Origin of the sequence: Burkholderia cenocepacia (assembly GCF_900446215.1) — a bacterium.
Classification (GTDB): domain Bacteria; phylum Pseudomonadota; class Gammaproteobacteria; order Burkholderiales; family Burkholderiaceae; genus Burkholderia; species Burkholderia cenocepacia.
The window spans coordinates 283196-394320 of record NZ_UAQZ01000016.1 but is presented as its reverse complement, the minus strand read 5'-3'; the positions used below and the strand labels follow the sequence as shown (position 1 = coordinate 394320).

Sequence of the window (111125 nt, the reverse complement as noted above, 5' to 3'; positions counted from 1 at the left end):
CCGCCTGTTCGGCCGCTCCGCGTACGTGGGTCTCGGCAAGAAAGGCCTCGGCACGCTGACGTTCGGCCGTCAGTACGAGCCGATCACCGATCTCGTCGCGCAGTACTCGGGATCGGGGATCTGGTCGCCGGCCACGCACGTGGGCGACAACGACAACCTGAACCAGAGCTTCCGGCTGAACAACGCGGTGAAATTCCGCAGCGACACGATCGCCGGCTTCACGGCCGACCTGCTCTATGCATTCAGCAACCAGGCCAATGGCGGCGCGGGCACCGGCTTCTCGAACAACAACGCGTGGGGCGCATCGGCGAACTACGTGAACGGTCCGCTGTCGGTCGGCGGCGGCTATGTGCGGCTCAATCACCCGAATGCGACGTCGAACACGAGCGGCGCGGTGGGCGGCGCGACCTCGACCACCGGCAACGACTACAGCGGCGCGTTCTTCTACGGGCTGAACGGCGGCGTACTGAAGCAGCAGATCGGCGCGGTCGGCGCGAACTACTCGCTGGGCCGCACGACGCTCGGCTTCGCATGGAGCCACACGCAGCTCGACTATCTCGACGGCTCGTCGCGCAAGTTCAACAACTACGACGTAAACGCGCGCTATCAGATCACGCCGGCGGCCACGCTGATCGGTGTCTATACGTTTACCGACGGGCGCGCCAGCGGCCTGCCGGGCACGAGCGGCCAGACGCTGAAACCGCGCTGGCACCAGTTCACGCTCGGGTTCGACTACGCGCTGTCGAAGCGCACCGATATCTATGTGTCGGGCATCTACCAGCTCGCGGCCGGTGATGCGAGCACTGCGACGTCGGGCGGTTATCGCAAGATCGCGGCGATCTCGAACATCGGCAGCGCGTCGTCGACGAACCGCCAGCTTGCGTTCGTCAGCGGGCTGCGCGTGAAGTTCTGACGGCACGCGCGGCGGGCGCGGCGCAATCGTCACGATAAGCAAAGCGGGAATCGTTGTTTGCCGCGCCCCGCCCGGTTGCCGAGAATGATCGTTTCCCCGCGCGCCACACGCGTTCGACCATGACCGATTCCCGTTTTCCTCCCCGTGCGCCGCGCCCCGGCCGGCGCGCGGCGCTGCGCCAGTTGGCCGGCGGCTGGGCGGCGACGCTGCTGCCGGCCGGCGGCGCGCTCGCGAGCCCGCCGCTCGATGTGCCGCCGTGGACGCGCGCGCCCGGTGCGCCGCTGCTGTCGCCGCCGTACGGCGTGCCGGGGCCGCACGAACGCGACGTGATTCGCCGCAGCGCCCGCACGCCGGCGCTGCCCGGTTCCGGCTCGTCGATGACGCCGCTCGCCGACCTGTTCGGCGACATCACGCCGAACGGGCTCGTCTACGAGCGTCATCACGCGGGCGTGCCGGACATCGATGCGCAACGCCATCGCGTCGTCGTGCACGGCCTCGTGCGCGAGCCACGCGTCTTCACGGTCGACGACCTGCTGCGCTTCCCGTCCGAATCGCGAATCCACTTCCTCGAATGCTCGGGCAACACGGGCAGCGAATGGAACGGCCCGAGCGGGCTGCCGGTTCAGTTCACGCACGGGTTGCTGTCGTGCTGCGAATGGACCGGCGTCCGGCTGTCGACGCTGCTCGACGAGACGGGCATCGATCCCGCCGCACGCTGGCTGCTCGCCGAAGGCGCGGACGGCGCGGCGATGACGCGCAGCCTGCCGCTCGACCGGATCCTCGAGCGCGCGCTGGTCGTCTATGCGCAGAACGGCGAACGGCTGCGTCCGGAGAACGGCTACCCGGTGCGGCTGATCGTGCCGGGATTCGAAGGCAACACGAACATCAAGTGGCTGCGACGGCTGAAACTGGTGCGTGCGCCGGAGATGACGCGCGAGGAAACGTCGAAATACACGAATCTGCTGCCGGATGGCTGTGCGCGCCAGTTCGTGTTCGAGATGGATGCGAAGTCGGTCATCACGCGGCCGTCGGCCGGCCATCGGCTCGCCGCGCACGGCTATTACCCGATCAGCGGCTACGCGTGGTCGGGCCGCGGCCGGATTCGCGCCGTCGACGTGTCGACCGACGGCGGTCGCACCTGGCGCCCCGCACGGCTCGCCGGCGACGTCCGCGACCGTGCGTTGACGCGCTTCGAGGCCGACTGGGTATGGCGCGGCGAGCCGGCCGACCTGCAAAGCCGCGCGACCGACGACACCGGCTACGTGCAGCCGACCCGCGACGCGCTCGTCGCCGCGCGCGGGCTGAACTCGCAGTACCACTACAACGGCATCCAGAACTGGCGCATCGGCGCGGACGGCGAGGTGCGCAATGCGTAAGCTGCTTGCTTGCCTGCTTGCGACCGGCGCGATGACGTCGGGCGCGTTCGGCGCCGGCTTCGGCCTCGGACAGCCGATCGACCGCGCGGCGCTCGCCGCGTGGGACATCGACGTCGCGCCGGACGGCGGCGGCCTGCCGCCCGGCGCGGGCACGGTCGCACGTGGCGGCCGCGTGTTCGCGGACAAATGCGCGATGTGTCACGGCGCCGGCGGCGAAGGCGGCGTCGGCGATCCGCTCGTCGGTGGCGCCGGCTCGCTCACGAGCGCGAAGCCCAAGAAGACGGTCGGCAGCTACTGGCCCTACGCGACGACGCTGTTCGACTACATTCGCCGGGCGATGCCGTACAACGCGCCGCAATCGCTGAGCGCGGACGACGTCTATGCGGTCACCGCATACGTCCTGCACCTGAACGGCATCGTGCCCGGCGACGCCCGGCTCGACGCGCGCACGCTGCCGCGCGTGCGGATGCCGAACCGTGACGGCTTCGTGCCCGATCCGAGGCCGGGCAAGCTATGACGTGTCCCGCTTCGCTTGCCCCATCGAGTGGCCCACCCGCGCGAGTCGCGTCGCGCTTTTCAGCAAGGACCCCGTGATGAGCGATCCCTCCGTCGCCGCCCCGCTCGCATCGTCGCCGTTCGTCGACGTTCGTTCGCCGGCGGACTTCCCCGACAGCCCCGTGTCGCGCACCCTCTCGCAGCCGCTGATGCTCGGGCTGTTCCTGCCGATCCAGGCTGGCGGATGGAGCGCGTCGACGCTGCCGCGCTCGACCGACTGGACGTTCGACTACAACGCCGAGCTGGTCGCGCGCGCCGAGGCGCTCGGTTTCGATCTCGTGTTCGCGCTGTCGCAATGGCTGCCCAAAGGCGGCTACGGCGGCGTGTTCGACGGCCACGCGCTCGACTCGTTCATGACGCTGGCCGCGCTGACGGCGCGCACCGAGCGGATCATCCTCGTCGCGACGAGCCACGTGCTCTACGGGCCGTGGCATCCGCTGCATTTCGCGAAATTCACCGCGACGCTCGACCACATTTCGCGCGGACGCTGGGGCATCAACGTGGTGACCGGCCACCGCGCGATCGAACACGAGATGTTCGGCTGGAACCGGATCGAACACGACCGGCGCTACGAGATGGCCGCGGAATTCCTCGACGCGGTCCAGCAGTTGTGGGCGCAACCGGACAATTTCAGCTATACGCCCGAACTGTCGAGCTGGCGGCTCGGCGGCGCATTCGTGACGCCGAAGCCGCGCTACGGCCGCCCGCTGCTGATCAACGCGACGGGTTCCGACGCCGGTATCGCGTTCGCCGCACGCTATTCGGACATCGTGTTCGTCACGAGCCCGGCCGGCCCCGACGCCGAACGCGCGATCGACGCGCTGCCCGCGCATACCGCCCGCGTGAAGGCGGCCGCCGCCGCGCGCGGTCGCACGATCCGCACGCTGCTCAATCCGCTCGTGATCTGCCGCGAGACGGCGGCCGAAGCACGCGCGTACCGCGACGCGATCGTCGCGCATGCGGACGAAGGCAGCTTCCACCGCTTCGACAGCGACGCGCACGCGTGGCGCGGCGGGTTCGAGCAGCGTGCGCAAGCCGCCGCGCGCGCGATCGGCGGCAACATCTCGATCACCGGCTCGCCGGAGCAAGTCGCCGACACCATCGTGCGGCTGCACCGCGCGGGCATCGACGGCATCCAGTTGAGTTTCTACGACTTCAAGCCCGATCTCGACTTCTTCGGCGAGCGCGTGCTGCCGCTGCTGCGCGAAGCCGGCTTGCGGCGTTGAAGTCGGCGCTGCAACGCGGCGCGACGGCGTAGCAGCAACCGCCCGCGGCCGTCGTCAGAACACGCGCCCTTCGGTCAGGTGCGTCGTCACGCCGTTCAACACGTAATCGCCCACCACGCGCGCCTTGTGCAGCAACGGGTTGTGGCTGAAGATCGTGCGCAGGTTGCGCCAGTGGCGATCGAAGTTGTGCTCGCGCGCCGTTGCCGACGCGCCGCCCACTTCGAACAGCCGCTCGGCCGCATGCAGCGCGAGCTTGCTGACGATCAGTTGCGTGCGCGCGGTCGCGAGGGTGCTGTCGAGCACGAGCGTATCCGCATCGGCGGCGCCCGCCTCGATCGCATCGGCGGAGCGGTCGAGCGCACGCGCGTTTTCTCGCACGAGCGCGTCGATCGCATGGCTGTGCGCGGACAGCTCGCCGACGATCTGCTGGATGAAGTGATCGTCGCGCGCGGTCGCCGCCGGGCTGTGCAGCGCGGGACGACCATGCGCGAGCACGTAGCGGCGTGCATCGGCCACCACGTTGCGCACGATGCCCGCGCCGGTCGCGACCAGATGCAACTGCCGCAGCGCGCCGCAATGCCGGCCGACGAGCGTCGACCCGTCGCGTGGGGCGACTTCGTCCGCGAACACCTGCACGTCGTTCAGCACCAGGCTGCCGCTCGCGGTCATGCGCTGGCCCATGCCGTCCCAGTCGTCGAGCACCTGCAGGCCGTCGCGCGCCACCGGAACGATCACGGCGAGCGCGTCGCCCTGCTCGTTCTCCACGTTGATGCGCGCGAAATCGGCAAACGCGGTGCCCGTCGAATAGTATTTGCGACCCGTCACGCGATGGTGATCGCCGTCGCGGCGCAGCACGGTCGTGTTCTCGCCCGGGCGCGACGTGCCGCGTTCGGTCGACGCGCCGCCGAAGATCGCGCCGGCCAGCACACGCTCGAGCTGCACGTCGTTGAACGCCGTACGCGGCGACAGCCGCAGCGTCTCGGTCTGGTCGTAGTGGATGCGCAGCGCATGCGCGAGATTCGAATCGGCGGCCGCCAGCGTCGCGATCGCATCGAACAGGTCGACCAGCGTGCCGCCCAGGCCGTCGCGCGCGACCGGAATCCGCAGCGCACCCAGCGCCGAGCGCCGGAAGAGCGCGAAGCCGTCGAACGGCAGTTCGCGACGCGCCTCGCGCTGGGCGGCATCCTGCCCGATCGCAGTCGCGAGATCGGGCAGCGCGGCAAGCGCGTCGCGCAATGCGTCGCGCGGATCGACGGCATCACGGGCAGTCATTCGGCAGGTCCTTGTTCGGGCAGATCGGGGAATGTCGCGGCAGCGCGCGACGGGGCGTACGTTACACGCCGTCCGCTGAGTATAGGGACGCACCCGGCGCGCGTGAAAAGCCGATTTCAGCTTACGTTATGCCCGCGCCGGGATTGATCGCGGACGGGCGCGTCAGTGCTGAATCCCCCAGCGCCGCACGGTCGCGCGTTCGAGCGTATCGAACACGAGGTTCTCGACCAGCAGCCCGATCACGATGACGGCCGCGAGGCCCGCGAACACGCGGTCCGTGTACAGCTCGTTGCGGTTCTGGAAGATGTACCAGCCGAGGCCGCCCTGCCCCGCGCTCGCGCCGAACACGAGCTCGGCCGCGATCAGCGTGCGCCACGCGAAGGCCCAGCCGACGCGCAGGCCCGACAGGATCGACGGCAGCGCGGCCGGCACGAGGATCAGCGCGATCTGGCGCAGGCCCGTGAGCCCATAGTTGCGCCCGGCCATTTTCAGCGTGGCGGGCACGCCGACGAAACCGGTATAGATGCTGAGCGCGAGCGGCCACAGCACCGCATGCACGAGCACGAACAGCAGGCTGCCGGTGCCGAGCCCGAACCACAGCAGCGCGATCGGCAGCAACGCGATCGACGGCAGCGGATTGAACATCGACGTGAGCATCGTCAGCAGATCGCGGCCGATGCGCGTGGATACCGCCAGCGACGTCAGCGCGAACGCCAGCAGCACGCCCAGCGCATAGCCGCGCAGCAGCACCGACATCGAGATGCCGGTCTTGACCAGCAGTTCGCCCGACTCGATGCCCTGCACGAACGCGGCCAGCGTCGCGCCGAAGGTCGGGACGAGCAGATCGTTCGCGACGATGCGCGCGACGATCTCCCACACGGCGATCAGCACGAGCGCGATGACGCCGCGGCGAAACCACGTGGCACCGGCGATGCGGCGCGACAGCGGCGCCGGCGCCGCGCGTTCGGCGTCGGGCAGCGGGTCGAGCGGACGCGTGTATTCAGCGCGCACGGGCGGCAGCGGCGGCAGGACCGGATCGATCGTACTCATGATGCGGCGTCCTCCGTCGTCGGTACGTGCGGTGCGTCGGTGTCGAACAGCAGGCGGTGGATCCGCGCGACGTGGTCGCGGAAGTCGCCGGTGTCGACGTTGTCGAGCGAATGCTCGTGACTGTTGAGTTCCGCCCGCACGCGGCCCGGATGCGGCGACAGCAGCAGAATCCGGTTGCCGACCACGAGCGCCTCCTCGATCGAGTGCGTGACGAACAGCAGCGTGAAGCGGAATTCGTCCCACAGCCGCAGCAGTTCCTCCTGCATCTTGCGGCGCGTGAGCGCGTCGAGCGCGGCGAACGGCTCGTCCATCAGCAGCACGCGCGGCTGCATCGCCAGTGCCCGTGCAATCGCGACGCGCTGCTTCATGCCGCCCGACAGCGTATGCGGATAGGCATCGGCAAACGCGCTTGTATGTTCAGTACTGACCAGTACGGTAAAGTCTGGTGGTAGCCAGACGAGACCGTGCAGTTTGCCCCGCGCTTGGGTGTTGGAGCCCGTGACTGAGTACAAAACGCACGGTTGCCGTGCTGGTCTTCCTGAAGCCCGAACGGTTACGCGCGCCATTTACATCGAGTGCGCATGTACAAGCATGGGATCCGAAGATCATGTCTGCTCCTTCTGCCGTAACGGTCGGCATTGACGTCGCAAAAGCTCACGTCGATGTTTCCGTACTGGGTGCCAATCTGGACATCCGTCGATTCAACAACGATGCCGAGGGCCACTCGGCCCTGGCTGTTGCCCTTCAGCCGCTGAACGTGCAGTTGGTCGTGATGGAGGCGACCGGTGGCTACGAGACCGAGCTGGCGTGCGCCTTGCAAGGTGCGGGTTTGCCGGTCGCTGTCGTCAACCCTCGGCAAGCACGCGATTTTGCCCGCTCGATGGGACGTCTGGCGAAAACCGATGCCATCGACGCACGTATGCTTGCCGAACTGGCTTCCGTGCTACTGCGTCGGGACGATCTGTCCCGCTTGCTACGTCCCGTTCCCGACGAGCGGCAGCAGTGGCTGGCTGCACTGGTGACCCGACGGCGCCAACTACTCACCATGCTCCTTTCGGAGCGACAGCGGCTCCAGATCACGCCGGTTGGTCTGCATTCAAGTCTGCTGGCTATCATTGCCGCCATCCAGGCACAACTCGATGACATTGACGCTCAGATGGTCGCTCATGTACGCCAGCACTTCGGTGAACTCGACCGCCTGTTGCAGTCCACACATGGAATTGGCCCGGTATCCAGCGCCTGCCTGATCGCAGAACTGCCCGAATTGGGCCGGCTCAATCGCCGTCAGATTGCAGCCCTCGTTGGCGTCGCTCCCATTGCTTGCGATTCCGGCTTACGTAATGGGCGACGACGGGTTCAAGGTGGCCGCTTCGCGATCCGTCGCGTGCTGTACATGGCTACATTGACTGCCACACGCTACAACCCCGCCATCAGAGCCTTCTATCAACGCCTGAAGGCCGCCGGCAAACTGTCCAAGGTCGCGCTTGTTGCCTGCATGCGCAAGCTCCTAACCATGCTCAATGCCATGGTCAAAACCAACACGCCTTGGGACGATTCACTTCATCGGGCTTGACTCGGAAGACGGTTACTCAGGCCGACCTTGTCGAGATAGTGCAGCGCGCGCTCGCGGGCTTCGGCGCGCGACAGCTTCGCGGCGGCGCGCAACGGAAACGCGACGTTCTCGACGACCGTCTTCCACGGCGGCAACTGGTCGAACTCCTGGAACACGACGACGCGGTCGGGCCCCGGCCCGCGCACGGGCCGGCCGTCGAGCGCGATCGAACCCGAGACGGGCTCGATGAAGCCGGCGATCGCCTTCAGCAACGTCGACTTCCCGCACCCCGACGGGCCGAGCAGCACGAAGCGGTCGCTGCCGTACACGTCGAAGCTCACCTGATGCGTCGCGCGCACGATCCGCGTGCCGCTGCGGTATTCGAGGCTGACCTCGTCGATGGCGAGCAGGCGTTCGCTGTGCGCGCCGGCCTGCGCGGCATGCGCCGCCGGCCGCCCGGCGGCACCTGCATCGGATGCGGCGGACGCGGCCGGCGACGCGCCGCTGCGTGCCGTATACGGCGGAAACCAGGTTCGGGGAGAAGTGGCGTTCACGATCGAATCTCTTGCGGGAAAAGCATCAACATACGGCCAGGCGTCGTGCGGACCAACCATCGATTGCGCATATCGAAACCGCGCCGCCGCATAAGCGTCGATCGCGGCGTCGCAGCGTCGACGCCGCTCAACTGCCGCCGGCCGTCGCGGGATCGTCGAAGAAGTAGTCGCGCCACGACTTCGGTTCGTTGCGGATCGCACCGGTGCGATGCATGAACTGCGCGAGCGGCAGCGTGTTCTGCGGCGCGGTCTTGAACTGCACCTGCGGATTGCGCAGGATCTTCAGCAGCAGCGCGCGATCGATCTTCGACCCGTTCACGCGAATATAGGTATCGGCCGCGCGCTCCGGGTCGGCCGCGATCTGCCGTGCGGCGTCGGCCAGCGCGGCGACGAACGCGCGGTAGGTCTTCGGGTTGTCGTCGCGGAATTTCTCGGTCGCGTACAGCACCGTCGCGGAGCTCGGGCCGCCCAGCACGTCATAGGAATTCAGCACGATGTGCGCGTTCGGGTTGCCGGCGAGCTCCTGTTCCTGGAACGGCGGATTGCCGAAATGGCCGGTGATCACGTTGCTGTTCGCAAGAATCGCGGCCGTCGCATCGGGGTGCGGGATCGCCTGCGTGAACGCGTCGAGCTTGTCGAACTGCTTGTCGCCCCACTGCTTCGCCGCGGCGTACTGCAGCACGCGCGACTGCACCGACACGCCGACCGCCGGCACCGCGATGCGGTCCTTCGCGCTCAGGTCGGCGATCGTCTTCACGTTCGGGTTGCTGCTGACGAGGTAGTACGGGAAATTGCCGAGCGACGCGACGCCCTTCACGTTCTGCCGGCCGCGCGTGCGGTCCCACACGGTCAACAGCGGCCCGACGCCCGCGCCCGCGACGTCGACCGCGCCGGACAGCAGCGCGTCGTTCACGGCCGCGCCGCCCGACAGCCGCACCCAGTCGACCTTGATGTCGAGGCCGGCCTTGCGCCCTTCCTTCTCGATCAGTTGCTGGTCGCGCGCGACGTTCAGCATCAGGTAGACGACGCCGAACTGCTCGGCGATGCGGATGCGGCCCTCCGCGTGCGCGGCTTGCGGGATGACCGCGCCCGCGAAGGCGAGCGCGGCGGTGAGCGTGGCCGCCAGCGCGCGACGCGCCGGCAAGAACGAGAACGACATCGGAACTCCGGTCAGGAAGGGGCGGAAATGAATGACGGGGGCGTGCGGCTCAGAAAGGCGCGTCGCCTTCGATCGTCGTGCGGTACAGCTTGCGGCGCAGGTGGTCGGGCGTGCCGGCGGCGAGATGCATCAGCGAACGGTTGTCCCAGAACACCAGATCGTGGTCGCGCCATGCGTGCCGATACAGGTGCTCGGCGCGCACGCTGTGTGTGAACAGTTCGTCGAGCAGCGCGCGGCTTTCGTCTTCCGGCAGCCCGACGATGCGCGTCGTGAAATGCTCGCTGACGAACAGCGCCTTGCGGCCGGTTTCCGGATGCGTGCGCACGACCGGATGCACGACCGCGGCGACCTGCGCGATCTGCTCGGGCGACAGGTTGGGCCGCCACGGGCTGCGCGCCTGCAGTTCCGCATAGCGCGCGAGATACGTATGCTCGGCGCGCCGCCCTTCGACCGCGCGGCGCAGGTGGGCCGGCAGCGTGTCCCACGCGAGATGCATGTTCGCGAACAACGTGTCGCCGCCTTCGGCCGGCAGCTCCTGCGCGTGCAGCAGCGAGCCGAGGCTCGGTTTTTCCTTGTACGACAGGTCGGAGTGCCAGAAATGGCCGGCATCGCCGAGCCCGACCGGTTTGCCGTTCTCGACGATGTTCGACACGATCAGCACTTCCGGGTGACCGGCCAGCGCGAACTGGTGCAGCACGTGAATCTGCAGCGGGCCGAAGCGGCGGCTGAATGCGATGTGCTCGTCCGGCGTGATGCGCTGGTCGCGAAACACCAGCACGTGGTGATCGAGATGCGCACGATGGATGCGCGCGAAATCGTCGGCGTCGAGCGGTTGCGACAGGTCGAGGCCGATCACCTCGGCGCCGAGCGGCGCGTCGAACGGCACGATGTCGAAATGCTGCGCCGCGCCGTCCGGCCGCAAGGCGGGATGCCCGGCGGAAAGCGTTGCGGCGTCGCGGATGGCGGTAGTCGTCACGGCACGGCCCCTGATTCGGTCAAAACGCGAATCTACGAGTGCGTGCCGGCGTGCGTCAACGAAGCGATTCGGATACGTTTATCTGCTGCGGTGATAAAGATCGCTGCTCGCGCATACGGCGCCGATCGGGCGTGAAATGGGCGCGGAGTCGTCCGACCGGCGCCGATGACCAAAGGGTCCGCCCGCACCCTGCCGCATCGCCCTGCACCGCGAGCCGACTATGGCTGCCCTGCACCGCCCGACGCACCATAGATCTGCCCGGTCACGTAGCTCGAACGCGACGAAAGCAGTTCGACATAGATCGATGCGATCTCGGCCGGTTGTCCCGGCCGCCCCATCGGCACCTGCTCGCCGAATTTCTCGACGTTGTGTGTCGTCTGTCCGCCGCTGACCTGCAGCGGCGTCCAGAATGGCCCCGGCGCAACGCCGTTGATGCGGATGCCGCGCTGGATCATCTGCTTCGCGAGCCCCTTCGTGAAATTCGCGATCGCCGCTTTCGTCATCGCGTAGTCCAGCAGGTTCGCGGACGGATCGTACGCATTGACCGACGTCGTGTTGACGATCGCCGAACCGGCCGGCATGTGCGGAATGGCAGCCCGCGTGATCCAGAACATCGCATAAAGATTGGTGCGCAGCGTCCAGTCGAACTGCTCGGTGCTGATGTCGAGGATCGATTCATGGCTCTGCTGGCGGGCCGCGTTGTTCACGAGGATGTCGAGCCCGCCGAGCGCGGCGACGGCCCGCTCGACGAGCCCGTTGCACGCGCCTTCGCTGCGGATGTCGACCGGCAGCGGCACGGCCTTGCGCCCCGCGCTGCGGATCAGGTCCACGACTTCGCGCGCATCGGGCTCCTCGTCGGGCAGATAGACGATCGCGACGTCCGCGCCTTCTCGTGCACAGGCGATCGCGACCGCGCGGCCGATGCCCGAGTCGCCACCGGTGATCAGCGCCTTGCGGCCGTCGAGCCGGCCGCTGCCGCGATAGCTGCGCTCGCCGTGATCGGGGCGCGGCGTCATCCGGCCCGCGAGGCCCGGCCACGGCTGGTGCTGCTGCGGAAACGGCGCATGCGGATAAAGCGTGCGCGGATCGCGCGGCGCCGTATCGCCGGCGTCGTCGGGCGGGCCGCCGCCCGTCTGCGCGATCGTCGGCAGGGCGACGCTGGCGACCAGTCCGGCCGTCGTGCCCTGCACCCATTTGCGACGGGATTCGGAAACTTCGTCTGATGACATGATGGACTCCGGTGCGTGGTTGGCGGTGTGGAACCGGACGCGACCATTCGGCCGACGCGCGCGCTACAGCGGCCGCGGCCGATTTCCAGAATCGTCCGGCGCGTCGTGCTCGTCCGGCCACGGCTGGCCGGCCGGATCGCGCACCTCGGTCTGGCGCGGGTCGTCCGGCACGACCTTGCGTGCCTGATCGTCCGGAATCGTGTCGAGTTCGCCGCCGCCCGGCGCGTGGCCGGGGCGCGCGGTCGATTCGCCGCCGCCGGGGGTCGGGTTGCGCCGCTGCGGCGCGTCGGCCGCCTCACGCGCCGCGTCGGGCGACGCGGGATCCTGCCGTTGACTGTGCTCGGTCATGAATGTCTCCCTGTCCGGATGAGGACTGCGTTGCGCCACACCACGCCGCGACGGGCGATGCGGCGGCCTGCACCGCTTTCAGCAAGCGACATGCCGTCATCGGGCTGCGTCTGCGCACCGCCAGCCGGTCGATCCGCTACAGAAATTACAAGCGACGCGTCATCCGGCGCAGTCAGGACAGCGCACGCGGCCGTGCCGATGCGGGAACGAAACGCGGCACGCACGATGCTCGAAAGCGGCATGCCGGCTGCACGCCGGCACCCTTTCGATGCCGAGGAGGACGATCATGAGCGCGACGCACGCGACGAATGCGACACCGAACGACGAAGACATGACCGACACGCCGGACATTCCGCCGCCGGAGCCCGACGACGAGCGCCACGACGACCTGCCCGACTTGCCGGACCCGACCGAAGTGGGCGAGGACGGCTAACCGATCGCGCGAACCGTGCCGCCTGCCGGATTTTCGACACCGCCGGCCGGCGGCCCGCGCTTCACCGCGTGCGCCGCCTTTCGTGCGCGACCTCGCTGGTCGGCAACGCATCGACGTCCTGCAGCGGCTCGCCCGGAACGCGGCGCTTCGCGGCCTGGTCGGCCGGCAAATCCGCCGTCTGCTCGGCGCGCCCGTCCGCGCTGCTGCCCTCGGCATCGAGTTGCTGCTCGGCCCGCTGCCAGTATTCGTCGGCCCTGCCGTCGGGCGCACCGTCCGCCTGCCACAGCTGGTACGCCCGCTCGCGAATCTGCGTTTCCCTGTCTTCGTCCATGTCGTTCTCCGTGTCTGCCATGGCGATCACCGATCCGGGCGCGACGGCGCCGATACCGCGCCGAGCGTCGACGACATCGCGCCGTCGGCGGCCGTCGCCAGATCACCCAGCGCGACGATGCCGACCAGCCGCTTCTGCCGGTCGACCACCGGCACGCGACGAATCTGCGCGTCTTCCATCTTCTTTTGCACCGCCGAGATGTCGTCGTCCTCGTAGCACCAGTTCGCGGGCCCGCTGACGACGCCCTCGATCGATTCGTTCGGCGGCACGCCCATCGACACCGCGCGCACGACGATGTCGCGGTCCGTCAGCATGCCGATCAGCCGCGTGCCGTCGCACACGGGCAGCGCGCCGACGTTCAGGTCGCTCATCAGCTTGGCCGCATCGCGCAGGCTCTGCGTCGGGCCGATGGTCGCGGCGTCGCGCGTCATCACTTCCGATACACATGTCATGTTTCGCTCCTTGATAAGCCGCCCACGGCGGCCTGCGGAACGCAGCATCGCGCGTTCCGGCCGCCGCGCGCGTCAGTTCTCCGTCGAGCAGCGCACCGACGTCAGGCCGGCCGACTCGACGATCCGCATCAGTTGCTTCAGCATCACGTCGGCGCCGGCCGCTTCGCGCCACTGCACGAACAGTTCTTCCTGGCGCACCGCGCGCGCGGTCGTTTCGCAGAAGCTTTTCGTCCGGCACGTGAAACCCGCATCGCGCAGCTTCGCGGCCAGTTGTTCACGTGCAGCCGAGCCGAGCGGATATTCGACCGTCACCAGCGCGGTCCGGACGCCCCGCAAGCGCCGCTCGACGAACCGCAGCGGCCAGACGACCAGCAGCGCGAGCACCAGCCCGAGCGCGCCGAGCGACAACTGGCCGCCGCCGATGCACAGCCCGATGACCGTCACGAACCACAGCGTCGCGGCCGTGGTGACGCCGGACACCAGGCCGTCGCGATGAAGGATCGCGCCGCCGCCGATGAAGCCCATCCCGGTCAGGATGCCGAGCGGCAGCCGCATCAGGTCGAGCACCGAGAACGCGCCCTCCGGCTTGCCCGCCTGCAGCAGCAGCGCATTGACCTGCAGCATCGACAGGCACGCGGCGAGACAGACGAGGATCGTCGTGCGCAGTCCGGCCGTCTTGCCGGATTCGCTGCGATCGAAGCCGATCAGGCCACCCGCGACGAGCGCCAGCCCGATCCTGACGAGAACGTCGTGCCACTGCAGTGCGACCGGCATCGGTTCCATGCGCGCCTCCCGTGCAAATCGTCATGTGTCGGGGCGCGAACGCCGCCGACGACGCTTGCCGGTCGCAAGGCTCGGGCCTGCTTTCCGGGTAGGCGGCGGGTGTAGCAAGTCGAATGGGATTGTAGAAAGGGGCGTTCTGCGCACACTGTGCGTCAGCGGCGAAGGTGCCGGAGCTGTGCGCGGGATCGCCTGCCGCTGCTCGAGGCGCGGAACGGCGGCGGACGGACTGCCGCTGCGGGCATCCATCGGAGCCCTGTCCGGCGTGCCCGTCGGACGCGCGCACGCAGGCGCCGATGCCGTCTTTCTCCGTATCCGGTCAGATACGAACCTCGCCTCCACCCTCCTTTTCTCACCGTCCGTTCCCAATCGGGAACGAAATCACGCCGCCGCTTATCGGAACACTCCATTCGTTCCCGCACGAATACGAATCACGGTCCAAGCCGGCGAGTTATGGAATACTGTTCCCGTTCGGATACGAAGCACGGAGAATGTCATGTCGGAGTCCCAATCCGTCGACACGATCGGCGCGCTCGCCCATTTCATTCGCGCGGCGCGAATCCAGCAGGGGTTCACCCGGGACGAACTCGCGAACGCGACCGGGCTGTCGCCGAAATTCATCAGCCAGGTGGAAGCCGGCAAGCCGACCGCACAAATCGGCAAGGTCATGCTGCTGCTGAGTGAGCTCGGCGTGCGGCTGTACGCCGAGTCGTCGATCGAGATTTCCGAAGCGACCGCGCTGAAGGCCACCCAACGCCGCAGGAGCAGCCATGGCGGCTAGAACGCTGATCGCGTCCGCTAACGGCGTGCGCATGGGCACGCTGGCCGACGACAAGGGGATCTGGTCGTTTGCGTACGACCCGCAATGGCTTGCGTCACCCACCGCGTATCCGCTGTCGCCGGCGTTCCCGCTCCGCGCAGACGTGTTCACCGACACGTCCACCGATCGCCCGGTCCAGTGGTTCTTCGACAATCTGCTGCCCGAGGAAGGCATGCGCACGTCGCTCGCGCGCGAGGCGAAGGTCGATGCGGCCGACGCGTGGGGCCTGCTCGCGTACTTCGGCCGCGAATCGGCCGGCGCGCTGACGCTGCTGACCGACGGCGAGCAGGAAACGCCCGGCGACCTGCAACCGCTGCCGCTCGACGAGCTCGAGCGCCGGATCCAGGCGATGCCCGAGCGCGCGCTGACAGCCACCGCGCCCAAGCGCATGTCGGCGGCCGGCGCGCAGCAGAAACTGCTACTGGTGCTGCGCGGCGACGCGCCCGACTACGCGCTGTTCGAGCCGATCGGCAGCGAACCGTCGATGCACCTGCTCAAACCCGACATGCGCGCGGCCGGCTATCCGCATTCGGCGATCAACGAGTTCTTCTGCATGCGGCTCGCGAAGAAGATGGGGCTCGACGTGCCCGACGTGCATTTCCTGCGCGCGCCGTCCGCCTGCTACGTGATCGACCGGTTCGACCGCGACGTCGCGTCCGAACGGGCCGCACGCGTGCATACGATCGACGCGATGCAGTTGCTCAACTACGACCGCGGTTTCAAGTACCAGCGAGCGAATGCGCAGGAGCTGGCCCGCGCGATCGACCGCACCAGCACGCGCGCGCTCACGCGTCTGTCGGTGTTCCGCTGGACCGTGTTCAACGTGGTGGTCGGCAATGCCGACGCGCACCTGAAGAATCTGTCGTTCTTCGTCGACGCGCGCGGCTACCGGCTCGCACCGTTCTACGACATCGTCAGCACGGTCGTGTATCACACGCCGACGCACCGGCCCGACCACCGCGGCGATCATTGGCCGCACTGCGAGCTGACGATGCCGCTCGGGAATGCGACGCGGTTCGCCGATATCGACACGAATGCGCTGGTCGCATTCGGTCATGCGCTAGGGCTCAGGGAGAAAGCGGCCACCAGCGAACTGCAGCGCTTTCTCGAGCCGCTCGATCGTCACGTCGGAGAGACGCTCGATGAAGTGCGAAACATCACGCATCCGGACGCCCGGGAAATGCGGTTGCTGAATTCGATCGCCGCGATGCCGATCGCGGAGATGGGGCGCGCGCTGCGGCAGGCGCGCGGATAGGTTGCCGCGCGCGGGTGTCGTACCGCCGCCGATACCCGCGCGCCGCCCGGCCCGGCAAATACCTGGGCGTCAGCGCCGCCCCGCAAAGGCATCGACGCCCGTCGCCGCCGCGGACCACGCCCACAGCCGCGCCGCGTCCTCCGGATCGATCGCATGCGGCCGCACGCCCGATTCCTCGTTGCCGCGCGTCACCGTCGCAACGTCGCAATCCTCGCAATAGACACCGCCGAGATCGGCCAGGCGCGGCGACGTCGCCGCCCATACCTGGGTTGCCGCGCCCTGCGCGGGCGTCTTGAAAGTCGGATCGATGGGCACGCCGTGTTCGTCGACCCAGCCCTGCGCCATCATTTCCTCGCGCGTCAGATGACGCTGCAGCGGCGTCGCGATCTTGCCGGGATGCAGCGAATACGCGCGGACACCGAACGGCGCGCCGAGCACGTCGAGCTGCACCGCGAACAACGCGTTGGCCGTTTTCGACTGCCCGTACGCCAGCCATTTGTCGTACCCGCGCGCGAAATCGATATCGTCCCAGCGGATCGGCGACAGCCGGTGCCCGAGCGACGACACCGCGACCACGCGCGCGCCGTCGCCGTGCGCGATCGCCGGCCACAGCCGGTTGACGAGCGCGTAGTGACCGAGGTGATTGACGGCCAGCTGCGCTTCCCTTCCGTCGCCCAAGCGAGTCTCCGGGCACGCCATGATGCCCGCGCTGTTGATGACGATGTGCACGTCGCGCCGCGCGTCGACGAACCGCGCGGCGAATGCGGCCACGCTCGCGGCGTCCGCGAGATCGAGCGTCGCGATTTCCACGCCGTCGATGTCGCGCGTCGCCTCGCGCGCGGCCGCGACGCTCCGTGCGCCGACGACGACGTGCGCACCGGCCTGCGCCAGCGCCCGCGTGGTTTCGAGGCCGAGACCCGAATGGCCGCCCGTGACGATGGCGGTCTTGCCGTGCAGGTCGAGGCCGGCCAGGACGTCGCTCGCCGTCGAGGCGGCGTCGAATCCGGAATGAAGGGGATGCTGCCTGCTCGTCATCGAAGGCTCCAGGAACGGGGTGCGAAGCTCGAGGCCGCCCATCGGCCGCGTCACTGCACGAACCCATTCTCCGGCCGCGCATCCGGACTGTGAATGCAATAGAATCCGGTTTTTCGTCGAGATCGTCCGGGAATTGCGCGTGGACCCGCTATCGGAAGTGCTGTCGCTGCTGGAAACGCGCGACTCGTTTTTCACCGGCCTGCGGGCCGGCGGCCCGTGGGCGGTCGACCTGCCCCCGCCCGACGGAATCAAGTTCAACGCGGTGGTCGAAGGCAGTTGCTGGCTGACCGTCGACGGTGCGGGGCCACCTGTTCGGCTGCGTACGGGAGACTGCTTCCTGCTCGCCGCGCCGCGGGCATTTTCGCTGGCGAGCGATCCGTCGGTCGCGCCGGTGCCGGCCGCCGACGTGTACCGGCATGTCGAACGCGGTATCGCGCACTATGGCGAGCCGGCCGACTGCTTTCTGATCGGCGGCCGCTTCGCGTACGAGGAACGCATGCCGCTGCTGCTCGGCAGCCTGCCGCCCGTGGTGATCGTGAGCGGGGATTCCGAATCGGCGGCGGTGCTGCGCTGGTCGCTGCAGCAACTCGCACGGGAATTCGGCGCGTCGTCGCCGGGCGGGTCGCTGATGATCCGGCATCTCGGACACATGATGCTGGTGCAGATCCTGCGGCGCTACGTGGACACCGGCGCGAACGGCGATGTCGGGTGGCTGGCCGGGCTCGCGGATGCGCGGGTCCGCGCGGCGCTGGCCGCGATTCACGCGGCGCCCGAGCGGCGCTGGACCGTCGACGCGCTGGCGGCCTGCTGCCACGTATCGCGGTCGACGTTCGCGCTGCATTTCAAGCGGCGGCTCGGGTTCGGGCCGCTCGAATACGTGCTGCGCTGGCGGATCCAGCTGGCGATGCGCGAACTGCGCCGCTCGAACGCGTCGATCTCGACGATCGCGCAACGGCTCGGCTACGACTCGGATAGCGCGTTCGGCCATGCGTTCAAGCGGATCGTGGGCTGCTCGCCGCGCGCCTATCGTCATGACGTGACGAAGGAATCGGGCAACTAGCGTCGTGACTGCCTTCGTCGGGCTCGTGATGGCGCGACTCCGTCAACGCCATGCGTTCGTATCGCGACCGTCGGGATAAGTATTCTTATCACAATACCTCGATTGCACTTCCAAACTCGGCCGTGCAGCAATCCGTCAGCGCATCACGCGCCGGTATGCCGCAATTCCCCGTCGATGTGCTGCGGCAGCCTCAGCAGGTTGAAGATCGGGCACACCTCCTCCACCGCCTGATGCAACGCACGGATCGCCTCCGGCGGCTCCGGCGACACGATGTCCAGCGTATAGCGGAGGTTGTGCGGAAATACCGGCACATGCTCGAACCCCGGCTGCTGCGCGAGCGGATGCTGGTCGCCGGTGACTTCGACTTCGATCGCGTCGATCTTCAGCCCCCGTTCTGCGGCCTGGATCAACGTGATGTGCGTGAGGCAGCTGCCGAGCACGCCGAGCTGCAACTCCGGCGATGCGGGCCCGAGGTTGTAGCCCGCGAAATCGGGCGGGCTGTCGCTGATCACCTGGAAATCGCGAATCCGGATCTCGCGCACGCCGCTGCGACCGAGCGCGCGCACGGTCGCCTTCAGCGGCGTCGCCTTGAAATCGGGATCGTTGCGAGCGGCCTGCTGCTTCGCATGCCACGCATCGCGCTTTTGCGCGAGATAGTCGTTCAGGGTCGTCATGGTCGAGTCATGGGTAGGCGGCACGCAAGCAACCGATCGGGTCGCTGCATGCCAGCGCGATCAGTCGAGCGCCGGAATCCACGCAGCCGTCGCCGCGTCGCTCGCGCGGAACGCCGGAAACTTCGCGCCGAGTTCGGCTACGGTGTGAATGTCGTTCTTCACGAGATCGTCGCGCGTGATCAGCGTCGGCTTGACCGCGATGCGCGCACCCGGGTTTTGCCCGGCGACCAGCAACGCCGCGGCCCGCACCGACACGGCGCCGACGACCGCCGGATTCGTCGCGGCCGTCGCGACCCACGCGCTGTTCGGTGCGCGAATCGCCTCGATGTCGGCCGTCGACACGTCCGCGCTGTAGATGCGGATTTTCGACGACAGCCGGGCCTCGTCGGCGGCGAGCTTCGCGCCGCGCGCGAATTCGTCGTACGGCGCGAACACCACGCGAATGTCCGGATTCGCGCGATACACGGCCGCCGCCTGGTTCGCGACCGATTGCGCGATCGGGTTGTCGACGGTGCCCCAGCGCGCCTTTTCCTGCACCTTCGGATGCGCGCGCTTGAAATCGCGCCACGCGGCATCGCGGCGGTCGAGCGGCGCGGATCCTACCACGTACACGTACCCGGCGGAGAACGCGTCGCCGTTGTCCTTCACGGCCTGATCGAGCAGCAGGTTCGCGAGGTCGCGATCGTTCTGCTCGATCTGCGGCACCTTCGGATTGGCGAGATCGACGTCGAACGCGACGACCTTGATCCCCTTGTCCAGCGCACGCTGAACGACGTCCTTCAGCGATTCCGGCAAGCCGTGATTGACGATGATCGCGGACACGCCGATGCTGATCGCCTGCTGGATCTGCTCGCGCTGCTCGGCCGCGTCCTGCCGGCCTTCGTAGATGCGCAGATCGACGCCGAGCGCGCGCGCCTGCTTCTGCGCGCCGGCTTCGTAGGCCTGGAAAAAATCGCCGGTCGACAGGTAGTTGACGAGCGCGATCTTCACGCCGCCCTTGTCGAACGGCGCGGGCGCGCCCTTGAGCGGGCCGGCGTGCGCGGTGGGCACACCGAGCGCGAGTGCGGCGCCCAATACGAGTGCACCGAGTTTCGGTTCGAGGCGCGACTTTCGGCGAAGCAACGAGCGCATGACGTGTCGGTCTCCATACAGGACGATATCGGCTCAATCTATCAGCGCGGCACGCGAACTCAAACCGACCGATTCGGCAATCGATATTACTTTGGATAACAAACGGTTCAGCCCGGGCGTGCCTCGAACCCGTCCATTCCCGAGCCGACGCTTGGCGACCTCACCCGTCACGCCCGGGCATCCGCCCGGCGACCGATGCCGAACGTAAACGCCAAGGCCAGCACGAGCAGCACGCCCTTGATGAAATCCTGCATATAGTAGGGCGCGTTCAGCATCGTGAGTCCGTTGAGCAGCACGCCGACGAACACCGCGCCGACGACCGTGCCGAACACGTTGGGCCGCTTCGCGCCCCACACCGCGTAGCCGATCAGTGCGGCGGCCACCGCGTCGAGCAGCAGCGAGTGTCCCGCGCTCACGTCGCCGCGGCCGACTCGCGCGGCGATCAACACGCCGCCCAGCGACGCGATCGCGCCCGACACGACATACGCGGCGACACGGTAGCGCGCGGCCGGCGCACCGGCCAGCCGCGCAGCCGTTTCGTTGCCGCCGATCGCATAGATCACGCGGCCCCAGCGCGTCGCTTCCATCGTGACGCAGGCCAGCACCGTCACGGCCGCAAGCACCAGCACCGGCAACGGTACGACGTCGAATACGCGCAGTCGGCCGAGCGCGAGGAACGCGTCGGGGAACACGCCCGTCGCATCCGTGCCGTCGGGCAGCACGGAGCCGGTCGCGAGCGAACGGCCGCCGGTCGGGATCAACTGCAGGCCGGCCAGCAGGAACAGCGTGCCGAGCGTCGCGAGCTGGTCGGGCACGCGCAGCCGCGTGATCAGCAAGCCGTTGAACAACCCGGCGGTCACGCCGAGCACGACGCACGCGATCACGGCCGCCAACGCGCTGCCATGCCAGACGACCAGCACGTAGCTCGCGGCCATCTGCGCGGTCGCGGCCACGCTGCCGACCGACAGGTCGAAACCGCCGGCCGCGAGCGTGACCGTCACCCCGACGCCGAGCAACGCGACGATCGACACCGCCTGCAGGATGCTGAACAGATTGTCGACGTTCAGGAACGCAGGCTCCCTGAGCGCAAACACCACCACGAGGACGGCCAGTACGAGCAGGATGCCCGTCCGTTCGAGCGCATCGCGGATGCGCGCCGGCCCCGTGCGCGACGATCGTTCGACGGGGGCGGCATGATGCACGGCGGAAGAAGAAGTCACGGGTTTCATGAGTGGGCACCCACGATGGAAGAAATCGGAGACAGGCCATCGAGCGTCGCGCGATCGAACCGCACGATCCGATCGGCGATCTCGGCCGCTTCCTCGAGATCGCTGACGAACACGAGCGTCGCACGTTCATGCGCATGACGCCGCAGCGTATCGACGATATCGGCGCGCGCGCCCGCATCGATGCCCTGGAACGGCTCGTCGAGCAGCAACAGCCGCGCGGGCTCGGCGTGCCAGCGCGCGAGCACGACCTTCTGCTGGTTGCCGCCGGACAGGTGCGCGACGCGATCGTCCGGCCCCTCGCAGCGAATGCCGAACCGCGCGATCGCGGCCGCGGCGGCCGTACGTTCGCGGGCTCGGCGCACCGCGCCGCCCGCGAACCAGCGCGACAGGAACGGAAAGCCGATCGTGCCCGCGATCGACGCGAACGGGACGCTGTCGGGAAACAGCGACGTGCGCCAGCGATCCTCGCCGGCCAGGAATACGCCGGCGCGAATCGCATCGGCCGGCGAACGTGGCCGCCATGGCCGTCCGTCGAGCGTCATCTCGCCGGCGGCCGCCCGCACCGCGCCGAAGATCGTCCGCGCGAAGCGCGACTTGCCGCCGCCGACCGGGCCCGCGATCGCGACGATCTCGCCGCGCCGGACATCGAGGTCGAACGGCGTGCTGGTCGGCGTCAGCCGGATCTGCCGCACGCTGAAGCCTGATCCGGGCCCGGATTCGGTCGGTGCGACCCGCTCCGGCGCCACGGCACGCGTACGCGGCAACGGCCGGCCGATCATCGTTTCCACCGCGGCGTCGAAATCGATCGGCGCGGCCAGATCCGCGACGATCCGGCCATCGCGGACGATCGCCGCGCGATCCGCGATACGACGTAAGTCGCCGAGCCGATGCGACACCAGCAGGATGGCGACGCCATCGCGGCGCAACGCATCCACCAGCTCGAACAGCCGCTCGGCCTCCGTCGCCGACAGGCTGGCGGTCGGCTCGTCGAGAATCAGCAACGACGGCTGCCCGGCCAGCGCACGCGCCAAGGTCACGCGCTGCTGGTCGGCCAGCGACAGCGATGCGAGCGGCGTCGCCAGATCGACGTCGAGCCCGACCCGCTCGGCAAGCGAACGCGCCGCGGCACGCCGCGCGGCCGGCGGCGCGCGCCACGGCGACGTCGGGTCACACAGCCGGTCCAGCAGCAGGTTGTCGGCGATCGACAGCGTCGGCACGACGGCGTCGGCCACCGACTGGTGCACGGTCGCGACGCCGAGCCGCTTGGCCATGTGCGGCGACGCCGGCCGATACGGTTCGCCGCGCAGCGTCAGCGTGCCGTCGTCCGCTTGCAGCGCACCGCTCAGGATCTTGACGAAAGTCGACTTGCCCGCGCCGTTCGCGCCCATCAGCGCGACGACTTCGCCGGCGCCGATCGACAGGTCGAGCGCTGCCAGCGCGACGGTCGCGTCGAAGCGTTTCGCGACGCCCGTGGCGCTCAGGACGGGCAGCGACACCGATCGACGGGGTCGAGCTTCGCGCCGCGTCGCCTCCATGGTTTCGTTCGTCGCGCCATTCATGCCGGAAGATTCCGGTCGGCACGATGCAGGTGCGGCAGGAACAGTACGTCATCGATCATGTCACGCCACTCCGATGAAAGTCGTTCGGCATTGGTCGGCCGGTCAGCCCGCTTCCGGCACGGGAAACCGGAACGACGCGCCATAGGCCGTGTCCGGCAGGCGGTCGCGGCCGCCCAGCCGTGAACGGAAGGTGCCGCTCGCCGGCGTCGTCCGGTACAGGCCGCGCTTCTTCAGCTCGGGCACGATCAGTTCGGCGAAATCGTCGAGCGTGCCCGGGCTGATCAGCGGGTTGATCATGTAGCCGCTCGTCGTCGACCGCTGCGCATGCTCGGCGAGCTGGTCCGCGACTTCGTCCGGCGCGCCGACGAGGATCAGGTCGGTGCCGCGCGTGACGCTCGCGAACTTGCGCCGCACGTCGCCGGCGGTGAGCGGCTTGCCGCTGCCATCCGGCCGCACCACGTAGGACGTCAGGCCTTCCGTCTGCGTCGTCAGCGGTTCGTCGTCCGCATAGCGGTCGATGTCGATGCCGGTGTCGCCCGCATAGCTGACGAGTTGCGCGTGCTGGTGATAGTGCTGCTGCAGCGAGTGATACTTCTCCTTCGCGTCGCTCGACGAGCGCGCCGTGACGATCCGCAGCACCGTCAGCGACTTCACGTCGTCCGCCGCGCGGCCGCGTTCGGCCGCGAGCCGCCGAATCTCGTCGAGGCCCGCGCGAATCTCGTGCGGATCCGATTTCGCGACGAACACCACCTCCGCGTGCTTCGCCGCGAACGCGCGCCCGCGCCCCGACCAGCCGGCCTGGATCAGCACGGGCGAGCGCTGCGGCGACGGCGCGCAGACGTGCGGCCCCTGCACGCGGTAGTGCGTGCCTTCGTGCGCGATCGGCCGCACGCGCTCGCCACGCGCATAGCGCGGCGCGTGCTTGTCGGCGACGACCGCGTCGTCCGCCCAGCTCCCTTCCCACAGCTTGTACACGACGTCGAGAAACTCCTCCGCGCGCGCGTAGCGTGCGTCGTGGCCGATCATCCGGTCGAGCCCGAAGTTGCGCGCCGCGCTCGTCAGGTAGGACGTCACGATGTTCCAGCCGATCCGGCCGTTGCTCAGATGATCGAGCGTGCTGAAGCGACGCGCGAGCGCGAACGGATGCTCGTAGGTCGTGCTCGCCGTCACGCCGAACGCGAGCCGTTCGGTCTGCGCGACGAGCGCCGGAATCAGCATCATCGGATCGTTCGCGGGTGCCTCGACCGCCCACTGCACCGCCGCGTCGGCCGACCCGCCATAGACGTCGTACAGGCCGAGCACGTCCGCGAAGAACAGCATGTCGAGATCGGCCTGCTCGGCCGTGCGCGCGAGATTCGACCAGAACGCGAGCGTATTCGCGCGCAGCCGTTCGTCGGCCGGATGGGTCCACAGGCTCGGCGCGCCGCCGCAGCCGACGCTGGCTTGTTCATACAGGGAAAACAGCAAGGGGCGAGGATCGGACATCGTCGAAATCGGTACCAAGGCAGGAATCAGTTGGGGGCCGCCCACGCGCCCGACGACGCGCGGCTGCGCCGTGCGGGCACCCGTTCGTCGGGCTGGCGCGTCAGGTAGCGATTGATGCGCTGCTCGACGCGGGCGGCGGGAATGGTCAGCAACGCGACCAGCACGACATAGACGATCGCCGCACCGGCCAGCGGTTCGTACACGCGCAACGTCTCGAAGCGCAGCGTATTGGCCGTGCCCATCACGTCGAACACGGTCACGGTCGACGCGAGGACGGTCGATTTCAGCAGCAGGATCGCCTCGCCGGTGAGCGCGGGCAGCGCAAGCCGCCACGCACGCGGGCCGACGATGCGGCGCAGCACCTGCATGCGCGTCATCCCGTATGCGTGGCCGGCCTCGATCTCACCGGCTGGCACGCCGGCGATCGCGCCGCGCAGGATTGTCGCGACGTACGCGCTCTCGTTCACGCTCAGCGCGACGATCGCGTACCAGAACGCGTCGCGTAGCAGCGGCGACGCCCAGCTGTCGCGCATCCATTCGCGCGGGACGATCTGCCCGAATCCGTAGTACAGCAGATAGAGCTGAACGAGGAGCGGCGTGCCGCGGATCAGCATGAGCCAGCCACGCGCGGACCAGCGCAGCGGCGCATGGCGCGCACCGGCGGCGAGCGCGAGCGGCACGCCCAGCAGCACGCTGGCCGCACCCGATACGAGCGTCAGCGCGAGCGTGGTCGGCACCGCGGCCAGCAGCTTCGGCATCACCGTGTCGAGCAGGAAAGGCAGCGAGAAGATCATGTCGTCGCGCGCGTCGTGCCGCGGTTCGCATGCCGCTCGAGCGCCGCGAAAATGCCCGTCGACGTGATGCTCAGCAGCAGGAACAGCGCGGCCGTGACCAGATAGAAGAAGACGTAGTGCCGCGTCGCACCGGCCGCGAGCTGGCTCGCCTTCAGCAGATCCGTGAACGATCCGAGCACGCTGATGAACGACGCGTCCTTGGTCGCGTTCAGCCACACGTTGCCGACGCCCGGCAGCGCGAGCCGCGCCGCGGCCGGGAGCCGGATACGCGTGAACGTCTGCCAGGGCGTCATCCCGTACGCGTGCGCGGCTTCGATCTGCCCGACCGGCACGTTGACGAGCGCCGCGCGCAAGATGTCGGTGAGATACGCACCCTGGATGAAACCGAGCGACAGCGCGGCGACGACGAACGGGTCGAACGCGAAGTCGCCGGCTACGATGCCGCTGCCGCGCAACGCGTTCTCGATGGCCGGCGCGACCGCGTAGAACGCGAGCAGCAGGCACAACAACTCCGGCAGCGCGCGCACGAGCATCGTGTAGAGCCGCGCCAGCCACACGAGCGCCGCGTATCGCGACAGCTTGCCGAGCGCGCCGGCGATGCCGAGCAGCACGCCGGTGCAGAACGACGCGGCCGCGACGCCGAACGTCAGCGCGAACGCGCCCGCGAACACGCGGCCATAACCGCCGTCGCCGAAGGCGAGCAATGCGAGCAGCGAATCGTCCGCGGCCATGCGCTCAACGCCCCTTCTCGATCGTGCCCTTCAGGTTCGGATAGCGGGCGGTGATCGCATCCCACGTGCCGTCCTGCTGCAATTGCGCGATCGCGGTCGACAGCTTGCCGCGCAGCGCATCGCCATGGCGCACGCCCGCGCCGATGCCGAGGCCCAGCACCGGATTGTCCGCGCACGTGGCCTTGACCTCGAAGTCCTTGCCGTCGCGCGACGCGAGGAACGCCGTGAACAGCCCCTTGCCTTCCTGCACGTAGTCGACGCGGCCGGACACCAGATCCGCGAGCGCATTGTCGAACTTGTCGAACGCCTTGACTTGCGCGTTCTGCTTGAAGCGGGCATCGAGGAACGCGGAGAAGTTGGTGCCGGCCTCGACGCCGATCACGCTGCCCTTGAAGGTCGCGGGCACCGCGCAGTCGACGCGGCGCCGGTCGCTTTTCGCGCCGACGAACACCGTCGGCGATTCGTAATACGCACGGCTGAAATCGATGGCTTTCTGCCGCTCGCCGGTGATCGTCATCGACGACCAGATCACGTCGATCTTGCGGTTCTGCAACGCAGGAATCAGGCCGTCCCACGCGATGTCGGTGACCTCGCACCGCACGTTCAGCTTGCCGCACGCGGCATCGAGCACGTCGATTTCCCAGCCCTTCCACTTGCCGCCGGCATCTTTCGAAAAGAACGGCGGGTACGACTCGGCGTCGATGCCGACGCGCAACGTCGGCTGGGCCGCATGGGAAACCGGCGCGAGGCCGAGCACGAACAGCGCGGCCGCGGCACGGCGGACCCTGGAACGCATCAAACGATTCATGTGGCGCATTTCTGAAATAACGTCGGAACGACCGGCGTGGCGGCCGGCAGGAGGCGAGACTGTAATGCGCGCCGAAGCGTGTACCAAATGGTTATTTTTTCGATGGATATCTGATCGCGCGATATGCGCCGAACCGCGCACCGGCCAACGTCCTCGCCCGGTGCGCGAGTCATCCGTTCACGCCGCCACGGCCTCGCGCCGCCACGCCGGCAGTTCCAGGTTCGCGCGGAAATCGCCGCCTACATAGTCGGTATCGAGCAGGTCGCGCCGCCGCAACTCGGGCAGCAAGCCGTTGAGCAACAAGTCCTCCTGGTCCGGCTGGCCCAGCCCGTGCAGCGACAGCACGTCGACGAGCCCCGCGCGATAGCGCGTTTCGATCGCATCGGCGAGCTGCTCCGGCGTGCCCGCGACGAACCAGTGCCCGGTCTCCTGCGCACGCACGATCAGTTCGCGCAGCGTCAGCCGCTGGCGCGCATAGCCGACGAAGATCGCCACGCGCCCGCGCCGGCGGTGCACGCTGTCGATCGCCGGCAGCAGCGATGCCGGCAACGGCTGGTCGAGCGGCAGGCCGCGCAGGTCGACACCGCCGCCGAGCATGTCGGCAAGCTTCAGCCTGCCCTGTTCGTAGTCGATGCGCTCATGCTTGTCGCGCAAGCGCCGCGCGACGTCGGCATCGGAGTCGCCGATCACCGAATGAAACGAGTTCATCACGAGCGGCGGCCGGTCGCCGCGGCCGAATGCAGCCGCCTGCCGGTGCAGCTCGGCGACGAACGCGCGCGCATCGTCGAGCGTCGGCTGCGACGTGTAGACGACTTCCGCATACCGCGCGCCGAGCGCCACGCCGCCTGCCGACTGCCCCGCCTGAAACAGCACGGGCCGCCGTTGCGCCGAAGGCGGTACGTTCAACGGCCCCTGTACCTGGAAATGCGCGCCGCGATAGTCGATCGCGCCGAGCTTGAGCGGATCAACGGAGATGCTGCCACCCGGCCCGCGACGCGTCGCACGCGGATCGTTCGCATCGAACAGCGCGTTGACGACCTCGATGAACTCGGCCGCGCGCGCATAACGCTGCTCCGGGTCGGGCAGCGCGGCATCGCCGAAATTCTCCTCGCCGACCGACGACGTGACCGCGTTCCACGCGGCGCGGCCGCCGCTCACGTGATCGAGCGTGCCGATCAGCCGCGCGAGGTTGTACGGATGGTGATACGTCGTCGACACGGTCGCGACGAGCCCGATGGCCGAGGTCGCCTGACTCAGCGCCGCCAGCGCGACGATCGGCTCCTGGCTGCCGGTGGTCCCGGCGAGGCCGGCCGCATCGGCCTGCAGCAGATCGGCGGTAAAGAGGCCGGTGATCTTCTCGGCTTCCGCCTTGCGCGCGAGCGACGCCGCGCGCCGCACGCCCTGCCCGACATCCGCATCGCCGGGCGCGTACAGCACGCTCGCCGCGCCGACGAGCGTCTTGAGACGTCTGCGTGCGCCGCTCATGACGCGGCTCCGGTCGTCGTGAAGGCCGTACGTCGTTCGCGTTGCTCGTTCATTCGGATTCCTCGTGATTCTGTTCAGTCGGAGAATCGGAGCATGCCTGCGGCCATCGCGACGGCGAGCGTACTCGCGCCGGAGATCGTCGGGCAGGCTCCACGCACGCGCCGCGAGGCGCGCAGCCAACGACCATAACGCAAGCCCCCCGGTCGGCCGGAACGAATATTTTCGGCTTTCGATATTCTTCTTGATTGTTTGACCGTGCGAACGACGACGCAAAATAATTCGGCATGCCAAACCCGCTGATCCGGCCGTTTCGACCCGCGCCGATCGCTTCATCATGACGTTCGACGCCATCCGCTCCCACACCGATTCGTCCGCCTTGTCCGCGTTGCCGTTCCGCTTGAGCGTACTCGACAAGAGCCCCGTCGCGCCCGGAGAAACCGCCGCCGACGCGCTGGCGCGCAGCGTCTCGCTCGCGCGCTTCGCCGATGCGGCCGGTTATCACCGCTACTGGCTCGCCGAGCATCACAACACGGCCGCGCTCGCGTGCCCGTCGCCGGAAATCCTGATCGCGCACGTGCTCGCGCAGACGCGGCGCATTCGGGTCGGATCGGGCGGCGTGATGCTGCAGCACTACAGTCCGTACAAGATCGCGGAAAACTTCAACCTGCTCGCGTCGCTCGCGCCCGGCCGCGTCGATCTCGGCATCGGCAAGGCGCCGGGCGGCCTGCCGCTGTCGACGCGCGCGCTGCAGGACGGCTACGATCCGGCGCGACGCGCGCCCTTCGCCGATCTGGCCCACGCGCTGAATCGCCATCTCCACGGTGACGATGCGACAACCGATGCGACCGGCGAGGATGCGGCCACGCTGCATGCGACGCCGCGACCGCCAACGCCCGCGCAACCGTTCCTGCTCGGCGCGAGCGCGGAAAGCGCGACGCTCGCCGCACGGCTCGGCTGGGCGTTCGTCTACGCGTCGCACCTGAACGCATCGGCAACGGATCTGGCGCGCACGTTCGATACCTATCGGGAAGCGTCGGGCGGCCGCACGCCGCTGCTGGCCGTCTCCGCGATCGTCGCCGGCACCCGCGACGCGGCCGCGCGGCTCGCGAGCGGCCATCAGGGCTTTCGCGTGCAGGTGGGCGACACGCCGGCCGTCAACGTCGGCAGCGTCGAACAGGCGCATGCGTACATCCGTCAGGCCGGCGGCGGCCCGCACCGGATCGACCCGCGCGAAACGCGCATCGTGCACGGCACGCGCGACGACGTGCTGTGCGAGTTCGACGCGTTGCATCGTCGTCACGGGATTGCCGAATTCGTCGTCGACACGCCACTCGCCGATGCCGCACCGCGGATTGCGTCGCTGCGGTTGCTGGCCGGCGCGCCCGCCGACGATCACGACGCCGCGGCGGCGCGCGACGGGTGGAACGCGCGCACGACCACGCATCAACCGCACTTCGAAGGCACCGCGCCATGACCGATACGATCCGCATCGCCGGCGCGGACGACGTGCCGGCCGTCTATGCGCTGCTGCAGAACGCCTACGCGCCGCTCGCGGCGCAGGGCGTGCACTTCACGATCACGCGCTCGCCGATCGAACGCGTCGCGCAGACCATCGCGCGCGAAACGACGTTCGTGCTCGAACACGCGACACCCGACGGCCGTACCGCCCTCGCGGCCACGTTGACCGTGCGGTTTCCGTGGGTATCCGGCGAACGCCATCGCACGCCCTATCCGTTCCTGCACTGGTTCGCGGTCGCCCCAGCGTTCAAGCGGCAGGGATTCGGACACGCGCTGATCGCGCACGTCGAGACGCAGTTCCTGGCGTCGCAGGTGAAGGCGCCGGCGACGTATCTCGCGACCGCGACCAACCATCCATGGCTGCCGTCGTATTACGAGCGCAGCGGCTATCAGCCGTTCGACCGCTCGACGAATGCGCTCGGCACGCCGCTCGTCTGGCTGAGAAAAATCCTGATCCCGGATCTCTACCCGGCCCCGACAGCGGACGATACCGCCCGGGACCACGAGCGCATCCACGCGAACGCATGACGTGACGTGCCGCGCCGGCCCACATAAACGACGCGAACCGCATCCACCGCTATCCACCTCGTAAAAGGCTTTCTCGCATGACATTCGCATTTCCGGATTCCGCGCCGCGCGCGTCGCGCCGCACCGCATCGGCTGCGCTGCTGCTCGCGCTCGCGCTGCCGCATGCGGCGTTCGCCCAGGGCGCGCCCGTCGCGGGCGGCACGCTGACCTGGGGCGTCGAAACCGAGCCCCGCACGCTGAACCCGCAACTGAACGGCCAGGACAAGGTCGAGCTGCTGCTGCGCAACGCGTATGAAAGCCTGCTCGCGCAGAAGCCCGACGGCAGCTACGTCCCGTGGCTCGCGACCGGCTACAAGGTCTCCGCCGACGGCAAGACCTACACGTTCACGCTGCGCGACGGCGTGAAGTTCACCGACGGCGCGCCGTTCGACGCGAAGGCCGTCGCCCGCAATTTCCTGAACGCGCGCGAACTGTCGTATGCGGCCGGCAGCCAGCTTGCGCGGCTGATCTCGCACGTCGCCGACGTCAAGACGCCGGACGAGCACACCGTCGTCATCACGCTCGACGCGCCGTATGCGCCGTTCCTGACGTTCGCGGGCCGGCTGCCGCTGCTGTCGCCGAACGCGTTCGACCGGCCCGGCCTGAAATCCGGCGGCCCCGACATCGCGGGCACCGGCCCGTTCATCCTGCGCCGCTACGTGAAGGGCCAGGAAATCGAGTTCGCGAAGAATCCCGACTATCGCTGGGCGCCGCCGACCGCGGGCCACCAGGGCCCCGCGTATCTCGACCGGGTCGTCTACCGGTTCCTGCCCGAATCGTCGGTCCGCACCGGCGCGCTGCTGTCCGGCCAGGTCGACGTGATCGAGGGCGTGTCCGGCAACGACGCCGCGCTGATCCGCAAGAACGCCGATTTCACCTACCGCCGCGCGCTCAATACCGGCACGCCGTACTCGCTGTTCCTGAACGTCGGCTACGGCGCGACGCAGGACGTGAAGGTGCGCCGCGCGCTGCTCGAAGGGCTCGACACGACCGGCATCGTGCAGTCGATCTACCGCGGCGAGCGCACGCGCGCCTGGGGCATCACGTCGCCGATCGATCCGTTCTACGACGCGTCGATCGAAAAGACCTACGGCAACAACCCGAAGCTCGCGAACCAGTTGCTGGATGAAGCCGGCTGGAGCGCGCGCGACAGCGGCGGCTATCGCACGAAGCACGGCGAACGGCTGACGATCGCGGTCGTCCAGGCGCAGGCGACCGTGCGCGACCAGCGCGACGTGCTGCTGCAGGCGCTGCAGGCACAAGCGCGGCAACGACTGGGCGTGGACCTGAAGATTCAGTACGTCGACGACGGCACGTACGTCGAGGCGCGCAAGAGCGGCAAGTTCGGTTCGATCGCGAACTCGAACACGCCGCCGGACGGCATCGACATCGAAGGCCACTACCTGCCCGTCGATCGCGGCGGCGCGCTGAACTACAGCCGTGCGGCGGCGCCCGAGCTGACGCGCTGGCTGCAGGCGGCTGCGCGCACGCAGAACGTCGCCGAGCGCAAGAGGCTGTACGGCGAGTTGCAGCGCTTCGCGATCAACGAACAGGCGTACGCGCTGCCGCTGTACGAGCCGGAAGACCAGATCGCCGCCGCGAAGGCGGTCCAGGGCTTGCGCTTCCGCTCGTTCGCGCAGATGCCCGAGAACCCGTACGACGTGTGGGTGAAGAAGTAAGCCGACGCGTGCCGGCCTGCTTCGCCTCGCCCATCGCGCCGCCCCGACAGGAGAATCGACCATGAACCGTCCGTCGTCCGCTTTCGTCGCCGTCCCGGACGCGCGGCCTGCCGCTGCGCCGCCGGCTGCGTGGCGCCGCTGGCTGCGTTCGCCGGTCGCGACGCGGCTCGCCACCGGCGCGCTCGTGCTGTGGGCCGCGGTGACGCTGTCGTTCGCCGCCGTGCATCTCGCGCCGGGCGATATCGTCGGCATCCTGATCGGCGAGCAGTTGAGTACGCCGGAGATCGAGGCCGCGATCCGCCAGGAATGGGGGCTCGACGAGCCGCTCGCGCTGCAATACCTGCATTACCTGTGGCGCGTGCTGCACGGCGAGTTCGGCCGCTCGTACATCCTCAACACCGACGTCGCGCCGCTCGTGCTCGGCCAGCTATGGCCGACGCTGAAACTGACGGGCGCGGCGCTGGTGGTGACGATCGTATTCGCGGTCGGCCTCGCGGTACTGACCGCCGGCCGACGCTGGGCCGGCCGCGCCGCATCGGGTGTCGAACTGCTGCTCGCGTCGACGCCGTCGTTCTGGCTCGGCATCATGCTGCTGTTCGTGTTCAGCTTCACGCTGAAGTTGTTCCCGGTGGCCGGCGATCGCGGCTTCGCGTCGCTCGTGCTGCCCGCGCTGTCGCTCGGGCTCGCGCAGGGCGCGGTGATCGGCCGCGTGCTGCGGCAAGGCATCGAGCGCGCGCTCGACGAGCCGTACGCGCTGACGGTGCGTTCGTGGGGCATCGGCGGGCTCGCGCTGCGGGTGCGCCATGCGCTGCGCCATGCGGCGCTGCCGGCCGTCACGCTCGCCGGCTGGCTCGTCGGCGGCTTGCTGAGCGGCGCGGTGATCACCGAACAGGTGTTCGGCCGGCCGGGCCTCGGCAAGGTGACGGTCGACGCGGTGCTGTCGAAGGACATGCCGGTGATCCTCGCGATCGCGATCCTGTCGGCGGCCATCTACGTCACGCTCAGCACGGCCGTCGACCTGCTGTACCTGCTGATCGATCCCCGCCTGCGCGACCGCCGCGCAGCGCGCTGAACCGGAGACTTCATGTCCACGCCCATCGACTTCACGTTGCGCACGCCCGCCACATTCGCCGCCGCCGGCTGGCTGCGCCGCCATCCGGGCCTCGCGCTCGCCGCCGTGTATCTGCTGCTGAACGCGATCGCCGTGGTCGCACCGGGCTGGCTCGCGCACTACGACCCGCTGGCGGCCGATCCGCTGTCCGCGCAGCTCGGCAGCAGCGCCGAGCACTGGCTCGGCACCGACCAGCTCGGCCGCGACATCTTCTCGCGGGTCGTGCATGGCGCCCGCTACTCGCTGTCGATCAGCGCGGCCGCGATCGGCGTCGCGACACTGTTCGGCACCGCGCTCGGGCTGTGCGCCGGCCTCGCGCGCGGCTGGCTCGATGAGCTGATCACGCGCGTGCTCGACGTCGTGTCCGCCTTCCCCGACCTGCTGCTCGCGCTGATGCTGATCTCGTTCACCGGCCCCGGCGCGGTCAACCTCGTGTTCGCGCTCGGCATCGCGTCGGTGCCGCGCTTCGCACGCGTGGTGCGGGCGCAGACCTTCGTCGTCGCGGCGTCCGGCTATGTCGAGCACGCGCGCACCCTCGGCCTCGCGCCGGCGGTACTGGTGTGGCGACACGTGTTGCCGCATGCGATCGCGCAGGTGCCGGTCCTCGCGACGATCGGGCTGGGCACCGCGATCATCGGCACGTCGGGGTTGAGCTTTCTCGGAATGGGGCCGCAGCCGCCCGCGGCGGAATGGGGATTGATGCTCGCCGAGGGCCGCAACTATCTGTACAACGCGTGGTGGATCGCGGTGTGGCCCGGCCTCGCGATCACCGCGGCCGTGATCGCCGTGAATGCGCTCGGCGGCTACTGGCAGGCGCGCTTCGAGCACCGGGAGACAGCATGAGCACGCGCGATACCGTTGCGAGCGCAACGACCGACGCCGCCGTGCCGCTGGTCCGCATCGAGCGTCTGACGATCGGGTTTCGCGGCCCGCGAGGCACCCAGCCCGTCGTCGGCCCGCTCGACCTGGCCGTGCATGCCGGCGAATGCGTCGCGCTCGTCGGCGAGTCGGGCTCCGGCAAGTCGGTCACCGCGCGCAGTCTGGTCGGGCTGAACGGCCCGCGCGCCGTGATCGACGCGGCCCGATTCGAGATCGCCGGCACCGACGCGCGCGGCCATCGCGAGCGCGACTGGCGCACGATACGCGGCCGCCGGATCGGCTACGTGCTGCAGGACGCGCTGGTGTCGCTCGACCCGCTGTGGCGCGTACGCGACCTCGTCGCGGAGGCGTTGCACGATACGCGCCGGCACGATGTCGCCGCGCGTAGCGCCGACCTGCTGCGCGCGGTCGGCATCGATGATCCCGAGCGGCGGCTGCCGCAGTATCCGCATCAGTTGTCGGGCGGCTTGCGGCAGCGCGTGCTGATCGGCACCGCGATCGCGGGCGGTGCGTCGCTGCTGATTGCCGACGAGCCGACCACGGCGCTGGACATGACCGTGCAACGCCAGATCCTGTCGCTGCTGCGTGCGCGCCGGGACGCCGGCGACGCGATCCTGCTGATCAGCCACGACCTCGCGGTCGTGGCCGATCTGGCCGACCGCGTGCTCGTGATGCGCGCGGGCCAGGTCGTCGAACAGGGGCCGGCACGCGACGTGCTGAGCGCACCGGCGCATCCGTACACGCGTGCGTTGCTCGCGGCAATTCCCACCGCCGCGTCGCGCGGGTTCCGGCTGGCGAGCGCCGAGCGCGTGCCCCTGCCGCCGAAGCGCATCGACACGCAGGCGCCGGTGCTGGCCGTCGACGCGCTGACGAAACGCTACGGCGGGCGCGATGCGCCTGCCGCCGTCGACGGCGTGTCGTTCTCCCTCGCGCGCGGCGAGACGCTCGGCATCGTCGGTGAATCCGGTTCCGGCAAATCGACGGTCGCGCGCATCGTGCTCGGGCTCGTCGAACCCGACGCCGGCACCGTCACGCTCGACGGCCGGCCATGGAACGGCATCCCCGAAGCCGCGCGGCGCACCCGCCGGGCGCGGCTGCAACTGATCGCCCAGGACCCGTACAGTTCGTTCGATCCGCGCTATTCGGTCGGCCGGATCATCGGCGAAGGGCTCGAGGTGGCCAGACTCCACGGCGACGCACGCCGCCGCCGCGTACTGCAACTGCTCGACGAAGTGCAGCTCGGCGCGGCGTGCTTCGACCGTTACCCGCGCGAATTGTCCGGCGGCCAGCGCCAGCGCGTCGCGATCGCGCGCGCGTTCGCGTCCAACCCGGCGCTGCTCGTCGCGGACGAACCGGTCAGCGCGCTCGACGTGTCGATCCAGGCGCAGGTGCTCGACCTGCTCGCCGATCTGCAGGCCGAACACGGCACCGCGATGCTGTTCATCTCGCACGACCTGGGCGTCGTGCATCACGTGGCCGACCGGATTCTCGTGATGCGGCGGGGCCGCGTGGTCGAAAGCGGGCCCGTTACGCAGGTATTCGACGCGCCGTCGCACCCGTATACCGCGTCGCTCCTCGACGCACTGCCCACGCTGCCCGGCAGCGCGGTCACCGCCCCAACGCTCTCCGCGCTCGCATGACGGCTGCCTGCCCCGGTCGAACCGCCGTCACGGGTTGATCGACCACCGGTTCTCGCCGTCAAGTCCACTTCGGCGCGATCACGCGGGATCGAACCGCGCGGCAATCGCGCGTCAGCGCCCGATCGGCAACCCGGTCGGTTCGATCCAGCCGAGCTTGTACGCGATCAGCAGCGACAGGAACAGCGTGACCGACAACCCGACGCGCGCGGCGAGCGACCACGCCATCCGCTTGGACTTGCCGCGATCGTGATTCATGAAGTACAGCGCGAAGATCAAACTCGCGATGATCATCGCGAATGCCACAGAAACCAGCAGGGTTTTCATTGCCGTTGCCTTTGAAGATCCGAATCGGCCTGAATCAGTTCGGCCAGTTTTTGCCGCTCGTCGGCGACGCCGCCGACGCCCGACGCCGGCCAGTCCAGCGCGACGCCGTTGCCCAGCGAATCGCGCACGAGCGCCTGATAGCGCCGGTCGTTGATCGTGCCGTGCTCCATCGTGTCCGAGATCTCGCGCCGGAACGGCAGCGGGAAACTCGCGTACGCGCGCGACAGCGCCGCATATTGTCTCGCATCGATCTCTTTCGACGATGGTATGACAGTCCAGATCACCACGGCGACGATGGCCGTGAACGGGATCGCCGTGTAGCGCAGGATGAACTTGATCGGGGTCATGAAGCGGTGGGCAGAAGGGAATCGCAAGCGCGCGCCGCGCAGCGGCGAAACAGCCAGCCGGCGGCGCCTTCCATCATTGTACTGAAAGCACCATCCGGCCAACAGAGTATGATAATGACATTATCATGTTCATCACATGATTCGACAGCCCCGGTATCCGGTGCAAGCGGCGTGCCCGTCACGACGTCCGGCACCGGTTTCGGCCTGTGACCGCGAATCCGCGACGATCGAGCGACACCCTTATGCCAGCGCAGTACTTTCGAAACCTGACGGGAAAACACCGCAGCGCGACCGCGAACCGCCAGCTCGGGTTTTCGCTCGCGTTCGTCGCCGGCGCGGCCAATGCCGGCGGCTTTCTCGCGGTCAAGCAGTACACGTCGCACATGAGCGGCATCGTGTCGGCGATCGCCGACCAGACGGCGCTCGGCGACGTGCGGCTCGCGCTCGCCGGCATCAGCTCGCTGGGGTCGTTCCTGATCGGCGCCGCGTGCTCGGCGGTCCTCGTCAACTGGGGGCGCCGCCGCGGGCTGCACAGCCAGTTCATGCTGCCGCTGCTGGTCGAAGCCGCGCTGCTGTTGCTGTTCGGGCTGCTCGGCAGCCATCTGGCCCTGTGGGAAACCTTCTTCGTGCCGGTGACCGTGACGCTGCTGTGCTTCATCATGGGGCTGCAGAACGCGACGATCACGAAACTGTCGGGCGCGGAGATCCGCACGACGCACATGACGGGCATCGTGACCGACCTCGGCATCGAGCTCGGCAAGCTGTTCTACTGGAACCGGTCGGCCATCGACGTCGACGCGCACGCGGTGATCGCCAACCGTTCGAAACTGCGGATTCACGCGACGATGCTCTCGTCGTTCTTCGTCGGCGGCCTGGCCGGCGCGATCGGCTTCAAGCGCGTGGGCTACGTGTCGACCGTGCCGCTCGCCGCGGTGCTCGTCACGCTCGCCATCGTGCCGGTGATCGACGACCTGCTCGCGCTGCTGCGCAGCAAACGCTGATCGTGCGCGACAGGCGGCGCTCGCGCGCGGTAACGCCGAAAGCGGATCGATTATAATTTGATTAACATATCGACCACCCTCGCCCCGTCATGGAAACGAAAACCGCCCGCCTGACCGTCCTGATCGATCCCGCGAAGAAGGAAGCCTTCGAGATGCTCTGCGCGGAGCAGGATCTTACGCCGTCGCAAGTCGTACGGCAGTTGATCCGCGAATATCTGGACCGGCACGGCGTCACGTACAAGACCCGGAGCGCGATCGGCAAGCGCGTGAAGTAAGCGCGGCCGCACCGGCCGCGCGCGGCGCCGGCCTCGCCGGCCCGGTACCGCCCGGTACCGTTACGCGCCGATCTCCCAACGTTCGTGCGACTGCGCGCGCCAGACCAGCCGCCGCGGATCGATGCCCTCGCCGTGCTTCATGCGCCTCGCGGTGGCAGCCAGCTTCAGTTCGCCGGCCTGCGGGCACGCGAGCGCCCGCTCCAGCAGGATACGCAACGACGGCAGCCGGCTGCCGTCCTTCCATGCGAATGCGACGAAGTTGTTGTCGTCGCCGCACGGCAGCAGCGCATACGACGAACCGAATACCGACCGCAGTTGCTCGAGGTGCTGCGGCAACGCCGGATCGTCGTCCATGAAGTTGATCGCGAGCACGCCGGATGCGCTCAGGCGCGCGCGGCACGCGTCGAGGAACGTGCGGCCGGCACAGCGGCCGCGCATACCGTCGGCGACGAACGCATCGTGCAGGATCACGTCGGTCCGGACGTCCGCCCGCTCCAGATGATCCGCGCCGTCCGCGCATACCACGCTGAACCGCGCATCATCGGCAGGAATCCTGAACACGTCGCGCAGCGCGATCACGTCCGGATTGATCTCGACCGCATCGATCGTCGTGCCGGGCAGGTGACGGTAGCAGTACTTCGCGAGCGAACCGCCGCCGAGCCCGAGCATGCAGATGTGTGCAGGCTCGGGCTGCAGCAGCAGGAAACCCATCATCACGCGCGTATAACCCAGCTCCAGCCGCATCGGATCGCGCAGCGACATGAAGCTCTGCGTGCCGAAATGATCGAAGTGCAGCGACACCGCATGCTGCGTCCGCAGCACGAAAGGCCGGCCGTCGTTCAGCGGCGTCGCCAGGAACCTGACGAACGCGTCATAGGAAGTTCGATCCTCGGCCATGTGCGGGTAGTCGGATGAAAACGCGGCGGATGAAAACGCGAAGGCAACGGTCGCCTGAACCGCGTGCTCAGACCTTCTTCAGGTAGCACGCCTTCAGCATGAAGCCGCCCATGTCGGTCTTGCAGTCGACTTCGTGATCGCCGCCGACGAGCCGGATGCTCTTGACCTTGGTGCCCATCTTCAGCGTGATCGACGAGCCCTTCACACGCAGATCCTTGATCAGCACGACCGAATCGCCGTCCGACAGCACGTTGCCGTTCGCGTCCTTGACGACGTCGCCCGCCGGTTCGTCACCGGCCTCGGCGCCGGCGTCGGCCGACCATTCGTGGCCGCAGTCCGCGCAGACGGTCAGCGCACCATCCGGGTAAGTGTTTTCCATTGCACATTGCGGGCAGGCGGGGGCATTCATTGCGGCTTCCATTCGGGGAGGAGTTCGATGATGCCGGGCGAGCAGGTTGCGCGCCCGGATGCGGGCGACACGCCCGCCGGCAACGCCGCGGGCCGGCATCGGCGCACACCGCATTATAATGCAATTCACATGATCTGGCCGATGCATTATAATCACGCACTTCCCGACAATCCGCGCACTTGAATGCGCCTTCGCAGCGGATGTCGGCATGTTCGCGCCGGATGGCGCGCGCACTCCGCCCGGCCGGCACCCGCGACCCTGCGGGAGAAATCGTGAATACCGGCCGCCCGATGTCCGCAACACGTGCGCAACCGTGCATGTCGCGCACCGCCCCGCCCACCTGTCCGGAGGCTTTCCAGCATCGTGGCAATCGTTGTGTACGTTCAAATCGGCCCCGCATGGAACCGCAATCGCGGCCGCGCCGCGCGCGACGCGACCGTCGCCGCGGCACGCCGTTTCGACAGCGACATCCAGCTGATCGCGAACGGGCACAGCAGCAACGCAAAAGACGGCGGCGCAATCGCGTCGCTGCAGGTTCACGGCGGCACGTCGGCCCAGGTGCTCGCCACCGGCCCCGACGAGGAGGCCGCGCTGCAGGCGCTGCTGCCGTTGCTGCAGGCAAGCTGACGCTTGCGCCGCCGATCCCGCGGCCATGCGCCGTCCACCCCGACACCCCATTTCCCGAGGAAGCGATGAACGACAATCTCACGTCCAACACCCCCAACCTGTCGGCCTCCGCGATCTGGGCGCTCGAACGGCTCGCCGATGTTCGCTACGGCCGCGACGCGCCGGCGCTCGGCTGGTCGATCGCGCGGGAACTCGTCAGCGCCGGGTTCGTCAGCCATCCCGCGCACGGCCGCTCCGGCGCATCGATCACGGCCGAAGGACGCTCCTTCCTGAAAAGCCGCAAATAACGCGCGCCGGCAACCGGGCTCAGAACCGGTGCCGGATGCCGACGATCGCGAGCAACTGCGAATTCGTGCCGGCATCGACGTTGTACGACCCGATCACGGCCTGGGCCGGCCCGGTTCCGTTGAAGCCGTTCGCGTGCTGGTAGCCGACCGTCGTATAGAGATCGGTGCGCTTGCTCAGCAGATAGTCGACGCCGGCATTGACCTGGTGATAGCGCGCGGACGAATCGCCGCCCGACCACGTGAAGTTGTAGCCGACGATCGTCAGCAGCGACGGCAGCGCCTGCCATTGCGCGAATGCCGAACCGTTCCGGTAGCGCTGCGCGTGCACGAACGTCGACGACGCGTCGGGCCGGTATTCGCTGAAGCTGAACGCCGCGCCGACGGTCACGTTGCCGATCGCATACTGCACCCCGGCGCGCGCGACTTCGATCGACCGCGCCGACGCATACGCGCGGTTCACCGCGCTGTTGAAGAACGAATCGGCCGACGATGCGCCGCGCGTCGAACGGAGCGCGTTGCCGTTGTCGACGTGCAGGTAGCCGGCCGCCGCGCTCAGCGGACCGTCCGCATAGCCGAATGCGCCGGCATACGCGAGCCCCGACCCCGATGCGCCGGCCACGCCGCCGGGCGACACCATCGCCGCAACCGTCACGCCGTGCCACGCCGCGCTCGTCCATTTGACCGCGTTGCTGAACGTCACGCTGCTGTCGTAGTTGTCGACGTCGCCGGGCGGCGCGAAGAGCCCGCTGAACGCGTCGGCCGTGATCGGCTGCACGAGATCCGTCACCGGATCGTTCTGCCGGCCGAGCGTCAGCGTGCCCCACGTCGCGGACGCGACGCCGACGAACGCTTTCGAGCCGAACAGCCGGCCGCCGTCGAGCTGGCCGGTCCCGACGTCGAAATTGTTCTCGAGCGTGAAGATCGCGTTCATGTCGCCGCCGAGCGCCTCGCTGCCGGTCAATCCCCATTCGTTCGCCGACAACGCGCCCGACGACATCGATACGCGCGACTTCCCGGCTTCCGCGTGGTTCAGATACGCGACACCCGTATCGATCGTGCCGTACAGCGTGACCGAACCCTCCGCGCGCGCGGCGACGGAAAGCGCGGCCGCCACGGCAGCGCCTGCAATCAGCATGCAATTTTTCATCGTATTGTTGGATAAGTAGTGCGAATCGATTTGAACGGACGTCGATGCGGCATCGGCCATGCATCGCGCGCCGGATCGCGGCATCCGATGCGCGCGACGCGCACGCCCGGGCACGGAGCGTGCGCGCGCGGACACCGGTCACACAGGTTCGCCCGTCACGACGGGCGCGGTTCGATCAGGCGCCGTCGCAGCTGAACCGGTAGCTGTCGTCGAGCTTTTTCGCCAGCACGAGCGTGCGCATGTTGAGCGCGCGCGCCGCATTGCACAGCGTGCGTTGCCCGCTCGGCGTCCGGTATTTGCCCGCATACTCGGCGTTCAGCACCGGCTTGTTCTTCGACGTGAACACCGTGTAGCCGTCGCACTCCTTCTGCTCGTTGCACTCCTCGTTCACCGCGAAGTCGAACGACGGTTCGAGCGCCACGAGCTGATCGACGTCGTTCTTCAGCCCGACCGCCAGATTGCGCTTGTGCGCCTCGTTCGCGATGAACACGTTGAACGCGTACTGATCGGTGTCCTGCAACGGGAAACCGGTGTCGTTCGCATAGCCGTCGACGTTGTCCGGCTCGACGCCGTCGCATCCCTTCGCCACCGCGCGGTCGAGGCGGGCCGTCATGATGTCGCGCACGTTGCCCGAACGGATGTCGAGCCAGCGCTCGCCCTCCCAGTCGTCGAGCTTGTTGCCCTGGTCGGATGCCTTGAACTTCGAGAAATCGGGCCGCCAGTTCTCCGAACTGCCCGCGGAGAAATAACAGACGACCTTGCGCCCCGCCTGCTTGAGCGCCGCGATCGTCGCCGCGTCGGTATCGAACAGGTCGATGTCGTAGATGGCCACGTTGTACGACGTATTGAGCTTGCCCTTGAGCTGCCATTGCCACGTATCGCCCACCGCCGGCGTCCAGTGCGACGCGGCGCGCGCGGGCGCCGCCACGGCCGGCGGCGACGCGGCAAAGGCCTTGGCCGACAACGGATCGGACGACCCGTCGCCGCAGGCCTGCAGGATCGAGGCGCACAGCGCGAGCGCCGCGACACCGGAAAGGTTGCGTGCAATTTTTTTCATCGAAGCATCTCCAGTGGAGGGATCGGAATGACGAATGGAACTGCGCGGTGCGGAACTGCCGGTTGCCCGGTGATGCGCGACGTCACGTGGCCCGGGCGGTGGTACGCGGTGTTGCGGGGTGACGCTCACGCGTCGAGCGGCTCGGCGCGCAGCAGCGCCGCATGCTCGAAGCGCAATGCGATCGCGTCGTGCCCCGGCGCGATGCGGCCGACCTCGCGATTGCCGTTCGCGTAATCGACGATCCGGTATGACCGGCCGGGCTGCAGGCCGCGCAGCGCGACCGGGCCGCTCCAGCGCTCGGCGTAGAACGCGTAATGCAGCACGCCGTCCTTTTCCACGACGTGAGCCTCGGGCTTGTCGAACGCGATGTCGTACAGCTCGCCGCGATAGCGGCCCTCGGCGAGCCGGTGCGCGTTGTAGACCTCGACCCAGTGCCGCCATGCCTGCTCGTGCTCGGGCGTCAGCAGGAACGAGTCCTTCGGTTTCGGATCGACGGGCCACGTGAACTTCGTCGAGATCACCGCGCCGACGCCCACCGCCGACGCGAAATCGCGGCCGCCGTCGCTCAGTTCGACGTGATCGCCCGCGTACGCGGACGATGCGCCCATCAGCGCCTTCAGCGTCTTGCCCTTGTGGCGCACCTGCCAGCTCGACAGCGGATCGGACGCCGGCGCCTGGTCGATGTAGCGCATGTTGTGGAACGCGTACGCGGTGCCGCACGGGCACACTTCGACGACCGCATCCGGCTTGATCGCATGCGCGGCGTCATGGAACACGCGGTAGAAATCGGCGAGGTGCTCGACCGAATCCTCCGGCCGCGCATGCCGGTGCGCGGGGTTGTAGCACGGCGCGACGCCGTTCAGGTGCTGGCCGTCGATCTTCACGCCGTCGAAGCCCCACTCGCCGATCACCTTCTTCATCAGTGCGGCGATGTGCGCCTGCGTCTTCTCGTAGGCCGGGCACAGATAGAAGCTGTTCCACCAGGTGATCGCCTGCGGTGCGCCGTCCGCGTCGAGCAGCAGCATGTCGGTGTGGTCGTGCAGTTCGTCGCTGCCCGGCGCGACCGCGAGCGGCGCGATCCACAGCCGCGCCTTCTGGCCGCGCGCATGGATGTCGTCGACGAGCGCCTTCATGTCCGCGTCGCCGGCCGGGAATTTCGCGCGGTCGGGCACCCAGTCGCCGGTGCGCCGCTGCCAGCCGTCGTCGAGCACCGCCCACTTGAAGCCGAGTTCCTGCACCTTCGGCAGCGTCGCGCGCACGTAGTCGAGGCTGAACTGACGCTCGTAGCCCCACGCGCACCAGATCGGCTCGTACGCGCTCGCCGGCGGCCGCGGCGCATGGAAACCCTGCGCGCCCATCATCTGCCGGTACGTATCGAGCGCGACGAAATAGTCGCCGTCGTGCAGCATCACGAAGGCGGTCGGCGTATCGAGCGTCGCGCCCGGCGCGAGCGTGACCGTCTGCTCGCCGCGCAGGCCGAGCGAGACTTCGTCGCGCACCGCCTTCACCGGCAGCGATACGAGGCGCGGCACGATGTCGAGGTGACCGAGCGCGATGCCCTGGCCGCGCCGCCACACGTCGACGACCGGCGTGCCGCCGCCATAGTCCGACGCGTTCATGCCCATGAAATTGCGCTGATCGAAGCCGGCCTTGACCGGCTGCACCCAGTCGCGCCGGTCCGCGTGGCTCGCGCCCGAATAGGTCCAGTAGCCGCCCGCGCCGGCCGCGGCCGGCAGCAGCCGGTGCGCGGCGACGTTCCATGCGCGGACGTCGGTCGGCTGCGTGCCGACGTTGCGGAACTGCGTGTCGAGCAGCGCGACGCCCGGCCGCGCGTCGAGCAACGTGATGCGCACCGTCTTCTCGAAGCCGTGCGCCGACCGGCCCACCAGCCGCAGTTGCCGCCCCGCGCCGAAGGCGGTGGAGACGTCCGCATGCGCGGCGTCGACGAGCGCGAAGCGATCGATCGTGCGCACCGGCCGCGTGTCGGGCGCGGGGCCGTCCGAGGTCGGCGCCGGCGCCGGGCCGATCAGTTGCTCGAGCGTCTCGCTCGCATCGAAGCGGGTCAGCGCACGCGTGCCGCCGCCGCGACGCACGGCCAGCCGGCTGCGCATCGCCGGATCGAACTCGATCACGAGCCGGTCGTCACGCAGCGCGACGCGCGACGGCTCGCCGCCGCGGGCATCGCGCACGCCGACGCCGACCAGAATCGGGCTCGCCGCGCCGGCGGCCAGCCACTGCACGAACGCGCGCCGGGTGGTCATGGACGCACCTCGCGACGCAACGGCACGCAGCGCGCCGCCCTGCTGGCACGCCGGGCAGGCAGTGGAAATCGAAAGGAAAAGCAAGCGTTCATACGGAATTCCTCGTGAAGAAGGGCCGTGCGCCGACGCATCCGTCTCGCGCAGATCGGCAATCTAGTCGATCTTTCGATTTCTTTCGTTTGTGGTTTACACTAATAACGAAAGGAAACGAAAGATCATAGATTGGCCGCTCCCGACGGACGTTTCTGCCGATCCCTGCTGGAACGTCGTCGGGCTCGCCCGCCGAACGCCTCCGATTTGGCCTTGCACGGCATCAAACGAAAGCATTCGACGGATCAGAACCCACTTCGAAAGACGCGACCGATGCAAAACAACTGGCTCGTTCACGCGCTCGTCACGACCCTGCTCTGGGGCGTGTGGGGCGCATTCACCGGCTTGCCCGCCGAACACGGCTTCCCCGACACGCTGATCTACGTGGTCTGGGCGTTCACGATGATTCCGCCAGCGCTGGTCGCGCTCGGCCGCGCCGGCTGGCGTGTGCGGCGCGATGGCCGTTCGCTGGCGCTCGGGCTCGCGATCGGGCTGCTCGGCGCGGGCGGGCAAATGCTGCTGTTCCGCGCGGTCGAATCGGGGCCGCCGTATCTCGTGTTCCCGATCGTGTCGCTGTCGCCGGCGCTGACGATCGCGCTGTCGTTCCTGCTGCTGCGCGAACGCACCGGCAAGCTCGGCGTGGCCGGCATCGTGCTCGCGCTGTGCTCGCTGCCGCTGTTCGACTTCCAGTCGGGCCAGGGCCCCGCGCGGTTCGGGCTGTGGTTCGCGCTCGCGCTGCTGGTGCTCGTCGCATGGGGGCTGCAGGCGTATTTCATCAAGATCGCGAACGCGACGATGGACGCGGAATCGATCTTCTTCTACATGGCGCTGACGGGCCTGCTGTGCGTGCCGTTCGCGCTGTGGATGACCGACTTCGGCCGCACGATCAACTACGGGATCGGCGGCCCGGGCCTCGCTGCCGTGATCCAGGTGCTGAATGCGATCGGCGCGCTGACGCTCGTCTATGCGTTCCGCTTCGGCAAGGCGATCGTCGTGTCGCCGCTCGTCAACGCGGGCGCGCCGCTGCTGACGTCGGTGATCTCGATGATCGTCACCGGTGCGACGCCGACCGGCAGCAAGCTCACGGGCATCGCGCTGGCGCTGCTGGCCGCGCTGCTGCTCGCGCTGCAGCCGGAAGGCGCCGCGGCAACCCACACGGCGGGGGAATCGGCATGAACCCGCTGCTCGATCTCGTCCGCCGTCACAAGCAGTCGTCGCGTCACGCGCCGGCCGGCACACCCGCGATCGGCATCCCGTCCGTGTGCTCCGCGCATCCGGTCGCGATCGCCGCCGCGCTGCGCGAATGCGCGGCGCGCGAACGCCCCGCGCTGATCGAGGCGACCTGCAACCAGGTCAACCAGGACGGCGGCTATACGGGCATGACGCCGCACGACTTCCGTCGCCACGTATTCGACATCGCCGCGCGCGAACGCGTGAGCCCCGATGCGATCCTGCTCGGCGGCGACCATCTCGGCCCGAACGCATGGCGCCGGCTGCCGGCCGCGCACGCGATGGACAAGGCCGAGACGATGGTCGCGCAGTACGTGGCGGCCGGCTTCCGCAAGCTGCATCTCGACTGCTCGATGTCGTGCGCGGACGATCCGCAGCCGTTGCCCGAAGCCGAGATCGCCGCGCGGGCGGTGCGCCTGTGCCGCGCCGCCGAGGCCGCGTGGGCGGCCGGTGCGCCGCGCGGCGACGCGCCCGTCTATGTGATCGGCACCGAGGTGCCGGTGCCCGGCGGTGCGCACGAGACGCTCGACGCGGTCGCGGTCACCACGCCCGAAGCGGCCGGCTCGACGCTCGCGCTGCACCGCGACGCGTTCGCGCGCGCCGGCCTCGACGATGCGTGGTCGCGCGTGATCGCGATGGTCGTACAGCCGGGCGTCGAGTTCGATCATCACAAGGTGATCGACTACGACGCCGGCAACGCGCGTGAACTGAGCGCATTCATCGAAACGGAACCCGCGCTCGTGTTCGAAGCGCATTCGACCGATTACCAGACGCCCGACAACCTCGCGCAACTCGTGCGCGACCACTTCGCGATCCTGAAGGTCGGCCCCGGCGTGACCTTCGCGATGCGCGAAACGCTGTGGTCGCTCGCCGCGATCGAGCGCGAATGGCTCGGCGGCGACGACGGGTTCATCGCGACCGTGCTCGGCGTGATGCGCAACGAACCGGCGCACTGGCGCGATTACTACCCGGCCGGCGCGCAACTCGAACTCGATCTCGCGTACAGCCTGAGCGACCGCATCCGCTACTACTGGGCCCATCCCGTCGTGCAACGCGCGTGCGCCGACCTGCTCGCGCGCCTCGATGCGTCGCCGCCGCCGCTCACGCTCGTCAGCCAGCATCTGCCGCGCCAGTACGAGGCCGTCCGCGAAGGACGGCTCGCGTTGCGCGCCGGCGCCCTGTTGCAAGACGGCACGGCCGCGGCCGTCCGTCCGTATCTCCACGCGTGTGCCGCGTGACCGACTCTCCTCAGATCTGCTCATGGAATTTTTCGACCTCGATCCCGCCGACCTCAGCCGCCGCCACGCCGCCCACACGGCACGCGAAATCGCCCAGCAACCCGACGTCTGGCCCGACGTGCATGCCGTCGTCGACGCGCAGCGCGCGGCGCTCGACGCGTTTCTCGCGCCGCTGCTCGCCGATCCCCGCCTGCGCATCGTCCTGACCGGCGCGGGCAGCTCGGCCTTCATCGGCCAGTGCCTCGCGCCCGCGCTGCGGCACCGCTTCGGCGGCCGCGTCGAAGCGGTGGCCACCACCGACATCGTCGCGAACCCCGGCGACACGCTGCAGCCGGGCGTGCCGACGCTGCTGGTGTCGTTCGCGCGCTCCGGCAACAGCCCCGAAAGCGTCGCGGCCGTCGAACTGGCGGATCGCCTCGTCGACGGCTGCCGCCACCTCGCGTTCACGTGCGCGGCCGACGGCATGCTGAACCGCCGCCTCGGCACGCATCCGCGCGCGCACGTCGTGCTGTTGCCCGAGGCCACGCACGACCAGGCGTTCGCGATGACGTCCAGTTTCAGCGGCATGCTGCTCGGCGCGGCCTGGGCGTTCGGCGTGGCCGGCATGCCGGTCGGGCCGCTGGCCGACGCCGCGCGCACGCTGCTGCGCGACCACGCGTCGCGGCTCGCCGCGCACGTGCGGCAGTTGCCCGAGCGCGTCGTGTATCTGGGCAGCGGCACGCTGCTCGGGCTCGCGCGCGAAGCCGCGCTGAAACTGCTGGAACTGACCGACGGGCTGATCGTCGCGATGGCCGAATCGCCGCTCGGCTTCCGGCACGGCCCGAAAACGTTCCTCGACGAACGCACGCTCGTCGTCGTGCTGCTGTCCGGCGATCCGCATACGCGCCGCTACGACCTCGACCTGCTGCGCGAACTACGGCGCGAAAACCGCGCGGCCGGCATACTGTCGGTCGGCGTCGCGCCGGCCGACGACGCGGGCGACACCGGCACGCCGTCACCGTCCGGCGACGACCTGACGGTGCCGCTGCCGCCCGGCCTGCCCGATCTCGCGCTCGCGCCCGTCGCGCTGGTGCTCGCGCAGTGTTTCGCGCTGCTCGCGTCGCTGCGCCTAGGGCTCACGCCCGACAACCCGAGCGCATCCGGCACCGTCAACCGCGTCGTGGCCGGCGTCACCATTCATCCGTACGCGGGGCAGCCCACATGACTCCACTCTTTCTCGGCATCGACGGCGGCGGCACGAAAACCGCGTTCATGGTGATCGACCGTCAAGGCCGCGTGCGGGCGCGCCACGAAACGACCACCAGCTACTACCTCGAGATCGGCATGGACGCGCTGCGCACGCTGCTCGCCGACGGCGTGCATGCGGTGCTGGCCGCGGCGAACGTCGCGCGCGACGACGTCGCGTACGCATTCGCCGGCCTGCCCGCGTACGGCGAGGACAGCCGCCTGCTGCCCGAGCTCGACGGCCTGCTCGCGCCGCTGTTCGCGCGCGAGCGCTACCGGATCGGCAACGACATGGTGTGCAGCTGGGCCGGCACGCTGGCCGGCGGCGACGGCATCAGCATCGTCGCCGGCACCGGATCGATCGCGTACGGGCAACGCGAAGGCCGCGCCGCACGCTGCGGCGGCTGGGGCGAGGTCTTCGGCGACGAAGGCTCGGCCTACTGGCTCGCGCGCGAAGGGCTCGCCGCGTTTTCGCGGATGGCGGACGGCCGCGCCGCGCGCGGGCCGCTGTTCGACATCGTGCGCGCGCACTTCGCGCTGCAACACGATCTCGACCTGTGCGCGGCCGTGAATGCGGGCGCGGTGCGCAGCCGCTTCGCGCAGCTGTCGCGGCTCGTGATCGATGCGGCGCACGCGGGCGACCCCGCAGCGCACGCGCTGATCGACCGCGCGACCGACGAGCTCGCGCAACTCGCGGCAGGCGTCGCGCGCACCCTCGGCTGGCCGCCCGGCGAACCGCTGCCGGTGTCGTATTCCGGCGGCGTGTTCAACGCCGGCGCGCGCGTGCTCGAGCCGCTGCGCGACGCGCTCGCGCGCCGCGTGCCGGATGCGGTGCTCACCGCGCCGCGGCTCGGGCCCCACGTCGGCGCGGCGGTCCACGCGGCCCGGCTGGCGGGCATGCCGCTCGACGCGCCGGCCTTGCATGCGCTCCAGCCCGGCCAGGGGTTTTGATATCATTTCGGCTCCCTGTCTTGCCGAAATGGACATGCCCGCTCACCGAGTGCCTCCGTCGCCTGCCGTCGATCACGCGCCGCTGCTTGTCGAAGAACGTCGCCGCCTGATCTGCGAGCTGGTGCGCGAGCGGGAGAAGGTCACCGTCGAGGAACTGGCCGAGCGGTTCGGCATCTCGCTCGTCACGGTGCGCAGCGACCTGAACGCGCTCGCGGCGGCCGGCGCGGTGCTGCGCACCCACGGCGGCGCGCTGGTGCTGCGCGAAAGCGACGAGGTGCCGATCGCGGTCAAGCAGAAGCTCCGTCACGCGGAGAAGGTGCGGATCGCGGCGGCCGCCGCCGCGCTGATCGGCGACGGCGAAACGATCCTGCTCGACTCCGGCAGCACGACCGAGGAAATCGCGAAGCAGATCCTCGCGATGAAGCTGCAATCGCTGAACGTGATCACCAATGCGCTGAACGTGGCCGTGCTGCTCGCGGCCGCGCCGCACATCAACCTGATCATGCCGGGCGGGCAGCTTCGGCCGAACTCGTATTCGCTGTCGGGGCCGCAGGCCGTCGTCGCGCTGCAGGGGCTGTACGCGGACCGGCTGTTCCTCGGCGTCGACAGCCTCGATCCCGAGATCGGCCTGATGACGCCGCACCTGCTCGAAGCGCAACTGAACGCGCAGATGCTGAAGATCTCGCGCCAGGTGATCGCGGTCGCCGATTCGTCGAAGCTGATGAAGCGCAATCTCTCGGTAATCGCGAGCGTCGAGCAGCTCGACATGCTGATCACCGATACGGGCGCCGACGCAGCCGTGGTCGACGACCTGCGCCAGCGCGGCATCGACGTGCTGACGGTCTAGCCGCCCGACTTTCCCCTCTTTCCGGACACCCGATGCCACCCGTCTCGTCCCCGCCCGTTCTCGATACGCCGCGCCTGGTGCTCGAAGGCCATCCGCTCGGCGACTTCGACGCACTCGCCGCCATGTGGGCGGAACCCGGCGTCGTCGCGCACATCTTCAACGGCGAGCCGTCCGCGCCGCGCGACTCGTGGATGCGCATGCTCGCGTATCGCGGGCTGTGGCCGCTGCTCGGCTATGGCTACTGGGCGATTCGCGAAAAGGCGTCGGGCCGCTATGTCGGCGATCTCGGCTTCGCGGATTTCCACCGGAACATCGAACCGCCGATCCGCGGCGTGCCGGAAGCCGGCTGGGCGCTGGCGACGTGGGCGCAGGGCCGCGGCTATGCGACCGAGGCGCTCGCGGCCGCGCTCGCATGGCTCGACGCGCAGCAGCGGTTCGAGCGCAGCGTGTGCCTGATCGCGCCGACCAATGTCGCATCGATCCGGGTCGCGGAGAAAGCCGGTTACGGCGAGCCGCGGCCTATCCGGTTCAACGACGCCGATTCGTTGATGTTTTCGCGCAAGAGTCGATAAGCGCGGCGAGCCGGCGGCCGCGTCAGTCGGCTGCCGGTTCGTAGCAACGCACGAAGAGGCCGTCTTCCATCGGCCAGCAGTTGCCGCCTTCATCGCGCACGATCCAGTCGCCCGGCTGCACCGGCCGCCAGCCTTCCGGCGTCGCGACCGCCCACTTCCCGTCACGGCGCTCTACCCGTTCATGATCGCCGTCGGCGAACCACCGTGTCGCATCGACGTGACTGGTGCGTTTTCTGAATCTCATCCCGTCACCTGCAGAAACGAATTTCAATGTCGCGTGGCCGCGGCGCCGGCGTCGAGCGATCGCTGCCGCACCCTCAGCGCGTGGGTGGCCAACCGGGTCGCGTGCAACGCCGTCCAGCCCTCCGCAATGAGCGCCTCCAGCGTGTCGCGCGCGATGGTGGAAATCCGGACATCGATTTCCTGCATGCGCATCAACGCCGACACGACCTCGGCCGGTTGATCGGGTGCAAGCGCAAGCACGAACGCCGACCGCATCTCGGCCGCGCGGACGGCTTCGTTCCAGTCGGCGCGCGCGACCGCGGCTTCGATCGCCTGCGTGAGTGCCTCGAGACGCTGGACGACTTGCAACGGCGTCATTTCATTTCCCCGTCAATCGTTCGTACCATCCGCTTGCCCGCCCGTCAGGCGCCGGCGCGGCGTCGCGCCGACCCGCGCGCATCCGGTTCCGCACGCGAGCGACATGGCTCGACGTGTCGTCGAAACCGGCAGTCGATACGATCGGAAAACGATGCCATCGCAGTGCGCGATGCGCGCGAGTCGGCTGCGCAGATTGTAGGGAGCGGCGCCCGCCCACGTCGGTAATATTTTGTAATGATATGTCGACTAACCTTGCCTGGCCTGGGTTTGACCGGTGCGAGCGCGGTTCGCGACCGCGGCCTGGCGCAAACGTTTTCGTCTGAAGGATGCGTGGCCGCGCAACGTCGCGAGCGCCGCGCCGGCCCTCGCCCCGAACCGTTTCTGCCCTGCGCGCGACCCCGCCTCGCGCTTCCCGTACCTGCCGCCCGGCGGCGGCGATTGGCCCATAGCTAAGCTCACCGAACGATTCAGATTTCGCCACATTCCACCGGAATGTTGCGCAGTATCATCCACGTCGCTTCGGCTACGACGCGTTCGGACTGGGCCTGACCGCTCGCCACCTTCCCGTTTTGCCCCCTTCGTTTAGCGATGCCCATCCGAATCCTGCTCGTCGAAGACGACGCCCCGCTGTCCGCGCTGATCGCCGACTATCTGCGCCAGCATCATTACCAGGTGGACACGCTGTTCGACGGCGCCGGCGCAGTGCCGGCAATCGTCGCGAACCGCCCCGACCTCGTGCTGCTCGACGTCAACCTGCCGGGCAAGGACGGCTTCGAGATCTGCCGCGAGGCGCGCATGCAGTACGACGGCATCGTGATCATGGTGACCGGCCGCGACGAACCGTTCGACGAATTGCTCGGCCTGGAACTCGGCGCGGACGACTTTCTCCGCAAGCCGGTCGAGCCGCGGCTGCTGCTCGCGCGGATCAAGGCGCAGTTGCGGCGCACGCGCGTGCCGGCGGGCGAGCCCGCGCCGGATTCGCCGCAGCGATACGTGTTCGGCAAATTCTCGATCGACCGGGCCGATCGTCGCGTGCATCTTCCCGACGGCAGCATGCCGCGCCTGACGTCGACCGAATTCGACCTGCTGTGGGCGCTCGTGTGCCGCGCGGGCGAGGTGGTCAGCCGCGAAGACCTGACGCTGCTGCTGCGCGGCATCGCGTTCGACGGCCTCGACCGGTCGATCGACGGTCGCATCTCGAAGCTGCGCCGCAAGCTGCGCGACGATGCGGCCGAACCGAAACGGATCAAGACGATCCGCTCCAAGGGCTATCAGTTCAGCAAGCACGCGTGGGATTGACGCCGCGTGCGGGCCGGCGAGCGGCGTGGCGCGAGCGGGGCCCGCGATGTCCGGCGTGCGTTCGCGGCTATTGCGCGCGGGCCGTACCGGCATCCGGATTCGCATTCGCGCCCGGCTCCGCCTGCCATCCGCCGCCGAGCGCCTTGTACAGCGCGACGAGATCGGTCGTCGTCTGCAACGCGCCCTGCTGCGCCTGCTGCCGCCCCTCCGACCATTGCCGCTCGGCGTCCAGCACGTCGAGGAACGGCGACAAGCCTTTCCGGTAGCGATCGCGCGCGAGGTCCAGCGCGCCCTGTTCGGCCTTCACCGCATCGTCGAGCGCGGCCGCGCGCGCCTGGTCGGTGCGGTACACGGCCAGTGCATTGTCGACGTCGCGCAGCGCGACGAGCACCGCCTGCCGGTAGGCGAGCGCCGCTTCCGCCTGGCGCGCCTGCGACAGCCGCAGATTCGACACGAGCTGCCCGCCGGAGAAGATCGGCAGCGAGATGGCCGGCCCGAACGAATAGAACAGGTGCGACCAGTGCGCGAGCTCGCGCACGTGCGACGCACGCAACCCGACTTGCCCGGTCAACGAGATGTCCGGATAGAACTGCGCGACCGCGACGCCGACGTCGGCGGTGGCCGCATGCAGTTCGGCTTCCGCGCGGCGGATGTCGGGACGCCGGCGCGCGAGCGTCGACGGCAGGCCGACGGGCACGGCCGGCGGCACGTCCGGCAGCGCGCGCGGGGCGGCAAGCCAGTCGTCGAGCGCGCCCGGCGCGCCGCCGACCAGATACGCGAGACCGTTGCGCAACAACACGATCTGCTGGTCGAACTGCGGCAGTTGCGCGCGGATCTGCGCGAGCCGCGCGTCGGCGCTGCGCACGTCGAGATCGCTCGCGAGACCGTGCGCGGCCTGTTCGCGCGTCAGGTCGAGCAGTTCGCGCTGCGCGCGTTGCAGGTCGTCGGCCAGCGCGCGCTGGGCTTGCGCGCCGCGCAGTTGCAGATAGGTCTGCGCGACCTCCGCCTCGAGCGACAGCAGCGCGTCGTCGCGGCTTGCGATCGCCGCGCTCGTCTGCGCGCCGGCCGCTTCGACCGAGCGGCGCACGCGCCCGAACAGGTCCAGCTCCCACGACGCGTCGAAGCCGGCCTGCCACAGGTTGACCGGCGCCTCGAGCGCATCGATCGCGCTACGCGCGCCCTGCTGCACGCGCGCGCCGGTGCCCGGCCCGAACCGGTCGAGCGGCGAGCCCGGCGCGCCGAGACGATCGACGCGCTGGTCGATGCCCTGTTCCTCGACGATGCCTTTCAGGCCGAGCTGTTCGCGCTGATAGCTGGCGGTCGCCCGCACGTCCGGCAAACCTTGCGCGGCGGCCGCGCGAACCTGCGCGCGTGCCTGCGCGATGCGCAGCACGGCCGCCTGCACGTCGAGGTTGTCGTGCGCCGCGCGCTCGACGAGCCGGTCGAGCAGCGGATCGCCGAACGCGCGCCACCAGCGCGGATCGGGATCGGCGTCGACCGTCGGCGACGACCGTGCGGCCGCGTCCGATGCGGGAGACGCCGCCTGTCCGTCCGCCCGCATCGCATGCCAGGTGTCCGGCACGTCCGCGTGCGGCGGCTGGTAGTCGGGCCCGACGGTGCAGCTTGCGACCACCGCGCATCCGGTGAAGATCGTCGCCGCGCGGCGCACGAGGCTGCGAATCACGCGGCGATTGCGATTGTCCCGACGTGCGTTCATCTCAATGCCCTCCCGCGGCGCGCGCGGCCTTCGCCGGCGAGAACAGGAACGTCAGCGGAATGCTGAACGCGCAGAACACCGCGAGGATCGCGAACACGTCGATATACGCAAGGATCGTCGCTTGCGCGATGAAGGTCTCGTACAGCCGCCCGCCGGCCGTCTGCAATGCGGCCGACGGCGGCGCGCCCGTCAGCGCGCCGATCGCGCGTGCGTTCTCCTGCAACGCATCCTGGAAGTTCTGCGACAGCGTCGACATGTGCGTGGACAGATGCGCCATGCGCGCCTGCGTGCGTTCGCGGATCAGCGCGGTCGACACCGAGATGCCGATCGAGCCCGCGACGTTGCGGAACATCGTGAACAGCGCGGACGCGTCGTCGTTGAGCCGCTGCGGCACGGTCAGGTACGCGAGCGTCGTGATCGGCACGAACATGAAGCCGATCGCGAGCGACTGCGCGCAGCGGATCATCATGAGGTGCGTGTAATCGATGTTCGGCACCAGCGTGCGCGAATAGATCAGCGCGCCGCACAGCAGCACGAAGCCGAACCCGACGAGATAGCGCGTCTGCACGTGCGGCATCAGCCGGCTCACGAGCGGAATCTCGAGCGTGATCAGCAGCGCGCCGGGTGACAGCACCAGCCCCGCGAGCGTCGCCGTGTAGCCGAGATGCTGCTGCGCGAGCTGCGGCACGATCACCGCGCTGCCGTACAGCACGGCCGCGAACGTCGCGATCGTCACGCAGCCGAGCGCGAAATTGCGGTCGCGCAGGCACGACAGGTCGACCACCGGCTTCTTCGTGCGCAGCAGCCACAGCGTCGCGCCGATCAGCCCGAGCGCGGACAGCACCGCGAAGATGCGGATGAAGTTCGAACCGAACCAGTCCTCGTCCTCGCCGCGATCGAGCATCACCTGCAGGCAGCCGAGCCCGATCGCGATCAGCCCGATGCCGATGTAGTCGATGGAGATCCCGCGTTCGGCATCGCGCCGCCACGGCGGATCCTCGACGAGCTGCATCACCGCGAGCACGGTCAGCGCGCCGATCGGCACGTTGAGCAGGAACACCCAGCGCCACGAGAAATGGTCGGTGATCCAGCCGCCGAGCGTCGGCCCGAGCACCGGCGCGACGACGATCGCGATCGCCGAGATCGAGAACGCGCGATTGCGCTGCTCGGGCGGGAACGTATCGAGGATGATCGACTGCTGGTTCGGCTGCAGCCCGCCGCCGAACAGCCCCTGCAGCACGCGAAACACGATCAGTTCGCCGAGGTTGGTCGCGACGCCGCACAGGAACGAGCACACGGTGAACGCGGCGATGCACAGCAGGAAGTAGCGCTTGCGGCCGAGCAGGCGCCCGAGGAAGCCCGAAATCGGCAGCACGATGCCGTTCGCGACGAGGTACGACGTGAGTGTCCAGGTCGCCTCGTCGTAGCTCGCCGACATCGTGCCGGCGATGTGCGGCAGCGCGACGTTGACGATCGTGGTGTCGAGTACTTCCATGAACGCGGCGAGCGTGACGACGATCGCGATGAGCCACGGGTTCGCGGCGGGTCGCCATGCGCCGCCGGACGCGCCGTTGCGCTCGGGCGGCCGGTTCATCGGCGGGCCTCGCGAAACGGGAATGACGTGCGGGTATCGGGCATCGGATCGCTCCGGTCGACACCGGCCGCGGCGCGGCGGCCGGTCATTTCAGGTGAACGGTCGGCACGGCCGACAGGCCGAGACCGAGCGGCGGACGGGTCGGCAGCGGGCCGTCGAGCACGATCTTCACCGGCACGCGCTGCACGATCTTCACGAAGTTGCCGGTCGCGTTCTCGGTGGGGAACGCGGAGAAGCGCGAGCCGCTGCCGAGCTGGATGCTGTCGACGTGGCCGTGCAGGTCGAGATCGGGATACGCGTCGACCGACACGTCGACGCGGTCGCCGATGCGCATCCGTTCGAGCTGCGACTCCTTGAAATTCGCGGTGATCCACACGCGCGGCGTGACGATCGAGAAGATCGACGTGCCCGGTTGCAGGAACGAGCCCAGTTGCACGTTGCGCCGCGTGACCCAGCCGTCGGACGGCGCACGCATTTCGCAGTACGACAGGTTCAGGTTGGCCGTCTCGAGCTGCGCGCGCGCCTGCAGCACCTGCTGGCGGCGCTCCTCGACGGCCGTCTCGGCCTGCCGGATCTGCTGCGGCACGAGGCTCGCGGTGCGCGCCTGCGCCTGGGCCATCGCGACGTTCGCGTCGGCGGTCGCGCGCTGCGCGTCGGCCGCATCGATCGCCTGCTGCGAGGTTGCGCGCGCATCGACCGCGCGTTGCCGCGCCTGCGCGGCGAGCGCCTGCCGGTACGCGGCTTCCGCCGATTCGATCTGCGCGCGCGCTTGCCGGTACTGGGCCGGATACTGCACGCGTGCGATGTCGAGCTGCACGCGCGCCGCATCCAGCTGGGCCTGGGCGAGGCCGAGCTGCGCCTGCGCCGCGTCGACCTGCGCGCGGTAGTCGCGCGGATCGATCTCGACGAGCACGTCGCCGCGCCGCACGAAGGTGTTGTCGTCGACCGCCAGCCGCGTCACGTAGCCGGACACGTGCGGCGCGACCGCGATCGCGTTACCGTCGGTGTACGCATCGTCGGTGCTTTCCTGGTTGCGCGTCGCGAGCCACCAGACGAGGCCGCCGACGAGCAGCACGATCAGCACCGCGCCGAGGATGATCAGCGTTTTCTTGCCGGGTCGCTTGCGTTCGCCTTCGCCGTCGTTGCCGTCTCCGTCTCCGCCGGTGCGACCGCCGCGATCGTCGTGCCGATGGTCGTCGCCACCGCCGCCGCCCGGCGCGTCGGTCGGGTGCTCGCCGTCGTTGCGGCCCGGCGCGGGGCCCGCGCCGCTGCCGCCACCGGACGGCCCATCGCCTGCGCGCGCGACCACGGTCGGCCAGCGCACGTGCAGCGGCGTCGACAGGGCGGCACCGGCCGCCGCCGACACGAACGCGTCAGGCGCGCCGGTGCCGCGCGGTCCGGGCGTCAGCGCGCGCCGGACCGCGACGCCAAATCGCTCACGAACGGACAACGGGCACAGGATCGCATCGGGCATGAACGGGACTCCGGGCGGCGGCCGCGGGCGTCATTGCCCGCACGGACCTCAAGCGCGCGATCAAGCAAACAGCGGGCCCGGCAACGTGGTTCGGCTTGGTTCCAGCCGACCGGCACGCCCGATGCGCGACGCGTACGTTTCGACGGCCCCGACAGGACTCGCGAACCATGACACGCTCGACCTCACTCGACACCGACACGCGCGACGAAGATCGCGGCAACAGCACGCCCGGTCCCGAAGGCAAACGCCCCGGCACGGCCACGCCGCCGCCGCGCAGCGCGCACGATCCCGCCGAAGGCAAGCCGGACGAGCCGGAAAACGGCACGCCGCAGGATCGCGCACCATCCCGCAAGCGCGAAGACGCGCGATAGCCGCGCATTGCGCCGCACCGCGCGCGCGGTCGGCCGCGACAGGCGGCGGCATAAATGACAAGCCGTTGAAAAATCGCGGACGCCCGCCGGCACGCAGCCCCGAAACGCTCACGCGCCGGCAGGCGCGGCGGCGAAGCAGGAATGCAGGTTGCTGTACCGGGTAATGGATCTTTCATTCACCCGTCGCCTGCCCTGCATGACGCTCCCCGACCCGTCCGATTTCCCTGTTCGCGCGGTGCCGCTGGCGCCGCTGGCGAAAGAACGCGCAACGATCATCTGCCATCGCAACCAGCGCGTGCTGCTGGTCGCCCGACGGCCGTCGTCGCGCTGGACGCTGCCGGGCGGCGTGATTCGGCGCGGCGAATCGGCGCTCGACGCCGCGCATCGCGAGCTTCGGGAGGAAACGGGGCTCGTCGATCTCGAACTCGCGTATTTCTTCTACGTGGACGGCAGCGTGAAACGCCATCACGTGTTCGTCGCGAGCCTGCCGCGCGGCGCGCACGCATGCCCGGGCCGGGAAATCGCGCTGTGCCGCTGGGTCGGCATCGACGCGGTGCCGCACTGGCCGGCGAGCGCGCCGACGCAGCGCATCATCCGCCAGTTCGCGGACCTGTGCGCCGCGTGCGGCCTGTCACCGGCGCCGGTCAAGCGTCTTTCGTCGCCTCGTTGAGCCCGGCGACCGGCGGCTGCGCATCACGCGCGAGCCCTTGCGCGAAGACTTTCAGTCCTTCGAGCAGCGGCGTCAACGCCTCCCACAGCGCCTCGTCGTGCAGCAGCCGATAGACGCCGCGCACGCCGGGCGCGACATGCTCATGCTGCGCCGGCTGCCAGGCGCCCACGTGATGCAGCGCGTCGGCCGCCGCGAACGCGGCGCGACCGAACTGTTCCGGCGGAATGCGCGACAGCGCCGTCACGAGCATCGCGAGATTCTGCATGCCGCTCTGCATGCCGGGCTTGTCGAGCACGTCGACGAACGTGTCGGCCAGCCGCGCGTTCGCCGTGACGACCTCGTTCGCGAAACGCAGGAAGCCGTGTCGATGCAGGCTGCCGAGCAGGTGTTCGAGCGCGTCGTGCGCGCCGGGCTCCGGATGCGGAGGCGTCGTATCGGGGGGCTGGCGGTCGGTCATGGGCTTGCTCCGGTTGGGGCGCCAGGCTGCCGTCGTGCCGGCAGCCGTGCGTGCGCCGAATGCGTGTCGTAGTCGTTCACCGGCCCCCGCCGGTGCGGGCAGCCGCGGCCGCGTCAGTGCGAATGGCCGCCGGGCGGCGCCTTGTATTCGCTGCGCGCGCCCATCGCGTCCTCGACGTGATGCACGCCATGCAGCGCGGCGACGCCGTCGATCAGCGCCTGCCTTTCGGCCTCCTCGACCTGTCCGGTCAGGCACACGTTGCCGCGCTCGACGCTCACGTCGATGTCGCGCGGGCGACCGACGAGCCGGCCGAGCGCCGCACGCACGCGCTCGGCGACCTGCGCGTCGCTCGCATCGCCCGCGAGCCAGTCCGCCCGCAGGCCGGCGATCGCGCCGCGCGCATGGTCGGCCGCCCGCTTCGCCTGCGTATTCGCATAATCGGCCACGCCATGCCGGCCCGCAACCGCCTTGTCGCGCAGATACGCGCGCCGGCGCCGGCCGGACGACGGATCGAGAAAGTACATCGCGGCCGCGCCACAGGCGACGGCCACCGCAAGATTCAACAGCGGATTCGAAGGGATTCTGGAGTTCATGGAAGCACCGTAGGCAATACCCGGAACGACCGGGCTTCGTTTCGGGTTGCAGCACGTGCCGTTCCCCGCTGCGAGCGTCATGGGCACGCCGGTCTGCCGCGATGCGACGCCGGAAGCGACAAGCGTTTGAAAAATCATCGGGCCGCGCATCGCGCGATCAAGCGATCAGGATTCGGGCGGCGTATCGGCCGTTTCCGCGCGTGTGCCGCCCGGCTCGTCCTCGCCGCGCTCGGCCGCGCGCTGCGCCATTTCGACGTAGGTCTGCGCCAGCGCGCGCAATTCCTCCTCCGACGCATCCTCGATCCCGATCAGCCGGTCGCTCGCCGCGCGCGTGACCGCGAGCAATTCGTCGAGCTTCAGGTGCAGCGCCACGCTGTCGCGGTTCTGGTTGCGCTGCAGCAGGAACACCATCAGGAACGTGATGATCGTGGTGCCAGTATTGATCACCAACTGCCATGCGTCGGAGTAGTGAAACACGGGCCCGCTCACGAGCCACAGCACGGTGATGGCGACCGCGCTGCCGAACGCGACAGGCGAGCCGGCCCAGGTCGTCACGCCCGACGCGAAACGTTCGAACGCGCGGGTGACCGCGTGCCCGCTCGGCGCGGAACCGGCGCCGGGCTTGCACGCCGTGTCGCGACGGTCGCTCGGTGGTTCGTTGGGTTCGCGCATGACAGCCTCCGGATTCGATGGTTGGTTGGAATGTGCGCATGAACCGCGTCGCCGCCCGCCGCGAACCGGACGCATGCAGGGCCGCTCGGGGGCCGGTCCCGTGTGCGCGCCGTCGAAACAAGCATCGCGCGTGCCCGTGCGGCGGCGGCTTTACCGCGGCGCGTGCGTGTCCTCGTCGTCCGGGAAATAGCGCGTGTCGGTCAGCTGCGCGATGCCGTCGAGATCCGGAAAGATCGTCGCGACGCTCACGCCGACACCGGCGAGTTCCTGCCGGATCGTCGCGAACCGCGCGCCCGGTACGACGATGCGGATGAGGCGGCCGGCAAAATCCGCATGCTCGTCGAGCGGCACGAAGCGCTCGGCGCCGGCGTCGTAGCCGTGAATCGTGAACCAGCCGTCCTGCGCGGTGATCCGCGGCATCACGTGACGCGGCCGGAACACCTTGGTGCGCGTGACCTCCAGCGGGGCGCGCCGCTCGGCGGCGGTCGCGATGTCGTCGGCGTCGTGCGCGAGGCACCACACCACGCCGTCGCCGCCCGCTTCGCCCGCGCGCCTGACCGCGAACCACAGCGCGGCGAGCGCGTTGCCGGACCAGTCGAGCAGCCGTGTGCGCATCCCGTGCTGCTGCGCGAGCGCGAGCCAGTCGCACGCATCGAGGTTCTGTCCGGGTTCGAGGTGCGGCAGCGCGCGCCGCGTGAATTCGTCGAGCATCCGCGCTTCGACGTCGGGCGACGCGCGCTGTCGCGCGATGCCCGGCACGAGCGGCCAGCCGGCATTGCACTGGCCGCGAAAGAGGCGCAGCGCCATCGTCTGCCGCTGCGCGCCGATCACCGCCATGTAGTCGGCCACGCTGTCGATCGAGCGATCTGCCGCGTCACGTTCACCGTCCATCCATCACCCCTCCTGTCGCGGTTGCCGGTACGCGCCGCCGTCGCGTCGGCACGTGTCCGCTGTCGCCGCTGACCGGATGCGCGGCCGCCGGTACGGCCGACCGCGCATCCCGTCCCGCCCCGCGATTCACGGCGTCTTGCCGTGCTCCTTCTGCCAGCGTTCCATCAGCGCGATCTCGTCGCGCTGCGCGGCGACGATCCGGCTCGCGAGCTGCCGCAGCGTCGGGTCCTTGCCGTATTTCAGCTCGACCTGCGCCATGTCGATCGCGCCCTGGTGATGCGGCGCCATGTGCGAGACGAAATCGCGATCGGCGTCGCCCGTGTACGGGGCGCTTTCCATCGCTTCCATCATCTTGCGGTCGGCACGCTTGAATGCCTGCGTGGATGAATCCGGCACGCTGGCCGGATTGGCGGGACGCAACTGCGCCGCCGCGGGCAGCGCCGACGCGCACACGGCCAGCAGGGTGCAGGCGGCACCGCGGCGCAGGGATGAACGGTTGAATGCAGACATGAGACGAATCCTCGCTAAGAGATTGAACGGTTCGCGTGCGGCTCTCCTCTCGTTCGCACGCATCGCGACGACGGAGGCCGCGCGGCACGCGTCACCGCCATCGCGCACGCGCATGCGCGTCGCCGCGCGCGACCAGCGCGCGGATGCGGTCGGCGGTGCGGCACGCGATCGCCTGGATCGTCAGCGACGGATTCACGCCGCCGACGGTCGGAAACACCGAGCCGTCGCACACCCACAGGTTCGGGATGTCCCAGCTGCGGCAATCGGCATCGACGACGCTCGTCGCCGGGTCGTCGCCCATCCGCACGGTGCCGGCGAGATGGCACGTGTCGTCCTCCTCGTGCCAGACGTGGCGCGCGCCGGCCGCTTCCAGCGAACGGCCCATCTGCGCGAGCGCATGGCGAATCATCCGGCGATCGTTGTCGTCGTACGAATAGGTGACGCGCGCGACCGGCAGCCCGAACGCGTCGCGTTCGTCGGCGAGCGTCACGCGGTTGTCCGCGCGCGGCAGCGTCTCGCCGACGATCTTCAGGCCGGCCTGGAAGTTGTAGCGCGCCATCTCGCGCTTCAGCGCATCGCCCCACAGCCCGCGCGCGGCGACCTTGCGCGCCCATTCGATCGGCAGCGGCCCCTGGCTCATCCAGCAGTAGCCGCCGAAGAAATCCTTGCCTTCGTCCGCGTAGTTCCAGTGCTCGGTGATCGACAGCGACGGCGGGCCCTTGTACCAGCGCACTTCGTCGTCCATCGTCCCCCACGACGCCTGGTTGAGCTGCGCCATCAGATAGCGGCCGACGAGGCCCGAACGGTTCGCGAGCCCCTGCGGATGCCGCCCGTTCGCGGACAGCAGCAGCAGGCGCGGCGTCTCGATCGCGTAACCGGCGACGATGACGTTGCGCGCGCGCTGGAAATGCGTGCGGCCATCGCGCCGGTAGTGCACGCCGGTCGCGCGATCGCCTGCGGCCTCGATCCGCAGCGCCATCGCGAGATCGCGCACCTCGGCGCCGGCCGCGACCGCGCGCGGAATCCACGTGACGAGCGCGCTCTGTTTCGCGTTGGTCGCGCAGCCGGCGATGCAGAAGCCGCGATACACGCACGGATGCGCGCGGCCGCGCGGCGCGGACAGCGTCGCGAGCGGCGTCGGCGTCCAGTCGATGCCCATTGCCTCCGCGCCACGTGCGAGCACGAGCGCGGCCGCGTTCAGTTCATGCGCGCGATACGGATAGCGCGGCCGCGGCGGGCCCCACGGGTAATTCACCGGCCCGCTGATCTTCAACGCCTGTTCGACCTCGCGGTAGTAACGCCACATCTCGCGCCAGTCGAGCGGCCAGTCGACGCCGTAGCCGAGCGCGCTGCGCGAGCGAAACCACTCGGGCCTGAATCGCAGCGACACCATCGCGAAGTGCACCGTGCTGCCGCCGATCGCCCGGCCGCTGTTGTTGGTGCCGAGCGTGAGCGGATCGGCGCCGTCGCAGATCCGCTCGTCGGTCCAGAACAGCTTGTGCTGATGCGTCTCGTCCGACGCGAATTCCTCGAGCGGCCGCCACCATGCACCCGCGTCGAGCGCGACGACCGAAAAGCCGTATTCGGCGAGCTTGCACGCGAGCGTGCCGCCGCCCGCGCCGGTGCCGACAATCACGAAGTCGACCTCATCGTCGTCGCGGAACATCCGCATCGGCGACCAGCCGCCGACCCGAAACGGATCGGGCGCACGGCCGTCGCGGCCGCGCGGCGTCGGGGCGGACAGCGGTTCATCGGCGGCCATCGCGATCGCCCTCCTCCATGCGCATGTCCGCTTCCCACGGGTCGCGGCGGTTGAAGTCCATCCGCACGTAGCCGCGCGGGCTCGCGGGTCCGCCGAAGCCGATCTCGTTCCACGCGAACGGATGGCCGTAGTACGCGCCGCAGACGTCCATCAGCACGCGCTTCGTGAAGAACGTGCGCGGGTCCATGCCGTCCCACGCCGGTTCCAACTGCCGGTCGACGTCGCCTTGCTGTACCGCGTGCAGCAACGCATCGGCGTCGCGCGCGCCGAGCGCCGCGAACGGGCAACCATGCGCGTGCCGCGCCATCGCGTCGAGCGCGGCGAGACCCGTCTGCCACGCGACGCGCAGCGGCGGAAGGCGCGCATCGCGATAGCCGTCGCCGTCGTCAGCCGCGAGCCGCGCGTCGACCAAGGCGGCGGTCGGGATCGCGCCCGCGCCGCCCGGCTGCTGCGGGACGATACGCGCGCACAACGCGCCGAGCGTCGCGAATCGTTCGGCATCCAGATAGCGTGGCGCATGGGCCGCGACACGCAGGCGCGCATCGATTGCGCGCCGCGTCGCATCGTTCCACGATGGCGTGTCGCGCTTGGCGAGCACGTCGTAGCCCGGATAGCGCGGCAGCGCGACCGCGTTGCGGTTCGTATCGCTCATGGCGCCTCCCGTTCGGCGAGCGCGGTCGCGGCGAGCCCCGCGATCGCGAGCGCGGTGAAACTCGGCGGCGCCGGCAGCGGCGGGCCCGACAGCACGTTCTGCGACCAGTTGCGCCAGCCGCCCATCTGCCGCGCGACGCCGCGCACATGAAACGCGACGCCGACGAACCCGAGCACGGCCGTCGCGCGCAGCCAGCCGCGGCAGAACCGCCGGTCGGCGCGCGGACGCGACAGCGCGAGCTGCGCGGTCGCCAGTGCGGCCACCGGCGGCACGACGAGCGGCGCGAACATCGCGCGATGCTGGAAGGCGCCGCGAAAATGCAGCAGCCCGACTTCACCGAGCGTGCCGACGAGCCCCGCCGCGACGAGCCCGGCCAGCGCGCGCCCGGCCGGCAGTCCGGCGAGCCGCGGCGCGTCGGCCGGGCTCTCGCGCAGCCGCTCGCCCGCCGCCCCCAGCGCGCCCGACAGCAGCAGCGCGAACGGCGCACCGAGCGGCGCGCCATAGAACAGGTTGTGCCAGCTGAACCCGCCCGGTCGCTTCGTCACGTTGTACAGGTGGAACGCGGAACCGGCGACGCCGACCGCGGCCGCTGCGACGTGTACCGCGTCGCGCAGCCGGTGGCGCACGGGCGTGTCGTCCGCGTGGCCGTGCACGCTCGCGATCACCGACAGCGTCGACATCGCGAGCGGCGCGAGCATCGCGCGATTGTGAAAGGTGCCGCGATAGTGCTCGACGCCGCTGTCCGCGAGCACCGAGCCGGCCAGCAGCAGCGCGCTGCGGTTCAGCAGCCGCGCGGCGTCGGCGAGCAACCTGTCGCGCTCGGCGGCGCGATGTCGGGGGTGTCGCATCGTTCCTCCTGGTCGGGATTCAAAGCGCGAGATCCAGCAGATCGGCGGCGCGCAATTCGAGGCCGAGCCCGGCGCGCGTCGCGTCGATCTCGAGCGCGCCGTCGACGAGCATCGGCGCGCCGTCGAACAGCATCCGCTCGATGCGCACGTGATCGTGAAACCATTCGATGTGGCGCAGGCGCGCCGCCGCGCATCCGATGTGCCGGTGCAGCGCGGGTGCGCAATGCGCGGACAGGTCGACGTGATGCGCATCGGCAAGCGCGGCGGCCGCGAGAAAGCCGCTGACGCCGCCGCAGCGCGTCGCGTCGGCCTGCAGCACGTCGACCGCGTGGCCTTCCAGCAAGCGCCGGAAATCGTCGGGCGTATACGCGTACTCGCCGGCGGCGATGTCGACCCGCGCGCCGACGTGCTCGCGCACGAACCGCAGCCCGTCGACGTCGTCGCTGCTGACTGGCTCCTCGAACCAGCGGATGTCGCAATCGGCGGCGGCCTGCGCGAACGCGAGCGCGGTGCGCGGCGCATACGCGCCGTTCGCATCGACGAACAGGTCGACGCCCGGCCCGAGCGCATCGCGCGCCGCGCGCACGCGCGACGGATCGCGTGCATCGTCCACGCCGATCTTGATCTTGCACGCGCGCACGTGCCCGGCGCGCCAGCCGTCGAGCTGCGCGGCGAGCGTCGGCGCATCGTAAGTCGTGAAACCGCCGCTGCCGTACACCGGCACGCGCTCGCGCAAGCGGCCGAGCAGCAGCGCGAGCGGCACGTCGGCGAGTTTTGCCTTTGCGTCCCACAACGCGGCGTCGAGCGCCGAGATCGCGGTCGCCGCGATTCCGCCGCGGCCGACGTTGCGCACCGCGCGCCACAGCGCGTCGACGGCGGCCGGGATGTCCACCACCGGCCGGTTGCGCAGCACGCCGGCCAGCAGCGACGTCACGAGCGGCACGGCGCTCGCGTCCGTGTACGTATAGCCGAGCCCCGTCACGGGCCCCGCGTCGATCTCGACGACGACGACCGTCGTCGCGGTCCATGCGTAGGTGCCGTCGGCTTCGGGCCGGTCGGTCGGCACGCGGTACGCGCGGGCGCGCACGTCGTCGATCGCCGGCGCGGCGGAAAGTGCCATCGTTGCGCTCCGGTCAGCTTGCGTGTTGCTTGCGGATGCGGCGTGCAACCGCTGTGCCCGGCGTATGCGGCGCGGCACGTGCCTTGCGCGGCAGCCTCGCATCGGCTCATCCCGAACCAAGGAGAAACGGCATGGCGACAGTGGCGGATTTCATCGTCGAGCGGCTGTACGACTGGGGCGTGCGCCGCATCTACGGCTACCCAGGCGACGGCATCAACGGCTTTTTCGGCGCGCTGAACCGCGCGGACGGCAAGATCGAATTCATCCAGGCGCGCCACGAGGAGATGGCGGCCTTCATGGCGTCCGCGCATGCAAAATTTACAGGCGAGCTGGGCGTATGCGTCGCGACCTCGGGCCCAGGCGCCGCGCACCTCGTGACCGGCCTGTACGACGCGCGGCTCGACCACATGCCGGTGCTCGCGATCGTCGGCCAGCAGGCGCGCGCGGCGCTCGGCGGCCACTATCAGCAGGAAGTGGATCTACCGGCGCTTTACAAGGACGTTGCGGGTGCATTCGTTCAGCTGGCGACGGTGCCCGGCCAGGTGCGTCACCTCGTCGATCGCGCGGTGCGCACCGCGCTCGGCGCGCGCACGGTCACCGCGCTCGTGCTGCCGAACGACCTGCAGGAGCTCGACTACGCGCCGCCGAAGCGCGCGCACGGCACCGTGCATTCGGGGGTCGGCTACACGGCGCCGAAAGTCGTGCCGTATGCGGACGACCTGCGGCGCGCGGCCGACGTGCTCAACGCGGGGTCGAAAGTCGCGCTGCTGGTCGGCGCCGGTGCGCTGAAGGCGACCGACGAGGTCATCGCGGTGGCCGACCGACTCGGCGCGGGCGCCGCGAAAGCGCTGCTCGGCAAGGCCGCGCTGCCGGACGACCTGCCGTGGGTCACCGGTTCGATCGGGCTGCTCGGCACCAAGCCGAGCTACGAGCTGATGACCGAATGCGACACGCTGCTGGTGGTCGGCTCGGGTTTTCCGTATTCGGAATTCTTGCCGAAGGAAGGCCAGGCGCGCGGCGTGCAGATCGACCTGAAGGCCGACATGCTGAGCCTGCGCTACCCGATGGAGGTCAACCTCGTCGGCGACAGCGCCGAGACGCTGCGCGCGTTGCTGCCGCTCTTGAACGAGCGTCGCGACACCGCATGGCGCGACCGGATCGCGAAATGGAACCACGACTGGCACGAGACGCTCGCCGCCCGCGCGGCCGCGAAAGCCAGCGCGGGGCGCGGCGTGAACCCGCAGCGCGCGTTTACCGAGCTGTCGCCGCGCCTGCCCGACGACGTGATCCTGACGAGCGATTCGGGCTCCTGCGCGAACTGGTATGCGCGCGACCTGATGATGCGGCGCGGGATGATGGGGTCGCTGTCCGGCGGGCTCGCGTCGATGGGCGCCGCGGTGCCGTACGCGATCGCCGCGAAATTCGCGCACCCGGTGCGCCCGGTGATCGCGATGGTCGGCGACGGCGCGATGCAGATGAACAACATGGCCGAACTGATCACGGTCGCCAAATACTGGCGCCAGTGGCCCGACCCGCGCTGGATCTGCATGGTGCTGAACAACGAGGACCTGAACCAGGTCACGTGGGAGCAGCGTGTGATGGAAGGCGACCCGAAGTTCGACGCGTCGCAGCAGATCCCGAACGTGCCGTACTACCGCTTCGCGACGCTGCTCGGCCTCAAGGGAATCTACGTCGACGATCCGGAACAGCTCGGCGCCGCATGGGACGAAGCGCTCGCGTCCGACCGGCCGGTCGTGCTCGAAGTGAAGAGCGACCCCGAGGTGCCGCCGCTGCCGCCGCACGTGACGCTGCAGCAGGCGAAGCATTTCGCCGAAACGCTGGTGAAAGGTGACGCGCGCGAAGCCAACGTGATCGTCGAGACCGCGCGGCAGGTGCTGTCGGCCGTGCTGCCCGGCAACGGCGAACACGGCGACAAGGCCGGCAAAGGCAGCAAGGGTGGGAAAGGCGAATCGTAGGCAACGCACGCGCGGACGGCGCGTCATCCTAGCCGATGTCGACGTCGTCCCGCCCGTCGCCCTGCAGCGCGAGCGCCGCATTCACGAGCCCGACCTGCGCGAGCGTGAACGGAAAATTCCCGCACAGGCGCCGCGTGTGCACGTCGTATTCCTCGGACAGCAGCCCGACGTCGTTGCGCAAGCCGAGCAGCCGCTCGAACAGCGCGTGCGCGTCGTCGTCGCGCCCCTGCATCCGGTACACCTGCACGAGCCAGAAGCCGGCCGCGAGAAACGCGCCTTCGTCGCCTTCGCAACCGTCCGCGAAACGCGGCGGCCGATAGCGGAACGGCAAGCCGTCGTCGACCAGTTCGCGCTCGATCGCGGCGACCGTCGCGACCACGCGCGGATCGCACGCGTCGAGCATCCCGGTCAGCGGAATCAGCAGCAGGCTCACGTCGATGCCGTCGCCGTCGAAGCGATCGACGAAGCGGCCCAATAGCGCGTGATAACCGTGCTCGAGCACCTCCGCGCGCACCGCGTCGGCCCAGCGCCGCCACACGTCGAGCGGTGCATGGTGGCCGAATGCGCGCGCGGAACGGTACGCGCTTTCGACCGCGGCCCATACCATCACCTTCGACGACGTGAACGGATGCCGGCCGCTGCGCACCTCCCAGATCCCTTCGTCCGGCTCGCGCCAGATCGTCGCGAGATGTTCGAGCAGGCGCCGCTCGAGCGTCCACGCGTCGTCGTCGGGCGGCAGCCCGTGCCGGCGCGCCTGGTACAGCGCCCCGAGCACCTCGCCGTACACGTCGAGCTGCAACTGGTCGGCCGCCGCGTTGCCGAAGCGCACCGGTTGCGCGCCTTCGTAACCGGCCAGATGCGCGGCTTCCCATTCGGCCGCGCGCCGGCCGCCGTCGGCCGCATACAGCACCTGCAGTTGCGACGGATGATCGGCGATCGCGCGCACGAGCCAGTCGCGCCAACGCGCGGCTTCGTCGCGATAGCCGCAGCGCACCAGCGCGCGCAGCGTGAAACTCGCATCGCGCAACCAGCAGAACCGGTAGTCCCAGTTGCGCTTGCCGCCGAAGCGCTCGGGCAACGAACTGGTCGGCGCCGCGACGATGCCGCCGGTGCGCAGGCTCGACAGCAGTTTCACCGTGATCAGTGCGCGCTCGATCGCGTCGCGATGCGGGCCCTCGGCGGCGTTGCAATTCGACCAGACGCGCCAGAACGCCTGCGTGTCGCGCAGCGACGCGTACGCGTCGGGCACGGCCGGCGCCGGGTCGAACGAACGCGCGTAACTGATGCAGAAATCCACTCGCTCGCCCGCCGCGATCCGTCGCGTGCCGACCAGCCGGTCGCTCTGCACGTCGAGCCGCGCATCCGTGTCGAGCCACATCGCATCGCCGCCCGTCATCATCCGCCAGCGCCGGCCGAAACGCCGGCACCACGGCAGCGCGCTGCCGTAGTCGAAGCGCACGCCGAGGTCGATATCGACGTCGACCGTCCCGCGCTCGCCCTTCACGCTGCGGATCAGGCATGGATCGGGCGCGTTCCAGCTCATCCAGTCGGTGAGCGTGATGCGGCCCGACGAGGTGTCGAACGTCGTTTCGAGTATCGCGGTGCCCGGCAGATAGCGACGCGTGGCGCGGGCATCGTGCTCGCGCGGCGCGATCCGGAACCGGCCGTTGTCCGGCGTACCGACGAGCGCGGCGAAGCACGGCGGCGAATCGAAGTCCGGCCAGCACAGCCAGTCGATGCTGCCGTCGCGCGCGACGAGCGCCGCGCTGCGTCCGTCGCCGACAAGCGCGTAATCCTCGATCCGCATCGCGCTCACCGGTGCCATTTGCGCGCGGCGGAAAAGGCAGCCGCGAGCACCGCGACGGCCGCGCCGAACGCGAGCGCGCGCGACGCGCCGAGCCCGGCCTCGGCGCCGGTGCGGCGCGCTTCGTCGGTGAACGCGCCGCGCGTCGCATGCCGGCCCGGCACCGGCTCCCACAGGTTCGACGGGCGCGGGCCGGCCCGCGCCGCGCGCTGCTGGCCGCGCACGGCCGTCCGCGCGAGATAGCGGTCGAAGCAGCCGGGGCCAAGGCCGTTCGCGACGATCGCCGCGAGCGACGACCAGCCGACCCAGCGCTCGCGGCACGGATGCCGCGCGGCGTGCACGATCGCATCGGCCGCCACCTCCGGCGCATAGACCGGCGCGACCGGACGCGGTGCATGCGGCAGCACGGATTCGGCCCAGTCGAACTGCGGCGTGTCGATCGCGGGCAATTGCACCATCGTCACGCGCACATGACTGTGTGCATGCAGCAGCTCGCAGCGCAGCGCGTCGGTAAAGCCGCGGATCGCGTGTTTCGCGCCGCAGTACGGCGCCTGCAACGGAATCGACCGGTATGCGAGCGCCGAGCCGACCTGCACGATCGTGCCGCGGTTGCGCGGGGCCATCCGTGCGAGCGCGGCACGCGTGCCGTACACGCAGCCGAGGTAGGTGACGGCCGTCACGCGCGCATAGTCTTCCGGCGAGATGGCGTCGAATGGCGCGAACACGGTCACCATCGCGTTGTTGACCCACACGTCGAGCGGCCCGAGTTCGTGTTCGATCCGCTCGGCCGCCGCGTCGAGCGCAGCCGCATCGCTGACGTCGACGGCAATCGGCAGCGCCTGGACGCCATACGCGCGCACTTCGCATGCGGTGTCGTGCAGCGCGCGCGGATCGCGAGCGAGCAGCGCGACGTTCGCGCCGAGTCGCGCGAACGCGTGGGCGGTCGCGCGACCGACGCCCGCGCTTGCACCCGTGATCGCGACGGTCTTCACGGTCGAGTCCTCCCGTTTTTCGATGATGGCCGGCACGCCGTCGAAGCTTTCGCGCCGCAACGTGCCGGAACGCGATCGGCGCAGCAAACGACATGCCGTCGGCCGCCGGGGCCGTGTGGCTTCGGTGCGAGCCGTGAACGGTCGCCCAATTTACAAGCCGGCTGTAACGCGCCGGCCGTCGTGCGCGCAATCCCGCCACCTCGCGGCCGCCTCCGCGCCGGCCGCACGCGCACGAAATTTGCTCCGCCGCGAACGGCTGTCGTCATGCCGGTGCGTCCGGCAAGGAGTCTCGTTGCTCGTTCCGCTGTCCCGCAAAACGCGTCATATCGCGCGCGTCGCACCGTTCGCGTGCGCGGTCGCGCCAAGCGTCGCGTACGCGGCCGCCGCGCCTGCGGCGCCCGGCGATCCGGCCGCGCCGTTGCCGCTCGCGTACGTCGTGCACGCGGCCGGCCCCGCCGCGCAGCCGGTGTTCGTGCTCGGCTGGGCGCTGCTCGCGCTGTGCACATTCGTCTGCATCGCGATCGCCGTGCTGCTGCTGATCGCGCTGTTTCGTCGTCGCGCACGGGCAGGCAGCGGCCACGGCAGCGGCCTGTCGATCGTGACCGTGGGCTCCGCGATCTCGATCCTGCTGCTGTTCGGCGCGCTCGTGTACATGCTGCGCGTGCTGGGCATGGTCGCCGCACCGCCGCGCCCGCCCGCGCTGACGATCACCGTGACCGCACAAGACTGGTGGTGGGCCGTTCGTTATCCGGACGATGCGGGCGGCCCGGCCTTCGTCACCGCGAACGAGATCCATATTCCGGTAGGCGAGCCCGTCGCGATCGAACTGAAGAGCGCCGACGTGATCCACGCGTTCTGGGTGCCGCAACTTGCCGGCAAGACCCAGACGATTCCCGGCCAGACCAACCGCCAATGGCTGCAGGCCGACCGGCCCGGCATCTATCGCGGCCAATGCTCGCAGTACTGCGGCGCGCAACATGCGCACATGGCGTTCGAAGTCGTGGCCGAGCCGCCGGCCGCGTTTCACGCATGGCTCGCCGCGCAGCGCCAACCGGCCCGGGCACCCGCGGCGGGCGCCAACGCCGAACGCCGCGGCCAGCGCGTATTCGCCGCGCGCTGCGCGGGCTGCCACGCGGTGCGCGGCACCGACGCCGCGGGCGACGCGGGCCCCGATCTCACGCACGTCGGCACGCGCCGGCTGCTCGCGGCCGGCACGCTGGACAACACGCCCGACAACCTGCACCGCTGGATCGCGCATGCGCAGCAGGTCAAGCCGCAATCGCTGATGCCGTCGATCGCGCTCGCGCCGCGCGACGCCGACGATCTCGCCGCGTATCTCGCGACGCTGCACTGAACGGAGGATGCCGATGGCCATTGCCCGCGACACGCCCACCCCGCTCAGCCGCGTACCCGATCTCGGCGACGCGCCGCCCGGTTCCGCGCACGAGCGCGCGCTGGCCGAGCTGTGGGAATCGGCACCCGGCTGGCGCGGCTGGCTCGGCACCGTCGATCACAAGCGCATCGGGCTGCGCTACATCGTCACCGCATTCGTGTTCCTGCTGCTCGGCGGCGTCGAGGCGCTCGTGATGCGCATCCAGCTCGCGCGGCCGAACGCGACCGTGCTGACGCCCGCGCAATACGATTCGCTGTTCACGATGCACGGCGTCACGATGATCTTCCTGTACGCGCTGCCGGTGCTGTCCGGTTTCGCGAACTACCTGTGGCCGCTGATGCTCGGCTCGCGCGACATGGCGTTCCCGCGGCTGAACGCGTTCTCGTACTGGGCGTTCCTGTTCGCCGGGCTGTTCCTGTATGCGAGCTTTCCGCTCGGCGCGGTGCCGGACGGCGGCTGGTTCAACTACGTGCCGCTCACGTCGCTCGACTACAGCGCCGGCGCGAACATCGACATCTATGCGCTCGGGATGATCCTGCTCGGCATCTCGACGACCGGCGGCGCCGCGAACTTCGTCGTCACGCTGCTGCGGATGCGCGCGCACGGGATGTCGATCGACCGGCTGCCGATCATCGTGTGGGGCACGCTGACCGCGTCGGTCGCGAACCTGGTCGCGGTGCCGTCGGTGAGCCTCGCGTTCCTGCTGCTGTGGCTCGACCGCAATGCCGGCACGCACTTCTTCGACGTCGCGCACGGCGGCCGGCCGCTGTTGTGGCAGCACCTGTTCTGGATGTTCGCGCATCCGTGGGTCTACGTGGTCGTGCTGCCGGCGATGGGGATCGTGTCCGACGCGCTGCCGACCTTCTGCCGGCGGCCGCTCGTCGCATACGAGGCCGTCGCGGTGTCGACCGTGGCGACGATGCTGATCGGCTTCGAGGTGTGGGTCCACCACATGTTCGCGACCGGCATCGCGCCGCTCGCGCTCGCGTTGTTCGGCGCCGCGAGCATGCTGATTTCGATTCCGAGTGCGGTCGCGGTGTTCGCATGGATCGCGACGATCTGGACCGGCCGCCCCGTGTTCCGCACGCCGTTCCTGTATTTCGCGGGCTTCGTGCTGATGTTCGTGATCGGCGGCGTGTCGGGCGTGATGACCGCGGCCGTGCCGCTCGACTGGCAGCTCACCGATACGTACTTCGTCGTCGCGCACCTGCATTACGTGCTGCTCGGCATCAACGTGTTTCCGGTGCTCGGCGGCGTCGCGTACTGGTTCCCGAAATTCACCGGCCGGATGATGAACGAGCGGTTCGGCCGCTGGACCTTCTGGGTCGTGCTGGTCGGCTTCAACCTCGGCTTCTTCCCGATGCACGTCTCCGGCCTGCTCGGGATGCCGCGCCGCATCTATACCTATCCGTCCGGGATGGGCTGGGACACGTCGAACCTGCTGACCACGATCGGCTCGTTCGTGTTCGGGATCGGCATCGTGATGTTCGTCGTCAACGCGCTGGTGAGCGCGCGGCGCGGCGTGCGCGCCGGCGACAACCCGTGGGGTGCGGCCGGTCTCGAATGGTCAGTCGCGTCGCCGACGCCCGTGTACAACTTCGCGGTGCTGCCGCTCGTCGCGTCGCGGCATCCGCTGTGGGAAACGCGCGACGATCCGCAACGCACCAGCCTGCGGGTGGGCTACCGGCTCGCGGACGGGCGCGAGGCGCTCGCGGTCACGCCGCTCGCCGCGACGCCGAGCGCGATCCTGAAGATGCCCGAGGACAGTTGCGTGCCGTTCGTGCTCGCGCTGCTCGCGACCGCCGTGTTCGCGGCGATGCTCGCGCGCTCGCCGACGCTCGTCTGCGTGGCCGTCGCCGGTTGCGCGATCGCCACCGCCGCGTGGCTGTGGCCGCGCCGCACGCTCGGCCAACGCGCGCGGCTGCCGGCTCGCGCCGACACGCAGGCGCCCGCGGCCGCGGCTGGTCCTCGTCCGGACGAACCGCCGTCGCCGACGGTGCCGGCCGGCGCGCCGGCCGCGTGCGTCGCGCCGCTGCCGGTGGGCAGTTGCGGCGAACGCGCGGGCGGCTGGTGGGGCGTGCTCACGCTGATCGTCACCGAGGCCGGGCTGTTCGGCTACCTGCTGTTCTGCTACTTCTACCTGCAGTCGCAATGGCCCGCGCCGTGGCCGCCCGAAGGGATGCCGAAGATCGGGCTCGCGGCCGTCAACACGGTCGTGCTGCTGTCGAGCAGCGTGTTCGTGTGGCTCGCCGAGCGCGCGGTGCGGGCCGGCCGCCAGGGGCGCGCGGTCGCGATGCTCGTCGTCGCGCTGGTGCTCGGCATCGCGTTCGCGCTGGTCCAGCTGCACGAATGGCGCGACCATCCGTACGGCCCGACCGCGCATCTGTACGGCAGCCTCTACTTCACGATCACCGGGTTCCACCTCGCGCACGTCGTGGCCGGCCTCGCGATCCTCGCGCTGCTCGCCGGCTGGACGGCCGCCGGGTTCTTCGGCCGCGAACGGCGCGTCGCGCTGACGGTCGGCGGGCTCTACTGGCACTTCGTCGACATCGTGTGGCTGTTCATCTTCACCGCGCTGTACGTGTCGCCGTTCTGGCTGAGGAGCACCGGATGAACGATGCACGACGCACGTGGACACCGCTGCTCGCGATCGCCGCCGGCCTGGTCGGCGCACCCGCGCTGTGGTTCGCGCAGATGCTGGTGTCCGAGACGCTCGCGTCCACCGCGTGCTATCCGCTCGGCGTCGCGCAGGCCGCGCCGCGCTGGGCGCACGTCGGCGTATGGCTTGCGCTGATCGCCGCGGGCGCGTTCGCGTTGGCCGCGGCCTGCGCGACGTGGCTCGCGCGCGCGTGGCGGCGCCGGCACGATGCCGATGCGCCGGTCGCGACGCGCGACGACAGTACCCGCTTTCTCGCGCGCTGCGGGATGCTCGCCGCGCTCGGCTTCGTGATCGGTCTCGTATTCACGGGGATCGTCACCGCTTTCGTGGGGCCTTGCAGTCCATGGCGCTGATCTCGCTCGCTTCGTTGCCGTTCCGCGTTCCGGGCCGCCGCGCGCGCGTCGCGTTCGCCGTGTGCGTCGCGCTGTGCGGATGCGACATGCAGCGCGACGACAACGCGGCCGCACCGGGCGATGCGGCCGACGCCGCGTCGGCGGCGGAAGCGCCCGAGCCCGCGTCGGGCTGGCGGTTCGTGCGGATCGGTGCGTCGGCGGCCGATGCCGCTGCGTCGATGTCCGCACGCGTGAAGGACGACCGGCGGCTGTCACGCGACCGGGACGCGTCGGTGGCCGATGCGCCATCGTCCGCGGCGTCCCCCTCGCCGCCCGAGGCGGCCTCCACGTCGACCGCCCGCCGCCCGGTGATCGCCGCGGCCGCCGCGAGCGCCGACGCCGCGACGCTCGCGCGCGGCCGCTACCTCGCGCTCGCCGGCGATTGCGCCGCGTGCCACGACGCCGCCGACCATACGCCGTACGCGGGCGGCCAGCCGGTGAATTCGCCGTTCGGGCCGATCTACGCGCCGAACATCACGCCGGACCCGACGCACGGGATCGGCCACTACACGCTGCGCCAGTTCGACGATGCACTGCGGCGCGGCGTGCGCGCGGACGGCAGCCGGCTGTATCCGGCGATGCCGTACCCGTCGCTCGCGCACCTGACCGACGACGACGTGCGCGCGCTGTATGCGTATTTCATGCGCGGCGTCGCGCCGTCCGCGAACGCGGCCAAACTCACGCAACTGCCGTTTCCGTTCAACCAGCGCTGGGCGCTGGGGCTGTGGAGCCTCGTGTTCGCGAACCGCGACCGGTTCACGCCGCAGCCGTCGCAGTCGGCCGAATGGAATCGCGGCGCGTATCTCGTGCAGGGGCTCGGCCATTGCGGCGCGTGCCATACGCCGCGCGGGCCGGCCTACAACGAACGCGGCTACGACGAGCGCAGCCCCGCGTTCCTGACCGGCGGCATCAACGATCACTGGTTCGCGCCGAACCTGACCGGCGCGAGCCCGGACGGCCTCGGCCGCTGGTCCGCCGACGATATCGCCGCGTTCCTGCGCAGCGGCCATGCGGCGCGCGGCGCGGTGTTCGGCGCGATGGCGCCGGTCGTCGGCGAAAGCACCGCGTTGCTGACCGATGCCGACCGCCATGCGATCGCCGTGTACCTGAAGTCGTTGCCGGCGCAACCGACTGCCGCGACGAATCCGCTGGGCGTCGGCGTGCCGCGGCTGACGGCCGCCGGCCCGCGTCCGGAAGGCGGCCAGCAGGCGCCGGGGGCCGGCGTGTATGCGGGGTTCTGTGCGCGTTGCCACGGTGCGGACGGCACGGGCGTGCGTGATCGGGGGCCGGCGCTCATAGGCAACTCCGTCGTGCTCGCAGCCGATCCGACCAGCACGATCCGGATCGTGGTCGAAGGCGCCCGGCCCGCGCCGGGCAAGCCGGGGCCGGTGCAACGGATGCCGGCGATGCGCGGCGCGCTGACGAGCGGCGAAATCGCGGCGGTGGTCAGCTACGTGCGCGGCGCGTGGGGGAATCGGGCCGCGCCGGTGTCGGAGCAGGAGGTGCGGCGGTTGCGGGGAGCGATACACAAGTAGCGTGTCGGTGTCGTCGCACGCGCATCGAAACCGTTCAGCGATCGCCGACGATTCGATCTCGGGTGTTCATCCACACGGAGCCTGACTTCATCGACGCACCGGATCAGCGCGCCAGCACCGCCACCGCCTTGATCTCGACGACATAACCCGGCGCGCCGCCGAGCATGTGCGCGCCGACGGCCGTCCACGCGGGCCGCGGATGCGCATCGAAATAGCGGTCGCGCACCTGCATGAACAGCGGCAGGTCGCGCATGTCGGTGTGAAACGTCGTGAGGTCGACCACATCGTCGAACGATGCGCCGGCCGCCTCCAGCACCTGCTTCAGGTTCTCGAACGCCTGCACGATCTGCGCTTCGCGATCCTCGACCAGCTGCATCGCCGCGTCGCGGCCGATCTGGCCGGATACGTAAAGCGTATCGCCGACCTTCAGTCCCGGCGCGTAGCCGATCTTCTCGTACACCGCTTCCATTCCCGCCGGAACGATGGCTTTGCGTTCATGCATGATTGTCTCCGTGGCCGGCATCGTCGCGCCGGCCGTATGCGGTTGTCGATGAAACAATGGCCAGCGATACGCCCTTCAACCCGTATCGCCGCCCGCCACCGGCAGCACCGTGCCGGTGATGTAGCTCGCCTCGTCCGACGCGAAGAACAGGATCGGCGCGATCTGCTCGTCGAGGCTGCCGTAGCGCTTGAAGTACGTCGATTCCGTCACCTGCCGCACGGCCTCGCCCATCCACGCCTGTTCCTGCTCGGTGTCGCCGGCCGCATTGCGCGGCACGCGGCGGCGGCGCGCTGGTACCGCCCGGCGCGGTGGCGACGACGCGGATGTTGTGTTCCGCATATTCCATCGCAAGCGCCGACGTCAGCGCGTTGACGCCGCCCTTCGCCGCCGAATACGGCACGCGCCGGATGCCGCGCGTCGCGTTCGACGAGATGTTGACGATCGTGCCGCCGCCGCGCGCGAGCAGGTGCGGCAGCACGGCGTGACAGGCATAGAGCGTCGGCATCAGCGAGCGGCGGATTTCCGCGTCGATCTGCGCAGGCTCGAACTCGGCGAACGGCCGCATGCGGATCGCGCCGCCGACGCCGTTGATCAGGATGTCGATGCGGCCGAACGTCCGCACCGCGTGCGCCATCGCGGCATGCGCGCCTTCGTACGTCTCGAGATCGGCGACGAAGCCGGCCGTATCGCCGCCCGGCGCTTCCGCGGCCACCTCGGCCACGAAATCCGCGCGATCGACGAACAGCACCTTGCCGCCCTCTGCCGCCGCGCGCAGCGCGACACCGCGGCCGATGCCCTGCGCCGCGCCGGTGACGACGACGACCTTGCCGGAGAATCGTTGCATGGTCATGCCGCCTTTGCCGTGACGTTGGGGGTGAACTTCTCGTAGTGGAAGCTGTTCGGCTTCACGCCTGCGTCGTCGAAGTACTGGCGCACCGCGTCGACCATCGGCGGCGGCCCGCACAGATACACGTCGACGTCGCCGTCGTTCAGCGCGTCGGCCGGGATGTGCTGCGTGACCCAGCCCTTGCGCGGATGGCTCGACGCGGCGTCCGCGACGATCGTCGCGAAGCTGAAGTTCGGCAGCCTCGCCGCCACCGCCTCAAGCGCGTCGACCAGCACGAGATCGAGATCGCGCGTCACGCCGTAGACCAGGTGCACCTTCTGCTGCGAGCCGCTGCGCGCGAGCACCTCGAGCATCGACAGGAACGGCGCGAGGCCCGTACCGCCGGCGAGGAACAGCAGCGGCCGCTGCACGTCGCGCAGGTAGAAGCTGCCGAGCGGCCCGTACAGTTCGAGCGTGTCGCCGGGCTGCGCCGATTCGAGCCACGTGCTCATCACGCCGCCTGGAATCTTCTTGATCAGGAAGCCGACCTTCGCGTCGCCCGGCGCCGACGAGAACGAATACGAGCGATGCTGGCCGCTGCCCGGCACGCCGATGTTCACGTACTGGCCCGGCAGGAACACCGGCGCGCTGGCGCCGACGTCGAGTTCGAGCACGACAGCCGCATCGTTGTGCTGCTCGACCTTCGTGACCGTCGCGGCAAAGGCGCTCTCCCCGGTCTTGCAGGCGACCGACGACGTCGGCACCGCGATCACGCAATCGCTTTGCGGCACCATCTGGCAGGTCAGCACGAGGCCGCCGTCCTTCTCGTCCTCGGTCAGCGCATCGTCGATGTAGTCGTCGCCGAGGTCGTAGCGGCCGCTTTCGGCGCGGCACTTGCAGGTGCCGCACACACCGTCGGAGCAATCCATCGGCAGGTTGATCTTCGCGCGAAAGGCTGCATCGAGCACCTTCTCGCCGGCCTTGCAGTCGATGAAGCGGGTCACCCCGTCCTCGAAATTCAGTGCAATCTTGTAGCTGGACATCGCGTCACCTCCACTTCCTTTCATGACAGGCCAACGGCGTCAGACGTGATAGACGTCGAGCACCTGCCGGATGTAGTCGTTCTTCAGCACGATCTTCTTGCGTGAAATCAGCAGCGCGTCGCCCGTGCGTCGCAACGTGACGAACATCGTGCCGAAGAAGTGATCGGTCACGCGATAACGGTGGTTCAGCGTGTGAAAGTTGTAGCGCACGTCGACCTCGTCGTCGCGTTCGGCCAGCACCTCGACGTTCGTCACGTTGTGGCTGGTACGCGGCTCGGGCGTCGATGCGCCGCTGCGCTCGGTCTTGATCCGGAACACGCGATCCTCGAGGCCGCCGCGGTCCGCGTAATACATCAGCGAGATCTGGCTCTGCGGATCGTCGGTCGGCCGATCGTCGTCGTCCCATGCGGGCATCCAGTACGTGACGTCCTCCGTGTAGCAGGTCAGCCACGCGTCCCACTCGCGATCGTCAAGCAGGCGCGCTTCGCGATACAGCGCCGCGCAAATCGTCCGGTAATCGAAGCTCATGCCGCCACCTCCCCGCGTTCCTTCTTCAGCGCATCGCGCATCACGTGCACCCAGTGTTCGTGCTGGCACACGAACAGCCCTTCGTCCTCGCTGCGTTCGCCCGAAATGCGCGGGTTCAGCCCCATCTTTTTCGCGTTCTCGTCCGGCCCGTCGACCCACAGCGGCGCGCCGCGCGACAGGTCGTTCCACATCGCCGTGATGCCCGCATAGCCGGCCTGGCACGCGCGGAACTCTTCGAGATCGTCGGCCGTGCCCATGCCGGTCACGTTGAAGAAATCCTCGTACTGGCGGATCCGCGTCGTGCGATCGGCCTCGCTCTCGCCTTTCGGCGCGAAGCAGAAGATCGTGACTTCGGTCCTGTCGACGCCGAGCGGTCGCACCACGCGGATCTGCGTGCTGAACTGGTCCATCAGGAACACGTTCGGATACACGCACAGGTTGCGCGTCTGGTTCACGATGAAGTCGGCCTGCACGTCGCCGACGCGCGCCCGGATCTCGTCGCGGTGCTGATACACGGGCCGCACCTCCGGGTTCATCGTCTGCGTCCACAGCAGTATGTGGCCGTGGTCGAAGCCGTACACGCCCGCGACCGACTTGCTCCAGCTGTTCGCGTCGACCGCCTTGGTGCCGTCCGCCTTACGGCGGCCCATCGTCGCCGCATAGTTCCAGTGCACGGTGCTGACGTGATAGCCGTCGCAACCGTTCTCCATCTGCATCTTCCAGTTGCCTTCGTAGATGTAGGACGAGTTGCCGCGCAGCACTTCGAGCCCGTTCGGCGCCTGGTCGACGATCTGGTCGATGATCACGCGCGCTTCGCCGAGGTAGTCCTCGAGCGGCAGCACGTCCGCGTTGAGGCTGCCGAACAGGAAGCCGCGATAGTTCGCGAAGCGCGCGACCTTCTTCAGGTCGTGCGAGCCGTGCGTGTTGAACTGCACCGGGTATTCGGTCGTCTTCTCGTCCTTCACCTTCAGCAGCTTGCCGGTGTTCGAGAAGGTCCAGCCGTGGAACGGGCACGTGAAGCTGCCCTTGTTGCCGTGCTTGCGGCGGCACAGCATCGCGCCCTTGTGCGCACACGCATTGATGACCGCATGCAGCTCGCCGGTCTTGTCGCGCGTGATGACGATCGGCTGGCGGCCGATCCACGTCGTGTAGTAATCGTTGTTGTCGGGAATCTGGCTTTCGTGCGCCAGATACACCCAGTTGCCCTCGAAGATGTGCTTCATCTCGAGCTCGTACAGCGCCGCGTTCGTGAAGATGTCGCGGCGGCAACGGAAGACGCCGGCCGCCTTGTCATCCTGCACGGCGGTTTCCAGCAGGTGATCCAGGTCGTTCGTAGCGTCGATCGTGATGGACATGATGGCTCCTTCCATGCGCGTGCCGCGTCCTGCAAGCACGCTCGCATCGGTATCGGTTGAATCTCGGGGGGACCGGCCGGCAGCGGCGGCGCACGCGCGCCGCCGTGCCGCCGGTGGTTATGCCGCGGCGGACGCGCGCAGGCGTTCGACGATCTGGTTGTCCTTGCCCTGCACGCGCGGCGTCAGCACGAAGTTGAACTCGATGTCCTGGTACGCATCGGCCTTCATGCCGAGCGCCGTGCCGCCGGTTCTTTCGGTCACGGGCGGGATCAATTCCTCGCGCGTCGCATACGCGAAGTCGTCCCAGATCAGCGGATCGCCGTCGATGTTGAACTGTGTCGTCAGCTTGCGGTGATCGTCGCTCGTCACGAAGAAGTGCACGTGCGCCGGACGGTTGCCGTGGCGGCCGAGGCGGTTCAGCAATTGCTGCGTCGCGCCCTGCGGCGGGCAGCCGTAGCCGACCGGCATCAGTGTGCGGAATTCGTACTTGCCGTCGGCGCCCGTTTTCACCGCGCCGCGCAGGTTGAAATCGCTCTGCTTGCCGGTCGGGTCGAAGTGCGAATAGAAGCCCTTCGAATTCGCGTGCCAGCATTCGACCACCGCGCCGGCGATCGGCTTGCCGTCGAGACCGGTGACCGTGCCGTGGATCACGAGCGGGCCCGCGCCGTCGTCCGCGTCGAGGTCGATCTTCGCGACGCTGTCGCGCACCGGTGCTCCGGCCACGTACAGCGGCCCCTCGATCGTGCGCGGCGTGCCGCCGTCGAGCCCGATCGCCTCGTCCTCGGCGTCCATCCGGATGTCGAGATACTTCTCGAGACCGAGGCCGGCCGCGAGCAGCGCTGCTTCGCCATCCTGACCGAGCTTGTTCAGGTAGTTGACGCCCGCCCACACTTCGTCGGGCGTGATGTCGAGATCGTCGATCGCCTTGAACAGGTCGCCGAGCAGGCGCAGCACGATCTGCTGCGTGCGTGCATTGCCGCCGGTGCCGCTTCCGCCCGCGTTCGACGCGGCCTTCAGCAGGTCCTGCACTTCCCGGGTATCGAAAACTTTGACGCTCATGATGCTGTCTCCACGTGTATTTGGGGGATGACGGTCGTTGCCTGACTCGACTTACCGCGCGACTTTCGTCAGCCCGTCGCGGGTGAAGCGCCTGACCTTGTCCTCGTCGAGCGCGATGCCGAGACCGGGGCCGTCCGGCACGGTCAGTTCGAAGTCGCTGTAATCCAGCGGCTGCGTCAGGATTTCTTCGGTGATCAGCAGCGGCCCGAACAGTTCGGTGCCCCACTGCAGGTTCGCGATACTCGCGAACAGGTGTGCGGATGCCACCGTGCTGAACGCGCCTTCGAGCATCGTGCCGCCGTACAGCTCGATGCCGGCCGCATCCGCGATCGCGGCCACGCGCTGCGCGGCGAAGAGGCCGCCGCTCTGTTCGATCTTGATCGCGAACACGTCCGCGCCGTGCTGCTTCGCGATGTCGAATGCGCTGTCGGGGCCCTGCAGGATTTCATCGGCCATCAGCGCGACGGGGAAGCGGCGCATCAGGCGCGCCAGCGCCGCGGCCGATGCGACCGGCTGCTCGACCAGTTCGCAGCCCGCATCGGCGAGCGCCGGAATCGCGCGCGCGGCCTGCGTTTCGCTCCACGCCATGTTCACGTCGACGCGCACCGACGCGCGATCGCCGACCGCCTTCTTGATCTCGGCCACGTGCCGGATATCCGTTTCCGGCGCTTTCGCGCCGATCTTCAGCTTGAATACGTTGTGGCGGCGCGCGTCGAGCATGCGTTCGGCTTCGGCGATGTCGGTGGCCGTGTCGCCCGACGCGAGCGTCCATGCAACCGGCAGGCGATCGCGGCGACGGCCGCCGAGCAGTTCGCTGACCGGCACGCCGAGCCGCTTGCCGTGCGCGTCGAGCAGCGCGGTTTCGAGCGCGCTTTTCGCGAAGTGGTTGACCTTCGCAAGCTTGCCGACGAATGCCATCAGCGTCTGGACGCGCGTGGCGTCACGGCCGACGATCGCCGGTGCGAGATACGCGTCGATCGCGAGCTTCATCGCTTCCGGGCTTTCCGGGCCGTAGGCCATGCCGGCGATCGTCGTGCCTTCGCCGATACCGGTCACGCCGTCGCTGCAGAACACCTTCACGAGCATCAGCGTCTGGCCGTGCATCGTGGCCACCGACAGCTTGTGCGGGCGGATCGTCGGCAAGTCGACGAGACGGGTTTCGATGCGTTCGATGGTGGCGGAGGACATGGGGCGCGCTGCGTGGGGGCTGTTCATGGAACGGATTTATACGCGGCGGGGAAATGGGGCGTCCAATACTTTTGGGCAGGATTTTTGATACCTGGTGGGTATTGAAATCCGGCCGTGGGCGCGAAATATTGCGGTGCGCCATACCTGTTTTGGTTAGGTAGGCGGGCTCGGAGGGTTGATGGAACGGGGTTGCGCGGGGGTGGGGAGCGGTTGGGCGGGAGCCTATCGAGGCTGCTTGCGGCAGTGGGAAAATCGGCTGAAAACCGGTGCCCTACGGAGTCGGATCAGGGTTTTCCTGAGGGGAAAACGGTGGAGCTGGACGTCCGGCCTTCAGGAGCGGTCTCTGCGAACGATCGAAAGGAGGCGGGCAGACGGAGATTGACGTTGTTGTCGATACGCGTCGTCCAACAGACGCTGACGGCCACTATCGGCCAAAACCGGTCGTGGACCAACAACAGCAACCAGACATCCGGTAGGCAGGTCGAGTTCCGACAACGGACACGCACGCTTTCATGGCGATCCATTCTTCCCATCTGGCCGGTGTTTGTTACGACCGCCCCCTCAATTTCCTGAAGATGAGCGGCATTGCTTCAGCATCCAGCCCATCCATGTCAACCAGTCGCAGGGACTTCACCATGTCCAGCGTCGAACGCTTGTACTTCTTGAAATGCGGCGACTGGATATGTGCGTCGTACGCATCGTGGCTCGCATAGATTTCCACAATCTTGATGTGCGTCGGGCTATCCTTTTGAGCCATCGGGAAAATGCACACTACCCCCGGCTCGACGCGCATCGACGCCTCGGCCTCCTCGTTCAAGATGCGCCGATATGCTTCGAGATGCTGATTGAATATCTCGATTTCGGAGATACGGACTAACATTTTTGGCTCCTGCGCATGGACGTTACCGTGCTGCCCCAACGGCAGTACCGCACACATCACAACGAGCGCGAAGAGGATAAGACGTCGGCACTCGATGAACGGCCCCTTCATATCTATTTTCGCATTCGATGTTCGTCCAGCGGCGGTACGTTCGACCGCGGCGGCGAGTTCGCAAGCTGCCGCCATTGAACGTACCGCCGCTCGCGACATTCAGTTCCGCGGCATTGAAATCGTCGGCGGATGTTCCGGAAGCGGTGGCACGATGCCATCCACCGGATGGGGGACATACGGCGCTTCGAGCGCGGCGATTTCGTCCTGCGTCAGCGAGAAGTCGAGCGCGCCGATGGCGGTTGCCAGATGCTCGGGCTTCGTTGCCCCGATGATCGGCGCGGTGATCGCCGGCTTCGTCAACAGCCACGCCAGTGCGACGTGCGCGCGCGGCACATGATGCGCCTCGGCGATACGCGCGACGACGTCAACCACCTTCTGGTCCTGGATTTCAGCGTTCCGATACATTTGCAGCGCAAAGGCATCGTTCTGCGTGCGGCGCGTGGTTTCGCTCCAGTCGCGCGTCAGCCTGCCGCGCGCCATCGGGCTCCATGGAATGACCCCGACGCCCTGGTCGGCGCAAAGAGGCAACATTTCGCGTTCCTCCTCCCGATAGAGCAGGTTGTACTGCGGTTGCATGGAGATGAAGCGTGTCCAGCCGTTGCGTTCCGCGACGTGCTGCATTTTCGCGAAGCGCCATGCCTCCATCGACGATGCACCGATGTAGCGGGCTTTGCCTGACTTCACTATGTCGTGCAGCGCCTCCATCGTTTCCTCCACAGGCGTGCCGTGGTCGAAACGGTGGATCTGGTAGAGGTCGACGTAATCCATGCCGAGGCGGGTCAGACTGTCGTCGATCGACTGAAGCAGCGCTTTCCGCGAGAGAAACCCGGTATTGGGTGAATTGCGCCACGGAAAGAACGCCTTGGTGGCGACGACGACCTCTTCGCGCCGCGCCATGTCGTTGAGCGCTCGGCCCGTGATCTCCTCGGAGCTTCCGCCCGAATAGATATTGGCAGTGTCGAAGAAGTTGATGCCCGCCTCGAGCGCTTGCCGAAAAAACGGGCGGGAGGCTGCTTCATCGAGGGACCAAGGCTGGGGCAGGCGGGCAGGCTCCCCATAGCTCATGCATCCCAGGCAAAGACGAGATACTTTCAGGCCCGTTCGGCCCAGATTGACATATTCCATGTTCACCTTCAAAGGTCTACGGTCACATAACGCCGATAAGCAGACTGCGGCAGGCCCGTGGTTGACGATTTATCCCGCGTCAGCGCTACACGACAACCACGGACCGACACCGCGATAGACGCTGCCGCAGCAGTCAAGCGTCGCGCGACGCGAACAGCGACTCCCAGCCGACGAACGGGCCGAGCGGAATGATCTCCCAGTCGATCAGGCCGACCTTGGCCAGCGGAAACTCGGCGAGCGCCTGTCTCGCGGCATCGACCGAATCGCTTTCGGCAATGATGGCGACGCCCGGGCGGTCCTGACGGAACGAGATTTCGCGCACGAAGCCCGTTTTATACAGATGCCACGCATGGCGCACTTCTTCGAAAAGATGGGGCTGATAGGCGTCCGGGCTGGCCCCCGGCAGCGGGACGTCGAGACAAAGCAATTTCATCGTGCGGCTCCTGACATGAACTGGCTGGTCACGTGAGCGACGCGCTCGCCCAGATACGCAGCGGTATCGATATCGCTCTCGATGGGGGTGATGTCCGGTGATGCATCATCCGATTGCGCCATCGCGCCCAGCCATCCGCCGACACGATTCTTCTCCTGCGGCGACTTGCCCGGGAAGATATCGAGTCCGACCCAGATCATCCCGTGCTGGGCGGCAAACAGCGCCATCGTGACGAGGGAATTCAGCTTGTCGCCGTGCATGGCGCCCGAATTCGTGAAGCCTGCGGCAATCTTGTTCCGCCACGACTGGGGAATCCACGCGGGCCGCGTCGAGTCCTCCATCACCTTTTTGAGCCTCGCGCTGACGGTGCCGTTGTAGGTCGGCGAACCGAAGATGATCGCGTCGCTCGCGGCGAGTTTTTCCCAGGGCGTATCGCCATCTGCAACGGCGATCAACTGCGCTTCGGCACCCGGCACGCGACGAACGCCGTCTGCAACGGCTTGGGCCTGTTTCGCGGTGTGGCCATAGCCACTGTCATAGAGGATCGTGATGAGCATTGAAGACTCGCAAGCTTCGGACGGAGGGGCGATGTCCACCATTGTCACCAGCGTCACTCATTACGAGAAGTTCTGGCAGGGTTGAACCACCCTCAACTGCAAGTTTAGAATCCGGCTGCGCGGCGACAGGTCGGCGCGATGTCAGTCATGGAGGAAATGTGGATTCTTCGCAGCGTGTTCGAGCCATCGTTTCTCTCGTCCAGGCCGTGGATGCGGGAAGTTTTGCGGCAGCGGCCCGACAATTGGGCGTCACGTCGGCTGCCGTGAGCAAGAACGTGGCGGGCCTCGAAAAAGCACTGGGTGTGCGGCTGATGAACCGGACGACCCGCACACTCAAACTCACAGAGGAAGGCGAGGTGTTTTTGCGCCACGCGCGCATCGCACTTGAAACACTGGATGCCGCGATCGATACGGTTTCCGCCCAGCGGGCCGTGCCGGCCGGGCGCGTGCGGATTTCGACGAGTGCCGCCTTCGGGCATAACCACGTGCTTCCGGCGCTGCCCGCGCTGCTCGCTCGCTACCCGGCGCTGTCGGTCGAGGTCGATTTCGACGATCGGGTCATCGATATTGTCCGGGACGGTTACGACATTGCGGTAAGAGGCGGCAACATCCCGGATTCCGCGCTCGTGACTCGCCCCATTTGTCGCTTGAATACAGTACTGGTAGCGTCTCCCGACTATCTGGCGAACCATGGCGTGCCCGAAACGCCGGATGCGTTGCACGCGCACCGGCTCATTGCACGGCGATTCCTGAGCGGCCAGGTCGCGCCGTGGAACTTCACGGGCGACGACAAAAGCATCACGACGATCGACCCCTCCGGCAAGGCAATGCTGACACTATCCGCACCGGAATCGCTGGTGCAGGCGGCGTGCGATAGCGTTGGCATCGCGGAGGTCGGGGTGCATCTTGCGTGGGATCGGTTGCGTTCCGGTGCGCTGAAGGTCATTCTCCACAGGTTTCACCATCCCGGAAGCTATGAGATGGTGATGCAGTATCCACACCGGGCGCTTGTCGCGCCACGAGTGCAAGTTACCGTCAAACATCTGCTGGAAGCGCTAACGGCGGATAGCAAATTGCATGTGCCTACGGATGCCTTGGATAGCTATAGCGTGTAGCAGTCAGCCATCGTTGTATTACCAAACGTGTGGTTCCGCGTGGAAACTGCGTGTGCAGCATCGCGACGACCGGAAGTATTCATCGAGCGACCGCCGAAGATCGACAAACCGACGTTGCACGTCCGATGCGGTGAAAGGCGACTCTGGGTCGGTAACTGCCACTCGGAAGAAGCGTGAGCGCAGGTCTTGTCGCGTCATCAGATCGCATGCCGCAAAAAACCGCCCCCCCAACTGTCCAATTTGAAGCGCGGCGCGATATTTCAGCACGTCGACGCGCGATAAATTCGGGAGCGGATGTCTTGCGATACGTAGAAAGAAATTGCAGCTGTTGCCGGCAGTAGGCGGTCGGTCAAAACTTGCGGGTGCTAAACTGCGCCCTTCAATTTACTGTGAGCTGACGATGACGAAGGACGTCCCGTACCTGAACGGTCTGCGCGCTTTCGCCGCGATCTGGGTAGTGGTCGCCCATTGCATGATCTGGGGTGGATGGACTCTCACCCCTATACCTGATCCGAAGCTTGCAGTAGATCTGTTCATGATGATCTCAGGCTATCTCATGGCTTACAACGCCAGACTGCGAGATTCGGTCGAGCCGATGACACGACCGTCTTCATGGCTACGCTTCTATATCCGACGATACTTCCGTATTGCGCCAGCGTACTACGTTTCTCTCGTATTCGCGGTTGTCACTTCGACAACGTTCCTCAAGGGCTACAAGGTACTGCAGCTATTGAACCCGGATTTTTGGGGGAGTGGTGGGATCTATGATCCTTCGACTATCACTTACACGGCAGGCAACCTAGCAGCCCACGTCACGTTCGCTTTTGGCCTGCTGCCGCGTTATACGTTCTCCACCATGCTTCCTGACTGGAGCTTGAGTCTCGAAATGCAGTTTTATCTTGCCTTTCCTTTCCTCTATATTCTGATGCGGAAAGCTGGCGCCGTCACCACTGCTATCCTATTAGGCGTATCGGCATTCGCGATCGCTCGCACACTCACCGGCGTGTTCCCCGAGCCCGGTTTCTTGCCACTCAAACTTTCCCTTTTCTTGGTCGGCATGCTGATCGCTGAGATTCCATTCGGCGTGACTTTCCGGCAGAAGGCAGCGATCGCGACGCTGACCGCAACACTCCCTTTTGCACAGGAATCGACTTACCACGGGCAATGGTGGTTGTTGCCGATACTTTCCATTATGTTGTACGTGCTCACAGTCACAGGAACGGAAGACTCGTCTAGGGCAACGTTCGCGACCAAAGTGCTGGGAAGCCGTATGGCATATGCGCTTTCCGATGCATCGTACGGCATATATTTGTTTCACGGCTTCTTCATTGCACTTTCCGGCTCAACACTATTTGGCGACGCGGGCCTGCTGCAGCTGAACGGCAACTATCGAAGTGCCGTACTGTGCGCCATTGCACTACCTGGATCAGCCCTGCTCGCAATGCTCATCCATCGATATGTCGAGCGCCCCGGTGTGAATCTTGGGCGCTCCGCGGCGAACATATTCACCAGCAACACCCCGAAGTTACGCTGATTGCCCTTCGATCGGCTCCGGTAGGCCTGCCAGAAGCGCCTCCGGGACGCTTGAGAAATACGCGTGGTATCGAGGATCGTCGAGTGATACCTGTCCTTGATGGGGCCACGCCAACGGGTCCTGTGGACAGTTGAAGACCGAAATGATCGATGTTTCAGTATCGTCACTGAATTGAACGTTTAGCAACTCCATGCTGTTCCTCAGAATTTGTAACTCGATATAAAACACGAGAAGGTCATCGTTCCAGCGCTTGCCGTTGCAACATAGAACATCGTCTGCGGGGTAACCATCGGCACATCGCTAAACGGTGCGCCAAGGGTTAGGATCGACTGCCCATTCGTGCCGGCCGATCCGATGCCTGTTGACGATCCACTGACAGCGCTCCCTATGATCGATGCGGCGGTCGATCCACAGTTCGTGTACCCCGATACAAGCTTCGCGTTCGGCGGAATGTAGCTTGCCACCGAGAACGGCGCGTAACTAGACTGCTGGACACTTGTGCTCAGAACCGAAAAGCTAGTCAAGTTCACGGTCCGATCGACCTGAAAGCCTACGCCAAACTGGCGACTAGAGTTGGTTGACCATACCGATACAAGCGCACTGGCCGCATAGCCGGCGGGCATGTTGGCGCCGCTGTACACGTTCGGAGCAACGCTTGAAGTCGCATTGGTGGCAAGAAGAGCCGTCGTCCCATTCGTCGGGTTGTAAATTGCATAGATAGCAACAAAACCGGATGCCGGTGCAGTACCAGTATCCATCCCGCCCGCGCCTGTAGTCCCGAGATTGATCGTTGCATTGAAGTTTGCGATTCGGAACGCGGCACCGCCGAGCGCCGTCTCGACAACGATCTCATCTGCCGTAAACGTCGCGGATGCGCTCACCGTCGGAACCGACATACTGGCGTTGCGCATCGATCCGACGACCGAGCCGACGGCCCGCTGCACAAACGCCGTCGTTGCGAGCTTCGTGCTGTTGTCGAATTGCGGCTGCGTCTTCCATCCAGGACCGCTCATCACGCCCGATGCAGGAAGCGACATCGATCCGCCAAACATGACCCACACACCTGACGAAACCAATGTGACGGTGTCTCCCGGATTGAGTACGAGCGTGTTCGACGTAGTGCCGTTGAAGATCGCATCGGACCCAGCCCCAACCAACGTGTATGCGGTCGAGCCGATGTTCGAGAAACGGATCGCCGCACCATTAACGCCAGATGAAAGCAACGGCAAGGTCACGTTATACGGCGAACCTCCGAAGAGCGTATACGCGTTGCCCCAAGCATTGGCATTCAGCGTCGTTCCCGCACTAAGCCCGATCTGATTCCGGAAATTCCCAAGCGCACCTTGAATGAACGCCGTCGTCGCAAGTTTCGAGCTGTTATCGAACTGCGCGGCAGTCGTTCCGTACTGGCTAAACAACTCACCGGCCACGTCCCACTTGATACCGCTTTCGTTAATCAGCTCGAAGAACCCGAAAACACCAACAGCGAATGTGTAAGTGTCAGCTCCGCTGGCAGGCACGTTCAATTGCCCAGGTTTGTTAGCCGCTAGAACGGAAGCAATCGGGCCAGCATACTTGAACACGCGGATTGCAGAGCCGCCTGGAACGGTTGTGGCATCCGGCAGCGTCAACGTGCCGTTTCCGTCCCAAGTGATAAGGCAGCCAACGTCGGATGTGCTGAGAGTGGCGCTTCCTACGTATCCGTTGGCGGATCGGTAATTACCGACTGCTCGCTGCACGAATCCGGTCGTCGCGAGTTTCGTCGTGTTGTCGAATTGCGGCGGCGTCACCCCAAGAATCGTCGTGTAGCTCGACAAGTACCACGCGCCACCGTTGCTGATGAACTGCGCTTGCTCGCCCGCATTCAGAGCGAACGTGTTCGACGTTACTCCGAACTGGCTGTTGATGTTCTCCGATGCATTGCCCTTGATAGTCACGGTGACCGGCGCTCCGATTGTGATCGTCGCACCATTAGGAACGCCAGCCACCGGTGGCAGCGTAAGGGTGATCCCTACGCCGTACGCCCAAATAAACGCCCCCACATGACCGCTGTTCAACGTTGCCGTCGTGGCAATACCCTGGATGCTGGAATACGACTCTCCAGACTGCTTCACGAATGCAGTCGTCGCCAGCGCCGTCGAGTTATCCCCCTGTGCTTGCGTCGGCGCCTTCGGAGTACCAGTAAGGACGGGCGAGTTGATGGGCGCCTTCAGCCCGAGTTGATTTGTAATCGTCGTCGCGAAATTCGGATCATTTCCGAGCGCATCCGCCAATTCCTTCAATGTATCGAGCATGCCGGGCGCTTGGCCGACCAGTTCGGCAAGCCTTGCCGCGAGGTCCGACTTCGTCGCGTACTGCGAATGCGGGTCGGGCGCGGCGATATGCTGCGCAAGCCCGGTCTGCGACTGCTCGACCTGCGCCTTCAGGTAGCGCGTGCGGCCGCCGAGCTGCTTCGCCTGCTTGTTCGAAACCCCGTCCGGGCCACCTTCGACCGGATCGGCGGTTTCGATTTGGTAAAGATCTTCCTCCCATTGGGAAGATTCGACGAGTTTGCCCATTAACTGCTCCCGTGGTTGTACTGTCCGTCATAGTGGGCGGCGCCGTTGTAGCGCATCGGCACACGACGGTATTCGAGACTCGCGAGTACGCATCGAGCCGGCGCGAACGCAGCCAACGTCGTGCGCAGCAACGCCGCTTGATCGTTGGTGATCGCGCGATCGAGCAGGATGACCCGATAGGCCGCCCACAATCCATTGCCGCCATACACCATTACGCTGTCATGGCGGCTTTTCCCATCGTAGTAGGCGCCACCGATGCCCTCGACAAGCTCAACTTCGCCAAAGCCTAGGCGCCGAATCACTTCTCTGACCGCCCAGGGCGTGCCCTTGTAGCGGTGCAGCTCGATTGCCCCTTTGATCAAGGCACGCTTGGCCTCATCCGACTCGGCGAGACTCCAGCCGTCCTCGCCCATCACCGAAAACTGGTCTGCGAGGAACGGCAGTGCGGATGCGTCGACGCCATCGATCAGGTAGACCAGGAGCGGCGACATGTCGATGTTGTCGAGGCGCTCGGCCAACTGGGCGAAAGCCTTGAAACGAGGGTCTTTCGCCAGCGCTGGCGGCAAGAGCAGATCAGCCATTCGCCACCCCGATCGGGATGACACTGACACCCGTACACCGCGCCCATTCGCTGGCGGTCAGCACGCGCAGTGCGAGTCCCGGCAGGTCAACGTCGTACACGCCCTGAACCTGCACGGCGCGACTGAGCTGGCGCGGGACGATATCGCGCCCCAGGCCGGCGGCACGATCGGTTCGGTAGGCTTCTGCGGCCGTACGTGCCTGCGCGATCGTTGTGTCGGCGTCGGCATCCTTGTACAGCGTCAAACGCACGTCGATCGCGTAGTCGACCGGCGTCGGCGATCGGACGTCGACGTAATCGGTCAGCGGCCGCCGACGCTCGTCGGTCAGGTTGTCGCGTACGAGCTGGAGAATCGCTTCGCTAGGCAGCCCCGTGTCGACGAGCGGGTAGACCTGGACGCTGCCTGGCTGAACGCCGTTGACGGAAACCAGCCGGCCGTCGCGCATTTCCATTTCCGGACCGATTACGCCGACGTCGACGATCGACTGGTGCGCGCTCTTGGCGTGGAACACGTACGCGAGCCGGGAGCCCGCCGTGCTGAATGCTTGTGGTGCGAGCCGGATACGCTCACGCAGACGATCGTCCGTTTCCTCCTCGTAGCCGTCCGCGCTGACCTTGGTGTTAGCGACCGTCACGTCGACGTCGCCCAGGTCGTCGACGAGCGAGCCGAGTTGCCCCGGCTGCCAGCCGTTCCCGATCGAGCCTGCGGTTTCGCACGTCGCGGCCACGTCGATCGACAACTGGCCGGCGACGAGCGTCACGTCGGTGTCGGTCGCGAACGAGACAGCGCCGTCGCTCGTCTCGACACGCGTGCCGGCTGCAATCAGCAGGTTCGACGGCAACGCTTCTTCGATCGAGAAGCGCAGCGTCGTCTTCGCGGGCTGCGCCGGCAGCCGCGTCACGCCGACCAGCTCGCCAAGGTAGTCGATCATGGGAGCGCGGGCGAACGCGACAAGGTTCTGTTTCGCGGCCTCCTGGATGCCGACGCGTACGAGGGTTTCACGGTAGGCAATGATGTCGACCAGGACGCGTTCGACCTGCGCCGGATACAGCGTCTTGCCAGTGCGCGCCTCGTAGTCGGCCACGATCTCGGCCGTAATGGCCTCTGGATCACGGGCGATGAAATCCGGTTCACCGAGCGTCATCGCGGCACCTCCGTCTCACGAATGACGCCGTCAGCAAGGCGCCACTGCACGCGGATCGTTTCACGCGACTCAGCGATCGACGGAATGACACGCACGACCTCGCAGCGCGGCTCCCACCGGCGGATCGCGTCGACCGACTCGCGCACAACATGCGGCGTGGCGCGGTCGATCGGCATGTCGAGATACAGATAGAGCTTGGAGCCGAACTCGGGGCGATGCGGATCGCTGCCCTGGGGCGTCCCGAGAATCAGGCGAATCGCCTGATCGATGTCATCCACGCCCTCAACAACGCCTTCGCGGTTAAGGGCCGGCTGCCAGTGAACGGAGGTGATGTCGGAGAGCTGGGTCATGCGGCCATGTTGCCGCGCGACCAGTCGGGGGGATATTAAAGCCGGCTAAAAGCTCAGTGGGAGTGGTGATTCGAGTTGCCGCCGGCATCCATGATGGTGCCAGTCGCGTTCACGTTGCCGTCGACGTTCACGTTGCCCGTCAGCGCAGCGCCATCGCCGCCCGATCCGGCCATGCCGCCCTGGTAGGTCAGCTTGCCCTTGACTGTCACGTTACGCGTGAACTCGGTCTCCGGCACGTCGACCGTCACCTTGTCGGCCGCGCGCAGCATGATTTCCGACTTCGAATCGACGATCACGGTCTGCATGCCCGAGCACGTCAGCGTGTGGGTCGCGCGATCGTACTCGAGCACCGCGCCATCCTTGAAGCGGACGATGAACTTGTTCGGGTCCGTGACGGGCGGGCGATCGGCATCGGAGTAGATGGCGCCGAGAATCACACCGTCCTCGCACCGGCTGTCCAGGAGCACCGCGACCTGTTCGCCGTTATCGTAGGTCCAGCAAGCCTGATCGGCCAGGGTCTTCGGGTACGCGATCGGCAGCCACATGGTCCTCATGTTGCCGAGGTCGGTCAGCCGTACGCGCGCGAAGCCGGGCTTCGACGCACTGACCGTGCCGAACTTGATCGTCGCGCCGAACTCGTCGAGGGTCTCGCTCATTTTTTCTTGCCTTTCGCCGCTACGGGCGTGGTTCCAACAACGCCGACGTCGCCTTTCGCGGTGACGCCGTAGACCTGCAGCCCTTTCGTTGACTTTTTCGCGGTGCCGCCGCCTTTGCCGGCCTGGACGGCGAGCGCCGAGCGCTTCAGCTCGACTTCGGTTTGGTAGCCGCCGCCGCGATCGAGACGATGTCGCGCCGACTCGATGAGGTATTTGCCGGACAGTTTGCCGAGTTCGAGCAGCTCGATCGACGCACCGGCGGCCAGCTTCGTGTCGCCCCGCATCTCGACCGAGCCGCCAGTCTGCTTGAGGTTCGTCCGGTCAAGCGCCGCGCGTGCCTTCGTCTGCAGCGTTGCCTTGGAGCCGGCCCGTGCGGAAAGCCGCAGCGTGTCGCCGCTCGTCGACTGACCGGACTGTTTCCGCTTGCCCGCTGCCACTTCAGACTGGCCGACGACGCCCACGGAGTCACCCGTCACGCCGTAGACGACGAGCTTCTTCGTTTTCGGGTTGTGGTAGCCGACCTTGGCCTGCGCGTAGACGTCTTTGATCTTGTCGCGCAGGCGAATCGACTTCAAGTCGGCGCGCTTGAACTGCTGGACCGCGTCCGATCCTCGCAGGTCGGCGAGTTCGCTGAAGATCAGCTTGCTGCCCGAAATCTTGAACGCATAGCCGTACTCGCGCGCGAGCCGCGTCAGGAACGCTACGTCCTGCTCCTGATACTGCGTGACTCGGTCGATGCGAATATCCCGAATGCGGCCGGTGAGCGTCAGGTGGTTCCGCTTCGCCACGCGAGCCGCGATCGTCGCCAGCGTGGTGTGCTCGTACGCTTTGGCCTTGCGGCTTCGGACCGATGCCTTCACGCCAGTACCGAGTCCGCGGATTGTCACGGTCGACGGCGGTTCGTCGAAGCCAATCTCGTCGATCTCGAAGCGGCCGCACGCGAGCAACGGCGCGCCGGCGTAGCCGATCTTCAGCGTCAGCGCGTCGCCTTTGCCCGGATACCACGCATCGAGCCATCGGCCATCCGTGTCTTCGAGCACGACCTCGATCTCGTCGGACTGGCCTGACAAGAAGTCGGTATACGCCACCGACAGCACGTAGGGCGCGATGTCGTTGGTGATGTTCTTCTGCTCGTACACGAGCGTGAAAACGGGCTCAGGGACGTCGGCAACCGACGTCGGGGTGTCGATCACCGCATCCACGGCGGAAGCTCCTCATCGGCTACGTCGTCGGCCGCAACGACCGGAATCGACAGCGCAATGCCGCTCGCGAGAACCGCCGTAATCGGCACGCTGGGGTTCGCGGCAATGATCCGCTCATAGGCAAACGGGTCGCCGTAATACCGGTAGGCGATTTGATCCCACCGTTCGCCCTCGGTTGTGATGTGGGTCAGAAACATCAAATCCTCCGCGTCGCGACTTTCGCGGCCAGTTTGCTCAGACTCGGCGCCGCGGAACTTAGCGCGCTGCTCGCCGTCGAGAGCTGGCCCGCGGCCCGGTCGATTGCGCCGGTAATCGTCCCGATCGTCGCGTTCGCCAAGCCGCCTTGCGCCGATCGGACCGCATCCAGCGCAGTATTGCTGGCGCGCAGGATGCCGGCCGCCTCGGGAATCTGGTCGGTCAGGGACGCCAGCGCTGGCGACAGCTTCGCCAGTGGATCAGCGGCTTGCTTGATGTTGGTCAGCACGCTCGACGAGCGACTCAATGCTGCGAACGGATCGTCTTTCAGCTTCTGGACGACCTTGACCGCGTCGACGGCCACGCGCATCGCGGACTGCGCCTGGTTGGCCCAGGTCACTGCCTGCTGAATCGTGCCTCGCGCGGTGGCCACCGCCGATGTGACGCTGGAGACCGCCTGCGCGGCCGCCGGCGGCACCTTGGGCTGTACGGCCGGCGGCTTGAACGGGTTTTTCTTGTCGCCGACGAACTCGCGCAGGGTGATCTGTGCATCGAGGGACAGCACGGTTCCCGACGTGTCGGTTTGTTTGCTGGTCGACTGAACCTCGGTCAGTACAAACCAGCCCTTGTAGTCGCCGTTGCCAAAAACGAGCGCCATCGCCTGTTTTGCGCTCACCGCCGCGCGCAGCTTCGCCAGCTCGGCTTCCGGATCGCAATACCAGTAGTGAAACGACAGCGCGATCCGAATCTCGTCGAGCTTGTCGCCCATGCGTTGCAGCCGCGGCTTGCCCTGCAGCAGCGCGTGTTCGGCGTAGTCGGCACCGAAGGTCGCATCGAACCCGTCGAAGTATCCGATCAGGTCGAATTCGATATCTCCAAGAATTGCGAACACGTCAGCTCCTGTACGCGCGGCGCTCGCGCTTCGCGAGCAGGTCGTCGAGCATGCGCTCCAGGTCGCGCAACGACAGGTTGAGCCCTTGCTTGACCTGATCCTTGACGCCGTCCGGTGAGCCGCCCTGGACCGTAATCGTCGGCGAGAAGTGAACCGTGATCCCAGAGCCGGCTACCGATGCGCCAGCCGGCGATCCGCCCCGAGCTGCGTTGATGCGCTGCAGGGACGCCGCGGCCGCGGCCTGCGTCGCCATGCCGGCGGCCGCGCGCGCGGCGACCGCCGACGAGCGCCCGATGCCGATTGCGGCGCCCTGGGCGATGTTGTCGCCGAAGCCCATGAATACACGGGACGGCGACTTGATCCCCAGCGTGTTCGCGAACCACGCTTTCACGTTGCTGCCGAACTCGATCAGCGTGTTTTTCGCAGCCGTGAAGCGATTGCGAATACCGTTGACCAGACCGTCGATCAGGTGGGAGCCGAAATCGGTGAAGGTTTTCGGGAGCCCAACGCCGAACCACCCGAGCACACCCGCGAACGCGGTACGAATCGAAGCCCAGATGCCCCCGAAGAACTGCTTGATCGGCGTCCAGTAGCGGTAGATGAGGTACGCGCCGACCGCGATCGCGGTGATGGCAATCCCGATCGGATTGAGCATCAGCGCGCGCCCGAGCCAGAGCACCGCGCGCCCGGCCAGCATCAGGCCGTTCACGAGCTGGCCGCCCAGGACGCGGGCCAGCAGCATCCCGCCCTGGGCGAGCAGCCGCAGCGGGCCGATAAACGTCATCAGCATGCCCTGCCCGAAAGGGAGCAGCGCGCGGCCAACGACGAGCGCGCCGCGCCCGAATCCCATAAACAGGCTCCCGGCACGCCCGATCACGGCCGCGAACTTGCCGGCCGCGCCCGCGCCCATGCCGAAAATCTGAAACACGGTGGACAGGCGGGAGCCGCCACCGGCCCAGAGCGCGCGAAACAGCGTCCACTTCGCCCCGACCGTCGTCAATGCCGTGCTGACCATGTTCAGCGGCGACTTGACGAAGAAATTCAGGCCCCAGCCGGCCGCGAGCGTCGCGACCTTCATGCCGATCACGGCCGTTGCGAAGCCGACCACGCCGCGGATCAGGCCGGGATGGGCGGCCGCGAACTGCGCGGTGCGCTGGATCAGCGGCGTGACCGTGTTCATCAGGTCCGTGAGCGACGGCAGCAGCGCGCGGCCAACCGTGATCCCGAGGTCCGCAATCTGCGTCTGAAAGCGGCCCCACGCGACGGTCGCCAGCTCCGCGCGGCGCACGTAGTCCTGGTCGATGGTATTCAGCGCCTGCGCGCTACCCATGTCTTTCTTGTTCTGCTGATACTTGTCCCAGCCCTGACGCATCGCGAGCAGGTGGTTGATGGTCTGGATGTCCTGGAACACCTCATTCAGGCCGAAGCTCTCCATCAGCTTGCGCTGTGCTTCCTCATCGCCCTTGGCGCCCGCCGCTTTCCACTGCTTCATGAACGCGTCGCCGCGCGAAGCGATGAACTTCTGTGCGATCTGCAGCGAGCCTTCGTAGCTCGAATAGCCGCCGGCGACAAGGTTGGACATCGATTTCTGGTAGTCGACGCCGGCCTTCTTGTAGGCGTCGATGGTCGCCTTCGCGTTCATGTGCGACAGCCAGTTGCGCAGATTCGTCACGGCTTCGTCGCCACTGCCGGCGCCTTCGCGGCCGACTTCGAGGCTGGCGATGATCTGCGTCAGCGCGTCCTGGCCCTTGATGCCCTTGGCCGCAAACGCCGCGGTCATTTCCGGCAGAGCCTTGGCCATATCCTTCAGCTCGAACCGGCCGAGCTTGCCGCCGTAGGCCGCGCGGTTGAACGCCTCCTTCAGCGCCGCGTCGCCCTTGATCCCGAGCGTCTCGGAGAACGAGTACACCATGCCGGCGAGGTCTTTCATGTCGGCGTTCGTGGCCGTCGCCACGCGCCCGAGCAGGTTCGATTTCTGGCCGGCTTCCTTCGCGTCCATGCCGGCAGCGACCAGTGTGCCGACGCCTTCGAGAATGGAGTTGTGACCCTGGCTCGTGGCAAGGGCCGCACGGCGCATCGTCTCGCCGATCCGGAACTCTTCATCACGGGTCAGGTTGCCGGTAATCGCGATGTCGCGCAGGCCGGCTTCGAAGGTGGCGGCCTGCCGAACAGCGCCGATTACGGGCGCGGCCGTGGCAGCCGCCGTCGCGTATGTGCCGAGCATGTCGGCGCCGAGCCCCTGGCGTTGCTCACGCAGCGCGGCGCCGCGCGCCAGCCGGGTCGCAAGGGCCGCTTGCTTCGCCTGGACCTGATCGATTGTCCGGCCGAGGCGGTCGTACTGGCCGCGCAGCTCGGCGATGTTGCGCATCGGATGCGCAACGGCCCGCGCCATCGCGTCCCCCAGGCGGGTATGCCTCGCGCGCAGCTCGTCGGCGACGCGGCCGAGGCCATTCAGCGTCGTGCGCGTGCCGGAAAGCGCGGCGCCGAAGCTACCGAGTAGCGTCGCGCCGATCTTTACGCCAATATAGAATTCGCTTGCCATACCCTTACCGGAAAGTGACGAGGCCGCTCATGAACATCCAGTCCATCGCCGAAGGCATTACCTACACCGTGATCGCGATTGCCGGCGTCGTGCTCGCCGTCTGGCTGTTCATCGAGTTGCCCTGGTGGTCCGTGCCGATCGTGTTCGGCATCGTGGCGTTTTTCGGCTTCGCCTTCCTCGGGCCGGCCGTCGTGGCCGGCTCCTACCTCATCGCGGCGGCGATCAAGGCCATCGTGTGGCTTTGCGGCCGGCTCGGGCGCCGGGCCGCCTGACATCAGGATTGCTTTGTCGCGTCGACGCGCCGCTTGATTTCCCGCTCCGCGGCGTCGACCCAGTGCCAGTAGTCGTCCATATCCAGTTCAGCGATCTCGGACGGCTGAATCTTCAGCACCAGTAGCAACACCTCATCCAGCGGTCGCAGCGCCGAGTCCAGCGCCTGCGTTTCCTTGCTCGGCGGCTGATCGCTGGGCGCCCGCATTTCCGGCGGTATCCCGTCCCTCAACCATGCTGCGAAAGGAGTCCATGAGCCGCTTCGAGTCGGCGAGGTCGAGTTCGCCGATGTCTTCGACGGTCAGGTTGGTCAGCATGGCGAGCAGGAAATCTTCCTGTTCGCCCGGGTCTTCGCTGTATTTGGCCGCAAGGGCCATTTCCTTGCGCTTGCCGCGACGCAACGTCAGTTCCGTGAGCGTCTGGCCGGTAGCGAGTTTGACGGGAAATTTGAGGGGGATTTTCACGACGTGCTCCGTGGTGGTAGAGCACACATTGTCGATTCGCGCGCGCGTTCGCACTTTCAGCGCAGATTAAAAAAGGCCCGCCGAAGCGGGCCAAGACGACAACGACTGCGCAGGTGTGGGGTTAGCCGCCGATGTTGGCGCGGAAGTCAGCCAGCATGTCTTCGCCGCCGACGCGGAAGATGTTCGCCAGATAGTCCAGCTCCAGCACTTCCTCGCCGTCGATGACCTGCTTGATGTAGGTCGCGCCGAACGCGGAGCTGAAATCGGCGTTCTCATGTTGCTTGTACGTACCGAGCGGGTTCTTCTTGAACATCACGGTCAGGTACGTCACGAGACTGACTTCCCGCACGCGGCCTTGTGCGCCATACGTCTCGATGTTCGATCGGCATTGCAGCGGAACGGCCTTGAACGGGTTCGCCATCGCCTTCGCCACGTCGGCGTAGAGCGAGTTCCACTTGATCTCGCCTTCGAGCTTGTCCAGGCCGCCCGGCAGCTCGACCTTGCCGATCATGCCGAGCGCCTTGTGCTCGGCCATGATCGCCTGGATGTCCGGCAGCTTGATTTCCTCAGCCTTGCCGAGCATGGAATTGTTGCTCAGATACACGTTGGCGTTCGTGATCCGGTTGATTTGGACGCCACCCGCCATAATCAGTTACCTCCCTTCAGGGTGAGCAAGTACTCCGAGGTGATCTCGGTCTCGTACGTCAGGCGTTCGAGCGGTGGCGGCACCGTGTACTTGTAGTTGATGAGCAGGTGGCCGGCCGCCAGCTCCTCTTTCGGGTTGCGGGCCGGATCGAACCATGCCTTGAAGCCGAGCAGCGCGCCGTCGCCGATCAGCTTGCGCCCGAACCCGTTCACCGACTCGACGAGCGAGTCGATCAGCCCTTGGTCGATCGGCGCGTCGACGAACTGCTGGCTGAAGTAGCGCAGCGATTCGTTGATGACGTCGCCCGTACGGCGCACGTTCTCGAAGTTGCGCATGTGCGTCACGGTCGGCCATGCCGCCGTGCGGTTGCCCCACAGGCGCAGGCCCGAGCCGTACGAGCTGAACACGGTCGTGATGCCCTGTTCGTTGAGCATGTTCACGTCCGATTGCGGATCGTCGATCATCGCCGACAGCGGCCGCTCGACGCCCGTGACGCCGACGAGCTGCTGATTCGAGCTGGACCACCAGTAGCCCTTGTCCAGGTCGACACGTGCGCGAAGGCCCGCCGCACGCGATGAGAGCGGCTCCAGGCGTTCCGCGTTGGTCGCGGTGTCGTAGACCTTCACGTGCGGGTAGCAGAGGCGTACGCGGTCGCTGGACGTGTTGAAGTTGATCGTGCCCGCCGGCCCGCGCCCGGCCAGCGCCTGCGCGAGCGTCGTGCCGATCGGCGCATCGATGTACGCGATCGCCCCGAGCTGGACGGCCATCGCCTCCAGCTCGACCGAGACCGAGTTCTGCGTGCAGTACGCCGGCGCGATCAGAATCTTCGAGAAGTAGCCGTACAGGTTGTACGTGTCCTTCAGCGCCTTCATCCCCGTGCGCATTCCGGCTGCGTTCACGGCGCCGATGATGTCCGCGGCCGTGACCTTCGTCGGGTCCGCGTAGTCGTAGGTCGCCTTGGCCGCCGTCGCACCCGGCGGAATCGTGCCGGTTTTGATCCGGGTGATGACGCCGTTGATCAGGTCGACAGCGTAATCGGTGCCTTCGGCGTACGTCGTGCCGCCCGAGTCGTTCTTCAGCACGAGATTCGCCGCGGCCGGATGCGCGAGTTTTGCACGGCCCGTTGCCGCGTCAAACGTGACGGGCTCGTTGGCCGCGTTGCTCTTGTGTACGGCCGGGTCGAGCACGTTGATCACGATCACCGTCCCGCTGCCGTAGTCGTAGACCGCGTCGAGCGCTTGCGGGATCGTGAAGCCGGCGAGCTGCGGGCCGAACTGCGCCGCGTCGACGTCGGACAGCGACTGCACCGGCGTATTGACCGGCCCGATCGGTGCGGTGCCGATCAAGCCGATCACCGCCGACTTCACGACCTTGACGGGCCGCGAGCCGGTTTCCTTTTCAATGGTCTCGACGCCATGCAAATAGTTTGCCGCCATCGCTCAGACTCCCTTCACGGCGACCGCGTTCGCGGCGGTCTTCGGTTGGTCTTCCGGCACGCTGGGGCGCGCGGGCTTGGTCGACGGCGCTGCGGCCGGCTTCAGGTAGCCCATCGCGAGCAGCGTCGCTGTGTACTCGTGGTCTTCGGGCAGCTCGACGTCTGCGCCCGTATGAAGCATCACTTCCTGGACGTCTTCGCCGTCCTGCAGCGTGACGCCGCTGGTCGGTCCGCTGTACTGGTATTTCACGATTCCTCCTCGTAGGTAACTTGCGTCAACAGCGGTCCGTCGTTCGGCTCCGCGTCTTCGACAATCACGGCGCCCGCCGAAAACTCGATCACGTACTGCCACAGGCCGGCCGACTCGCCGAGAAACTTGTCGCTGACCGCCGCGAGCTTTTTGCAGTCCGGCGGGCGGAAGCCCACCAGGGCGGTGCGAACGTGATCGAGCACGTCGATGGCACCGCCGCGGCCGTTGAGCTGGCGCAGCACGATCGCGACGGCAAACTTCACTCGCCGCGGCTGAACAACCATGTCGGTGTCGACGGTCGTGTCGTACTGGCTGCCCGGATAGCTGACCAGCAACGCGCCGATCGCATGGTTGAGCCGGTATTCGTCCGGGCGCTCCGGGAAGTACTCGGTCACCAGCGCTGGCAGCTTGACGCGCAGCCGGGCGACGATGGCATCGACCATTTCAAGCGTCGTCGCCATCAGAAGCGCTCCAACAGGTCCGCGTCGAACTGGCGACGGCGCGCGCGGACCTTCATTTCGCCCGGCTCGGGCGTCGCCGGGCCGCTCGGGTCGCCGATCGTCAGCTTGTTGTCGCGGATCTTTTCGAGCATGTGCATCGACGCCTTGAAGGTCTGCGACACGGTGTCCGGGAGCGCGGCGCCTTCCGGTCGACGGGCATACAGCCAGTGCCGGGCCAGATTGACCGTGACATCCTTGATGACCGTCGGAACCGGCGACAGCGGCAGGTTGTAGCGGCCGCGCAAGTGCGCGTCGACGATTTCCTCCGCCTGGCGCACCGAGCTTTCGACGATGTCGGTATTGATCGTCGTCGGCGCCGGTGCGCCGTAGTCGGTGGTCGTGTCGTTCGTCAGCTCAATGAGCGTCCGTTCCGGCACGGCCAGCTTCAGGTCGGCGAGCGTGCAATAACGCACGTCAAATACCCCGCAGGATGCGGATGACGTCGCCGGCCGCCGTCGCCGCATCGAGCGCGTAGCCGTTCGATGCGCCGGTTGCCTTCGGAATGGCTTGGCCGGCCGCGTCCGACTCGACCTCGGCATGCTCGTCGACCGGTGCGCCGGCCATGACCAGGATGACGCCGAGCAGGTTGACCGGCGCTTGCTCGCCGACATCGGCGGTCGTTTCGGCAACGCCGAGCGCCTTCGCGCCGGCTGCGCACACGCCACCATCGAAGCCGACGAACTGGAAGCGGTTCAGGCCGGCGGCAGCGGTAACGGACGTGGTAAGGATCGGTTGATGCGTTTTCATGAGTCATGTTCCGTTCGGGTGGGTCTCGCCCGAAGGCGAGACGTGGTCAGTACGGGATTCGGTGCCGCGAGCGATCAGCCGTTGATGCCCGAGATCAGGTAGCCGGCGTCCGCGCCGAGCAGGTACGGCCGGAAAATGTCCGTGCTGCGCACCAGTTCGAGCTTGCCGTCTTCGATGCGCGTGTCGACGACCGGATTGCCTTTCTTGCGCAGCGTGTAGCCGTAGGACGGCTCATACGGCGTACGCTGTTGGCCGCCGCGCTGCAGCGGAACGTAGGCGAGCACGATGTTGGCGCCCCAGATGTCCGTGAAGCGGTCCTTGTCGTCGGCATAGATGGCTTCGCCGACCGCGATGTTCTCGACCTCGAAGATTTCCTTCAGCAGGTCGACGGTCACGATGCCCTTCATCGAGTACTTGATCTTCTCGATGAGCTGCGGGTGGGCCTTCAGCGTCTTGTAGGCCGACGCACCGATCACCATCGTGTTCGGCCGGCGGCCGATCTTCGTGCGGATCGCTTCCTTGCCGTCTTCGATGACGCCGACCGGATCGCTGCCGGCCGCGGTGAACTTCTCGGTCGCGCTGAGTTGCTTCTTGTTGCCCCCGGCGTAGCTGTTCGGGTTCTGCGCGAGGTCCGCGACCATTTTTTCGCGGCGCAACTGGATCGCTTCGGTCGCTGTCTGGACGGCGGCTTGTTCCAGGGGGAACGCCGATTCCTGGTCTTCGCGGTAGTCGATCGGATACTCGAGATCGTGTTCGTCGAGGACGATGTCGATGCTGCCGAGGTCTTCAGGGTTCATTCGATTCGACCGGGCGCGCAGCGCGCGTTCCGTCTTGTAGAGGCGGAACGATTCCTTGCCGAACTTCGGAATCTTGCCGCCTTCCTTTTCCACTTCGACGACCGGCATCAGGCTCTGGCCGATGAATTCGGCGTTCGTGTAACCGATCGCGAGATTCGTCAGCACCGGATCGACGATTCGCAGTTTCGAGAGACGTCCCATCATTTCTCCTGGCTCAATGGCCTTATCTGTGGCTTGCGCCGGTTATTAACGGATCACCGCGTTCGCGGCCGCCGCGTAATCGACCTTGTGTTCGCGCATGTATGCACGAATGCGGCCGTCCAGCTCGGCGCGCTTCGGATCGACGTTCTCGCCGTACTCGACGGTGTCGGCGCCCGTCGTCGTCACGCCGGCGCGCTCGCGCGTGGCGTGCTCGCCAAATTCGACGACCTTCGGCAGCTCGCCGAGGAACGAACGGAATGCGCTCGCCAGCGGCTGCTTGGCATCGCCTTCGCCGAACTCGAACGGCTCACGTGCCGTGAAGTCGAGAAATGCGACGACTGCATCCTTGTGCTTCGGGGCGAGCGTGCCGCCCTTGACGAGCTGCTCGGCATACGACACATGCTCGCTGTGGCGGCGGTCGTCCGCCGCCTTGCGCTCACGCGCCTGCGCGTCGGCGAGCTGCTGCTTGAGCTGGGTGTTTTCGGCCTCCAGTGCGGCCTTTTGCTCAGGGGTCACTGCGTCTTTCTCCTGCTTCGTGGTGGTGGGTACGGTTGCCGCCCCGCGTTCGGCGAATGCGCTGGTCGGCGCATCGTCTTGTCGCGCGACTTCGCGGATCGACTCGATTTGCCAATCGGGGATGACCTGATCAGCCGTGTCCCGGCCGAATTGCGTCAGCAGCCATTCGCGCAGGCTGCGCCAGAGGCCCGCATTGAGTTCTTGGCCCCAGTCGCTGAACTCGACGACGCCTTCGTTGCCGTCGCTGAAATTGACGTCGCGCAGGCCCTTGAGGGCCGGCGGCTGCGCACCGAGGAACCCGACGTGACGGAGGTAGTACACGCCCGGCACCGGGTTGTGCGGCGAATCGGGGTGGTAGAAGCTGGCGCTGATCTTCTTGTAGCGCCCGGCGCCGACGAGTTCGGCGAATGCGGGATCGACCTGGGTGGGTTCGGCCTGCAGGTTGCCGGCCGACGCCGAGAGAGAAGCGACCCAGCCCCACGCCGGCGCGTTGTCGCGCGGATGGCCGATGACGATCGGCGCTTCGTGGACTTTCGGATCGTATGCAGCAGCCGTCGCGGCGAGGTCCGTTTCGGCGAAATCAAGCACGCGACCGTTCATGTCGGTCTGCGTGCCTGCCCGGAAAATGTGGAGTGGTTTCGCGTTCATGGCGCCCATCATCGGGCGACGAACGGAACGGGTCTTTTAATCGGCTTTACGATTGCGCCGGCGTGATACGCGCGATGCAGGGAGCGCAGCAGGTTCGAACCAAACCCGTAAAGCCTTTATAAAACTTTACGGGGCAGCGTCAGGGCGCTGTGGCTATCGTTGCGCGCCTCGGGTGGTCCGGAGGCGCGCAGAGCGCGATCGGCTCGTCGACAGGTTAGCGGCGGTTCGCTGCGTCCATCAAGTGGCGCAGGATCGTGTTGAGCACCGGCTCGACCGCTTCAGGTTGCAGCTCGCCATCAGCCGTAACGGGCAACCACGGACGGGCGGGAATCGTGACCTTCAATCCGCGACCGGCTTGCCCGCCGAACTGGTGAATCGCGGCGTATTCCTTGTTGCTGCCGATGACGGCCGAATTGTCGTCGTGATCCGTCGAGACGCTCGCGGCCATTTGCCCGCTGTCCTGCAGGATCATCAGACCGGCCTTGCGACGCGACGCGGCCGCGGTCAGCTCGCCGTTTTTCTTGTACGCCTTCTTGCCGCCGACGCGCATGTGAATCGTCGCTTCCGACAATGCCTGCCACCGCGGCCGGCCTTGCGCGGCGAAGTTGTCCTCGGTGACCAGCACCAGCGCCTGCGCGATCTTGCGCATCGCGCCAGCCTTCTGATGGCCGGCTTGTTCGAGCTGCAGCAAGCGCGTGCGCAGCGCCGAGTCGTCGATCTGGAAATTCACGAAATCGCTCACTGCAATTCCCCCCTGGCGATCGTGCCGAGATCACCCGTGTATCGAGACAGGTCAGGCTGCCACGCCGCGGCACCGGGGTTGTAGCTCCAGCCGACGTCCGGCGACACGACGATTTCGCGGCGCGTGACTGGGTCGACGGTGCGGAACGTCGCGACCTCGCGCAGCTCGCCGGTCTTCTCGTTGACCAGCTTGAGCGTCGTGCCGAGGCGGTCGCCGGCCGCCTCGACCTTGATGCCTCGCACGATGATCTCGTCGTGCGACAGCGCCACCACGCGGCACCGGCAGCCCCAGCCGTTCGGCGGGTAGAACGACTGCCAGAACGGATCGTCGTAACGGAACACCTTGCCGTTCATTGCCCGATGGCTCGGGCGCGTGCGGCTGTCGAGGATCGCCACGTACATCCAGTACGGCCGATCGTCGACGTTCGCCATTTGCTCGGCGTAGCGGCCCGCCATGTAGGCCGTCTGCAGGTTCGTTCGGTAGATGGTCTGCAGGCGCCACGGGCTGCCGAGCTGAACCTGGTTGACTTCGCCGGTATCCTGGTCGACGTGCTCCTGCTTTCCCCACCAGCCCTTGGATTGCAGTACGGGCGTCAGCTCTTTCGTGAACCATCGCAACGTCTTGCCTTCGCTGATTGCGGTTTCGACCGCGTTGCGAATGTCCTGCAGGATGTCCAGGCGCGTGACCTTGGCAACCGTAAATGCCTTCGCCTGGGCGTCCTGCCAAAGCTCCTCCCAATCCCAGGTGATCTCGTAGCCCTTGCTGCGCAAGTACTCGATCGCCTTCTTCGGCGGCAGCTTCATGCAGTAGCCGAGGTCGACCGCTTCAGGCATGGAGACGCCCCCAGAGGTTCGCGACGAAGATCGCGCGGGCAAGCCGTTCCTGCAGCGCGTCCGCGTCGAGGCTCGGATACAGCTCGGCCAGCATGCCGAGCAGCTCGTCGGCACTCGCGCCGTTCGCAATCCGCTTTAAAAGCGGCGCGACCAGCGCCTGCGCGTCGGCATTCAGGTCGCGCGCGGACAAGGTGTTCAGTGCGGCGTCGAGCGCGTCCTGGTCGGGCGCTTCGAACTCTGCGAAGGATGCGGCACCCACGGTATCAACGGCGGACACCGGCAGCGGCCGCTCGTCCAGGTCGCCATCCTGCAGGTTGTACGCACGCTTGAAATATGCCGGCGTGAAACGCGCGCCGGCTTGCGTCAGCTTTTGGTCGCGGCCGGCCTGGATCTCGTCGACCTGTTCCTGTTCCCACATGTCGAAGACGGGTCGATCGGCGCCGTCGAAGTTCAGGTCGCAAATCCAGCGGATCAGCATGTTCATCGCTTCGGAGACGACCGCCTTGTCGCCGTCGCGAATGTCGTCCGTCACCTCAAGCCCGGCCTGCGCGGACGCGCGCGTCGACGTCGCCTCGGTGGTTTGGTTCTGCCCGAGCAAGGCAATCGATACCTCGCCGCGACAGAAGTGCAGCAGGCGCTCGTAGACGTCGGCGCTACCGGTCTTGCCGGCTGCTTCCTTAATCTCGATGCTGGAATCGTCCGGGACCACGGCGACAGCATCCTGCACCATGTCCTCAAGGCAGTCGAGCAGCAGGTTCTTTTCGCCATCGGATGCGCTGCGCGGATGCTTGCCGACCAGCATCGGCGAACCGTACTTCTCGGTGAACTGCACCCAGAATTTGAGGCCGCCTTTCTTGAACGTCGTCGGCCAGAAGCACATCGACAGGTCCGGAAAGCCGTACGGGTTCAGATACGTCGCCTCCTGGCGCGGCACCAGGAACTTGCGTGCCGGCAGCTCTTCACCTTGCATCCAGTGATCCTTGCTGCGAAAGCGGAGCTGGTTCTCCGGGTCGTACACGAACCAGTCGGCCGGCTTGCCGACGACGTCGATCGGCACGATGTAGTTGCCGACCTTGCCCCAGGTAATCTCCATCGGCTGATAGCCGTACAGGACGGCGTCCAGCATCTCGGTCACGATCCGAGACAGGTCGAGGTCCGCGAAGACGTCGGCGATCGACTTCGCGACACGACTCTTCGCCTTGCCACGGTCGAGGCCCCATTCGAGCGCTTTCACGGCCGCCTTGCGGCGGCGCACGCACCCGCCGACGTGCGCGTCCGCGCGCAGCTCGCGGTAGACGCGGATGTCCTTACCGAGTGCCTTGAGCACCGGGTCCGGATTCGGCAGGTACATGCCGAGCGCGAAGAAATCAATGCTTCGCGCCCGCGTCGCGATCTGCGACGAAAGCGACTTGTCCGGCTCGCCGAACGTAACAAACTCGGTGGGGCTGACCCACAAACCCTTGCTCATGCGTAACCCTCTGTCATTCGGACGCTGGAGCGGCGCCGCCGCGACTTGGCGGTCACCGGTCCCTTGTTCAGTTCACGGCTCGCGTAATACGCCAGAGCAACCGCTACGGCGGCGTCGCCGTGGCGCTTGCCGTCGTCCTGGCCGGTCGCGCGGACGTCCGGGATGCGCGGCACGCCCTTGATGACCTGTACGGCGCGCAGGTCCGCGAGCACGTCGGCATCCTTCGGGAGGCCGTCGATCGTGCCGTCTTCGAACGCCGCCTTCACGGGCGGCATGTGCTCGCGATACCACGACTCGGACAGCATCACTTGCTGGATGCGCGATGCGCCGTAGCGCTGCATCGCGACTTCTGCGAGGTATTGGCCGTTGCCCCGCGCGTCGAAGGCGCCGCCCGTGAAGCGCGGGAGCCGATCAAGCAGGTAGAAGGCGATCTGCTCCTGCTGCCGGAACGGCACGTTGCGCAGCTCGACGATGAACGGCACGCGGCGAACCAGGTTCTGTTGTTCGATCAGCGGCACGTGGACCGTCAGGTCGCCAGTCCGTCCGAAGTCCTCGCCGTTGTACGAGCGGGCGTCGACCGGGAGCGCCGTGAGCAGCGGGCCGAGCGTCGCTTCGAGCCAATCGCGGCATTCGGCTGCGCGGATGTGGTCGGGAAGCACCTCGAAACCCTGTTTGCAGGCCCAGCGCAGCACCGGCGTGTCAGCCGACATGCGCGACTCGATCAGCGCGCGCGACAGCCATGCGCCGCCGCTGTTCTTCGGCACGCAGTCCAGCTCTTCCTCAGCATCCGCGCCGTACGACGCGCGAATATCCTTGACCCACTTGGCTTCACCTTCGGCCGTCCAGGCTTCGCCCTTGCGCAGGCAAATGCGCTGGTAGAGCCCGTCCTGGACTGCGTCGGCGAACGTGATGCGATGCAGGCTGTAGGGCTTCTTGCCGGAACGGACGTCCGTGACCAGCTCATTGAACGCGTTGTCGACGCCGTCGTGCGTCGAAATGATGTGAACCTGACCGCCCCACATCAGCAGCGCCATCGCGGCCTTGAGCAGCTCGCCGAGCTGCTCGTGGAACGCTGCCTCGTCGATGATCACGCGGCCTTGCTTGCCGCGCAGGTTGGACGGGCGCGACGACAGTGCCGTGACGCGAAAGCCCGACGCGAAGCGGATCACGAACGCGAGGATCGACTTGTCGCCATCCTTGTCCTGAAAGACCTCTTCGGTTTCTTCGATCTCGTCGGCCGCGAGGCTGTAGAACTTGGCCCAGTCGGCGCAGTCCCGGATGAACTCCTGCGCCATGTCTTTGTTGTAACCGACGTACCAAACGTCCATGCCGCGCTGGCTGGCTGCGAGCAACGCTGAATCGGCTGCTTCGCCCCAGGACAAGCCAACGCGGCGCGACTTCTCGCAGACCTTGACGGGCGACGTGTCGGCGCACCATTTCTGCTGATACGGCAGCAGGACGGCGGGCGCACGATCCGCACGGGTTTCGACGGTCGTCATCCTGCAATCCCGAGAATCTGACGACGGATCGCGTCGGCCGCGTCATCGGACAGGCCGCTGCTCTTGACGACCTTGTCGACGGCCGCGGCGGCCGCTTCCGCGCGTGCCTGCACCTCCAGGCGGAATTTCTTCTGGTTCACGCTCGCGCGGGCCAGCGTCGCGATGTTCTTCGCGGCCTTGGACAGCAGCGCGATACGTTCGCCTGGATCGGCGTCTTCGTCGGTCGCTTCCTGCAGGTTGACGATGGACTCGAACATCTCGGTCTGCACGAGCGCGATCACAGCCTCGGAGCGGGCGTCCTGATCGTCCGCTGCGCCTTCGGTCAGGATGCGTGCGGCTTCCGTGCTCGCCTTGATCGCGGCGAAGCGGCGCTCGATACGCTGCCCGTACCGATGGATCGCCGACTTGCTGATCTGGTAGCCCTTGTCGCGAAGCGTTTGCTCCAGCTCCTGATAGCCCGTGAAGTTGCCCTCGACGAGCGCGCTTTCGAGCCATTCGCGCACGGCCTTCGGCAGGCGTTGCACGCCGCTGCTGCGCCCCATGTCACTGGCTCCAGTACTTGGCCGGCCGCGCGATGCCCGGCTCGCAATCGATCGTGTACTCGGCGATGTCGACGCCGTAGCGCGTGAGATCGCCCCACCAGCGGCCGGACGGTTCCTTGCGCAGCTTCACCAGCACGCGATCGGCGAGGTAGTCCAGTTCCTTGCGCACCTCAAGCGCCGTGATGTCGGCGAAGATCGAGCGCATCGTCATCTGGATCACGTCCTCGACGACTTCCTCGGGCCGCGCGTTGTACAGCGCCAGAATCAGATACCAGCGCAGCGATTCGCGGCGCACCTTGGCGTGGTCGATTCCCAGCGGATTGGTGGGCGTCATTGATTTCCCCGGAGTTGTAAGTTTTCGAATCTGAGCGCGATCGCGTCGAGCTTGGCTTCGATGACGGTCTGGTTGCGCACGTAGTCTTCGCGGCGCACGTACTGCAGCGGTAGGTCCGCCTGAAATCGCAGAAAATCGCGCTCCAGGCGCGCCGTGTTGTCCGCCTGCCGGCTGATCTGCTCGAGCACCGCCTTGATCTGTTTTTCCTGGTTCTGATCGCGCTCGGACTGGTGGCGCTCGATCTGCACGAGCAACACCTTGCCGGCCCCGATCAGAAGGCCGATGAACGTCGCGAGCATCGACACCAATTGCCAGAATTCCACCTGTAACGTCACTGCTTTTCTCCCTCGATGTAGTCGATCAGCTTGTTCAGTTGCGATTCGATGTCGCGGCTGCGGCGGCTGGCGTCGACGTGGTGGGCGAGGA

114 protein-coding genes and 3 pseudogenes (2 of these 117 running past the window's edge) are annotated in these 111125 nt (G+C 67.6%); 36 read left to right on the top strand and 81 right to left on the bottom strand.

Annotated elements, in window-relative coordinates; translation table 11 throughout:
- From DTA15_RS34035 to DTA15_RS34020, 4 genes are all read left to right on the top strand, one after another.
- A protein-coding gene (locus tag DTA15_RS34035) for a porin (protein ID WP_006498206.1) crosses the window boundary here: on the top strand, positions 1–913 show its 3' portion. It extends 272 nt beyond the left edge of the window; 913 of the gene's 1185 nt are visible here — the last part of the coding sequence; its start codon lies off the left edge, out of view; the stop codon is at positions 911–913.
- A gap of 119 nt (positions 914–1032) precedes the next feature.
- Positions 1033–2289 (top strand): sulfite dehydrogenase, encoded by a 1257-nt coding sequence (soxC, locus tag DTA15_RS34030; protein WP_012493734.1) that lies wholly within the window; start codon positions 1033–1035, stop codon positions 2287–2289.
- Positions 2282–2806, top strand: a complete 525-nt coding sequence (locus DTA15_RS34025) for a c-type cytochrome (RefSeq protein WP_006493984.1) — start codon at positions 2282–2284, stop codon at positions 2804–2806. Before soxC ends, DTA15_RS34025 begins: the two co-directional genes overlap by 8 nt.
- Positions 2807–2882: 76 nt before the next feature.
- On the top strand, positions 2883–4070 hold the full coding sequence (locus DTA15_RS34020; RefSeq protein WP_006493986.1) for an LLM class flavin-dependent oxidoreductase: 1188 nt from the start codon (positions 2883–2885) through the stop codon (positions 4068–4070).
- A 54-nt stretch (positions 4071–4124) separates the two neighbouring features.
- On the opposite strand, the gene DTA15_RS34015 is transcribed toward DTA15_RS34020, so the two are convergent.
- From DTA15_RS34015 to DTA15_RS34005, 3 genes and pseudogenes are all read right to left on the bottom strand, one after another.
- Positions 4125–5342 (bottom strand): acyl-CoA dehydrogenase family protein, encoded by a 1218-nt coding sequence (locus DTA15_RS34015; protein WP_006487499.1) that lies wholly within the window; start codon positions 5340–5342, stop codon positions 4125–4127.
- 162 nt (positions 5343–5504) lie between these two features.
- Positions 5505–6392, bottom strand: coding sequence for an ABC transporter permease (locus DTA15_RS34010; RefSeq protein WP_006487501.1), 888 nt, complete (start codon positions 6390–6392; stop codon positions 5505–5507).
- Positions 6389–6802 (bottom strand): annotated as a pseudogene (locus DTA15_RS34005) (ABC transporter ATP-binding protein); the annotation flags it as partial. The gene DTA15_RS34010 and the pseudogene DTA15_RS34005, both read right to left, overlap by 4 nt.
- Positions 6803–6999: 197 nt before the next feature.
- On the opposite strand from DTA15_RS34005, the gene DTA15_RS34000 reads away from it, so the two are divergent.
- On the top strand, positions 7000–7965 hold the full coding sequence (locus DTA15_RS34000) for an IS110-like element ISBcen8 family transposase (RefSeq protein WP_006476181.1): 966 nt from the start codon (positions 7000–7002) through the stop codon (positions 7963–7965).
- A gap of 14 nt (positions 7966–7979) precedes the next feature.
- Here the strand turns inward: DTA15_RS34000 and DTA15_RS33995 are convergent.
- From DTA15_RS33995 to DTA15_RS33975, 5 genes and pseudogenes are all read right to left on the bottom strand, one after another.
- Positions 7980–8558, bottom strand: a pseudogene (locus tag DTA15_RS33995) (ATP-binding cassette domain-containing protein); the annotation flags it as partial.
- A gap of 67 nt (positions 8559–8625) precedes the next feature.
- Complete coding sequence (locus DTA15_RS33990; protein WP_006487511.1) at positions 8626–9657, bottom strand: ABC transporter substrate-binding protein; 1032 nt, start codon at positions 9655–9657, stop codon at positions 8626–8628.
- A gap of 49 nt (positions 9658–9706) precedes the next feature.
- Positions 9707–10633 carry a TauD/TfdA dioxygenase family protein gene (locus DTA15_RS33985; protein WP_006493985.1) on the bottom strand — a complete coding sequence of 309 codons (927 nt, stop codon included), beginning with the start codon at positions 10631–10633 and terminating at the stop codon, positions 9707–9709.
- Positions 10634–10851: 218 nt separating this feature from the next.
- Positions 10852–11862: an SDR family oxidoreductase gene (locus DTA15_RS33980; protein WP_006487515.1), complete on the bottom strand. Its 1011-nt coding sequence runs from the start codon at positions 11860–11862 to the stop codon at positions 10852–10854.
- 63 nt (positions 11863–11925) lie between these two features.
- Positions 11926–12210 (bottom strand): hypothetical protein, encoded by a 285-nt coding sequence (locus DTA15_RS33975; RefSeq protein WP_012493736.1) that lies wholly within the window; start codon positions 12208–12210, stop codon positions 11926–11928.
- Positions 12211–12496: 286 nt separating this feature from the next.
- On the opposite strand from DTA15_RS33975, the gene DTA15_RS38780 reads away from it, so the two are divergent.
- Entirely contained in the window at positions 12497–12643 is a 147-nt protein-coding gene (locus DTA15_RS38780) for a hypothetical protein (protein ID WP_006489171.1), read from the top strand.
- A 61-nt stretch (positions 12644–12704) separates the two neighbouring features.
- On the opposite strand, the gene DTA15_RS33970 is transcribed toward DTA15_RS38780, so the two are convergent.
- From DTA15_RS33970 to DTA15_RS33960, 3 genes are all read right to left on the bottom strand, one after another.
- On the bottom strand, positions 12705–12974 hold the full coding sequence (locus tag DTA15_RS33970; protein WP_006489185.1) for a DUF2934 domain-containing protein: 270 nt from the start codon (positions 12972–12974) through the stop codon (positions 12705–12707).
- Positions 12975–13000: 26 nt separating this feature from the next.
- Complete coding sequence (locus DTA15_RS33965; RefSeq protein ID WP_006489155.1) at positions 13001–13426, bottom strand: CBS domain-containing protein; 426 nt, start codon at positions 13424–13426, stop codon at positions 13001–13003.
- Between the two features lie 72 nt (positions 13427–13498).
- On the bottom strand, positions 13499–14209 hold the full coding sequence (locus DTA15_RS33960; RefSeq protein WP_006489187.1) for an MgtC/SapB family protein: 711 nt from the start codon (positions 14207–14209) through the stop codon (positions 13499–13501).
- Between the two features lie 493 nt (positions 14210–14702).
- On the opposite strand from DTA15_RS33960, the gene DTA15_RS33955 reads away from it, so the two are divergent.
- Positions 14703–14987, top strand: a complete 285-nt coding sequence (locus DTA15_RS33955) for a helix-turn-helix domain-containing protein (RefSeq protein WP_006489165.1) — start codon at positions 14703–14705, stop codon at positions 14985–14987.
- Positions 14977–16281 (top strand): HipA domain-containing protein, encoded by a 1305-nt coding sequence (locus DTA15_RS33950; RefSeq protein ID WP_006489158.1) that lies wholly within the window; start codon positions 14977–14979, stop codon positions 16279–16281. Before DTA15_RS33955 ends, DTA15_RS33950 begins: the two co-directional genes overlap by 11 nt.
- Before the next feature lie 69 nt (positions 16282–16350).
- Here DTA15_RS33950 and DTA15_RS33945 read toward each other — a convergent pair whose 3' ends face one another.
- Complete coding sequence (locus tag DTA15_RS33945; RefSeq protein WP_006489175.1) at positions 16351–17316, bottom strand: SDR family NAD(P)-dependent oxidoreductase; 966 nt, start codon at positions 17314–17316, stop codon at positions 16351–16353.
- Between the two features lie 139 nt (positions 17317–17455).
- Between DTA15_RS33945 and DTA15_RS33940 the strand changes: the two genes are divergently transcribed.
- Complete coding sequence (locus DTA15_RS33940) at positions 17456–18376, top strand: AraC family transcriptional regulator (RefSeq protein ID WP_006489183.1); 921 nt, start codon at positions 17456–17458, stop codon at positions 18374–18376.
- Positions 18377–18519: 143 nt separating this feature from the next.
- Here the strand turns inward: DTA15_RS33940 and DTA15_RS33935 are convergent, their stop codons facing one another.
- From DTA15_RS33935 to DTA15_RS33890, 9 genes are all read right to left on the bottom strand, one after another.
- Positions 18520–19050 (bottom strand): OsmC family protein, encoded by a 531-nt coding sequence (locus tag DTA15_RS33935; protein WP_006489151.1) that lies wholly within the window; start codon positions 19048–19050, stop codon positions 18520–18522.
- Between the two features lie 60 nt (positions 19051–19110).
- The gene (locus DTA15_RS33930) at positions 19111–20181 is read right to left on the bottom strand and encodes a substrate-binding domain-containing protein (protein WP_006489168.1); all 1071 of its coding nucleotides are present in this window, start codon (positions 20179–20181) and stop codon (positions 19111–19113) included.
- A 167-nt stretch (positions 20182–20348) separates the two neighbouring features.
- Positions 20349–21410 carry an ABC transporter permease gene (locus tag DTA15_RS33925; protein WP_034178481.1) on the bottom strand — a complete coding sequence of 354 codons (1062 nt, stop codon included), beginning with the start codon at positions 21408–21410 and terminating at the stop codon, positions 20349–20351.
- Positions 21407–22969: a sugar ABC transporter ATP-binding protein gene (locus tag DTA15_RS33920; RefSeq protein WP_006489156.1), complete on the bottom strand. Its 1563-nt coding sequence runs from the start codon at positions 22967–22969 to the stop codon at positions 21407–21409. Before DTA15_RS33920 ends, DTA15_RS33925 begins: the two co-directional genes overlap by 4 nt.
- Before the next feature lie 102 nt (positions 22970–23071).
- Positions 23072–24454 (bottom strand): NtaA/DmoA family FMN-dependent monooxygenase, encoded by a 1383-nt coding sequence (locus DTA15_RS33915; protein ID WP_012493739.1) that lies wholly within the window; start codon positions 24452–24454, stop codon positions 23072–23074.
- Between the two features lie 26 nt (positions 24455–24480).
- Positions 24481–25248, bottom strand: coding sequence for an ABC transporter permease (locus tag DTA15_RS33910; RefSeq protein ID WP_006489186.1), 768 nt, complete (start codon positions 25246–25248; stop codon positions 24481–24483).
- Positions 25245–25979, bottom strand: coding sequence for an ABC transporter permease (locus DTA15_RS33905; RefSeq protein WP_006489169.1), 735 nt, complete (start codon positions 25977–25979; stop codon positions 25245–25247). Before DTA15_RS33905 ends, DTA15_RS33910 begins: the two co-directional genes overlap by 4 nt.
- A 4-nt stretch (positions 25980–25983) precedes the next feature.
- Positions 25984–26787: a transporter substrate-binding domain-containing protein gene (locus DTA15_RS33900; RefSeq protein ID WP_052288954.1), complete on the bottom strand. Its 804-nt coding sequence runs from the start codon at positions 26785–26787 to the stop codon at positions 25984–25986.
- Between the two features lie 177 nt (positions 26788–26964).
- A complete protein-coding gene (locus DTA15_RS33890) occupies positions 26965–28272 on the bottom strand; it encodes an NtaA/DmoA family FMN-dependent monooxygenase (RefSeq protein WP_006489153.1) in 1308 nt (435 codons plus the stop codon).
- A 334-nt stretch (positions 28273–28606) separates the two neighbouring features.
- Between DTA15_RS33890 and DTA15_RS33880 the strand changes: the two genes are divergently transcribed.
- The 6 genes from DTA15_RS33880 (at position 28607) to DTA15_RS33855 (ending at position 35666) form a co-directional block, all read left to right on the top strand.
- On the top strand, positions 28607–29746 hold the full coding sequence (locus tag DTA15_RS33880; RefSeq protein WP_006489161.1) for an MsnO8 family LLM class oxidoreductase: 1140 nt from the start codon (positions 28607–28609) through the stop codon (positions 29744–29746).
- Entirely contained in the window at positions 29743–30318 is a 576-nt protein-coding gene (locus DTA15_RS33875; protein ID WP_006489149.1) for a GNAT family N-acetyltransferase, read from the top strand. The genes DTA15_RS33880 and DTA15_RS33875 overlap by 4 nt, the downstream gene beginning before the upstream one ends.
- A gap of 77 nt (positions 30319–30395) precedes the next feature.
- Positions 30396–32036, top strand: coding sequence for an ABC transporter substrate-binding protein (locus DTA15_RS33870; RefSeq protein WP_006489164.1), 1641 nt, complete (start codon positions 30396–30398; stop codon positions 32034–32036).
- 61 nt (positions 32037–32097) lie between these two features.
- A complete protein-coding gene (locus tag DTA15_RS33865) occupies positions 32098–33108 on the top strand; it encodes an ABC transporter permease (protein ID WP_006489154.1) in 1011 nt (336 codons plus the stop codon).
- Between the two features lie 12 nt (positions 33109–33120).
- Positions 33121–33990, top strand: coding sequence for an ABC transporter permease (locus DTA15_RS33860; protein WP_006489166.1), 870 nt, complete (start codon positions 33121–33123; stop codon positions 33988–33990).
- Entirely contained in the window at positions 33987–35666 is a 1680-nt protein-coding gene (locus DTA15_RS33855) for a dipeptide ABC transporter ATP-binding protein (RefSeq protein ID WP_006489180.1), read from the top strand. The genes DTA15_RS33860 and DTA15_RS33855 overlap by 4 nt, the downstream gene beginning before the upstream one ends.
- 111 nt (positions 35667–35777) lie before the next feature.
- Here the strand turns inward: DTA15_RS33855 and DTA15_RS33850 are convergent, their stop codons facing one another.
- Positions 35778–35990: a twin transmembrane helix small protein gene (locus DTA15_RS33850; protein WP_006489184.1), complete on the bottom strand. Its 213-nt coding sequence runs from the start codon at positions 35988–35990 to the stop codon at positions 35778–35780.
- A complete protein-coding gene (locus DTA15_RS33845) occupies positions 35987–36337 on the bottom strand; it encodes a hypothetical protein (RefSeq protein ID WP_006489163.1) in 351 nt (116 codons plus the stop codon). Before DTA15_RS33845 ends, DTA15_RS33850 begins: the two co-directional genes overlap by 4 nt.
- A 242-nt stretch (positions 36338–36579) precedes the next feature.
- Here DTA15_RS33845 and DTA15_RS33840 point away from each other — a divergent pair, with 242 nt between their 5' ends.
- Positions 36580–37338: a YoaK family protein gene (locus tag DTA15_RS33840; RefSeq protein ID WP_006489179.1), complete on the top strand. Its 759-nt coding sequence runs from the start codon at positions 36580–36582 to the stop codon at positions 37336–37338.
- 89 nt (positions 37339–37427) lie between these two features.
- Positions 37428–37613 carry a ribbon-helix-helix protein gene (locus DTA15_RS33835; RefSeq protein WP_006489181.1) on the top strand — a complete coding sequence of 62 codons (186 nt, stop codon included), beginning with the start codon at positions 37428–37430 and terminating at the stop codon, positions 37611–37613.
- Positions 37614–37673: 60 nt separating this feature from the next.
- On the opposite strand, the gene DTA15_RS33830 is transcribed toward DTA15_RS33835, so the two are convergent.
- Both DTA15_RS33830 and DTA15_RS33825 read right to left on the bottom strand, forming a co-directional pair.
- Positions 37674–38510, bottom strand: coding sequence for a spermine/spermidine synthase domain-containing protein (locus DTA15_RS33830; protein ID WP_006489174.1), 837 nt, complete (start codon positions 38508–38510; stop codon positions 37674–37676).
- Positions 38511–38577: 67 nt separating this feature from the next.
- A complete protein-coding gene (locus DTA15_RS33825; RefSeq protein ID WP_006498247.1) occupies positions 38578–38931 on the bottom strand; it encodes a zinc ribbon domain-containing protein YjdM in 354 nt (117 codons plus the stop codon).
- Between the two features lie 351 nt (positions 38932–39282).
- Here DTA15_RS33825 and DTA15_RS33820 point away from each other — a divergent pair, with 351 nt between their 5' ends.
- Complete coding sequence (locus tag DTA15_RS33820; RefSeq protein WP_227739741.1) at positions 39283–39546, top strand: HPr family phosphocarrier protein; 264 nt, start codon at positions 39283–39285, stop codon at positions 39544–39546.
- Positions 39547–39611: 65 nt separating this feature from the next.
- Positions 39612–39833 carry a hypothetical protein gene (locus tag DTA15_RS33815; protein WP_006489160.1) on the top strand — a complete coding sequence of 74 codons (222 nt, stop codon included), beginning with the start codon at positions 39612–39614 and terminating at the stop codon, positions 39831–39833.
- Between the two features lie 19 nt (positions 39834–39852).
- Here DTA15_RS33815 and DTA15_RS33810 read toward each other — a convergent pair whose 3' ends face one another.
- The 3 genes from DTA15_RS33810 to DTA15_RS33800 all read right to left on the bottom strand — a co-directional run bounded on the left by DTA15_RS33810 (position 39853) and on the right by DTA15_RS33800 (position 44298).
- A complete protein-coding gene (locus DTA15_RS33810; protein WP_034178482.1) occupies positions 39853–40980 on the bottom strand; it encodes a porin in 1128 nt (375 codons plus the stop codon).
- Positions 40981–41155: 175 nt separating this feature from the next.
- A complete protein-coding gene (locus DTA15_RS33805; protein ID WP_006489177.1) occupies positions 41156–42037 on the bottom strand; it encodes an endo alpha-1,4 polygalactosaminidase in 882 nt (293 codons plus the stop codon).
- Between the two features lie 125 nt (positions 42038–42162).
- Positions 42163–44298 (bottom strand): glycoside hydrolase family 36 protein, encoded by a 2136-nt coding sequence (locus DTA15_RS33800; protein WP_012493744.1) that lies wholly within the window; start codon positions 44296–44298, stop codon positions 42163–42165.
- Positions 44299–44661: 363 nt separating this feature from the next.
- Here DTA15_RS33800 and DTA15_RS33795 point away from each other — a divergent pair, with 363 nt between their 5' ends.
- The 6 genes from DTA15_RS33795 to DTA15_RS33770 are packed head-to-tail and all read left to right on the top strand — an operon-like array spanning position 44662 to position 50450.
- Positions 44662–45564 (top strand): DMT family transporter, encoded by a 903-nt coding sequence (locus DTA15_RS33795; RefSeq protein WP_012493745.1) that lies wholly within the window; start codon positions 44662–44664, stop codon positions 45562–45564.
- Positions 45561–46856, top strand: a complete 1296-nt coding sequence (locus tag DTA15_RS33790; RefSeq protein ID WP_012493746.1) for a D-tagatose-bisphosphate aldolase, class II, non-catalytic subunit — start codon at positions 45561–45563, stop codon at positions 46854–46856. Before DTA15_RS33795 ends, DTA15_RS33790 begins: the two co-directional genes overlap by 4 nt.
- A 22-nt stretch (positions 46857–46878) precedes the next feature.
- The gene (locus tag DTA15_RS33785) at positions 46879–48060 is read left to right on the top strand and encodes an SIS domain-containing protein (RefSeq protein ID WP_006483265.1); all 1182 of its coding nucleotides are present in this window, start codon (positions 46879–46881) and stop codon (positions 48058–48060) included.
- Positions 48057–49031 carry an N-acetylglucosamine kinase gene (locus DTA15_RS33780; RefSeq protein ID WP_012493747.1) on the top strand — a complete coding sequence of 325 codons (975 nt, stop codon included), beginning with the start codon at positions 48057–48059 and terminating at the stop codon, positions 49029–49031. The genes DTA15_RS33785 and DTA15_RS33780 overlap by 4 nt, the downstream gene beginning before the upstream one ends.
- A 34-nt stretch (positions 49032–49065) precedes the next feature.
- Positions 49066–49878, top strand: a complete 813-nt coding sequence (locus DTA15_RS33775; RefSeq protein ID WP_012493748.1) for a DeoR/GlpR family DNA-binding transcription regulator — start codon at positions 49066–49068, stop codon at positions 49876–49878.
- A gap of 32 nt (positions 49879–49910) precedes the next feature.
- The gene (locus DTA15_RS33770; protein WP_006490675.1) at positions 49911–50450 is read left to right on the top strand and encodes a GNAT family N-acetyltransferase; all 540 of its coding nucleotides are present in this window, start codon (positions 49911–49913) and stop codon (positions 50448–50450) included.
- Positions 50451–50472: 22 nt separating this feature from the next.
- On the opposite strand, the gene DTA15_RS33765 is transcribed toward DTA15_RS33770, so the two are convergent.
- Positions 50473–50694 (bottom strand): hypothetical protein, encoded by a 222-nt coding sequence (locus tag DTA15_RS33765; protein ID WP_006490674.1) that lies wholly within the window; start codon positions 50692–50694, stop codon positions 50473–50475.
- A gap of 23 nt (positions 50695–50717) precedes the next feature.
- A complete protein-coding gene (locus DTA15_RS33760; protein WP_006498255.1) occupies positions 50718–51050 on the bottom strand; it encodes a hypothetical protein in 333 nt (110 codons plus the stop codon).
- 588 nt (positions 51051–51638) lie between these two features.
- Here DTA15_RS33760 and DTA15_RS33755 point away from each other — a divergent pair.
- Positions 51639–52349 (top strand): response regulator, encoded by a 711-nt coding sequence (locus DTA15_RS33755; RefSeq protein WP_006490672.1) that lies wholly within the window; start codon positions 51639–51641, stop codon positions 52347–52349.
- A gap of 67 nt (positions 52350–52416) precedes the next feature.
- On the opposite strand, the gene DTA15_RS33750 is transcribed toward DTA15_RS33755, so the two are convergent.
- From DTA15_RS33750 to DTA15_RS33740, 3 genes are all read right to left on the bottom strand, one after another.
- A complete protein-coding gene (locus DTA15_RS33750; RefSeq protein ID WP_021033532.1) occupies positions 52417–54066 on the bottom strand; it encodes an efflux transporter outer membrane subunit in 1650 nt (549 codons plus the stop codon).
- A 1-nt stretch (position 54067) separates the two neighbouring features.
- Positions 54068–55660: a DHA2 family efflux MFS transporter permease subunit gene (locus DTA15_RS33745; RefSeq protein ID WP_006486261.1), complete on the bottom strand. Its 1593-nt coding sequence runs from the start codon at positions 55658–55660 to the stop codon at positions 54068–54070.
- A gap of 85 nt (positions 55661–55745) precedes the next feature.
- Positions 55746–57134, bottom strand: coding sequence for an HlyD family secretion protein (locus DTA15_RS33740; RefSeq protein ID WP_012493750.1), 1389 nt, complete (start codon positions 57132–57134; stop codon positions 55746–55748).
- Positions 57135–57301: 167 nt separating this feature from the next.
- Here DTA15_RS33740 and DTA15_RS33735 point away from each other — a divergent pair, with 167 nt between their 5' ends.
- Together DTA15_RS33735 and DTA15_RS33730 are read left to right on the top strand one after the other, a co-directional pair.
- The gene (locus DTA15_RS33735) at positions 57302–57505 is read left to right on the top strand and encodes a hypothetical protein (protein WP_006483461.1); all 204 of its coding nucleotides are present in this window, start codon (positions 57302–57304) and stop codon (positions 57503–57505) included.
- Positions 57506–57701: 196 nt separating this feature from the next.
- Positions 57702–58175, top strand: a complete 474-nt coding sequence (locus DTA15_RS33730; protein ID WP_006483465.1) for an NUDIX hydrolase — start codon at positions 57702–57704, stop codon at positions 58173–58175.
- Here the strand turns inward: DTA15_RS33730 and DTA15_RS33725 are convergent.
- The 9 genes from DTA15_RS33725 to DTA15_RS33685 form a co-directional block, all read right to left on the bottom strand.
- Positions 58150–58632 carry a hypothetical protein gene (locus tag DTA15_RS33725; RefSeq protein ID WP_006483456.1) on the bottom strand — a complete coding sequence of 161 codons (483 nt, stop codon included), beginning with the start codon at positions 58630–58632 and terminating at the stop codon, positions 58150–58152. The genes DTA15_RS33730 and DTA15_RS33725 overlap by 26 nt on opposite strands.
- A 113-nt stretch (positions 58633–58745) precedes the next feature.
- The gene (locus DTA15_RS33720; RefSeq protein ID WP_012493752.1) at positions 58746–59225 is read right to left on the bottom strand and encodes a BON domain-containing protein; all 480 of its coding nucleotides are present in this window, start codon (positions 59223–59225) and stop codon (positions 58746–58748) included.
- Positions 59226–59390: 165 nt separating this feature from the next.
- Positions 59391–59897 (bottom strand): low affinity iron permease family protein, encoded by a 507-nt coding sequence (locus DTA15_RS33715; protein WP_006483457.1) that lies wholly within the window; start codon positions 59895–59897, stop codon positions 59391–59393.
- A gap of 150 nt (positions 59898–60047) precedes the next feature.
- On the bottom strand, positions 60048–60788 hold the full coding sequence (locus DTA15_RS33710; RefSeq protein WP_006483459.1) for an FRG domain-containing protein: 741 nt from the start codon (positions 60786–60788) through the stop codon (positions 60048–60050).
- Between the two features lie 126 nt (positions 60789–60914).
- Entirely contained in the window at positions 60915–61298 is a 384-nt protein-coding gene (gene copM, locus DTA15_RS33705) for a CopM family metallochaperone (RefSeq protein WP_006498267.1), read from the bottom strand.
- 91 nt (positions 61299–61389) lie between these two features.
- Positions 61390–63060 carry a GMC family oxidoreductase gene (locus tag DTA15_RS33700; RefSeq protein WP_006483460.1) on the bottom strand — a complete coding sequence of 557 codons (1671 nt, stop codon included), beginning with the start codon at positions 63058–63060 and terminating at the stop codon, positions 61390–61392.
- Positions 63047–63712, bottom strand: a complete 666-nt coding sequence (locus tag DTA15_RS33695; RefSeq protein ID WP_006483455.1) for a gluconate 2-dehydrogenase subunit 3 family protein — start codon at positions 63710–63712, stop codon at positions 63047–63049. Before DTA15_RS33695 ends, DTA15_RS33700 begins: the two co-directional genes overlap by 14 nt.
- Positions 63709–64560, bottom strand: a complete 852-nt coding sequence (locus DTA15_RS33690) for a hypothetical protein (RefSeq protein WP_012493754.1) — start codon at positions 64558–64560, stop codon at positions 63709–63711. The genes DTA15_RS33695 and DTA15_RS33690 overlap by 4 nt, the downstream gene beginning before the upstream one ends.
- A gap of 19 nt (positions 64561–64579) precedes the next feature.
- On the bottom strand, positions 64580–65680 hold the full coding sequence (locus DTA15_RS33685; protein WP_006482039.1) for an enolase C-terminal domain-like protein: 1101 nt from the start codon (positions 65678–65680) through the stop codon (positions 64580–64582).
- Positions 65681–65811: 131 nt separating this feature from the next.
- Here DTA15_RS33685 and DTA15_RS33680 point away from each other — a divergent pair, with 131 nt between their 5' ends.
- Complete coding sequence (locus tag DTA15_RS33680) at positions 65812–67656, top strand: thiamine pyrophosphate-requiring protein (protein WP_006482037.1); 1845 nt, start codon at positions 65812–65814, stop codon at positions 67654–67656.
- A gap of 28 nt (positions 67657–67684) precedes the next feature.
- Here the strand turns inward: DTA15_RS33680 and DTA15_RS33675 are convergent, their stop codons facing one another.
- Entirely contained in the window at positions 67685–69463 is a 1779-nt protein-coding gene (locus DTA15_RS33675; protein WP_006482040.1) for a glycoside hydrolase family 15 protein, read from the bottom strand.
- 5 nt (positions 69464–69468) lie between these two features.
- Positions 69469–70452 (bottom strand): SDR family oxidoreductase, encoded by a 984-nt coding sequence (locus tag DTA15_RS33670; RefSeq protein ID WP_012493755.1) that lies wholly within the window; start codon positions 70450–70452, stop codon positions 69469–69471.
- 292 nt (positions 70453–70744) lie between these two features.
- Here DTA15_RS33670 and coxB point away from each other — a divergent pair, with 292 nt between their 5' ends.
- Genes coxB through DTA15_RS33650 form a run of 4 tightly spaced genes read left to right on the top strand, consistent with a single transcriptional unit; the run spans position 70745 to position 76431 of the window.
- Positions 70745–71806, top strand: a complete 1062-nt coding sequence (gene coxB / locus DTA15_RS33665) for a cytochrome c oxidase subunit II (RefSeq protein WP_012493756.1) — start codon at positions 70745–70747, stop codon at positions 71804–71806.
- 13 nt (positions 71807–71819) lie between these two features.
- Positions 71820–74459, top strand: coding sequence for a cytochrome c oxidase subunit I (ctaD, locus tag DTA15_RS33660; protein ID WP_012493757.1), 2640 nt, complete (start codon positions 71820–71822; stop codon positions 74457–74459).
- The gene (locus tag DTA15_RS33655; RefSeq protein ID WP_006483540.1) at positions 74456–74857 is read left to right on the top strand and encodes a hypothetical protein; all 402 of its coding nucleotides are present in this window, start codon (positions 74456–74458) and stop codon (positions 74855–74857) included. The genes ctaD and DTA15_RS33655 overlap by 4 nt, the downstream gene beginning before the upstream one ends.
- A complete protein-coding gene (locus tag DTA15_RS33650; RefSeq protein ID WP_041494548.1) occupies positions 74848–76431 on the top strand; it encodes a c-type cytochrome in 1584 nt (527 codons plus the stop codon). Before DTA15_RS33655 ends, DTA15_RS33650 begins: the two co-directional genes overlap by 10 nt.
- A gap of 103 nt (positions 76432–76534) precedes the next feature.
- Here DTA15_RS33650 and DTA15_RS33645 read toward each other — a convergent pair whose 3' ends face one another.
- The 11 genes and pseudogenes from DTA15_RS33645 to DTA15_RS33595 all read right to left on the bottom strand — a co-directional run bounded on the left by DTA15_RS33645 (position 76535) and on the right by DTA15_RS33595 (position 86038).
- The gene (locus DTA15_RS33645) at positions 76535–76933 is read right to left on the bottom strand and encodes a RidA family protein (protein WP_006485395.1); all 399 of its coding nucleotides are present in this window, start codon (positions 76931–76933) and stop codon (positions 76535–76537) included.
- Positions 76934–77008: 75 nt separating this feature from the next.
- Positions 77009–77783, bottom strand: a pseudogene (benD, locus tag DTA15_RS33640) (benzoate diol dehydrogenase BenD).
- Positions 77780–78802: a benzoate 1,2-dioxygenase electron transfer component BenC gene (gene benC, locus DTA15_RS33635; RefSeq protein ID WP_006485361.1), complete on the bottom strand. Its 1023-nt coding sequence runs from the start codon at positions 78800–78802 to the stop codon at positions 77780–77782. Before benC ends, benD begins: the two are co-directional and overlap by 4 nt.
- 39 nt (positions 78803–78841) lie before the next feature.
- Positions 78842–79330: a benzoate 1,2-dioxygenase small subunit gene (benB, locus tag DTA15_RS33630; protein WP_006485355.1), complete on the bottom strand. Its 489-nt coding sequence runs from the start codon at positions 79328–79330 to the stop codon at positions 78842–78844.
- Positions 79327–80685, bottom strand: a complete 1359-nt coding sequence (locus DTA15_RS33625; protein ID WP_006485411.1) for a Rieske 2Fe-2S domain-containing protein — start codon at positions 80683–80685, stop codon at positions 79327–79329. The genes benB and DTA15_RS33625 overlap by 4 nt, the downstream gene beginning before the upstream one ends.
- A gap of 117 nt (positions 80686–80802) precedes the next feature.
- Positions 80803–81744, bottom strand: a complete 942-nt coding sequence (catA, locus tag DTA15_RS33620) for a catechol 1,2-dioxygenase (RefSeq protein WP_006485382.1) — start codon at positions 81742–81744, stop codon at positions 80803–80805.
- 51 nt (positions 81745–81795) lie between these two features.
- Positions 81796–82932: a muconate/chloromuconate family cycloisomerase gene (locus DTA15_RS33615; RefSeq protein ID WP_006485404.1), complete on the bottom strand. Its 1137-nt coding sequence runs from the start codon at positions 82930–82932 to the stop codon at positions 81796–81798.
- Positions 82933–83479: 547 nt separating this feature from the next.
- On the bottom strand, positions 83480–83998 hold the full coding sequence (locus DTA15_RS39315) for a putative quinol monooxygenase (protein WP_227743124.1): 519 nt from the start codon (positions 83996–83998) through the stop codon (positions 83480–83482).
- Between the two features lie 24 nt (positions 83999–84022).
- Positions 84023–85048, bottom strand: a complete 1026-nt coding sequence (locus DTA15_RS33605; protein ID WP_012493760.1) for an aldo/keto reductase — start codon at positions 85046–85048, stop codon at positions 84023–84025.
- A gap of 133 nt (positions 85049–85181) precedes the next feature.
- Positions 85182–85481 (bottom strand): hypothetical protein, encoded by a 300-nt coding sequence (locus DTA15_RS33600; RefSeq protein WP_006485387.1) that lies wholly within the window; start codon positions 85479–85481, stop codon positions 85182–85184.
- Positions 85478–86038 carry a flavodoxin family protein gene (locus tag DTA15_RS33595; protein WP_006485396.1) on the bottom strand — a complete coding sequence of 187 codons (561 nt, stop codon included), beginning with the start codon at positions 86036–86038 and terminating at the stop codon, positions 85478–85480. The genes DTA15_RS33600 and DTA15_RS33595 overlap by 4 nt, the downstream gene beginning before the upstream one ends.
- 158 nt (positions 86039–86196) lie before the next feature.
- Between DTA15_RS33595 and DTA15_RS33590 the strand changes: the two genes are divergently transcribed.
- Positions 86197–87153 (top strand): LysR family transcriptional regulator, encoded by a 957-nt coding sequence (locus tag DTA15_RS33590; protein ID WP_006485415.1) that lies wholly within the window; start codon positions 86197–86199, stop codon positions 87151–87153.
- Between the two features lie 400 nt (positions 87154–87553).
- A complete protein-coding gene (locus tag DTA15_RS33585; protein WP_006485378.1) occupies positions 87554–88687 on the top strand; it encodes an acyltransferase family protein in 1134 nt (377 codons plus the stop codon).
- A gap of 200 nt (positions 88688–88887) precedes the next feature.
- Here the strand turns inward: DTA15_RS33585 and DTA15_RS33580 are convergent, their stop codons facing one another.
- The 9 genes from DTA15_RS33580 to DTA15_RS33540 are packed head-to-tail and all read right to left on the bottom strand — an operon-like array spanning position 88888 to position 98807.
- Positions 88888–91245 (bottom strand): hypothetical protein, encoded by a 2358-nt coding sequence (locus DTA15_RS33580; protein WP_006485406.1) that lies wholly within the window; start codon positions 91243–91245, stop codon positions 88888–88890.
- Positions 91245–91826 carry a phage tail protein I gene (locus tag DTA15_RS33575; RefSeq protein ID WP_012493761.1) on the bottom strand — a complete coding sequence of 194 codons (582 nt, stop codon included), beginning with the start codon at positions 91824–91826 and terminating at the stop codon, positions 91245–91247. The genes DTA15_RS33580 and DTA15_RS33575 overlap by 1 nt, the downstream gene beginning before the upstream one ends.
- Positions 91819–92970 carry a baseplate assembly protein gene (locus tag DTA15_RS33570; protein WP_006485373.1) on the bottom strand — a complete coding sequence of 384 codons (1152 nt, stop codon included), beginning with the start codon at positions 92968–92970 and terminating at the stop codon, positions 91819–91821. Before DTA15_RS33570 ends, DTA15_RS33575 begins: the two co-directional genes overlap by 8 nt.
- Positions 92967–93320, bottom strand: coding sequence for a GPW/gp25 family protein (locus DTA15_RS33565; protein ID WP_006485365.1), 354 nt, complete (start codon positions 93318–93320; stop codon positions 92967–92969). Before DTA15_RS33565 ends, DTA15_RS33570 begins: the two co-directional genes overlap by 4 nt.
- 53 nt (positions 93321–93373) lie before the next feature.
- The gene (locus DTA15_RS33560) at positions 93374–93976 is read right to left on the bottom strand and encodes a phage baseplate assembly protein V (protein ID WP_006485402.1); all 603 of its coding nucleotides are present in this window, start codon (positions 93974–93976) and stop codon (positions 93374–93376) included.
- Positions 93973–95178: a phage late control D family protein gene (locus DTA15_RS33555; protein WP_006485372.1), complete on the bottom strand. Its 1206-nt coding sequence runs from the start codon at positions 95176–95178 to the stop codon at positions 93973–93975. The genes DTA15_RS33560 and DTA15_RS33555 overlap by 4 nt, the downstream gene beginning before the upstream one ends.
- The gene (locus tag DTA15_RS33550) at positions 95166–95375 is read right to left on the bottom strand and encodes a tail protein X (protein WP_006485366.1); all 210 of its coding nucleotides are present in this window, start codon (positions 95373–95375) and stop codon (positions 95166–95168) included. The genes DTA15_RS33555 and DTA15_RS33550 overlap by 13 nt, the downstream gene beginning before the upstream one ends.
- Positions 95375–96265, bottom strand: a complete 891-nt coding sequence (locus tag DTA15_RS33545) for a phage tail protein (protein WP_006485408.1) — start codon at positions 96263–96265, stop codon at positions 95375–95377. The genes DTA15_RS33550 and DTA15_RS33545 overlap by 1 nt, the downstream gene beginning before the upstream one ends.
- A 1-nt stretch (position 96266) precedes the next feature.
- Positions 96267–98807 (bottom strand): phage tail tape measure protein, encoded by a 2541-nt coding sequence (locus tag DTA15_RS33540; protein ID WP_006485356.1) that lies wholly within the window; start codon positions 98805–98807, stop codon positions 96267–96269.
- A gap of 29 nt (positions 98808–98836) precedes the next feature.
- Between DTA15_RS33540 and DTA15_RS33535 the strand changes: the two genes are divergently transcribed.
- Complete coding sequence (locus DTA15_RS33535; protein WP_006485393.1) at positions 98837–99079, top strand: hypothetical protein; 243 nt, start codon at positions 98837–98839, stop codon at positions 99077–99079.
- A 132-nt stretch (positions 99080–99211) separates the two neighbouring features.
- Here DTA15_RS33535 and DTA15_RS33525 read toward each other — a convergent pair whose 3' ends face one another.
- From DTA15_RS33525 to DTA15_RS33445, 17 genes are all read right to left on the bottom strand, one after another.
- Positions 99212–99541 carry a phage tail assembly protein gene (locus DTA15_RS33525; protein ID WP_006485398.1) on the bottom strand — a complete coding sequence of 110 codons (330 nt, stop codon included), beginning with the start codon at positions 99539–99541 and terminating at the stop codon, positions 99212–99214.
- 121 nt (positions 99542–99662) lie between these two features.
- Positions 99663–100187 (bottom strand): phage major tail tube protein, encoded by a 525-nt coding sequence (locus DTA15_RS33520; protein WP_006485397.1) that lies wholly within the window; start codon positions 100185–100187, stop codon positions 99663–99665.
- 2 nt (positions 100188–100189) lie between these two features.
- Complete coding sequence (locus DTA15_RS33515; protein WP_006485369.1) at positions 100190–101623, bottom strand: phage tail sheath subtilisin-like domain-containing protein; 1434 nt, start codon at positions 101621–101623, stop codon at positions 100190–100192.
- 3 nt (positions 101624–101626) lie between these two features.
- On the bottom strand, positions 101627–101872 hold the full coding sequence (locus DTA15_RS33510; protein WP_006485405.1) for a hypothetical protein: 246 nt from the start codon (positions 101870–101872) through the stop codon (positions 101627–101629).
- On the bottom strand, positions 101869–102333 hold the full coding sequence (locus DTA15_RS33505; protein WP_006485353.1) for a Gp37 family protein: 465 nt from the start codon (positions 102331–102333) through the stop codon (positions 101869–101871). The genes DTA15_RS33510 and DTA15_RS33505 overlap by 4 nt, the downstream gene beginning before the upstream one ends.
- Entirely contained in the window at positions 102333–102785 is a 453-nt protein-coding gene (locus DTA15_RS33500; RefSeq protein ID WP_006485358.1) for a gp436 family protein, read from the bottom strand. The genes DTA15_RS33505 and DTA15_RS33500 overlap by 1 nt, the downstream gene beginning before the upstream one ends.
- A 1-nt stretch (position 102786) precedes the next feature.
- Entirely contained in the window at positions 102787–103119 is a 333-nt protein-coding gene (locus DTA15_RS33495; RefSeq protein WP_006485381.1) for a DUF2190 family protein, read from the bottom strand.
- Between the two features lie 74 nt (positions 103120–103193).
- Positions 103194–104117, bottom strand: coding sequence for a major capsid protein (locus tag DTA15_RS33490; protein ID WP_006485371.1), 924 nt, complete (start codon positions 104115–104117; stop codon positions 103194–103196).
- A gap of 45 nt (positions 104118–104162) precedes the next feature.
- Entirely contained in the window at positions 104163–105281 is a 1119-nt protein-coding gene (locus DTA15_RS33485; RefSeq protein WP_006485410.1) for a hypothetical protein, read from the bottom strand.
- Positions 105282–105495: 214 nt separating this feature from the next.
- Entirely contained in the window at positions 105496–106011 is a 516-nt protein-coding gene (locus DTA15_RS33480) for a phage virion morphogenesis protein (RefSeq protein ID WP_253192247.1), read from the bottom strand.
- Between the two features lie 8 nt (positions 106012–106019).
- The gene (locus DTA15_RS33475; RefSeq protein ID WP_006485383.1) at positions 106020–106856 is read right to left on the bottom strand and encodes a phage head morphogenesis protein; all 837 of its coding nucleotides are present in this window, start codon (positions 106854–106856) and stop codon (positions 106020–106022) included.
- The gene (locus DTA15_RS33470; protein WP_006485375.1) at positions 106849–108324 is read right to left on the bottom strand and encodes a DUF935 domain-containing protein; all 1476 of its coding nucleotides are present in this window, start codon (positions 108322–108324) and stop codon (positions 106849–106851) included. The genes DTA15_RS33475 and DTA15_RS33470 overlap by 8 nt, the downstream gene beginning before the upstream one ends.
- Positions 108321–109823, bottom strand: coding sequence for a terminase large subunit domain-containing protein (locus tag DTA15_RS33465; RefSeq protein ID WP_006485377.1), 1503 nt, complete (start codon positions 109821–109823; stop codon positions 108321–108323). The genes DTA15_RS33470 and DTA15_RS33465 overlap by 4 nt, the downstream gene beginning before the upstream one ends.
- Positions 109820–110365 (bottom strand): DUF3486 family protein, encoded by a 546-nt coding sequence (locus DTA15_RS33460; RefSeq protein ID WP_006485391.1) that lies wholly within the window; start codon positions 110363–110365, stop codon positions 109820–109822. Before DTA15_RS33460 ends, DTA15_RS33465 begins: the two co-directional genes overlap by 4 nt.
- Before the next feature lies 1 nt (position 110366).
- Positions 110367–110699 (bottom strand): hypothetical protein, encoded by a 333-nt coding sequence (locus DTA15_RS33455; protein WP_006485389.1) that lies wholly within the window; start codon positions 110697–110699, stop codon positions 110367–110369.
- Complete coding sequence (locus tag DTA15_RS33450; RefSeq protein ID WP_006485409.1) at positions 110696–111034, bottom strand: hypothetical protein; 339 nt, start codon at positions 111032–111034, stop codon at positions 110696–110698. The genes DTA15_RS33455 and DTA15_RS33450 overlap by 4 nt, the downstream gene beginning before the upstream one ends.
- On the bottom strand, positions 111031–111125 hold the end of the coding sequence (locus DTA15_RS33445; protein ID WP_006485363.1) for a hypothetical protein. 505 nt of this gene lie beyond the right edge of the window; the window shows 95 of its 600 coding nt (coding positions 506–600); the start codon falls outside the window, past its right edge; the stop codon is at positions 111031–111033. Before DTA15_RS33445 ends, DTA15_RS33450 begins: the two co-directional genes overlap by 4 nt.

Bases quoted from the DNA above. Each gene is read 5' to 3' on its own strand.
- soxC (WP_012493734.1), top strand. From the start codon at position 1,033: ATGACCGATTCCCGTTTTCCTCCCCGTGCGCCGCGCCCCGGCCGGCGC.
- DTA15_RS34025 (WP_006493984.1), top strand. From the start codon at position 2,282: ATGCGTAAGCTGCTTGCTTGCCTGCTTGCGACCGGCGCGATGACGTCG.
- DTA15_RS34020 (WP_006493986.1), top strand. From the start codon at position 2,883: ATGAGCGATCCCTCCGTCGCCGCCCCGCTCGCATCGTCGCCGTTCGTC.
- DTA15_RS34015 (WP_006487499.1), bottom strand. From the start codon at position 5,342: ATGACTGCCCGTGATGCCGTCGATCCGCGCGACGCATTGCGCGACGCG.
- DTA15_RS34010 (WP_006487501.1), bottom strand. From the start codon at position 6,392: ATGAGTACGATCGATCCGGTCCTGCCGCCGCTGCCGCCCGTGCGCGCT.
- DTA15_RS34000 (WP_006476181.1), top strand. From the start codon at position 7,000: ATGTCTGCTCCTTCTGCCGTAACGGTCGGCATTGACGTCGCAAAAGCT.
- DTA15_RS33990 (WP_006487511.1), bottom strand. From the start codon at position 9,657: ATGTCGTTCTCGTTCTTGCCGGCGCGTCGCGCGCTGGCGGCCACGCTC.
- DTA15_RS33980 (WP_006487515.1), bottom strand. From the start codon at position 11,862: ATGTCATCAGACGAAGTTTCCGAATCCCGTCGCAAATGGGTGCAGGGC.
- DTA15_RS33975 (WP_012493736.1), bottom strand. From the start codon at position 12,210: ATGACCGAGCACAGTCAACGGCAGGATCCCGCGTCGCCCGACGCGGCG.
- DTA15_RS38780 (WP_006489171.1), top strand. From the start codon at position 12,497: ATGAGCGCGACGCACGCGACGAATGCGACACCGAACGACGAAGACATG.
- DTA15_RS33970 (WP_006489185.1), bottom strand. From the start codon at position 12,974: ATGGACGAAGACAGGGAAACGCAGATTCGCGAGCGGGCGTACCAGCTG.
- DTA15_RS33965 (WP_006489155.1), bottom strand. From the start codon at position 13,426: ATGACATGTGTATCGGAAGTGATGACGCGCGACGCCGCGACCATCGGC.
- DTA15_RS33960 (WP_006489187.1), bottom strand. From the start codon at position 14,209: ATGGAACCGATGCCGGTCGCACTGCAGTGGCACGACGTTCTCGTCAGG.
- DTA15_RS33955 (WP_006489165.1), top strand. From the start codon at position 14,703: ATGTCGGAGTCCCAATCCGTCGACACGATCGGCGCGCTCGCCCATTTC.
- DTA15_RS33950 (WP_006489158.1), top strand. From the start codon at position 14,977: ATGGCGGCTAGAACGCTGATCGCGTCCGCTAACGGCGTGCGCATGGGC.
- DTA15_RS33945 (WP_006489175.1), bottom strand. From the start codon at position 17,316: ATGACGAGCAGGCAGCATCCCCTTCATTCCGGATTCGACGCCGCCTCG.
- DTA15_RS33935 (WP_006489151.1), bottom strand. From the start codon at position 19,050: ATGACGACCCTGAACGACTATCTCGCGCAAAAGCGCGATGCGTGGCAT.
- DTA15_RS33930 (WP_006489168.1), bottom strand. From the start codon at position 20,181: ATGCGCTCGTTGCTTCGCCGAAAGTCGCGCCTCGAACCGAAACTCGGT.
- DTA15_RS33925 (WP_034178481.1), bottom strand. From the start codon at position 21,410: ATGAAACCCGTGACTTCTTCTTCCGCCGTGCATCATGCCGCCCCCGTC.
- DTA15_RS33920 (WP_006489156.1), bottom strand. From the start codon at position 22,969: ATGAATGGCGCGACGAACGAAACCATGGAGGCGACGCGGCGCGAAGCT.
- DTA15_RS33915 (WP_012493739.1), bottom strand. From the start codon at position 24,454: ATGTCCGATCCTCGCCCCTTGCTGTTTTCCCTGTATGAACAAGCCAGC.
- DTA15_RS33910 (WP_006489186.1), bottom strand. From the start codon at position 25,248: ATGATCTTCTCGCTGCCTTTCCTGCTCGACACGGTGATGCCGAAGCTG.
- DTA15_RS33905 (WP_006489169.1), bottom strand. From the start codon at position 25,979: ATGGCCGCGGACGATTCGCTGCTCGCATTGCTCGCCTTCGGCGACGGC.
- DTA15_RS33900 (WP_052288954.1), bottom strand. From the start codon at position 26,787: ATGAATCGTTTGATGCGTTCCAGGGTCCGCCGTGCCGCGGCCGCGCTG.
- DTA15_RS33890 (WP_006489153.1), bottom strand. From the start codon at position 28,272: ATGAGCGGCGCACGCAGACGTCTCAAGACGCTCGTCGGCGCGGCGAGC.
- DTA15_RS33880 (WP_006489161.1), top strand. From the start codon at position 28,607: ATGACGTTCGACGCCATCCGCTCCCACACCGATTCGTCCGCCTTGTCC.
- DTA15_RS33875 (WP_006489149.1), top strand. From the start codon at position 29,743: ATGACCGATACGATCCGCATCGCCGGCGCGGACGACGTGCCGGCCGTC.
- DTA15_RS33870 (WP_006489164.1), top strand. From the start codon at position 30,396: ATGACATTCGCATTTCCGGATTCCGCGCCGCGCGCGTCGCGCCGCACC.
- DTA15_RS33865 (WP_006489154.1), top strand. From the start codon at position 32,098: ATGAACCGTCCGTCGTCCGCTTTCGTCGCCGTCCCGGACGCGCGGCCT.
- DTA15_RS33860 (WP_006489166.1), top strand. From the start codon at position 33,121: ATGTCCACGCCCATCGACTTCACGTTGCGCACGCCCGCCACATTCGCC.
- DTA15_RS33855 (WP_006489180.1), top strand. From the start codon at position 33,987: ATGAGCACGCGCGATACCGTTGCGAGCGCAACGACCGACGCCGCCGTG.
- DTA15_RS33850 (WP_006489184.1), bottom strand. From the start codon at position 35,990: ATGAAAACCCTGCTGGTTTCTGTGGCATTCGCGATGATCATCGCGAGT.
- DTA15_RS33845 (WP_006489163.1), bottom strand. From the start codon at position 36,337: ATGACCCCGATCAAGTTCATCCTGCGCTACACGGCGATCCCGTTCACG.
- DTA15_RS33840 (WP_006489179.1), top strand. From the start codon at position 36,580: ATGCCAGCGCAGTACTTTCGAAACCTGACGGGAAAACACCGCAGCGCG.
- DTA15_RS33835 (WP_006489181.1), top strand. From the start codon at position 37,428: ATGGAAACGAAAACCGCCCGCCTGACCGTCCTGATCGATCCCGCGAAG.
- DTA15_RS33830 (WP_006489174.1), bottom strand. From the start codon at position 38,510: ATGGCCGAGGATCGAACTTCCTATGACGCGTTCGTCAGGTTCCTGGCG.
- DTA15_RS33825 (WP_006498247.1), bottom strand. From the start codon at position 38,931: ATGGAAGCCGCAATGAATGCCCCCGCCTGCCCGCAATGTGCAATGGAA.
- DTA15_RS33815 (WP_006489160.1), top strand. From the start codon at position 39,612: ATGAACGACAATCTCACGTCCAACACCCCCAACCTGTCGGCCTCCGCG.
- DTA15_RS33810 (WP_034178482.1), bottom strand. From the start codon at position 40,980: ATGAAAAATTGCATGCTGATTGCAGGCGCTGCCGTGGCGGCCGCGCTT.
- DTA15_RS33805 (WP_006489177.1), bottom strand. From the start codon at position 42,037: ATGAAAAAAATTGCACGCAACCTTTCCGGTGTCGCGGCGCTCGCGCTG.
- DTA15_RS33800 (WP_012493744.1), bottom strand. From the start codon at position 44,298: ATGACCACCCGGCGCGCGTTCGTGCAGTGGCTGGCCGCCGGCGCGGCG.
- DTA15_RS33795 (WP_012493745.1), top strand. From the start codon at position 44,662: ATGCAAAACAACTGGCTCGTTCACGCGCTCGTCACGACCCTGCTCTGG.
- DTA15_RS33790 (WP_012493746.1), top strand. From the start codon at position 45,561: ATGAACCCGCTGCTCGATCTCGTCCGCCGTCACAAGCAGTCGTCGCGT.
- DTA15_RS33785 (WP_006483265.1), top strand. From the start codon at position 46,879: ATGGAATTTTTCGACCTCGATCCCGCCGACCTCAGCCGCCGCCACGCC.
- DTA15_RS33780 (WP_012493747.1), top strand. From the start codon at position 48,057: ATGACTCCACTCTTTCTCGGCATCGACGGCGGCGGCACGAAAACCGCG.
- DTA15_RS33775 (WP_012493748.1), top strand. From the start codon at position 49,066: ATGCCCGCTCACCGAGTGCCTCCGTCGCCTGCCGTCGATCACGCGCCG.
- DTA15_RS33770 (WP_006490675.1), top strand. From the start codon at position 49,911: ATGCCACCCGTCTCGTCCCCGCCCGTTCTCGATACGCCGCGCCTGGTG.
- DTA15_RS33765 (WP_006490674.1), bottom strand. From the start codon at position 50,694: ATGAGATTCAGAAAACGCACCAGTCACGTCGATGCGACACGGTGGTTC.
- DTA15_RS33760 (WP_006498255.1), bottom strand. From the start codon at position 51,050: ATGACGCCGTTGCAAGTCGTCCAGCGTCTCGAGGCACTCACGCAGGCG.
- DTA15_RS33755 (WP_006490672.1), top strand. From the start codon at position 51,639: ATGCCCATCCGAATCCTGCTCGTCGAAGACGACGCCCCGCTGTCCGCG.
- DTA15_RS33750 (WP_021033532.1), bottom strand. From the start codon at position 54,066: ATGAACGCACGTCGGGACAATCGCAATCGCCGCGTGATTCGCAGCCTC.
- DTA15_RS33745 (WP_006486261.1), bottom strand. From the start codon at position 55,660: ATGAACCGGCCGCCCGAGCGCAACGGCGCGTCCGGCGGCGCATGGCGA.
- DTA15_RS33740 (WP_012493750.1), bottom strand. From the start codon at position 57,134: ATGCCCGATGCGATCCTGTGCCCGTTGTCCGTTCGTGAGCGATTTGGC.
- DTA15_RS33735 (WP_006483461.1), top strand. From the start codon at position 57,302: ATGACACGCTCGACCTCACTCGACACCGACACGCGCGACGAAGATCGC.
- DTA15_RS33730 (WP_006483465.1), top strand. From the start codon at position 57,702: ATGACGCTCCCCGACCCGTCCGATTTCCCTGTTCGCGCGGTGCCGCTG.
- DTA15_RS33725 (WP_006483456.1), bottom strand. From the start codon at position 58,632: ATGACCGACCGCCAGCCCCCCGATACGACGCCTCCGCATCCGGAGCCC.
- DTA15_RS33720 (WP_012493752.1), bottom strand. From the start codon at position 59,225: ATGAACTCCAGAATCCCTTCGAATCCGCTGTTGAATCTTGCGGTGGCC.
- DTA15_RS33715 (WP_006483457.1), bottom strand. From the start codon at position 59,897: ATGCGCGAACCCAACGAACCACCGAGCGACCGTCGCGACACGGCGTGC.
- DTA15_RS33710 (WP_006483459.1), bottom strand. From the start codon at position 60,788: ATGGACGGTGAACGTGACGCGGCAGATCGCTCGATCGACAGCGTGGCC.
- copM (WP_006498267.1), bottom strand. From the start codon at position 61,298: ATGTCTGCATTCAACCGTTCATCCCTGCGCCGCGGTGCCGCCTGCACC.
- DTA15_RS33700 (WP_006483460.1), bottom strand. From the start codon at position 63,060: ATGGCCGCCGATGAACCGCTGTCCGCCCCGACGCCGCGCGGCCGCGAC.
- DTA15_RS33695 (WP_006483455.1), bottom strand. From the start codon at position 63,712: ATGAGCGATACGAACCGCAACGCGGTCGCGCTGCCGCGCTATCCGGGC.
- DTA15_RS33690 (WP_012493754.1), bottom strand. From the start codon at position 64,560: ATGCGACACCCCCGACATCGCGCCGCCGAGCGCGACAGGTTGCTCGCC.
- DTA15_RS33685 (WP_006482039.1), bottom strand. From the start codon at position 65,680: ATGGCACTTTCCGCCGCGCCGGCGATCGACGACGTGCGCGCCCGCGCG.
- DTA15_RS33680 (WP_006482037.1), top strand. From the start codon at position 65,812: ATGGCGACAGTGGCGGATTTCATCGTCGAGCGGCTGTACGACTGGGGC.
- DTA15_RS33675 (WP_006482040.1), bottom strand. From the start codon at position 69,463: ATGCGGATCGAGGATTACGCGCTTGTCGGCGACGGACGCAGCGCGGCG.
- ctaD (WP_012493757.1), top strand. From the start codon at position 71,820: ATGGCCATTGCCCGCGACACGCCCACCCCGCTCAGCCGCGTACCCGAT.
- DTA15_RS33655 (WP_006483540.1), top strand. From the start codon at position 74,456: ATGAACGATGCACGACGCACGTGGACACCGCTGCTCGCGATCGCCGCC.
- DTA15_RS33650 (WP_041494548.1), top strand. From the start codon at position 74,848: ATGGCGCTGATCTCGCTCGCTTCGTTGCCGTTCCGCGTTCCGGGCCGC.
- DTA15_RS33645 (WP_006485395.1), bottom strand. From the start codon at position 76,933: ATGCATGAACGCAAAGCCATCGTTCCGGCGGGAATGGAAGCGGTGTAC.
- benC (WP_006485361.1), bottom strand. From the start codon at position 78,802: ATGTCCAGCTACAAGATTGCACTGAATTTCGAGGACGGGGTGACCCGC.
- benB (WP_006485355.1), bottom strand. From the start codon at position 79,330: ATGAGCTTCGATTACCGGACGATTTGCGCGGCGCTGTATCGCGAAGCG.
- DTA15_RS33625 (WP_006485411.1), bottom strand. From the start codon at position 80,685: ATGTCCATCACGATCGACGCTACGAACGACCTGGATCACCTGCTGGAA.
- catA (WP_006485382.1), bottom strand. From the start codon at position 81,744: ATGAGCGTCAAAGTTTTCGATACCCGGGAAGTGCAGGACCTGCTGAAG.
- DTA15_RS33615 (WP_006485404.1), bottom strand. From the start codon at position 82,932: ATGTCCTCCGCCACCATCGAACGCATCGAAACCCGTCTCGTCGACTTG.
- DTA15_RS39315 (WP_227743124.1), bottom strand. From the start codon at position 83,998: ATGGCGGCAGCTTGCGAACTCGCCGCCGCGGTCGAACGTACCGCCGCT.
- DTA15_RS33605 (WP_012493760.1), bottom strand. From the start codon at position 85,048: ATGGAATATGTCAATCTGGGCCGAACGGGCCTGAAAGTATCTCGTCTT.
- DTA15_RS33600 (WP_006485387.1), bottom strand. From the start codon at position 85,481: ATGAAATTGCTTTGTCTCGACGTCCCGCTGCCGGGGGCCAGCCCGGAC.
- DTA15_RS33595 (WP_006485396.1), bottom strand. From the start codon at position 86,038: ATGCTCATCACGATCCTCTATGACAGTGGCTATGGCCACACCGCGAAA.
- DTA15_RS33585 (WP_006485378.1), top strand. From the start codon at position 87,554: ATGACGAAGGACGTCCCGTACCTGAACGGTCTGCGCGCTTTCGCCGCG.
- DTA15_RS33580 (WP_006485406.1), bottom strand. From the start codon at position 91,245: ATGGGCAAACTCGTCGAATCTTCCCAATGGGAGGAAGATCTTTACCAA.
- DTA15_RS33575 (WP_012493761.1), bottom strand. From the start codon at position 91,826: ATGGCTGATCTGCTCTTGCCGCCAGCGCTGGCGAAAGACCCTCGTTTC.
- DTA15_RS33570 (WP_006485373.1), bottom strand. From the start codon at position 92,970: ATGACGCTCGGTGAACCGGATTTCATCGCCCGTGATCCAGAGGCCATT.
- DTA15_RS33565 (WP_006485365.1), bottom strand. From the start codon at position 93,320: ATGACCCAGCTCTCCGACATCACCTCCGTTCACTGGCAGCCGGCCCTT.
- DTA15_RS33560 (WP_006485402.1), bottom strand. From the start codon at position 93,976: ATGAGCGAGACCCTCGACGAGTTCGGCGCGACGATCAAGTTCGGCACG.
- DTA15_RS33550 (WP_006485366.1), bottom strand. From the start codon at position 95,375: ATGTTTCTGACCCACATCACAACCGAGGGCGAACGGTGGGATCAAATC.
- DTA15_RS33540 (WP_006485356.1), bottom strand. From the start codon at position 98,807: ATGGCAAGCGAATTCTATATTGGCGTAAAGATCGGCGCGACGCTACTC.
- DTA15_RS33535 (WP_006485393.1), top strand. From the start codon at position 98,837: ATGAACATCCAGTCCATCGCCGAAGGCATTACCTACACCGTGATCGCG.
- DTA15_RS33520 (WP_006485397.1), bottom strand. From the start codon at position 100,187: ATGGCGGGTGGCGTCCAAATCAACCGGATCACGAACGCCAACGTGTAT.
- DTA15_RS33515 (WP_006485369.1), bottom strand. From the start codon at position 101,623: ATGGCGGCAAACTATTTGCATGGCGTCGAGACCATTGAAAAGGAAACC.
- DTA15_RS33505 (WP_006485353.1), bottom strand. From the start codon at position 102,333: ATGGCGACGACGCTTGAAATGGTCGATGCCATCGTCGCCCGGCTGCGC.
- DTA15_RS33495 (WP_006485381.1), bottom strand. From the start codon at position 103,119: ATGAAAACGCATCAACCGATCCTTACCACGTCCGTTACCGCTGCCGCC.
- DTA15_RS33490 (WP_006485371.1), bottom strand. From the start codon at position 104,117: ATGGGACGTCTCTCGAAACTGCGAATCGTCGATCCGGTGCTGACGAAT.
- DTA15_RS33485 (WP_006485410.1), bottom strand. From the start codon at position 105,281: ATGAACGCGAAACCACTCCACATTTTCCGGGCAGGCACGCAGACCGAC.
- DTA15_RS33475 (WP_006485383.1), bottom strand. From the start codon at position 106,856: ATGCCTGAAGCGGTCGACCTCGGCTACTGCATGAAGCTGCCGCCGAAG.
- DTA15_RS33470 (WP_006485375.1), bottom strand. From the start codon at position 108,324: ATGAGCAAGGGTTTGTGGGTCAGCCCCACCGAGTTTGTTACGTTCGGC.
- DTA15_RS33465 (WP_006485377.1), bottom strand. From the start codon at position 109,823: ATGACGACCGTCGAAACCCGTGCGGATCGTGCGCCCGCCGTCCTGCTG.
- DTA15_RS33460 (WP_006485391.1), bottom strand. From the start codon at position 110,365: ATGGGGCGCAGCAGCGGCGTGCAACGCCTGCCGAAGGCCGTGCGCGAA.
- DTA15_RS33455 (WP_006485389.1), bottom strand. From the start codon at position 110,699: ATGACGCCCACCAATCCGCTGGGAATCGACCACGCCAAGGTGCGCCGC.